106 protein-coding genes and 1 pseudogene (1 of these 107 cut by a window edge) are annotated in these 114388 nt (G+C 67.9%); 64 read left to right on the top strand and 43 right to left on the bottom strand.

What is annotated here, in order from left to right; translation table 11 throughout:
- On the top strand, positions 1-955 hold the final stretch of the coding sequence (locus tag HDA45_RS00530) for a M3 family metallopeptidase (protein WP_184891330.1). 1070 nt of this gene lie to the left of the window's left edge; 955 of the gene's 2025 nt are visible here — the last part of the coding sequence; its start codon lies beyond the left edge, outside the window; it ends in the stop codon at positions 953-955.
- A 57-nt stretch (positions 956-1012) separates the two neighbouring features.
- On the opposite strand, the gene HDA45_RS00525 is transcribed toward HDA45_RS00530, so the two are convergent.
- Positions 1013-2236, bottom strand: a complete 1224-nt coding sequence (locus HDA45_RS00525) for an aminotransferase class V-fold PLP-dependent enzyme (RefSeq protein ID WP_184891329.1) — start codon at positions 2234-2236, stop codon at positions 1013-1015.
- Here HDA45_RS00525 and HDA45_RS00520 point away from each other — a divergent pair.
- Entirely contained in the window at positions 2235-3614 is a 1380-nt protein-coding gene (locus HDA45_RS00520; protein WP_184891328.1) for an aminotransferase-like domain-containing protein, read from the top strand. The two genes, HDA45_RS00525 and HDA45_RS00520, sit on opposite strands and share 2 nt — an antisense overlap.
- A gap of 18 nt (positions 3615-3632) precedes the next feature.
- On the opposite strand, the gene HDA45_RS00515 is transcribed toward HDA45_RS00520, so the two are convergent.
- Together HDA45_RS00515 and HDA45_RS00510 are read right to left on the bottom strand one after the other, a co-directional pair.
- Complete coding sequence (locus HDA45_RS00515; RefSeq protein ID WP_184891327.1) at positions 3633-4262, bottom strand: phosphatase PAP2 family protein; 630 nt, start codon at positions 4260-4262, stop codon at positions 3633-3635.
- A gap of 69 nt (positions 4263-4331) precedes the next feature.
- A complete protein-coding gene (locus tag HDA45_RS00510; RefSeq protein ID WP_184891326.1) occupies positions 4332-6131 on the bottom strand; it encodes a right-handed parallel beta-helix repeat-containing protein in 1800 nt (599 codons plus the stop codon).
- A gap of 87 nt (positions 6132-6218) precedes the next feature.
- Here HDA45_RS00510 and HDA45_RS00505 point away from each other — a divergent pair, with 87 nt between their 5' ends.
- The gene (locus HDA45_RS00505) at positions 6219-7085 is read left to right on the top strand and encodes a TetR/AcrR family transcriptional regulator C-terminal domain-containing protein (protein WP_184891325.1); all 867 of its coding nucleotides are present in this window, start codon (positions 6219-6221) and stop codon (positions 7083-7085) included.
- Between the two features lie 354 nt (positions 7086-7439).
- On the opposite strand, the gene HDA45_RS00500 is transcribed toward HDA45_RS00505, so the two are convergent.
- Positions 7440-7673, bottom strand: a complete 234-nt coding sequence (locus HDA45_RS00500; protein ID WP_184891324.1) for a DUF397 domain-containing protein — start codon at positions 7671-7673, stop codon at positions 7440-7442.
- The gene (locus HDA45_RS00495) at positions 7663-8532 is read right to left on the bottom strand and encodes a Scr1 family TA system antitoxin-like transcriptional regulator (RefSeq protein ID WP_184891323.1); all 870 of its coding nucleotides are present in this window, start codon (positions 8530-8532) and stop codon (positions 7663-7665) included. Before HDA45_RS00495 ends, HDA45_RS00500 begins: the two co-directional genes overlap by 11 nt.
- On the opposite strand from HDA45_RS00495, the gene HDA45_RS00490 reads away from it, so the two are divergent.
- On the top strand, positions 8525-8824 hold the full coding sequence (locus HDA45_RS00490) for a hypothetical protein (protein WP_184891322.1): 300 nt from the start codon (positions 8525-8527) through the stop codon (positions 8822-8824). The two genes, HDA45_RS00495 and HDA45_RS00490, sit on opposite strands and share 8 nt — an antisense overlap.
- A gap of 17 nt (positions 8825-8841) precedes the next feature.
- Entirely contained in the window at positions 8842-9939 is a 1098-nt protein-coding gene (locus HDA45_RS00485) for a ThiF family adenylyltransferase (protein ID WP_184891321.1), read from the top strand.
- A 6-nt stretch (positions 9940-9945) separates the two neighbouring features.
- Here HDA45_RS00485 and HDA45_RS00480 read toward each other — a convergent pair whose 3' ends face one another.
- The gene (locus HDA45_RS00480; protein WP_184891320.1) at positions 9946-10818 is read right to left on the bottom strand and encodes a helix-turn-helix domain-containing protein; all 873 of its coding nucleotides are present in this window, start codon (positions 10816-10818) and stop codon (positions 9946-9948) included.
- A 147-nt stretch (positions 10819-10965) separates the two neighbouring features.
- On the opposite strand from HDA45_RS00480, the gene HDA45_RS00475 reads away from it, so the two are divergent.
- Together HDA45_RS00475 and HDA45_RS00470 are read left to right on the top strand one after the other, a co-directional pair.
- Positions 10966-11187 carry a hypothetical protein gene (locus HDA45_RS00475; RefSeq protein ID WP_184891319.1) on the top strand — a complete coding sequence of 74 codons (222 nt, stop codon included), beginning with the start codon at positions 10966-10968 and terminating at the stop codon, positions 11185-11187.
- 169 nt (positions 11188-11356) lie between these two features.
- Complete coding sequence (locus HDA45_RS00470) at positions 11357-12490, top strand: SWIM zinc finger family protein (RefSeq protein ID WP_184891318.1); 1134 nt, start codon at positions 11357-11359, stop codon at positions 12488-12490.
- Here the strand turns inward: HDA45_RS00470 and HDA45_RS00465 are convergent.
- Together HDA45_RS00465 and HDA45_RS00460 are read right to left on the bottom strand one after the other, a co-directional pair.
- Positions 12473-14920, bottom strand: coding sequence for a DUF6493 family protein (locus tag HDA45_RS00465; RefSeq protein ID WP_184891317.1), 2448 nt, complete (start codon positions 14918-14920; stop codon positions 12473-12475). The two genes, HDA45_RS00470 and HDA45_RS00465, sit on opposite strands and share 18 nt — an antisense overlap.
- A 97-nt stretch (positions 14921-15017) precedes the next feature.
- Positions 15018-15857 carry an NAD(P)-dependent oxidoreductase gene (locus HDA45_RS00460; protein WP_184891316.1) on the bottom strand — a complete coding sequence of 280 codons (840 nt, stop codon included), beginning with the start codon at positions 15855-15857 and terminating at the stop codon, positions 15018-15020.
- Positions 15858-15909: 52 nt separating this feature from the next.
- Between HDA45_RS00460 and HDA45_RS00455 the strand changes: the two genes are divergently transcribed.
- Positions 15910-16293 (top strand): MerR family transcriptional regulator, encoded by a 384-nt coding sequence (locus HDA45_RS00455; RefSeq protein ID WP_184891315.1) that lies wholly within the window; start codon positions 15910-15912, stop codon positions 16291-16293.
- A gap of 12 nt (positions 16294-16305) precedes the next feature.
- Here the strand turns inward: HDA45_RS00455 and HDA45_RS00450 are convergent, their stop codons facing one another.
- On the bottom strand, positions 16306-17295 hold the full coding sequence (locus HDA45_RS00450) for a malate dehydrogenase (RefSeq protein WP_184891314.1): 990 nt from the start codon (positions 17293-17295) through the stop codon (positions 16306-16308).
- Positions 17296-17984: 689 nt separating this feature from the next.
- Between HDA45_RS00450 and HDA45_RS00445 the strand changes: the two genes are divergently transcribed.
- Together HDA45_RS00445 and HDA45_RS00440 are read left to right on the top strand one after the other, a co-directional pair.
- The gene (locus tag HDA45_RS00445) at positions 17985-18626 is read left to right on the top strand and encodes a DUF4360 domain-containing protein (protein ID WP_184891313.1); all 642 of its coding nucleotides are present in this window, start codon (positions 17985-17987) and stop codon (positions 18624-18626) included.
- Positions 18627-18902: 276 nt separating this feature from the next.
- On the top strand, positions 18903-19547 hold the full coding sequence (locus HDA45_RS00440) for a DUF4360 domain-containing protein (protein ID WP_184891312.1): 645 nt from the start codon (positions 18903-18905) through the stop codon (positions 19545-19547).
- 44 nt (positions 19548-19591) lie between these two features.
- Here the strand turns inward: HDA45_RS00440 and HDA45_RS00435 are convergent, their stop codons facing one another.
- Genes HDA45_RS00435 through HDA45_RS00420 form a run of 4 tightly spaced genes read right to left on the bottom strand, consistent with a single transcriptional unit; the run spans position 19592 to position 26503 of the window.
- On the bottom strand, positions 19592-21679 hold the full coding sequence (locus HDA45_RS00435) for an FUSC family protein (protein WP_184891311.1): 2088 nt from the start codon (positions 21677-21679) through the stop codon (positions 19592-19594).
- Complete coding sequence (locus HDA45_RS00430) at positions 21676-24759, bottom strand: GH92 family glycosyl hydrolase (protein WP_184891310.1); 3084 nt, start codon at positions 24757-24759, stop codon at positions 21676-21678. The genes HDA45_RS00435 and HDA45_RS00430 overlap by 4 nt, the downstream gene beginning before the upstream one ends.
- Before the next feature lie 57 nt (positions 24760-24816).
- The gene (locus HDA45_RS00425) at positions 24817-25575 is read right to left on the bottom strand and encodes an NAD(P)H-binding protein (protein ID WP_184891309.1); all 759 of its coding nucleotides are present in this window, start codon (positions 25573-25575) and stop codon (positions 24817-24819) included.
- A 31-nt stretch (positions 25576-25606) separates the two neighbouring features.
- On the bottom strand, positions 25607-26503 hold the full coding sequence (locus HDA45_RS00420) for an RNA polymerase sigma-70 factor (protein ID WP_184891308.1): 897 nt from the start codon (positions 26501-26503) through the stop codon (positions 25607-25609).
- Between the two features lie 373 nt (positions 26504-26876).
- On the opposite strand from HDA45_RS00420, the gene HDA45_RS00415 reads away from it, so the two are divergent.
- Complete coding sequence (locus tag HDA45_RS00415) at positions 26877-28292, top strand: MFS transporter (protein ID WP_184891307.1); 1416 nt, start codon at positions 26877-26879, stop codon at positions 28290-28292.
- 51 nt (positions 28293-28343) lie between these two features.
- Here HDA45_RS00415 and HDA45_RS00410 read toward each other — a convergent pair whose 3' ends face one another.
- Positions 28344-32636, bottom strand: a complete 4293-nt coding sequence (locus HDA45_RS00410) for a GH92 family glycosyl hydrolase (RefSeq protein WP_184891306.1) — start codon at positions 32634-32636, stop codon at positions 28344-28346.
- A gap of 257 nt (positions 32637-32893) precedes the next feature.
- Here HDA45_RS00410 and HDA45_RS00405 point away from each other — a divergent pair, with 257 nt between their 5' ends.
- Positions 32894-34522, top strand: coding sequence for a tannase/feruloyl esterase family alpha/beta hydrolase (locus HDA45_RS00405; protein ID WP_184905169.1), 1629 nt, complete (start codon positions 32894-32896; stop codon positions 34520-34522).
- Positions 34523-34653: 131 nt separating this feature from the next.
- On the opposite strand, the gene HDA45_RS00400 is transcribed toward HDA45_RS00405, so the two are convergent.
- The 4 genes from HDA45_RS00400 to HDA45_RS00385 form a co-directional block, all read right to left on the bottom strand.
- Complete coding sequence (locus tag HDA45_RS00400; protein WP_184891305.1) at positions 34654-35316, bottom strand: ABC transporter ATP-binding protein; 663 nt, start codon at positions 35314-35316, stop codon at positions 34654-34656.
- Complete coding sequence (locus tag HDA45_RS00395; protein WP_184891304.1) at positions 35316-36008, bottom strand: ATP-binding cassette domain-containing protein; 693 nt, start codon at positions 36006-36008, stop codon at positions 35316-35318. The genes HDA45_RS00400 and HDA45_RS00395 overlap by 1 nt, the downstream gene beginning before the upstream one ends.
- Positions 36001-38577, bottom strand: a complete 2577-nt coding sequence (locus tag HDA45_RS00390; protein WP_184905167.1) for an ABC transporter permease — start codon at positions 38575-38577, stop codon at positions 36001-36003. The genes HDA45_RS00395 and HDA45_RS00390 overlap by 8 nt, the downstream gene beginning before the upstream one ends.
- Before the next feature lie 148 nt (positions 38578-38725).
- A complete protein-coding gene (locus HDA45_RS00385) occupies positions 38726-41914 on the bottom strand; it encodes a BTAD domain-containing putative transcriptional regulator (protein WP_184891303.1) in 3189 nt (1062 codons plus the stop codon).
- Positions 41915-41997: 83 nt separating this feature from the next.
- Between HDA45_RS00385 and HDA45_RS00380 the strand changes: the two genes are divergently transcribed.
- Positions 41998-42873 carry an NAD(P)-dependent oxidoreductase gene (locus HDA45_RS00380; RefSeq protein WP_184891302.1) on the top strand — a complete coding sequence of 292 codons (876 nt, stop codon included), beginning with the start codon at positions 41998-42000 and terminating at the stop codon, positions 42871-42873.
- A 10-nt stretch (positions 42874-42883) separates the two neighbouring features.
- Positions 42884-43738 (top strand): NAD(P)-dependent oxidoreductase, encoded by an 855-nt coding sequence (locus HDA45_RS00375; protein WP_184891301.1) that lies wholly within the window; start codon positions 42884-42886, stop codon positions 43736-43738.
- A gap of 49 nt (positions 43739-43787) precedes the next feature.
- Here the strand turns inward: HDA45_RS00375 and HDA45_RS00370 are convergent, their stop codons facing one another.
- Positions 43788-44660: a LysR family transcriptional regulator gene (locus HDA45_RS00370; protein WP_184891300.1), complete on the bottom strand. Its 873-nt coding sequence runs from the start codon at positions 44658-44660 to the stop codon at positions 43788-43790.
- Between the two features lie 79 nt (positions 44661-44739).
- Between HDA45_RS00370 and HDA45_RS00365 the strand changes: the two genes are divergently transcribed.
- Entirely contained in the window at positions 44740-45642 is a 903-nt protein-coding gene (locus HDA45_RS00365) for an EamA family transporter (protein WP_184891299.1), read from the top strand.
- The gene (locus tag HDA45_RS00360; protein ID WP_184891298.1) at positions 45639-46259 is read left to right on the top strand and encodes an NAD(P)H-binding protein; all 621 of its coding nucleotides are present in this window, start codon (positions 45639-45641) and stop codon (positions 46257-46259) included. The genes HDA45_RS00365 and HDA45_RS00360 overlap by 4 nt, the downstream gene beginning before the upstream one ends.
- Before the next feature lie 198 nt (positions 46260-46457).
- Here the strand turns inward: HDA45_RS00360 and HDA45_RS00355 are convergent, their stop codons facing one another.
- On the bottom strand, positions 46458-46694 hold the full coding sequence (locus tag HDA45_RS00355) for a hypothetical protein (protein WP_184906577.1): 237 nt from the start codon (positions 46692-46694) through the stop codon (positions 46458-46460).
- Between the two features lie 61 nt (positions 46695-46755).
- Between HDA45_RS00355 and HDA45_RS00350 the strand changes: the two genes are divergently transcribed.
- From HDA45_RS00350 to rraA, 3 genes are read left to right on the top strand one after another with little or no spacing between them, the layout of a single operon-like run.
- On the top strand, positions 46756-47355 hold the full coding sequence (locus HDA45_RS00350; protein WP_184891297.1) for a TetR/AcrR family transcriptional regulator: 600 nt from the start codon (positions 46756-46758) through the stop codon (positions 47353-47355).
- 45 nt (positions 47356-47400) lie between these two features.
- Positions 47401-47937, top strand: a complete 537-nt coding sequence (locus tag HDA45_RS00345; RefSeq protein WP_184891296.1) for a hypothetical protein — start codon at positions 47401-47403, stop codon at positions 47935-47937.
- Entirely contained in the window at positions 47934-48410 is a 477-nt protein-coding gene (rraA, locus tag HDA45_RS00340) for a ribonuclease E activity regulator RraA (RefSeq protein WP_184891295.1), read from the top strand. The genes HDA45_RS00345 and rraA overlap by 4 nt, the downstream gene beginning before the upstream one ends.
- Before the next feature lie 6 nt (positions 48411-48416).
- Here rraA and HDA45_RS00335 read toward each other — a convergent pair whose 3' ends face one another.
- A complete protein-coding gene (locus HDA45_RS00335; protein ID WP_184891294.1) occupies positions 48417-49310 on the bottom strand; it encodes an NADP-dependent oxidoreductase in 894 nt (297 codons plus the stop codon).
- Positions 49311-49380: 70 nt separating this feature from the next.
- Here HDA45_RS00335 and HDA45_RS00330 point away from each other — a divergent pair, with 70 nt between their 5' ends.
- A complete protein-coding gene (locus HDA45_RS00330; protein ID WP_184891293.1) occupies positions 49381-49974 on the top strand; it encodes a TetR/AcrR family transcriptional regulator in 594 nt (197 codons plus the stop codon).
- Positions 49975-50238: 264 nt separating this feature from the next.
- A complete protein-coding gene (locus HDA45_RS00325) occupies positions 50239-51498 on the top strand; it encodes a DUF222 domain-containing protein (RefSeq protein ID WP_184891292.1) in 1260 nt (419 codons plus the stop codon).
- Between the two features lie 65 nt (positions 51499-51563).
- Here the strand turns inward: HDA45_RS00325 and HDA45_RS00320 are convergent, their stop codons facing one another.
- Positions 51564-52205 (bottom strand): TetR/AcrR family transcriptional regulator, encoded by a 642-nt coding sequence (locus HDA45_RS00320; protein ID WP_184891291.1) that lies wholly within the window; start codon positions 52203-52205, stop codon positions 51564-51566.
- Positions 52206-52284: 79 nt separating this feature from the next.
- Here HDA45_RS00320 and HDA45_RS00315 point away from each other — a divergent pair, with 79 nt between their 5' ends.
- Positions 52285-53337 (top strand): oxygenase MpaB family protein, encoded by a 1053-nt coding sequence (locus HDA45_RS00315; RefSeq protein ID WP_343071952.1) that lies wholly within the window; start codon positions 52285-52287, stop codon positions 53335-53337.
- Between the two features lie 3 nt (positions 53338-53340).
- Here HDA45_RS00315 and HDA45_RS00310 read toward each other — a convergent pair whose 3' ends face one another.
- The 4 genes and pseudogenes from HDA45_RS00310 to cmtR all read right to left on the bottom strand — a co-directional run bounded on the left by HDA45_RS00310 (position 53341) and on the right by cmtR (position 55421).
- The gene (locus tag HDA45_RS00310) at positions 53341-53769 is read right to left on the bottom strand and encodes an LppU/SCO3897 family protein (protein ID WP_184891290.1); all 429 of its coding nucleotides are present in this window, start codon (positions 53767-53769) and stop codon (positions 53341-53343) included.
- A 42-nt stretch (positions 53770-53811) separates the two neighbouring features.
- Positions 53812-54422 (bottom strand): annotated as a pseudogene (locus HDA45_RS00305) (class I SAM-dependent methyltransferase).
- Positions 54423-54432: 10 nt separating this feature from the next.
- Complete coding sequence (locus HDA45_RS00300) at positions 54433-55086, bottom strand: cation efflux transmembrane domain-containing protein (RefSeq protein ID WP_184891289.1); 654 nt, start codon at positions 55084-55086, stop codon at positions 54433-54435.
- Entirely contained in the window at positions 55083-55421 is a 339-nt protein-coding gene (gene cmtR, locus HDA45_RS00295) for a Cd(II)/Pb(II)-sensing metalloregulatory transcriptional regulator CmtR (RefSeq protein ID WP_184891288.1), read from the bottom strand. The genes HDA45_RS00300 and cmtR overlap by 4 nt, the downstream gene beginning before the upstream one ends.
- Before the next feature lie 438 nt (positions 55422-55859).
- Here cmtR and HDA45_RS00290 point away from each other — a divergent pair, with 438 nt between their 5' ends.
- From HDA45_RS00290 to HDA45_RS00275, 4 genes are read left to right on the top strand one after another with little or no spacing between them, the layout of a single operon-like run.
- Positions 55860-57281, top strand: a complete 1422-nt coding sequence (locus HDA45_RS00290) for a family 2B encapsulin nanocompartment shell protein (RefSeq protein WP_184891287.1) — start codon at positions 55860-55862, stop codon at positions 57279-57281.
- The gene (locus tag HDA45_RS00285; RefSeq protein ID WP_184891286.1) at positions 57278-58666 is read left to right on the top strand and encodes a family 2B encapsulin nanocompartment shell protein; all 1389 of its coding nucleotides are present in this window, start codon (positions 57278-57280) and stop codon (positions 58664-58666) included. The genes HDA45_RS00290 and HDA45_RS00285 overlap by 4 nt, the downstream gene beginning before the upstream one ends.
- Positions 58667-58719: 53 nt before the next feature.
- Positions 58720-59583, top strand: a complete 864-nt coding sequence (locus tag HDA45_RS00280) for a geranyl diphosphate 2-C-methyltransferase (RefSeq protein WP_184891285.1) — start codon at positions 58720-58722, stop codon at positions 59581-59583.
- A 27-nt stretch (positions 59584-59610) separates the two neighbouring features.
- Entirely contained in the window at positions 59611-60753 is a 1143-nt protein-coding gene (locus HDA45_RS00275; protein WP_184891284.1) for a family 2 encapsulin nanocompartment cargo protein terpene cyclase, read from the top strand.
- 186 nt (positions 60754-60939) lie between these two features.
- Here HDA45_RS00275 and ligA read toward each other — a convergent pair whose 3' ends face one another.
- From ligA to HDA45_RS00260, 3 genes are all read right to left on the bottom strand, one after another.
- Positions 60940-62931 carry an NAD-dependent DNA ligase LigA gene (gene ligA, locus HDA45_RS00270; RefSeq protein ID WP_184891283.1) on the bottom strand — a complete coding sequence of 664 codons (1992 nt, stop codon included), beginning with the start codon at positions 62929-62931 and terminating at the stop codon, positions 60940-60942.
- A gap of 54 nt (positions 62932-62985) precedes the next feature.
- Positions 62986-64083, bottom strand: coding sequence for a calcium:cation antiporter (locus HDA45_RS00265; RefSeq protein ID WP_184891282.1), 1098 nt, complete (start codon positions 64081-64083; stop codon positions 62986-62988).
- A gap of 65 nt (positions 64084-64148) precedes the next feature.
- A complete protein-coding gene (locus tag HDA45_RS00260) occupies positions 64149-64685 on the bottom strand; it encodes a TetR family transcriptional regulator (protein ID WP_184891281.1) in 537 nt (178 codons plus the stop codon).
- 79 nt (positions 64686-64764) lie between these two features.
- Here HDA45_RS00260 and HDA45_RS00255 point away from each other — a divergent pair, with 79 nt between their 5' ends.
- The gene (locus HDA45_RS00255) at positions 64765-66216 is read left to right on the top strand and encodes an aldehyde dehydrogenase family protein (protein WP_184891280.1); all 1452 of its coding nucleotides are present in this window, start codon (positions 64765-64767) and stop codon (positions 66214-66216) included.
- Positions 66217-66229: 13 nt separating this feature from the next.
- On the opposite strand, the gene HDA45_RS00250 is transcribed toward HDA45_RS00255, so the two are convergent.
- The gene (locus tag HDA45_RS00250; RefSeq protein WP_184891279.1) at positions 66230-66481 is read right to left on the bottom strand and encodes a hypothetical protein; all 252 of its coding nucleotides are present in this window, start codon (positions 66479-66481) and stop codon (positions 66230-66232) included.
- A gap of 351 nt (positions 66482-66832) precedes the next feature.
- Here HDA45_RS00250 and HDA45_RS00245 point away from each other — a divergent pair, with 351 nt between their 5' ends.
- Positions 66833-67321 carry a flagellar basal body rod protein FlgC gene (locus HDA45_RS00245; protein ID WP_221470966.1) on the top strand — a complete coding sequence of 163 codons (489 nt, stop codon included), beginning with the start codon at positions 66833-66835 and terminating at the stop codon, positions 67319-67321.
- Between the two features lie 89 nt (positions 67322-67410).
- Here the strand turns inward: HDA45_RS00245 and HDA45_RS00240 are convergent, their stop codons facing one another.
- The 3 genes from HDA45_RS00240 to HDA45_RS00230 form a co-directional block, all read right to left on the bottom strand.
- Positions 67411-68871: a trypsin-like serine protease gene (locus HDA45_RS00240; RefSeq protein WP_343071951.1), complete on the bottom strand. Its 1461-nt coding sequence runs from the start codon at positions 68869-68871 to the stop codon at positions 67411-67413.
- 1064 nt (positions 68872-69935) lie between these two features.
- A complete protein-coding gene (locus tag HDA45_RS00235) occupies positions 69936-70412 on the bottom strand; it encodes a DinB family protein (protein WP_246480569.1) in 477 nt (158 codons plus the stop codon).
- Positions 70413-70440: 28 nt separating this feature from the next.
- Positions 70441-71481, bottom strand: a complete 1041-nt coding sequence (locus HDA45_RS00230; protein ID WP_184891276.1) for a DUF2891 domain-containing protein — start codon at positions 71479-71481, stop codon at positions 70441-70443.
- A gap of 39 nt (positions 71482-71520) precedes the next feature.
- Here HDA45_RS00230 and HDA45_RS00225 point away from each other — a divergent pair, with 39 nt between their 5' ends.
- Positions 71521-72204, top strand: a complete 684-nt coding sequence (locus HDA45_RS00225; protein WP_343071950.1) for a class I SAM-dependent methyltransferase — start codon at positions 71521-71523, stop codon at positions 72202-72204.
- A 1-nt stretch (position 72205) separates the two neighbouring features.
- Here the strand turns inward: HDA45_RS00225 and HDA45_RS00220 are convergent, their stop codons facing one another.
- Complete coding sequence (locus HDA45_RS00220; protein WP_184891274.1) at positions 72206-72667, bottom strand: nuclear transport factor 2 family protein; 462 nt, start codon at positions 72665-72667, stop codon at positions 72206-72208.
- Positions 72668-72753: 86 nt separating this feature from the next.
- Between HDA45_RS00220 and HDA45_RS00215 the strand changes: the two genes are divergently transcribed.
- A complete protein-coding gene (locus tag HDA45_RS00215; protein WP_184891273.1) occupies positions 72754-73323 on the top strand; it encodes a TetR/AcrR family transcriptional regulator in 570 nt (189 codons plus the stop codon).
- Here HDA45_RS00215 and HDA45_RS00210 read toward each other — a convergent pair whose 3' ends face one another.
- The gene (locus tag HDA45_RS00210; protein ID WP_184891272.1) at positions 73324-73959 is read right to left on the bottom strand and encodes a response regulator; all 636 of its coding nucleotides are present in this window, start codon (positions 73957-73959) and stop codon (positions 73324-73326) included.
- A complete protein-coding gene (locus HDA45_RS00205) occupies positions 73956-75131 on the bottom strand; it encodes a histidine kinase (protein WP_184891271.1) in 1176 nt (391 codons plus the stop codon). Before HDA45_RS00205 ends, HDA45_RS00210 begins: the two co-directional genes overlap by 4 nt.
- A 172-nt stretch (positions 75132-75303) precedes the next feature.
- Between HDA45_RS00205 and HDA45_RS00200 the strand changes: the two genes are divergently transcribed.
- The 3 genes from HDA45_RS00200 (at position 75304) to HDA45_RS00190 (ending at position 78563) form a co-directional block, all read left to right on the top strand.
- Complete coding sequence (locus HDA45_RS00200; protein WP_184891270.1) at positions 75304-76386, top strand: FtsX-like permease family protein; 1083 nt, start codon at positions 75304-75306, stop codon at positions 76384-76386.
- Complete coding sequence (locus HDA45_RS00195; protein ID WP_184891269.1) at positions 76383-77075, top strand: ABC transporter ATP-binding protein; 693 nt, start codon at positions 76383-76385, stop codon at positions 77073-77075. The genes HDA45_RS00200 and HDA45_RS00195 overlap by 4 nt, the downstream gene beginning before the upstream one ends.
- A 330-nt stretch (positions 77076-77405) precedes the next feature.
- A complete protein-coding gene (locus HDA45_RS00190; RefSeq protein WP_184891268.1) occupies positions 77406-78563 on the top strand; it encodes an HAF repeat-containing protein in 1158 nt (385 codons plus the stop codon).
- Between the two features lie 46 nt (positions 78564-78609).
- On the opposite strand, the gene HDA45_RS42195 is transcribed toward HDA45_RS00190, so the two are convergent.
- Positions 78610-79578, bottom strand: a complete 969-nt coding sequence (locus tag HDA45_RS42195; RefSeq protein WP_184891267.1) for a pentapeptide repeat-containing protein — start codon at positions 79576-79578, stop codon at positions 78610-78612.
- Between the two features lie 167 nt (positions 79579-79745).
- On the opposite strand from HDA45_RS42195, the gene HDA45_RS00180 reads away from it, so the two are divergent.
- The 4 genes from HDA45_RS00180 to HDA45_RS00165 all read left to right on the top strand — a co-directional run bounded on the left by HDA45_RS00180 (position 79746) and on the right by HDA45_RS00165 (position 82606).
- Positions 79746-80180, top strand: a complete 435-nt coding sequence (locus tag HDA45_RS00180; RefSeq protein ID WP_184891266.1) for a hypothetical protein — start codon at positions 79746-79748, stop codon at positions 80178-80180.
- A gap of 189 nt (positions 80181-80369) precedes the next feature.
- Positions 80370-81185, top strand: a complete 816-nt coding sequence (locus HDA45_RS00175; RefSeq protein ID WP_184891265.1) for a serine hydrolase — start codon at positions 80370-80372, stop codon at positions 81183-81185.
- Positions 81186-81673: 488 nt separating this feature from the next.
- Positions 81674-82144 (top strand): carboxymuconolactone decarboxylase family protein, encoded by a 471-nt coding sequence (locus HDA45_RS00170; protein WP_184891264.1) that lies wholly within the window; start codon positions 81674-81676, stop codon positions 82142-82144.
- A 27-nt stretch (positions 82145-82171) separates the two neighbouring features.
- Positions 82172-82606: an ester cyclase gene (locus HDA45_RS00165; RefSeq protein ID WP_184891263.1), complete on the top strand. Its 435-nt coding sequence runs from the start codon at positions 82172-82174 to the stop codon at positions 82604-82606.
- 3 nt (positions 82607-82609) lie between these two features.
- Here the strand turns inward: HDA45_RS00165 and sigJ are convergent, their stop codons facing one another.
- The gene (gene sigJ, locus HDA45_RS00160; protein WP_184891262.1) at positions 82610-83515 is read right to left on the bottom strand and encodes an RNA polymerase sigma factor SigJ; all 906 of its coding nucleotides are present in this window, start codon (positions 83513-83515) and stop codon (positions 82610-82612) included.
- Between the two features lie 117 nt (positions 83516-83632).
- On the opposite strand from sigJ, the gene HDA45_RS00155 reads away from it, so the two are divergent.
- The 3 genes from HDA45_RS00155 to HDA45_RS00145 are packed head-to-tail and all read left to right on the top strand — an operon-like array spanning position 83633 to position 84926.
- On the top strand, positions 83633-83971 hold the full coding sequence (locus tag HDA45_RS00155; RefSeq protein WP_246480568.1) for a PadR family transcriptional regulator: 339 nt from the start codon (positions 83633-83635) through the stop codon (positions 83969-83971).
- 47 nt (positions 83972-84018) lie between these two features.
- Positions 84019-84645 (top strand): hypothetical protein, encoded by a 627-nt coding sequence (locus HDA45_RS00150; RefSeq protein WP_184891260.1) that lies wholly within the window; start codon positions 84019-84021, stop codon positions 84643-84645.
- Positions 84642-84926 (top strand): hypothetical protein, encoded by a 285-nt coding sequence (locus tag HDA45_RS00145; protein WP_184891259.1) that lies wholly within the window; start codon positions 84642-84644, stop codon positions 84924-84926. Before HDA45_RS00150 ends, HDA45_RS00145 begins: the two co-directional genes overlap by 4 nt.
- Here the strand turns inward: HDA45_RS00145 and HDA45_RS42190 are convergent.
- Complete coding sequence (locus tag HDA45_RS42190) at positions 84891-85361, bottom strand: helix-turn-helix transcriptional regulator (protein ID WP_343071949.1); 471 nt, start codon at positions 85359-85361, stop codon at positions 84891-84893. The two genes, HDA45_RS00145 and HDA45_RS42190, sit on opposite strands and share 36 nt — an antisense overlap.
- A gap of 146 nt (positions 85362-85507) precedes the next feature.
- On the opposite strand from HDA45_RS42190, the gene HDA45_RS42185 reads away from it, so the two are divergent.
- The 8 genes from HDA45_RS42185 (at position 85508) to HDA45_RS00105 (ending at position 95415) form a co-directional block, all read left to right on the top strand.
- The gene (locus HDA45_RS42185) at positions 85508-85720 is read left to right on the top strand and encodes a DUF3105 domain-containing protein (protein ID WP_246481702.1); all 213 of its coding nucleotides are present in this window, start codon (positions 85508-85510) and stop codon (positions 85718-85720) included.
- A gap of 9 nt (positions 85721-85729) precedes the next feature.
- Positions 85730-86035: a thioredoxin-like domain-containing protein gene (locus tag HDA45_RS42180; RefSeq protein ID WP_246480963.1), complete on the top strand. Its 306-nt coding sequence runs from the start codon at positions 85730-85732 to the stop codon at positions 86033-86035.
- Positions 86036-86751: 716 nt separating this feature from the next.
- Positions 86752-88020: an aspartate kinase gene (locus HDA45_RS00130; protein ID WP_184891258.1), complete on the top strand. Its 1269-nt coding sequence runs from the start codon at positions 86752-86754 to the stop codon at positions 88018-88020.
- Entirely contained in the window at positions 88017-92081 is a 4065-nt protein-coding gene (locus HDA45_RS00125) for a Pls/PosA family non-ribosomal peptide synthetase (RefSeq protein ID WP_184891257.1), read from the top strand. Before HDA45_RS00130 ends, HDA45_RS00125 begins: the two co-directional genes overlap by 4 nt.
- Entirely contained in the window at positions 92078-93442 is a 1365-nt protein-coding gene (locus HDA45_RS00120; RefSeq protein ID WP_184891256.1) for a diaminobutyrate--2-oxoglutarate transaminase family protein, read from the top strand. Before HDA45_RS00125 ends, HDA45_RS00120 begins: the two co-directional genes overlap by 4 nt.
- A 361-nt stretch (positions 93443-93803) precedes the next feature.
- Entirely contained in the window at positions 93804-94577 is a 774-nt protein-coding gene (gene map / locus HDA45_RS00115; RefSeq protein WP_184891255.1) for a type I methionyl aminopeptidase, read from the top strand.
- 153 nt (positions 94578-94730) lie between these two features.
- Positions 94731-95081: a beta/gamma crystallin domain-containing protein gene (locus tag HDA45_RS00110; protein ID WP_184891254.1), complete on the top strand. Its 351-nt coding sequence runs from the start codon at positions 94731-94733 to the stop codon at positions 95079-95081.
- Positions 95082-95265: 184 nt separating this feature from the next.
- On the top strand, positions 95266-95415 hold the full coding sequence (locus HDA45_RS00105; RefSeq protein ID WP_184891253.1) for a hypothetical protein: 150 nt from the start codon (positions 95266-95268) through the stop codon (positions 95413-95415).
- Positions 95416-95431: 16 nt separating this feature from the next.
- Here HDA45_RS00105 and HDA45_RS00100 read toward each other — a convergent pair whose 3' ends face one another.
- On the bottom strand, positions 95432-96109 hold the full coding sequence (locus tag HDA45_RS00100; RefSeq protein WP_184891252.1) for a hypothetical protein: 678 nt from the start codon (positions 96107-96109) through the stop codon (positions 95432-95434).
- 264 nt (positions 96110-96373) lie between these two features.
- On the opposite strand from HDA45_RS00100, the gene HDA45_RS00095 reads away from it, so the two are divergent.
- Complete coding sequence (locus HDA45_RS00095) at positions 96374-96739, top strand: ArsR/SmtB family transcription factor (RefSeq protein WP_184891251.1); 366 nt, start codon at positions 96374-96376, stop codon at positions 96737-96739.
- 352 nt (positions 96740-97091) lie between these two features.
- On the opposite strand, the gene HDA45_RS00090 is transcribed toward HDA45_RS00095, so the two are convergent.
- The gene (locus HDA45_RS00090) at positions 97092-98051 is read right to left on the bottom strand and encodes a GlxA family transcriptional regulator (RefSeq protein WP_184891250.1); all 960 of its coding nucleotides are present in this window, start codon (positions 98049-98051) and stop codon (positions 97092-97094) included.
- Between the two features lie 119 nt (positions 98052-98170).
- Between HDA45_RS00090 and HDA45_RS00085 the strand changes: the two genes are divergently transcribed.
- A complete protein-coding gene (locus tag HDA45_RS00085) occupies positions 98171-98761 on the top strand; it encodes an isochorismatase family protein (RefSeq protein ID WP_184891249.1) in 591 nt (196 codons plus the stop codon).
- A 70-nt stretch (positions 98762-98831) separates the two neighbouring features.
- Entirely contained in the window at positions 98832-100571 is a 1740-nt protein-coding gene (locus HDA45_RS00080; RefSeq protein WP_184891248.1) for a pyruvate dehydrogenase, read from the top strand.
- A gap of 3 nt (positions 100572-100574) precedes the next feature.
- Here the strand turns inward: HDA45_RS00080 and HDA45_RS00075 are convergent, their stop codons facing one another.
- Positions 100575-100856, bottom strand: coding sequence for a hypothetical protein (locus tag HDA45_RS00075; protein ID WP_184891247.1), 282 nt, complete (start codon positions 100854-100856; stop codon positions 100575-100577).
- 4 nt (positions 100857-100860) lie between these two features.
- On the opposite strand from HDA45_RS00075, the gene HDA45_RS00070 reads away from it, so the two are divergent.
- The 10 genes from HDA45_RS00070 (at position 100861) to HDA45_RS00025 (ending at position 111598) form a co-directional block, all read left to right on the top strand.
- Positions 100861-101046 carry a hypothetical protein gene (locus HDA45_RS00070; RefSeq protein ID WP_184891246.1) on the top strand — a complete coding sequence of 62 codons (186 nt, stop codon included), beginning with the start codon at positions 100861-100863 and terminating at the stop codon, positions 101044-101046.
- 217 nt (positions 101047-101263) lie between these two features.
- Complete coding sequence (locus HDA45_RS00065; RefSeq protein ID WP_184891245.1) at positions 101264-101854, top strand: cysteine hydrolase family protein; 591 nt, start codon at positions 101264-101266, stop codon at positions 101852-101854.
- A 41-nt stretch (positions 101855-101895) separates the two neighbouring features.
- Entirely contained in the window at positions 101896-102921 is a 1026-nt protein-coding gene (gene hypE, locus HDA45_RS00060) for a hydrogenase expression/formation protein HypE (protein ID WP_184891244.1), read from the top strand.
- Positions 102922-102933: 12 nt separating this feature from the next.
- Positions 102934-105267, top strand: a complete 2334-nt coding sequence (gene hypF, locus HDA45_RS00055) for a carbamoyltransferase HypF (RefSeq protein WP_184891243.1) — start codon at positions 102934-102936, stop codon at positions 105265-105267.
- Positions 105264-106253 (top strand): NAD-dependent epimerase/dehydratase family protein, encoded by a 990-nt coding sequence (locus HDA45_RS00050; protein ID WP_184891242.1) that lies wholly within the window; start codon positions 105264-105266, stop codon positions 106251-106253. The genes hypF and HDA45_RS00050 overlap by 4 nt, the downstream gene beginning before the upstream one ends.
- A 31-nt stretch (positions 106254-106284) precedes the next feature.
- Positions 106285-107457: a DegT/DnrJ/EryC1/StrS family aminotransferase gene (locus HDA45_RS00045; RefSeq protein ID WP_184891241.1), complete on the top strand. Its 1173-nt coding sequence runs from the start codon at positions 106285-106287 to the stop codon at positions 107455-107457.
- The gene (locus HDA45_RS00040; protein WP_184891240.1) at positions 107454-107912 is read left to right on the top strand and encodes an NUDIX domain-containing protein; all 459 of its coding nucleotides are present in this window, start codon (positions 107454-107456) and stop codon (positions 107910-107912) included. Before HDA45_RS00045 ends, HDA45_RS00040 begins: the two co-directional genes overlap by 4 nt.
- Complete coding sequence (locus tag HDA45_RS00035; protein ID WP_184891239.1) at positions 107909-108727, top strand: inositol monophosphatase family protein; 819 nt, start codon at positions 107909-107911, stop codon at positions 108725-108727. The genes HDA45_RS00040 and HDA45_RS00035 overlap by 4 nt, the downstream gene beginning before the upstream one ends.
- Entirely contained in the window at positions 108724-110001 is a 1278-nt protein-coding gene (locus HDA45_RS00030; protein ID WP_184891238.1) for an MFS transporter, read from the top strand. The genes HDA45_RS00035 and HDA45_RS00030 overlap by 4 nt, the downstream gene beginning before the upstream one ends.
- Positions 109985-111598: a carbamoyl phosphate synthase preATP-grasp domain-containing protein gene (locus HDA45_RS00025; RefSeq protein WP_184891237.1), complete on the top strand. Its 1614-nt coding sequence runs from the start codon at positions 109985-109987 to the stop codon at positions 111596-111598. Before HDA45_RS00030 ends, HDA45_RS00025 begins: the two co-directional genes overlap by 17 nt.
- Here the strand turns inward: HDA45_RS00025 and HDA45_RS00020 are convergent.
- Positions 111576-112175 (bottom strand): TetR/AcrR family transcriptional regulator, encoded by a 600-nt coding sequence (locus HDA45_RS00020; RefSeq protein ID WP_184891236.1) that lies wholly within the window; start codon positions 112173-112175, stop codon positions 111576-111578. The two genes, HDA45_RS00025 and HDA45_RS00020, sit on opposite strands and share 23 nt — an antisense overlap.
- A 222-nt stretch (positions 112176-112397) precedes the next feature.
- On the opposite strand from HDA45_RS00020, the gene HDA45_RS00015 reads away from it, so the two are divergent.
- The 3 genes from HDA45_RS00015 to HDA45_RS00005 all read left to right on the top strand — a co-directional run.
- The gene (locus HDA45_RS00015) at positions 112398-112850 is read left to right on the top strand and encodes a 2Fe-2S iron-sulfur cluster-binding protein (RefSeq protein ID WP_184891235.1); all 453 of its coding nucleotides are present in this window, start codon (positions 112398-112400) and stop codon (positions 112848-112850) included.
- Entirely contained in the window at positions 112837-113796 is a 960-nt protein-coding gene (locus HDA45_RS00010) for an FAD binding domain-containing protein (RefSeq protein WP_184891234.1), read from the top strand. Before HDA45_RS00015 ends, HDA45_RS00010 begins: the two co-directional genes overlap by 14 nt.
- The coding region (locus tag HDA45_RS00005; protein ID WP_184891233.1) for a molybdopterin cofactor-binding domain-containing protein at positions 113796-114388 on the top strand (593 nt) is incomplete at its 3' end. The genes HDA45_RS00010 and HDA45_RS00005, both read left to right, overlap by 1 nt.

Below are 114388 nucleotides of genomic sequence, written 5' to 3'. Positions count from 1 at the left end.
GCTGACCGACGGCGTCTTCTTCGCCGCGTCGAATCTGTACGGCCTGAGCTTCACCGAACGGGAAGACCTGCCGAAGTACCACCCCGAGGTCCGGATCTTCGAGGTCTTCGACGCCGACGGCACGGCCCTCGGACTGTTCCTCCTCGACTACTATGCCCGCGACTCGAAGCGCGGCGGCGCCTGGATGAACAACTTCGTCGACCAGACGAAACTGCTGGGCACCAAAACGGTCGTGGTGAACGTGCTCAACGTCGCCAAGCCGCCGTCGGGTGAGCCGACCCTGCTGACCTTCGACGAGGTCGTCACCGCTTTCCACGAGTTCGGGCACGCGCTTCACTCGCTGCTGTCGGACGTGCAGTACCCGACGTTCTCCGGAACCAGCGTCCCGCGTGACTTCGTCGAGTACCCCTCGCAGGTCAACGAGATGTGGATGCTCTGGCCCGAGGTGTTGGCCAACTACGCCAAGCACCACGTGACCGGTGAGCCGCTGCCGCAGGAGCAGATCGACAAGCTCCTGGCGTCGCAGCAGTACGGCGAAGGCTTCTCCACGACCGAGTACCTCGCCGCGGCCCTGCTGGACCAGGCATGGCACGCGCTCGGCACCGAGGACAACGTCGAAGACGTCCAGCGGTTCGAGGCCGAGGCGCTGACCAAGGCCGGAGTCGCGCTGGAAGCCGTACCGCCGCGCTACCGCACGACCTATTTTGCGCACGTCTTCAGCGGCGGCTACAGCGCCGGGTACTACTCCTACATCTGGAGTGAGGTCCTCGACGCCGACACCGTCCAGTGGTTCCGCGAGAACGGCGGGCTCACCAGGGAGAACGGCGACCACTTCCGCCGTGAGCTGCTCGGACGCGGTGGCAGCATCGACCCGATGGACGCCTTCCGCGCCTTCCGCGGCCGCGACCCGGAGATCGAGCCGCTGCTGGAGCGCCGCGGCCTCGCCGGCGCCTGACACCCCTGACGGTTCCCCCGCCCGGACACCCCCAGTGCCCAGGCGGGGGAACCGCGATCAGGTGGCGAGTTCGGCGACGGCCGCGGCCACGTCGTCCACCTCTTGTTCGGTGTTGTAGTAGTGCGGGCTCAGCCGCAGGCACCAGTCGACGTCCTTGTCCCCGAAGTCGAACTGCGCGAACTCCCGGTAGCTGAGCGCCGAGTTGATCCGCCGGGCGTCCATCGCCTCCTTGAAGGGGACGGCCTCCCAGCCCTTGAGCGAGAACGTCACGAGCGCGCCCAGTTTCGGCCCCCTGTCGAGCACCTCGACGCCGGGAAGGGCCGCGAGCCCGTCACGCAGCCTCGCGGCGAGGGCGGGCGTCCGCCGTGAGATCGCCTCCAGGCCGACCTCACGGGCATAACGCGCGGCGCGAGCACAACCGAGCACCGTGGCGTACGGGAATTCCCATTCTTCGAACCGGACGGCCGATTCCGCCGGAGCGTAGGTTCCCGGCGCGGACCAGCGGGCGCCGTGCATGTCGATGAACAGCGGCTCGTGGCCGTCCGCGAGGAAGCGGTCGGAGACGAACAGGAAACCCGAGCCGCGCGGACCGCGCAGGAACTTGCGGCAGGTCGAGGTGAGCAGATCGGCACCGATTTCCTCGACGTCGATGGGGTACTGACCGACCGATTGGCAGGCGTCGACCAGGTAGAGCAGACCGAGTTCGCGGCAGTGCCGTCCGATCTCGGCGACCGGCTGGACCAGTCCCGAGTTGGTCGGGATATGCGTGGCCGCCACGAGTTTCGGCCTTCGGTCGCGCATGAGCGCCGCCATGGCTTCGACATCGACACCGCCTTCCGGCGTGTCCGGCGCGTGCACGACCTCGACGCCGAAGCGCTTCCGCAGCGAGAGGAACGCGATCTGGTTGGAGATGAAGTCGTTGCGGGTGGTGAGGATGACGTCGCCTGCTTCGAAACGGATCGAGGACAGCGCCGTGGAGTAGGCGTGGGTGGCGCTCGCCGCGAAGGCGATGTTGTGCGGCCGCGCGTTGATCAAGGCGGCGATCTCACGGTGGAAACCGGCGACTTCGCCTGCCCGCGCGGCAGCGGCCTCGTAACCACCGATCTCGGCCTCGAGATTCAGGTGGTCGAGCATCGTGGCCAGGACCGGCTTCGCCAGGAGCCCGCAGCCCGCGTTGTTGAAGTGGACGACCTTCTCGGTGCCGGGTGTATCGGCGCGCAGAGCCGGAATGTCCAGTAGTGATTCCGTGCCGTTTCCAGTAGCACTATCATGTTCTTTCATGTCGGATAGTAGCACTTCTGCGCTCGTGACCCAGCTGCGTTCTTTGGTCCGTGCGGCGGCGCCAGGGGACCGGTTGCCCAGCAGCCGTGAGCTGATCGAGCGCTACCGGGTCGGCCCGGTGACGGTCTCGCGCGCGATCGCGCTACTGGCCGCGGAAGGCGCCGTCGTGACCCGTCCCGGGAGCGGGACGTACGTGGCGGCGAAGCCGAAAACGGCGGGGGAACCGCTCGACACCGCGTGGCAGACCGTCGCGCTGACCGATCGCAGCGTCGACACCCGCTCTCTCACCGGCACCTTGGGGCCACCCCCGGACGGCGCGATCCTGCTCGACGGCGGCTATCCGCACCGGTCATTGCAGGCAGCCCGGTTCTTGAGCGCGGCACTCGCGCGAGCGGGCCGCCGTCCGGACGCCTGGGACCGCGCACCCGCCACCGGTCTGGCCGCGCTGCGGTCGGTGTTCGCGGGACCGGCCGGAGCGTCGCCGGACGACGTCCTGATCACCGCCGGCGGACAGAGCGGGCTGTCGATGGCGTTCCGGGCCATCGCGGCGCCCGGAAGTCCCGTGCTGGTCGAGTCACCGACCTATCCGGGAGCGCTCGCCGCCGCGCGAGCGGCGGGACTCCGCCCGATGCCGGTCCCCATCGACGACGACGGTGTCCGCCCGGACCTCCTGGCCGAGGCATTCGCCATGACCGGGGCCCGGCTCTTCTACTGCCAGCCCACCTTCCACAATCCGACCGGGACCGTGCTGGCGGCCGAGCGTCGCGCTCAGGTGCTGGAGGTGGCGCGGGCGGCGGGCGCGTTCGTGCTCGAAGACGACTTCGCCCGTCATCTGTCGCACGAGTCCACGACACCGCGTCCGCTGATCGCCGACGACCACGACGGCACGGTCGTCCACCTGACCTCGGTGACGAAAGCGGCGGCGCCGAGTCTCCGGATCGGAGCGTTGATCGCGCGGGGCCCGGTCCTCGACCGGATGAAGGCGATCCGGCGGGTCGACGACTTCTTCGTCTCCCGTCCGCTGCAGGAGGCGGCGCTCGAACTCCTCAGCGCACCGTCCTGGGAACGTCACGTGCGGAAACTGGGTGCGGAACTGCGGGAACGGTGCGGCAAAGCAGCCGCGGCGCTGGCGGGGGAGTGTCCTGAGTGGACTGTCGCGTGCGTCCCTTCAGGTGGACTGCATCTGTGGGTACGGCTACCCGCGGGGAGTGACGCGAACGCGCTCGCCCGCGCCGCGAGAGAGCGGGGAGTCGTGGTCGGGGCAGGGGAGCGGTTCTTCGCCACCGAGCCCGCCGGGCCGTTCCTGCGCCTGGGCTTCGCCGCGACGGCCGACATCGCCGAACTCGGCGAAGGCATCCGGCGGTTAGGAAGTGTATAACGACCTATACGGCGTCGCTCAGGCCAAAAAACTTTCGAGAGCCAGGTAAACACCACCGCCGAGGATGACGCCAGCAGCCGTCCCCACCGTGACTTCGGCCTTGGTGTGATCTCCGAGCTCGACGCGTGACCAGCAAACCCAGCCGACGCCGAGGAAGACCAGGGCGAGCCAGGGGCCGTAGACGCGGATCAGCATCACGGCCGCACCCGCCGCGACCATCGCGTGCATCGAGATCTTGAACTTCATGCCGAAGGTGATCGCGAGCGCGGCGACCAGGCAGACGAGTTCGGCGGCGGCGAGGGCGATCATCTCGTGCGGCGCATCACCGGCGATCAGGATGACGAATCCGCCTGCCAGCGAGCCGATGCAGACCGCGAACGGGACGAGCCGCCCGGCCCGGTCGGTGACATGGTGGCTGTCCCATTTGCCTTTCCGTGCGCCCCGCACGATCACGGCCATCGGGATGAGGGAGCCGGTGACGCCGACGATGAGCCCCCACAGCACCGTCTCGCCGAGGTGGTGACCCGTGACCTGCCAGGCGATGACCAGCGGCAGGCCGAGCACCCAGACCCACGGGGCGAGCACTTCGGTCGCGATCCTCGCGAGGCGGTGGCGTGTCCCGGCGGAGTCCGTGGACGGGGTCGGCATGGCGCGTGGCTCCTCGGGGATCGTGGCCGGAACGGCTCCTGCCGGGCAACGGCCCGGCAGGAGCGGTGATCATCGTTCCAGACCCCGGCGGCCCGCCCGCGCGAGGATGTCGGCGCCCGCCGGATCGGCCCGGACGGCCGCTTCGAAGCCTTCCTTGGGCAGCACGGCGTTCCCGGCCACGGTGACCGTCTTGGGCGGGGCGTCGTAGCTGTCGGGCAGGACGTCCCAGAAGTTGCCCACGAAGGCGACGTTCTCCATCGGCGGGCCGACCTGGAGCACGATCGGGGTGTCGGCCCCGTGGACGACATTGCCGAGGACGGTGATCCACGCGGCGCCGTAATCGGTGTAGAGGCCGAAGTTGTACGAGGTGAGGACGTCGCGGATCACGTTGCCTCGCACCGTCGCCCCGCTCGCGTACGACGAGCCCTGCGGCGCCGAGAGGTAGATCCCGCCGCCGTCCATCAGCTTCCCCATGGTGCGTTCGACCAGGTTCGAGGTCACCTGGGTGCCCCTGGCCCGTTCGCCGCCGGTGATCACGATGCCGTTGTGCGGGACGTCGTGGATCTCGTTGTGTGTCACGGTCGTCTCCGCCGACTCGACCACGAGGACGGCGGACGAGCCGCGGTACTCGGTGCCGATGTGGTGGACGAGGTTGTCCGCGAGCGACACCCGGACGCTCTCGTGGACGGCGATCCCGCTGCCCGAGATCTCGTCGAAGACGCTCGCCCGGATCTCGACGTCGGTACCGCCTTCGATCAGCAGTCCTCCCGCGCCGAGCCGGGTGAAGTGGTTGTCCTCCAGCGTGACTCGCTCGACCGCGGTGAGGCTGACGTTGGCGGGCAGCTGGACCGGTTCGGCCGGGACGTGGACGTAGCCGACGTCCGCGCCGAGGTCGATCTTCTGGAACTCGCCCCGCTCGTAGCGCGCGTTCCCGTGATAGTGCAGGTAGCCGCCGGTGCGCGTGGGACCGGACCAGGCCGCGTCGGCCAGGGTGAAGCCGCGCAGCACGAGGTCGTGCACTCCCTGCGCGCTGACGAGCGTTTCGAGCACGGGAGCGATGACGGTGGTCTCGCCGATCTCCTCGCCCGGGCGCGGGCGGTAGTGCAGGACGTGGTCACCCGGTTCGGTCCGGCTGACGGCGAAGGTACCCGGCTCGGTCAGGAAGGCCACGTTGTTCTCAAGTACGGAAGGCGCGGCGAGGCCGTCCCAGGTCCCGTCTCCGCCGGCGCCGTACCACTTGGAGTCGTAGAGGGACTTGGCGTTGTCGAAGGCGGGCTGGGCCATGGTGATGGTGGTCGAAGTGGCGTCGCCGGAAATCGACGCCACCGCGAGCCGGGCTTCGGACCACGGGTAGACGCCGGGGTAGACGAACTCCAGTCCGGACGGATCCGGCCATGACTGGGGTTCGACGCTATCCGTGACGTAACCCGTCGATGTTTTCGTCACGCTGCCCGGCAATCCGGTCATCAGGGCCGCCCGTGCCGCGGGGCGGCCGTCCACGGTGAGCCGCCGTGGTTCCAGGTCGCCGACCGGCGCCGTCCAGACCCCGTCTTCGCCCGCCGACCAGCCGGTGATCCGGCGGCCGCCGTTCAGTTCGACCTTCGCCTGGCCGGGTGTTCCGTAGTCCGCCGCCTGGTAGAAGACGCGGAAGCCGTTCCGGCCGGAATCGGCGGACTCGTCGTCGAAGACCAGGGGTTCCGCGAGGTGATGGACACCGGTCGCGAAGCTGACGATGATGTCCCCGGTCATCCCGGCGGTGACGGCGCGGACAGCCTTTTGCGCCGCCCCCGGTGTGGCGAAGGGCCGGTCGGCGGTGCCAGGCCAGTCGTCCTGGCCGTCGGGGGACACGTACAACCTGATTTCGGGCATGCTGAAGCGCTCCTGGGAGAGGTTTATGGGATATACTGAGGTTTATCAGCTAAACACGCGAGAGCGACGAACGTCAAGGGAGTAGCGGTGGCGAAAGACGACGCGCAGCCCGATCCGGAGCGCGCGATCGAGCTGCTGTGGGGAGCGTCGGAGCCGGATCGGCCGGGCTTGAGCCTCGGCCGGATCGTCACGGCGGCGATCGAAGTCGCGGACGCCGAAGGGCTCGCCGCGTTGTCGATGCGCAAGGTCGCCGAACGGTTCGGCACCACCACGATGTCGCTCTACCGGTACGTTCCGGGCAAGGCGGAGCTGGTGGAACTCATGCGCGACGCCGTGTACGGCGAGGGCCCCGTGGAGCCTTCGGACGGACTCGGCTGGCGCGAGGGGCTCGAACGCTGGTCGCGGCGAGCGTGGGAAAGGTACCGGCGGCATCCGTGGCTGGTGCACAGCGCCGGGACCAGGCGGCTGCCGGGGCCGAACATCATGGCCGGCTACGACCACGCCCTCGAAGTCGCGTCACGCAGCGGTTTGGCGCCCGCGCAGGTGATCGCGGTGGTGAACCTGGTGGGAGGATTCGTCGAGTCCGTCGCGCGCCAGGCGGGCGAGGTCGCGGAGCTCCAGCGGAGCACGGGTGTGTCCCATGAGCGCTGGTGGAGCGAGCGCGAGACCCTGTTCGAGCGCCTCGACGGCTACCCGGCCTTGGAGAAACTGTGGAAGGCCGGGGGAATGGACGCTCCGCTCGATGCCTTCGAATTCGGGCTGCGGCGCACCCTCGACGGCGTCGAGACCCTGATCGCAAGCCAGGGGAGTGAGGTAATGCGTGACGAAAGCGAGGTCGGGGCTTGTGTCCTGTGCGGTAAGCCGCTGGACGGAGGAGGGCGGGGCAGGCCGCGGGACTACTGCTCGAGAGCCTGTCAGCAGCGGGCCTACCGTCAACGCCGGTCTCGGTCTTAGTGAGGAGAACGGGAACGTCATGTTCCGCGGCTGCGGCCGTTGGCCGTGTCCGTGAAGGCCTCCTTCCCTACCTTGAGCGTAGGGAAGGAGGCCTTCACGGATACCCGAATCACCGTTGGCACCTGAAGCATCAGAAGTCACAGTGAGGCCGTGTGAAGGCCCCCTTCCCTCGGCTCAGCCGAAGAAACTCGACCTTCACACCTTCCCCAAGTACATGAAGGCCTCCTTCACCGCGCTAGACGCAATGAAGGGGTCCTTCACGTACTGCAAGGCAGGCAAGGCGAGGACCGGTCTCAGCCCTGAATCTCGCGAAAAGAGAGGCGGTCCGCCCCCGTGGGAGCGGACCGCCTCGGCTCAGGTGAGCAAGTGATCGAATTCGCCGTTTTTCGCGCCGAGTACGAAGGCTCGTATTTCATGCGGTTCGAAAACGAGGACAGGGCTTTTCTCGCCGAGTTTCGAATCCCGCATGCCCACGAAGCCGGGGATGGTGTCGTTCACCTCGACGCAACCGGCCGAGCCGGCACTGTAGCTCGATTTCCACCAGCCGGTCAGGCCGACGAGGGTGGGTCGAGACGTATCACTGTTCATTGAGTTCCCTTGCCACTTTCTGGATGAAACCTCGTGTCCGCCCTGGATGGTCCGCTTGCGCCTGCAGGCGTTCGAACGTGTTCCGGAAACGGCGCAGATCTTCCTTTTCCTCGTAGTAGAGGCCCTCGCGCCGGTTCTCGACGTACACGGTTCCGGGGTCGCCGCCGAACTCGGGCGGGTAGTCCAGGAGGATGAACATGCCGTCCGAGGCGCCGTGGGCTCCTGCGGTGAAGGGAAGTATCTGGATTTCGATGTTCGGCCGTTCGGAAAGTTCGATCAGGTGGTGCAGTTGGTCGAGCATGACCTCCGGTCCACCGGTCTGGCGGCGTAAGACGCCTTCGTCGATGATGGACCAGATCTGCGGCGCGTCTTCGGTGCGATCCAGTAGCTTTTGTCTTTCCATTCGGAGCTCGACCATGGAGTCGAGTTCCTCGGCGCTGTTCCAGCGTCGACCTTCGCGGATCACCGCATGTGCGTAATCACGCGTTTGGAACAGGCCGGGCAGCACGACCAAGTCCACGGTGCTGATCCGGGCCGCGCCGGTTTCCAGGCCGAGATATAAGTTGAACCATTCATGTACCCCCTGATCGAATTTGATCCACCAGTCGCGGCCGCGTTTCGCCCGCCTTGTCAGATCGCGGAAGAACGCCACTCGCTCCGGCACCCCGTAGAATTCGAGCAGAACTTCGAGGTCGGACGGTGCGGGCAGGTTCCGCGAGGTCTCGATATGAGCGATGACCGTCGTGGCCTTGCCGATGCGGTCGGCCGCCGCCGCGCGGTCGTAGTCGGCGGCCTCCCGGAGGCGTTTCATCTCGAGCGCGATCCAGCGCTTGACCGCGGTGGGGTTCAACGTGCCCACGAAGTCACCACCTCCCCAGCTTCTTGTCACGGAGGGTGACCCCCAGGATCACCCGCATAGTCTAGAAACGACTATAGACGACCACAATGTAGAGCTCTACATTTGGGTCGTCTACAAGTTGCGAGCGTACATTGTGGAGGAGGAAATCGCCGGTAGGCGAGTCGGCGGGTCGGCGGAGGTGCCCGGAAACGCGGCTCTGTCGGGGGAGAGGGGGTGGATGGTGATGATCGAGATCGTGATGGTGGAACGCACTGAGGCGGTTCGCCACGTTTACAGCGGAGACAACGGTTGACCGAGGAGGGGATTCCGGTGCGTCCACGTGTCAAAGACGAGCATCGACCGGTCCGCTTCGGCGACGGTTGGATCCGGATCGGCGGGGAGGTGTTCGGCATCGCGGCCGAACTCAGGGATCCCGATGGTGTGGTGTGGGCGTTGCTGGATCTTCTGGACGGGACGCGAACGGTGAGCCAGGTCGTCGCCGACCTGGCTGATCGAAGTCCGGCGTCCTGTCCCGACAAGGTCGCGGCCGCCATCGAGACGTTGATCGAACTCGGGTACGTGGAGGACGCCGACGAGCCGATGTGCACCGCGTTGACCGCACGACAACTCGAGCGCCATTCGAGAGGCCGGTCGCTGTACCGGTGGATCGATTTGACGCGGAGGAATTCGAGCTGGGAGTTCCAGGTCTTGCTGGCCCAGGCGCGGGTGGTGCTGGTCGGCGTGGGTGGCGTCGGGTGCACGGCCGCCCTGGGCTTGGTCATGTCCGGGGTGGGGCGGTTGCACTGCGTCGAACCGGACGTGGTCGAACTGTCCAACCTCAGCAGACAGATTCTGTACACCGAGCAGCATCTGGGCCTGCTGAAGGTGGACGTGGCGGTGGAGAGGCTGCGTGCGGCCAATTCGGACGTCGAGGTCACCGGGGAGCCGACGCGGATCGAGGGCGTCGCCTCGTTGCGGAGACTGGCCGCCGGCTGCGACGTCCTGATCATGACCGCCGATCATCCGCCGGAACTCCGGACTTGGACGAACCAGGCGTGCGCGTCGACGGGCACGCCCTGGGTCTACGGGGGATATCACGGTCCGCAGGTCAATCTGGGCATCTACCGCCCGGGAGAGGGACCGTGTTACGAGTGCGCCCGGCTGGCCGAGCAGGATCGCGACGCCCGGCGTCCGCCGCTGGCGACTTGGCGGCCCGCGGCGAACATCCCGGCGCACGCGGCCAACGCGGTGACGGCCGGTGTGGCGGGCAATCTGGTCGCGCACGCGGTGATGCGGTTGATCACGAACGCGCCGAAGCTCGCGCTGAACAGTCAGTACGGCTTCAGCCTCGCCACCATGGACCACAGTTTCATCACCAGTCTGGAGCAGCCGCACGCGGAGTGCCGGACCTGCCGGGCCGCGGGCTGACCGGTCTCAGGGCTCACCGGCCACTCGCCGTGACACGTTCTGGATCAGCCGAGCCGCTTCGTCTCCGGCCACGGCTTCCGCCTGGAGCCGGTCGAACATGTGCTGGTACAAGGCGATCTCGTCCGGATCCCTGATCAGGTTCTCGCCTGCGAACGTCTCCACCGCGACGAAATCGGCGTCGATGATCCTGAAGCCGTGCAGCGGGGCGATCGGCATGACGATGTCGAAGGGCACGATCCGCAGGTCGACCGTGCGAAGGCCGGCGAGGGTGTGGAGCCTGTCCAGCTGGCCGAGTTGGGTCTCGAGATCGCCGATCCGGATCCACAGGGCGGCCTCGCCGATGACGAGTGGCATGGCTTTGCCCGGTTCGTGGAGTTGCGCTTGCCGTTCGATCCGGACGGCGACCATATGCTCGACGTCGTCGGCGGATGCCCCGCCCGTGCGCGCGGGGCCGGAGGGGAGCGCGAGTAGCTCCCGCATGAAGCCGGGTGTCTGCACGAGGCCGGGAAGCAGTGCCGGTTGGAACGTGGCGACCCGGGATGCCTGCCGCTCCAGTTCCAGGACCGACCGCTGTCGGGTGGTGGCTCCGCCGGGCTTCCGGAACTCTTCGCGAAACGACACAGACTCGACGCGAGCGCGTTTGAGCAACTCGGTGACGACGCCCTCTTCGGTGGCGGCGTCGGCCGCGTCGAGCCAGCTGGAGATGTCTTCGGAGGTCGGGAACTGCATCGCGGTCTCGATCTTGGACACCCGCGATTGAGGCCAGCCCAAGGTCTTGGCGAACTGGTTGCCGGAGAGTCCGGTGGCGGCTCGGATCTCGCGCAGCTTGGTGGCGAGCCGGACGCGGTCGGAGCCGGGGTGGGGCGACGACGTGGGCATGCTCTTCTTTCGCGGGTCGAGGTGGGGTGATCATGCTACCCCCACAGTGCACTAGATCGCGAATAGTACACGAATAGACGCTTCGATGGCGAATAGTTTGCGAATAGCATGAGGCGGGTCGGAATGGGGCCGAGGAGAGGGAGACCGATGTTCGCCAACTGGGTACAGATCGCCGAACTCGCGTTACTGCCACTGGGTCTGGGAATCGGGTACGGCGCAGGCCGGATCTGCCGTCGAGACGAACGCGCGTCCTTCGGGGGAGGGGGCGTGATCAGACATCCCGGCCTGGCTCCGGAGTACCTCGACCGCGACGCGTTCTTCGTGACGGGGGAGTCGGACCGGTTCGCCACGGGGAGACCGACCCGGTAGTCCGAATGCCGGGGGAGGGAGATGGCAGGCCTCGAGCGAAAATTCCGAGGCCTGCCATCGATATAAAGCGTATAACGACCTATACATCTTTGCGACGAGCAAGATCAACTTAAAGCAGAACCCTTCAAAGACGGCAAAGAGTGTCCGGGGCGCTGGCTAGGGTGGCCCGGTGATCACCGAGATCTTGCTGGAGTCCGTCGAAGAGCATGTCCGGGTGCCGGTGCTGTTCGACGGGTTCGTCGAACCCGGAGCTCAAGCGGCGCAGGCATTGCTGATCTTGGGGAAGGTCGCCAGGACGCGGTTCTGGATGCCGCCGTCGATGGTGAACAGGCTCATCGCCGAGTCCGATCCGGTGTTCACCGCGGACGGGACGACGTTGCGCGCGGAGGCGTTTTCACCGTGCTGCGGTGTCTACGCCAGGCTCGATCTGGTCGAGGTCGGCGAACTCGGTGAAGGGTGCACCAACGTGGACCTGTCCGAGGCGACGAGGGCGGTGCTGGCCGGGGTGGTGGCACAGGATCCGTTGCACCTGACCGTACGAGGGGACGGGATCCACCTCCGCACTCTCGACGGGCAGAACGACGAGTCACTGGTACCGCTGCCGGATCGCTGGGTGGCGGGTTTCGCCGAGGTCGCCGCCGTCACGGCGGGCGCGGTCAAGAAGGCGGAGCTGGACAAGCTCGAAACGAGGGCTTTCCTGCGACGGCTTCCGACCGCTGTCGGCAAGTCGTGGGCGGTGACGTCCGGCCGGGGGCTCCGGTTGACCTCGCGTTCGGGGCAGGACTCGATTCCGGCGTCCGGGCTGCACAGGCTCCGGATCGTCGAGCCGCTGATCCGGTTCGCGCAAGGTCTGACCGTCTACACGCGACCAGGAAGTGAGGTCGCGAGTTGGGTGCTCCAACTGGAACGTGCGCGGCTGATCGTGACGCTGTCCCCTGAGCCGTCTCGCGGTTTCTCCGGTGAGGGCGGCTGGCTGAACTCACTGGCGGCGGGCCTCGACGCACCGGAACTCGTCGCGGGCCGCGCCGGCCACGACGTCGTCGACGGCACGTGGTTCTCGCGCGAGCTCCCGAGCGGGCGCGCTCCGGCGAACGGGCGGCTGGCGAAGGCCCGGGAGCTCGTCGCCACCGGAGCGGTCCGGCAGTTGCCCGATGGCGGCTACGAGATCACTCGTGCCGGGTCCGTGCAGCGGGTCCGGTTGTCACCCGCCGGGTGTACTTGTGCCTGGTGGGCCAAACATCAGGAGACGCGAGGCCCGTGTTCGCATGTGCTGGCGGCGCGGATGTCAGCGGCTGAGGCGTGACGCCGCCTTCGCCGCTTTCGAACTGCCCTTGAACCGCGTCAGCCATTCCTTTGTCTCGGAGCTGATCGGTCCCGCCCCGCGTTCCACCAGGTCCGCGGTGAGCTCCAAGAGCGCGAAGACCCCTCGATGATCAGGTGCCAAAGCGGGCAGCAGAGCGTCCAGAAGAGACAGTGCGGCGATCGGGTGTTCGTTCGCGATGGTCGAAAGCCGGGGAGCCAGCCTCGTCGGTATGAGGTGGGGGCCGAGGATTCCCAGCGCTTCGCCGAGTGCGCGGGGGCCGACCATTTTCCGGTCCAGAAGGGTCAGTACGGCGTCCGTGCCCAGCTGAACGGCGGCCGGGCGTTTCAGCGCGAGTGTGGTGGCGAGGAGCATCGTGCCGGGGAAGCCCGGGATGGAGGGCCGGTCCAGGAATGGGGGCAGCGCGGCCTTCTCCACGGGATAGCCGACTTCGATGTCGTTGAAGAACAGGTTTCCGGCGACCATTGCTTCCACGTAGTCGCGGTCGTAGGGCGAGGAAACCGCTTCGTGGCAATTGGTGAAGCCGAGCCATTCGGGATCCGGAGCGTCGAAGAGTACCCCTAGCCAGGGAGCTTTCGGCGAGACGATTTCCGGGGTTTCCTGGATGTCCAGCTCTTCGAGGTCGTAGGCGTTGGGGCCGACCTTCGCCGACCAGGTCATCGGCGTGCCGGGTTCACCGCGTAGGGCGGCGACGGGGTCTGCGGCTTCGGGGTGTCGCGCGCGAGCGGCGGCGAGGGCGGTCCAGCCGGTTTGGGAGATCGACGGTCCGCCGAGGGCGTAGCGGATGGTGTCGGCGTGCGGTCCGGTGAGTGCCGAGGCGAGGGTGAGAGCTTCGGGCCGGGTGTCCGGGGCCAGCCGGAGCAGTGCGTCGGCGACGTCGTCTTCGGGTGCTTCCGGGTGTTCGAGCATGCGGGAGACGAAGACGACGGGGTCGAGCCAGCCGCCTTGGTGGGTGGCGGCGGACACGGGTACGGCGGTGCCCTCCAGCAGGGCGGTGATCCGGTGGTGGAGTGAGCGGCGCCAGCCTTCGACCTGTGGCGGGTGGGTGACGTCGCGGCCGCTGAGGCCGAGGACGAGTGTGGCGAGCAGCTTGGGTATGGCGGCGCCGTATTTCTCGCCCGCGATCTTGGTGGCGCGTTTGACCAGCGGTTTGAGGGCGTCTGTGAGGTCGGCTTCGACGCGGTGGATGCCGTCGAGGGCGGCCAGGAACAGGTCGGCCTGGTCGGGGTCGGCGAGGAGGGAGGAGAGGGCTTCCGCGATCGCGGCCGGGGTGTCCGGGATTTCGAGTGGGAGGGTGAGCGTCTCGCGCTGGTGCCAGGGTGGTCGTACGGGTTCCGGGTACACGACGGTCTCGATGTCGGCCGGCGCGTCGGGTGTGACGCCGAGCCTGGCGGTGGCGAGGGCGCGGACGTCGGACGCTTCGTGGGTGAGGGCCGCTTCGAAGACTTCGTTGGCGAGGTCGGTGAGTTCGGGGCGCCGGTCGGCGATGCGGCCGGCGAGCCGGAGTGCGAGTTTGGCGGTGGCGGCGCCGCGTCCGGCGGCTGCCGCGGGGAGGTGCTGGAGGGCGACTTCGCCGTCGAGCGTGCCTTGTTTGTCCACTAGGGACAGTGACTTGACGGCGAAGGAGACGGTGCGGGGGAGGCCGCTTCCGCAGAGCCGGGCATAGCGATTCTGGGCCGCTGTGCGCTCGTCGGGAGTGGGCTCGAGTGCTTCGTGGAGCGCCGCGTACCACTGGGCGCGGAAGGCCGCGAAGTCTCGGGCGAGGATGTCGAGGGTGAGGTCGAGCAATCTGGTGCGGTCGAGTTCGCCGGTTCCGGTCAGTTCGAGCAGCGCGGTGGAGAACTTGTTCTCGTCGTGGACGTACTTGTCGTAGGCGGCGAAGCTGGCGTCGCCGTTGCCTTCGAGCGTGAGTAGTTCCCAGAGTTCGGTGAGTCCTTCGGGTTCGGTCCGGAGTCGTTCGGCCAAGGGCTTCCCGTCGGAGCGTCCGGCCCAGCCGAACCAGCCCGCGTGGTACTCGGGGGTCCGGATGGGTTCGAGGTCGCCGTCGCGGACCATGCGGCGGATCGCTTTCCAGGCGGTTTGGTGCCCGATCATGCGGAGGGCGATCGACTTGCGTTCGGCGAGTGGCCGGTCTCTCAGGACGCGTTCGAGGATCGTGGGTGAGGCGAGCCAGAGTTTGCGCAGCAGGGGGTCGCCTGCGGGGAGGATGGCCCAGAGGGCTGTCGCGGCTTGCTCGCCCCTGATCGGGTTTCGGGCGCCGTAGGTGTTGGGCTCGATTTCGACGAACTCGCTGCCGTCCTTGAACGCGGCCAGAAGGTCGGGGAGCAGGGCCTTCCGCTCGGCTGGGGAGAGCTCGAGGGTCCGGGTGAGGACGTCCGCGGGTTGGCCGGTGAGGAGCGCGTTCAGCTGCACTTGGTCAACTTAGCGGTGAAGGGGCCCTTCGCCGCATCTCATGCGGCGAAGGGCGCTTTCCTCTCGTGTGATGTGGGGAAAGTCCCCTTCAGCTCCGTTACTGGAGCGCGGCGAGCCTGCCGAATCCCTCGGAGCCGTGGCCCGCGTCGATCGCTTGCCGCACTTGGGTTCGGGCGGCGGTGAGGACGCCGTTGTCGAGGTTTCGCTCCCGGATGGCGTCGAGGATGTGGTCCATGGTCGCGGCCGTGGACTCGAGGGTGCCCGCGTCGCCGGGGTAGTGGTCGGCGGCGACCTGGGCGGCGAGCAGGTCGATCATGTCCGGGAAGAAGCCGAGCATCGCCTTGGCGTGTCCGGCGATGGTGGCGGCGCCGATGCTCTCCGCCTTGGCGAGGGCGAACATGTGGATCACCCCGCTCATCGAGGTCCAGAGCATGTCCTGCAGGGAGGCGTCGAACGCGGCGGCGCGGCCGGGGTCCTCGCCGAGGTGGTGTGCGTTCTCGCCGAGTGCGGCCAGTGTGCCGCGGTGTTTCTCGTAGACGTCGGCCGGGCCGCTGTAGAACAGGGTGGCTTCCGGGCCGCCGATGGCGTCGGTGGTCGCGACGATCACGCCGTCGAGGTAGCCGATTCCGTGGTCGGCCGCCCAGGAGGCCATTTCGCGGGCTTGTCGTGGTGAGCCGCCGGTGACGTTCACCAGGGTGCGGCCTTTGAGCGCGTCGGTGTCGAGGATGGATTGTGCAGCTCGGTGGTCGCGGACGCAGACGACGGTGAGCGGGCTGGCGGCGATCGCCTGCGCGGCGGTCGCGGCGACGGTGACGTCGAGGCTGGTTTCCTTGCCCGGGGTGCGGTTCCACACGGTGGTGGGGTGGTCGGCCGCGGTGAACGCGGCGGCGAGGGCGTGGCCCATGGGGCCGAGTCCTAGGACGGTCACGGTGGTCATGGCGGCTAAGCTAAACCTTGACATTGACGTGAGAGTCAAGTCTGGAGTGCGGATGCGGATCGGGGAGCTCGCGCGGCGGACCGGTGTGAGCGAGCGTGCGCTGCGGTACTACGAGGAACAGGGTCTGCTGACTCCGGAACGGCGGCCGAGCGGCTATCGCGTGTACGGCGACGCGGATGTCGCGGCGGTGCGGCGGATCAGGATCCTGCTCGAGGCCGGGCTGAACACCGCGCAGATCCTGGAGATCCTGCCGTGCATCGTCGACGAGGACGGCTGGCTGACGCCTGATTGCCCGGAGCTGGTCGACGAACTGCGCAGGCAGCGTGAGCGGATCGACGCGGCCATCGGCGAGCTGGAGACCACACGCGCGAACCTCGACACGATCATCGGGGACGAAAAAGCGGCCGCGTCCCCAGGGACACGGCCGCTTTCGTGAAACGGATCGAACTCAGATGAGGCCGAGCTTCTTCACCGCGTCGCGCTCTTCGGCCAGCTCGTTGACCGAAGCGTCGATGCGGGCGCGCGAGAAGTCGTCGATCTCCAGGCCCTGGACGATCTTGTACTCGCCGTTCGCGGCGGTGACCGGGAACGAGGAGATCAGGCCTTCCGGGACACCGTAGGAGCCGTCGGACACGACCGCCGCCGAGGTCCAGTCACCCTCGGGGGTGCCGTTGACCCAGGTGTGGACGTGGTCGATCGCCGCGGAGGCGGCCGACGCCGCGGAGGACAGGCCGCGGGCCTCGATGATCGCCGCGCCGCGCTTGGCGACGGTGGGGATGAAGTTCTCGGTGAGCCACTGCTGGTCGGTCAGCACCTCGGTCGCGGCCTTGCCGGACACCTCGGCGTGCGCGATCGACGGGTACTGGGTCGCGGAGTGGTTGCCCCAGATCGCGACCTTCTTCAGCTCGGTCACCGGTACGCCCAGCTTCTTCGACAGCTGCGCGAGCGCGCGGTTGTGGTCGAGGCGGGTCATCGCGGTGAAGCGGTCGGCCGGGACGTCGGGCGCGTGCGCCTGCGCGATGAGGGCGTTGGTGTTGGCCGGGTTGCCGACCACGAGGACCTTGATGTCGCTCGCCGCGCCGGCGTTGATGGCCTCACCCTGCGGCTTGAAGATGCCACCGTTGGCCTCGAGCAGGTCGCCGCGCTCCATGCCCTTGGCGCGGGGACGGGCGCCGACCAGCAGGGCGACGTTCGCGCCCTCGAAGGCCTGCTTCGGGTCGTCGAAGATGTCGATGCCCGACAGCAGCGAGAACGCGCCGTCTTCGAGTTCCATCGCGGTGCCCTCAGCCGCCTTGACCGCCTGCGGGATCTCCAGGAGCCGCAGCTTCACCGGGGTGTCCGGGCCGAGCAGCTGACCGGACGCGATGCGGAAGAGCAGCGCGTAGCCGATCTGGCCGGCCGCACCGGTGACGGTGACGTTGACAGGGGCTTGGGTCATTGCGGTTCTCCAGCTTGAGGCGACATCGACTTTGTACCGCGATGCTAGTCCTGTCCCGTGTCGCCGTTCGGGTGCGTCCAGTCACTGTTTTCTTGATCGATGCCGCCACCGCCCACGTTCGCGGCGAGTCGCGACAGCAGTCCGGCCAGTGTGGAAGACCGGTTCGCCCTCGTCGGTGAGTTCCACGACATGCACCCGCCGGTTGTCCGGATCACGCCGCCGGGTGATCAGGCCCGTGTTCTCCATCGCGTTCAATCGCCGCTCGGCTCGTGAGCACGTTCGAGCGTGGAGGATTTGGGACGTTGAACGTCCCAAATCCTCCACCGTCGCGAGGGCGCCCCAGTCTCCAAGCGCGACCGGTGGTGAGACCCTCCGGATCGTCCGCCGGATGTGGGACGGCGACACCTCTCGCTCGCCGGTGCATCGCCGCCTGGCCGCGGCTTGTCTTCCGGAATCGTCAACACCGGGCCCGAGAACACATTTCCATATCGTGCCAACCGAGTGGTGTTTTCCGGTGCCGGTGGTCTTTTCGTCGGTCCAGGAAAACGGTTACAGGCCATAAGACAATTTCATGAACCGATTGCCGGGACGGTTTCGTCCGATCGGCGGGCGGCACCATGAAGATCGTTTCGCTAACATGAGTCCGCCCAGTTCCCCGCCCCCCGTGTGGAAGTTTTGGGAAGGACCCCATGCTCAATGCAGTGGTTGCCGCCGTGTCACTTTTCTCGTCGATAATAACACCGAATAGCTGGTCGCCGCCGCCCGGACCGCCGCCCGACCGCGTCGTCATCGACGTGATCACCGTCAATGGTTCCGGCTGTCCGCCGGGTTCGTCCGCGGTCGCCGTCGCCAGGGACAACAGTTCCTTCACGGTGACCTACAGCGAATACACCGCGCAGGTCGGCGTCGGCGCGAAACCGACCGACTTCAGGAAGAACTGCCAGCTGAACCTCAACATCCACGTGCCGCAAGGATTCACTTACGGTATCGCCAGTGCCGACTACCGCGGTTTCGCGTCGCTCGAATCGGGCGCCAAGGCACTGCAGCGGGCGAATTACTACTTCCAGGGTAATTCCCCGACCGCGCAGGTGAGCCACCCGGTCAACGGCCCGCTCTCGGACAACTGGCAGTTCCGGGACGAGGCCGAGGGCGGCGTCATCATCTACAAGCCGTGCGGCGAGGACCGGAACCTCAATGTGAACACGGAATTGAGGGTCGGCGCGGGTACGTCGGATCCGAGGAAGACCACCAGCTTCATCACGATGGACTCGACCGACGGCGCGTTCAAGACCACCTACCACTTCTCGTGGAAGACCTGCCCGACTTCCTGACGGTTTCTCCAGGGTGACGGCCTGCTTCCAGGTCCGGAAGAAGGCCGTCCCACCCATGCCCGGTCAGGGCCTTGGCCGCCCTGAGCGAGGATTTCGCCGCTCGTCGCCGCCTGCTCCGGCGGCGACGAGTCTTCTCGACGACCCCATTTTCGGCGGTCACCCCTGTTTCCGGTGACCGAATCCATTTTCGTCCGATCGGCGGGCGGCCGGAAAGATCGTCTCGCTGACATCGAATCCGCCCAGTTCTCGCCGTGTGGAAGTTTTGGGAAGGATCCCATGCTCAACGTGCTGGTTGCTGCCGTGACGCTGTTCTCCTCCGTGGTCACGCCGAACGGCTGGGTACCGCCTCCGTTGCCGTCCGACAAGATAGTCATCGACGTCGTGACGGTCAATGGAACCGGTTGCAGACCCGGTACAGCGGCTGTTTCCGTTTCGCCGGACAACACCGCGTTCACGGTCACCTACAGCGAATACACCGCCCAGGTCGGCATCGGCGCGAAACCGACCGATCTGCGCAAGAACTGTCAGCTCAACCTCTACGTCCACGTACCGCAGGGATTCACCTACGGTATCGCGGGCACCGATTACCGCGGATTCGCGTCCTTGGCCGCGGGAGCCACCGGGCTGGAACGAGCCAACTATTATTTCCAGGGCAATTCGCCGACATCCTACGTGAACCACAACCTCAAAGGCCCGTTCGAGGACAACTGGCAGTTCACCGACGACATCGAAGTCGGCGCCATCGTCTACAAACCCTGCGGTGAGGACCGCAACTTCAACATCAACACGGAATTGCGGGCCGCGGTCGGCACTTCCGATCCGAAGAAGACCACCAGCTTCGTCACCATGGACTCCACCGACGGTGCGATCAAGACCACGTACCACTTCTCGTGGAAGAACTGTCCCAAACCGAGGAGCTGATCCCTGAGGTGGCGGCCTCCTTCGGACCACGACGAAGGGGGCCGTCACCCTTTCCCGGACGGTGCCGGATCGGTGGCCTCCACCCCGAAAGCGCGGCCCAGTGCGATCACCGTCTCGTCGAGATGGCCGAGACTGGTGAGCACCGAACGCGCCTGAGGGTCATCGATCCGGTCCGCCACCGGCGTGCCGTCGTCGCGGACCAGCGTCCCGTGCCCGGAACCACCGGGATCACCGATCGCCTTCCCCAGCATCGCGATGTTCTCCCGGATCCGCCCGGTGTACAGCAGCAGCCGGTCCGCCTCGTTCACCAGCAGCCCGGCCTGCGACCGCGCCGCGACGTGCCGGGCGCGGAACGCGATCGTCTCCACCGTCGTGAGCACGTGCCAGCCGTAGTCGCGGCGGCTGCTCAGGTTCACCGGATGGGTGAGCGGCTCGATCGTCGTGCGGACCTTGTCCACCGCCCGGTCCAGATCGCGCGACTTCTCGATGACACTCACGTTCTCCGCACCGGACAACAGGCCCGCGGTCTTCTCGACGAACTCGTCCAATTCGTCCAGGAGCGCCGAGACGTCGTCCAGCATCACCGCGCGGGTGCGCACCGGCACGATCACCACCGCCGCCAGCACCCCGGCCGCCGCACCCACCGCGGTCTCGGCGACCCGGATCCACAGCACCTCGAGGCTGAACGTCCCCAGCAGGCTGTAGAGCAACCCGAGCATGCTGGTGATGAAGAACGCCATGATCACCTGCGAAACCCGCGCCATGTAGACCATGCCGAACACGCACACCAGGATCAGCGCCAGCGTCGCCGGCACACTGCCCGACACGACCAGCGTCAGCACCAGCCCGCCCACGATGCCGATCAGCGTGCCGCCGAGCCGCCGGACGCCCTTCACGAACGTCGCGCCCGCGGTCGACGAGCCGATGAACACCACGAACACCGTCAGCACCGCCCAGTACCACCGCTGGCTCGACACCAGCTCCCCGCCGAGGACGGCGAGCCCGCCGCCCACCACGGCCTGGATCGCGCTGCGGGTCTGGTTGTCGTAGGCGAACGCCGCCGATTTCTCCTCGTCGGGATCGTCGGGATCGTCGAGGGCTTCGGAGACGTCGTGTTCGGCGACCCGCTGTGCCCGCACGTCGGCCAGCGCGAGCTCGGCGATGGCCCGGCGGACCCCGTCGCCGGGAGCGGCGTGCTCGTCGATCCGGCTGCCTTCCACCAGCATCTTGCTGAACTCTTCGGTCTCGCTGATCAGCGGCAGTTCCCGCGGGTCGCGTTCGATCAGCGACCGGAACCGCCGCATCCGCGCGATCAGGTCGTCTCGCACGTCCTCGTCGAGATCTTCCGCGCAGGTGCGCTGCACGGTGATCGTCAGCCATTGCACCGCCAGCTCGACCTCGATCGCGCGGCGGCGGAGCCGGTTCGCCGAGTCCGCGCCGGTCACCTCGGGCGCGGTGTCCTCGATGAGCAGCACGGACTCGTGCATGCGGGCGTTCGTCGTGCGGAGCCGCTTGCGGGTGCGCTCGCTGCCCCCGACCGCGAGATGGTCCTCGGCCGCCCGCACCACCGCGGCGAGCCGCGCCCGGAACGCCCGCCGGATCCGGAGGAATTCCGCGTCGGTGCGCCTGCGCAGCAGGACGAACCGGACGACCGCGTTGGCCGCGATCCCGATGGTCAGCGCCAGCAGCAGCACCGGGACCTGCTTCAGGTGGGTCTGCAGGAACATCGCGAAGAAGAACAGGAAGAACGACAGCGATCCCAGCGCGATCCCGCGTGAACCGAACCGCTGCGCGTAGACCGCGACGAAGATCAGCAGCACGAACACGATGCTGTCCAGCGGCGGCACCGCCGAACCCACACTGGCCGCGGTGAGCGACGCCGCGCCCAGCAGCAGCCCCAGCACCAGCGTCACCGCCTGCTGTCCCGGAGTCGTGTCGTTGACAGTGAAGGCGGACGTCATCGCCGCGATCGCGGCGACGAGGGTGACCGTGAGCGGCTGGTGGAACGGCAGGATGGCCAGCACCGCGACGACGATGCTGAGCACGGCCGAGAAGGCGAGCCGGAGCCGGACCAGGCCGGGATCGGAGGCGACCAGACGGTCGGTCGTGGCCTGGGTGATACGGGCGATCATCGGGCGAGCAGCTCTCCTTGGGCGAGGGTGACCCGCCTGGCGGTGGACGAGGTGATGCGAAGACGGTATCGGGCGTGCCTCGCCGGCCCGGCGAGGGCGAACGGCCGAGTCTGACGTCGCCATCGGAACGTTTCGCCCTCACGCTGGTCCAGCAGCATCCAGCGCTCGCCGTCGTCGGACCCCTCGAGTACCCACGAACGCGGGTCACCCCGGCGGCTTCCCGAGGTCAGCGTGTACATCACGACCTCGCGCGAGGAGCCGTCCGTGGGGAAGTCGATGACCGGTTCACCGGTGGGGAAGGTCACCTCGGTCTTGGTGGTGTCGTCGAACAGGGGACCGGCGCCCACCGCGATGTCCGCGAGCGGGCACGGGGTGGCGGGTTCGGCGGGGGACCGGCCCCAGTCCGACGGCTGCCCGCCCATCGTGAACTCCAGCGTCGCGCCGTCGGCCAGCGCGGCATGGGGGAGCGTGCTGGTGTGGTGCGGACGCCCGTCGATCGTCAGGGACTGGACGTAGACGGTGCCCTCCGTGTTGCCGGGCGCCTCGATGACCAGGTCCTTCCCGTTCTCCAGGTGGACGGTCGCCTTCGTGAACAGCGGCGAACCGATCGCGTACTCGGGGCTGCCCATCGCCAGCGGATAGAACCCGAGCGCGCCGAAGACGTACCAGGCGGACATCTCGCCATTGTCCTCGTCACCCGGATATCCCTGACCGAGGTCTCCGCCGACGTAGAGCCGCCGCAGGACCTCCCGCACGATCCGCTGCGTCTTCGACGGCGCTCCGGCGTGGTTGTAGATGAAGGGGATGTGGTGCGACGGCTGGTTGGAATGCCCGTACTGTCCCATCCGGACGTCGCGGGCCTCGGTCATCTCGTGGATCAGCCCACCGTAGGAACCCGGTTTCCGGCCGGTCTCCGGGGTCGCGAAGAACGTGTCCAGTTTGGACTCCAGCGCTTCGGTGCCGCCGTGCAGCGCGGCGAGCCCGGCGCCGTCGTGGGGAACGGAGAAGGCGGTGTTCCAGGAGTTCGTCTCGGTGAAGTCGCCGCCCCACGCCTCCGGGTCGTAGCCCTCGGCGGCGAAATGACGGCTGCCGTCGCGGTTGCGGCCCTGGAAGAACCCGATCAAGTGATCGAAGTGGTTCGCGTACTGCTGCGAGCGCTGCCGGAAGTACACGGCGTCATCGTGGTGGCCGAGCGCCTCGGCGAAATTGGCCAGGCCGAAGTCGTTGACGCAGCCCTCCAGCGCCCACGACAGACCTTCGTGGACCGACGTGGGCGTGAACCCGAGGAAGATCGACTCGTGCAGGCCCTTCCTGCCGACGCTTTGCCCGCGCGGAGTCACCATCGCGTTCTTCAGCGCCGCTTCGTAGGCGGCTTCGACGTCGAATCCGCGCACACCCTTGAGGTAGGCGTCGGCGAACGCGACGTCGGAACTGGTGCCGGTCATCAGGTTGGCGTACCCGGGGGAGGACCAGCGCGAGATCCAGCCGCCTTCGCGGTACTGCTGGACGAACCCGTCGATCATCCGCCCGCACCGGCCCGGGGTGAGCAGGGCGTACGCGGGCCACGTGGTGCGGTAGGTGTCCCAAAAGCCGTTGTTGACGTACATCTCGCCGTCCACGACCTTCGCGCCGGTCCTCGTGCGGGTGCTGGGACGGAGCCTGCGGATGACCGGGCTCGCGTGGCGCACACCGTTCGGCGTGTCCTCGTGCGCGGAGTTCGGATACAGGAAGAGGCGATAGAGATTGGAGTAGAACGTGTCGCGCTGATCCTCGGTCGCGCCTTCGATCTCGACGCGGCCCAGCACCTCGGCCCACCGCGCGCGGGCCTGATCGCGCACCTGCTCGAAGCTCGTCCCGGCCGGGATCTCCAGTTCGAGGTTCCGCTTCGCCTGCGCGAGGCTGATCAGCGACGTCGCGATCCGCATCGTCACCTCACCCGCCGCGAACTCCAGGACCCCGGTCACCGTCCGCCAGGCCGGGCGCCGGATCTTCCCGCCCCGTTCAGCGGGGACGTCGAACTCGGCGTGGACGAACATCCGCTTCGCCCCGGCCGAAAGCCTGCTGCGGACCCAGGTGTGGCCGGTGACCACGCCTTTCGCCGCGTCCAGCCGCACAGTGCCCCGGTTGCGGGCGTTGTCGAACAGCAGCCAGCCGCGATCACCCGGGAAGGTGAACCGGAACAGGGCCGCGTGATCCGCCGGGGCGATGTCGGCGGTGACGCCGTTGGCGAACCGGACACCGTAGTGATGCGGCCGGTCGATCTCGTCGTCATGGGAGAACGCGAGCGCGCGCCGGGAGCGATCCGGCTCGACCGGGCCGATCCCCGGCATCACCTGGAAGGTGTGCCGGTCGCCCATCCACGGGCTCGGCTGATGCGACAACGCGAACGCCTGCAGCGCCGGACGGTTCGCGGCGTCGTTGTGCCGGTGGTAGCTGTAGAGCCAGTTGGTGGCGCTCGCGTCGGTGACCGGGGTCCAGAAGTTGAAGCCGTGCGGAACGGCCGTCGCGGGGAAGTTGTTGCCCCGCGAGAACTTGTCGCTGGAATGCGTGCCGCGGGTGGTGCGGACGTGGTCGACCGGGTCGCGGGTCTCGACCGCGCGCTCGGCGATCCGGACGTCGTCCAGCCAGCCCGCGCTCGCGCCGTCCGGTGGTTCGCTGACCAGGACGATCCGGGCGATCCGCCGTCCGGCGAACTCGCCCAGCCTGCGCCGCACCAGATTCCACTGGTCGACGTACAGCGTCTTGGCCAGGCCCTGCTCCCCGGCGCTGAAACCGGCTGTGGTCCCGTCGGCGAACTCGACGTCCAGCGCCACGAACGTGCTGCGGTAGCTGGGGACAGCGTCCTTCTCGGCCTCGGGGAAGACCACATAGGACAGTTCCGTGTGGCCGGTGACCTCGATGTCCACTTCGAACACCGTCGCGCGCAGCGAGTTTTCGTAGCGGAGAGCGTGCCCGCCGGTGAACCCGACGCCCGGCTTCGCCGTCGGCGAGGAACTCGGCCCGCCGCCGACGCGCAAGGCCGGATCCACCGGCTGCGGATCACCCGTTTCGAAAGAGGAGAAGAACCCGGTGATCGTCACCAGGCCACCGTAACTCGCACGCGTGAGCACGGCTCGGTGTGGCATCGCGAGGAGTGACTAACCGCGGGAAGCGAGGAACTCCTCGAAGGTGCCGACACCGGTCGCGTTCCCGGGCGTCAGGTTCCCGCCCGCCCGAAACGCCCGGAACGCCTTGCCGGGCAGCCACAGCGGCACGATCGGCTTCCGGCGCCCCATCGACCGCTGGTAGGCCTCCGCCAGGTCACGGGCGGTCCGCACCTCGGGGCCGCCCAGGTCCGGCACCCGCCCGGCAGGCTCGCCGGACGCCAGCGCGACCAGCCGGTCCGCGACGTCACCGGTGCTGACCGGCTGGAACCGGAAGCCGGACGGCATGAACGTCACCGGCAGCCGCCGCTGCGCCGCCGACGCCCGCGCGACGAGGTCGTGGAACTGTGTCGCGCGCAGCACCGTCCACGGCAGACCGGACTCCTCGACCACCTTCTCCGACGCCAGCTTCTCGTTGTAATAGAAGAACCGGATCACGTCGATGCCGACGATCGAGATGTACACCAGATGCGGACCGCCCGCCCGCCGTGCCGCCTCGGCCAGATTCCGCGTCACCTGCTCGTCACCGCGGCCCAGCGTCGACGCGCAATGGATGATCACCGAGACACCGTCGACCGCTTCGGCGAGGCCGTCGCCGGTCCGCAGATCACACCGAGCCCACTCGTACGGTTCACCCGATGGGCGTGGCCGCCGGCTCATGACCCGGACCGGCCGTCCCCCGTCCGACAGACGTCGCACCACCTCACGGCCGAGATCGCCGGTACCGCCGGTCACCAGAATCGGGTTCGTCACCTTGGTCCTCCGTTCACGAGAGCTTCCACCCTCAAGAACCGGCCGGCCACCCGGAACGTGACAACTGCCGCGAGAGGAACGCGAGTTTGCCCGGATTCGCGACCGCGCGGAGCCCGGAGATCCGGCCGTCCACGACCTCGAACCCGAGGATGCCGTACAGGGCGCAGCCTGCGGTCGCGATCACCGCGGGACCGCCGTTGACCTCGCCGATCTCGATCGACACCTGCGCGGCACCGGCGTACATCCCGGCGTAGAGCCGCGCGACCTTCGCCGCGCCGTGCACCGGACGCCGGGCCGCGGTGACCTCGCCGCCACCGTCCGACCACGCCGTGACGTCGGCGGCGAGCAGGCTCTCCAACGCGGGCAGATCCCCGTCCCGCGCCGCCGACAGGAAGCTCTCGACGAGTTTCTCGAGCTGTCGCGGGTTCGAATCCCGTCGCTCGTCCGATCGGTCCAAGGCCCGTCGCGCGCGGCTGTGCAGCTGGCGAGAGTTGACTTCGGACACGTCGAGGATCGCGGCGATCTCGCGATGGCTGTAGGCGAAGGCCTCCTTCAGCACGAACACCGCGCGCTCGACCGGTCCGAGCTGCTCCAGCAGCACCAGCATCGCCAGCGACACCGAATCCCGCTGCTCCGCCGTCTCCATCGGGCCGAGCGTGTCGTCCGAGGTCAGGACCGGTTCGGGCAGCCACGGTCCGACATACCGCTCGCGCCGCGCCCTGGCCGAGGTCAGCCGGTTCAGGCAGAGGTTGGTGACCACTTTCGCCAGCCAAGCTCGCGGCGACGCGATCGACTCGCGTCCGGTGCCCGCCCACTTCAGGTAAGCGTCCTGGACGGCGTCTTCCGCCTCCGCGGCCGAACCGAGGAGGCGGTACGCGAGCCCGAACATGACGGGCCGCAGGTGCTCGAATTCCGTGGCGCCGTCCATCTTCCCCTACGAATCCCGCTTGATCCACTGTGGACGGTCCGAGGCCAGGGGTACCGCTCACCGGGATGGCCGTACCTGATCGGCGCTGACGTCCGCAGTGACTGTATCGGTACGAAGGGAACGTCTGCGTCACCAGGACGAGACCGGAGCGCCCCGCGACGATGAAGGAATTGGGACACTGGACGTCCCAATTCCTTCATCGTCAACTTCCCTTCACGGACCGAACCCACGAACAAAGACCACCTGGACTGTCGCTGCCGCTCACGAGGGGCGTAAGATCAAAGGCATCGGGGTAGAAACGTGCTCTCCGTTCTGAGCACGCGCATACACGGGTTCGAATGAACCGTCACTCCTTCACCTCGAAGGAGTGTTCATGTTGCGTTCCCCCACCTCCCGCAAACCCCGGTCCCTGATCGAAGTATGGCCCGCGCTGGCCGGGCTCTCGGCCGTGTTCCTGTTCGAGATGCTCGACAACTCGATCCTCAATGTCGCGCTGCCGACCATCGGCCGCGAACTCTCCACCTCGACGACCACCCTGCAATGGGTGACCGGGGTCTATTCCGTCGTGTTCGGCGGGCTGATGCTGGCGTTCGGCGCGCTGGCCGACAGGGCGGGCAGGCGCAAGATCATGCTCGTCGGGCTCGTCCTGCTCGGTGTGGCGAGCCTGGCCACGATGTTCGTCACCGCCGCGTGGCAGCTCATCGCCGTCCGGGCCGTCATGGGTGTCGCGGCGGCGATGACCACACCGGGGTCGCTCGCCCTCGCGTTCCGCCTGTTCGACGAAGATGTGCTGCGCGTCCGCGCGACCACGCTGATCTCGACCGTCGGCTTGGTCGGCCTCGCCACCGGCCCCACCATCGGCGGGCTCGCGCTCACCATCGCGCCGTGGCAAGCGCTGCTGATGGTGAACGTGCCTGTCGCCGCGCTCGCGTTCGTCGGCATCCGGACCGGCATCCCCGCCGACGATCCCGCCGAGTCGCACCGCGATCCGATCGACGTCGCGGGCGCCGCGCTGGGAACCGCGACGATCGTCCTTACGCTTCTCGCCCCGACGCTCTTCGTCGAAGCCGGCACCGCCTCGGCGCTGCCCTGGGCCGCCGCAGCGGCCGCGCTCGCCGCCGGGATCTGCTTCGTCCTCCGGGAGAAGACCGCTCGCCATCCCTTGCTGGACTTGAAACTCATCGCCCGCCCCCTGGTGTCCAGCGGCCTGGCGCTCAAGGCCGCGGCCGGACTGGCGACCGCCGGGCTCAGCTATCTCGTGACACTGCACCTCCAGTTCGGCTTGGGCTGGGCACCCGCCCAAGCGGCGATCGGGATGCTGCCCCAGGTCGTCGTCCTGATCGCCGGCGGCGCCCTCATCGGCCCCCTGGTCACCCGGGTCGGCCTCACCAAGGCCGCCTGGCTCAGCGCCGGCGCGGTCGTATGCGGACTCGCCGTCTACACCGTGTTCGGCGGGTTCGGCTACGTCTGGATCGCCGTCGCACTCGCCCTCGTCGCCGCGGGTATGCGCGTGGTCGGTGTCGTCGCGGGCACCAACGTGATGCGCGGCCTGCCGGCGAACCGCACCACCATCGGGGCCGCACTCGTCGACACCGCCAGCGAAGTCACCACCGGCATCGGCATCGCCCTCAGCGGGACCATCCTGGCGCTGGTCTTCCCTGGCGCGTTGACGACGGCCCTGCACACGGCCGGCTTCCAGACCGCGACCACCTACGCGGGACTCGCCCTCACGCTGCTGTCCGCGGTCCTCGTCGGATTCGGCATCCTGCGCGGGCGTCGTCCCGAATAGCGTGAAGGCCCCCTTCGCGACGAAGGGGGCCTTCACGTACTTACCGGAGGACTACAGCTTCGCGCACTGCCCGGCGGACGGGCCGCGGACGGTGTTCTGCAGGTCGTAGTCCGTCGGAGCGGGGGAGTTGGCCGCGCACGCCAGAGGTCCGCCGATCGTGCTGGAAGTCAGCACCGGCCCCTTGTTACCCGTCAACGCCACCGGTCCGCCGATCTCGGTCAGTTCGATCGACACCGGACCGGTCGCCCCGGTGATCGCCACCGGACCGTTCACCCTCGTCCGGTCCAGCACGATCTGGGCCGCACCCGTCGCCGTCAGCGGTCCGGAGATCGACCCGCCTCGCACGATCAGGCTCGCACCCTGCGCCACCGTCACCGGACCGGACACCGTCGCACCGTCCACACAGGTCACCCCGTTCCGCACGGTCAGCGGGCCCTTGCGCTCACCCGTGATCGTCTGGGTGCACGCCGCGTCGGGCTTGCCGAGCACCTCGAACTCCGAAAGCGACGCCTCCCCGCCCGTGGTCGCGGTGACCTCGAGCCGGTAGTAGGCGTAGTGCGCCGGGTTCGCGATCTTGAACGCCCTGGTCTGCTGACGCCACGGGAACGCCTGATCGGTCCGCGCATCCGCGACCGCCCACGTCTTCCCGTCGTAGGAACCCTTCAGCACCCAGCTCTTCGCGTCGCCCGCGCCCTTGCCGGAAGTCAGCGTGTAGAACGAACCTGCCTCCTTCGTCGAGGGCACCTGGTACTGGATCGGCGCCTTGACCTTCGCCTCGGTCCGCGACGTGTTGTCGAAGAACGCCGCGTCCCCGCCGGAGACCGGCTTGGTCAGGTCGTGCACAGGCGTCGGCACCGCGTCGCCCTTGGTGATCGACTTCGGCGCGTCGTCCGGGCCGGTACCCCACGACGACGGGTTCGGGCCCATGTCGAAGTCGAGCGTTCCGCCGTTCGCGATCGACGCGTGCGCCAGCGACGTGGAGGACTGCGCCTTGCCGTTCACCTTCAGGCCCTGGACGTAGACGTTCTTCGCGCTGTTCTTCGGCGCGTTGACCACGATCTTCTTGCCGCCGGGCAGGTTCACGGTCGCCTTGGTGAACAGCGGCGAGCCGATCGCGTAGTCCGAGCTGCCGACCTGCAACGGGTAGAATCCCAGCATGCCGAACAGCCACCAAGCCGACTGCTCGCCGTTGTCCTCGTCACCGCCGTAGCCCTGGCCGAGCTCACTGCCGACGTACAGCCTCGCCAGCGCCTCGCGGACCTTCGCCTGCGTCTTCGACGGCTGACCGGCGTAGTCGTACATGTAGAGCGTGTGGTGCGCGGCCTGGTTGGAATGCGCGTACATGCCCATCCGGACGTCCCGCGCCTCGGTCATCTCGTGGATGATCCCGCCGTAACTGCCGTACTTCAGGCCCGTCTCCGGGGTGGCGAAGAATTCGTCCAATTTGGACGCCAGCCCCGCCTTGCCGCCGAAGAGGTTCGCCAGGCCCTGTCCGTCCTGCGGAACGGAGAACCGCATGCCGTACGCGTTGGTCTCGGTGTAGTCGATACCCCAGACCTCCGGGTCGAACTTGTCCTTGGCCCGGGTGAACTTGCCCGCCGCGTCACGGCCCTGGAAGAAGCCGACACTCGGGTCGAACACGTTCACGTACTGCGTGGCCCGCTCGGTGAAGTAGCCGTAGTTGTCCAGGTACTCCTGCTTACGCGGGTCGGTCGCCGGAGCCTCGTCGTAGAGCTTCTTCGACATGTTCGCGATGGCGTTGTCGTTGACGTAGCCCTCGATCGCCCACGAGAACCCGTGGTCCGCGGTGTTCGGCGCGTACCCGAGGAACGTGCCCTCGTCGATGCCCTTCCGGCCGACCGCGCCGTTCGGCGGGGTCACCGTCGCGTTCTTGATCGCGGAGTCGTAGGCCGACTGGACGTCGAAACCCTTGACTCCCTTGAGGTACGCGTCCGCGAAGGCGGCGTCCGAACTGGTGCCGGTCATCAGATCCGCGTAGCCGGGGGAGGACCAGCGCGAGATCCAGCCGCCGTCACGGTACTGCTGCACGAAACCGTCGACCAGCTTCCCGGTCGTGTCCGGACTGAGCAGCGAATACGCCGACCACACCGTGCGATAGGTGTCCCAGAACCCGTTGTTGACGTAGAACTCGCCGTCGACCAGTTTCGCCCCGGTCTGTGTCGGGGTGTCCTGGCCGGTCTTCGGCGACACCGGGCTCGCGTACTTCTTCACCGGCTTCTCGAGGGTGCCGACGTTCTCGAAGCCCGAGTTCGGGTACAGGAACAGCCGGTACAGGTTGGAGTACAGCGTGATCAGCTGATCCTTCGACGCGCCCTCGACCTCGATGACCTTGAGCTTCTCGTCCCAGGCCTTCGCCGCTGTCTCGCTCACCGACTCGACCGTCGCGTTCGGGGCGAGCTCCTGCTCCATGTTCTTCTTCGCCTGATCGACGCTGATCAGCGAGGTCGCGATCCGCATGTTCACCGTCTTGTCGGCGCCCGCGTCGAACTTGAGGTAACCGAGGACGTTGTCCCGCTTCTGGTCACCGGAACCGGTCGACAGCTTCGAACCGGCCGTCACCGGCTTGTCGAAGGTGGCGTAGACGAACATCCGCGACGCACCCGCGGACAGCCCGCTCTTCACGTCGCTGTAGCCGGTGATGGCCCGGCCCGCGGGATCGAGGGTGAGCCCGCCGTTGTTGTTGACGTTGTCGAAGATCAGGTTCGAATCCGCACCGGGGAACTCGAACCGGTACAGCGCCGCGTGATCGGTCGGCGCGACCTTCGTCTTGATCCCGTTCTCGAAGTCGACGCCGTAGTAGTGCGCCCGCGCAGTCTCGTTGGAATGCTTGAACGGCAGCTTCCGCGCCTCACGGTCGGGATTCGGCACCCCGGTGGCGGCCGAGGGCAGGAACTGGAAGGTCTGCCGGTCGGCCATCCACGGACTCGGCGCGTGGCTCGCGGAGAACGCCTGCAGCGCCGGGAGGTTCTGCTCGTTGTTACGCGAGTGGTAGGAGTACATCCAGCTCAACGTGCCCGCGTCGGTCGTCGGGATCCAGAAGTTGAACCCGTGCGGAACCGCGGTCGCGGGCATGTTGTTTCCGCGAGAGAACGAACCGTTCGACAGCGAACCGCGCGTGGTCAGCACGTTGTCGGACGGGCGCAGGCTCGCCGGGGGAGTCGGCGTCGCCGAGACCTTGATGTCGTCCAGCCAGCCCTGCAGCGAACCCGGGCCGCTGGCGTTGTCGTAGCCGACAAGGATCCGGTCGACCGTCTTGCCCTTCGCGACCACGCCGATCTGCGAGCGCACCAGGTTCCACTGGTTGGTGTAGAGCACCTTGCTCGCGCCCTGGCCCTGCGGCGAAAGCCCGAAACCGTACTGGTCGACGGCGCCGAGCTGGCTCAGGTACGTGCCGTCGGTGAACGCCAGGTCCACCGCGACGTTCGTGCTCGGGTACTTCAGGTCGCCGCGGATGAACTCGGGCTGCACCTTGTACGACAGCTCCGAGGTCGCCGCCACCGGGATGTCGACGTCGAAGATCTTGTTGTAGGACCAGCCGTGCCCCTGCGCCTTGTGGCTGCCGGAGTAGCGGAACGCCCGCGTGCCGGTGAAACCGACGCGGTTCTTGTTCGTGTAGCCGCCCGTCGGGCCGCTGTCGGCGAAGCTGCGCATGTTCGGCAGCGCCGGCGGGGCCGGGTCCTCGTTGGCCAGCAGCAGCTCCGAGAGCTGCATGATGTCGCCGCCGTTGTTCTTCGTGATGTTCAGCCGGAAGAACTTGTACGCGGCGCTCGCCGCGGGCAGGCGGTACTCCTTGGCCTGGAACCGCTCCGAGAACTTCTGGCCGGTCTGCTTGTCCAGATCCGTCCAGGCCTGGCCGTCCGCGGAACCCTGCAGCGTCCAGTCCTGCGGGTCGCGGTTGTCGAAGTCGTTCGCCGAGGAGAGCGCGTACCGCGTGATCGACGTCGGCTCCGACAGCACGACCTGCGCGAAGCCGTTCGGGGTCCAGGCCAGCCACTTGGTGTCGGTCGAGCCGTCCACCAGGTTCGACACCCCCTCGTTCGGGGTGTTCTCGCTGTTGGCGGACGTCTCGGTGACCTTGCCGCGGATGTCACCGGGGATGGTGGTGGCGTTCGCGCCGTCGACGCCGAACGTCTTCGGCTTGCCGGACGGGTCGACGTCGACGGTGTCGCTCCACGTCGGCTGCGGTTCACCCTGTTCGAAAGAGGAGTAGAAGTCCGGCGGGGCTTCTTCGGCCGCGGCGGCGGCCGGGAGGGCTACCAGCCCAGACGCCACGACCGTGGCACTCAGGAGGCTGCAGACCAGAGGTCTGACGCTTCGGGGCATCGTTGCACCAATGCTTTCTCGCGGGGGCATGCTGGGCGCCGCACAGGCGGGGGACCGGTGGCGCCAAGAGAGAAGAACTCGGTTGTGACATCGATGTCAAGGCACCCGGACAAACCTGACCCGAACTGGACAACCCGGATGCCCTTGCGAGCGCTCCCGAAACACGGTGGACAACCTCCGGGGGCCGCGCCAGGGTGAACGAACACGACTGGAAGCCGATCCGGGGAAACTGGGGTGGGGAAATGCGGCGGTTGTCCATGCTCGGCGTGGCAGCGCTCATCACGGCAGGCTCGATACTCACGGCGCCGGCGGCCACCGCCGGCGAAACGACCTTCCGCCCGGTGCGCACCTGCGCCGATCTGGTGCGGACCTATGACGTTCCCGGTGCGGTGACGCACGTCAAGACCGCCACCGTGGTGCCCGCGACGGCGACCGAACCGGAGAACTGCGACGTCCGCGGCTACGTGGAACCGGCGGTCCAGTTCCAGCTCCGGCTGCCGACCAAGACCTACGCGGGCCGCTATCTGCAGTTCGGCTGTGGCGGGTTCTGCGGCGCCGTCACCCCTCCGCCGTTCACCGACTGCGGGCTGCCGCACGGCGGTGACGTCGCGGTCGCGGCCACCGACGACGGCCACGTCGGCAAGACCCCGCTCGTCTTCGACGACGGCAAGTGGGCCGAGAACGACCAGGCCGCCCGAGACGACTTCGCCTTCCGGGCGCCGCACGTCGTCTCGAAGGCGTCCAAGCGCCTCATCTCGGCGTTCTACGGCGCTCCGCCGAAGAAGTCCTACTTCAGCGGTTGTTCCGACGGCGGCCGCGAGGCGCTCCTGCTGGCACAGCGCTACCCGCACGACTTCGACGGCATCGTCGCCGGCGCGCCGGCCGGCTACTGGGGCCCGCTGATCGGCGTTTACCAGACCTGGCTCGCCAAGGTGAACACCGGCGCCGACGGCAAACCCATCCTGACCGGGGACAAACTCCCGGCACTACACGCCGCCGCACTGTCCTCTTGCGACAAATCCGACGGACTCGGCGACGGCGCGATCGACGACCCGCGCACCTGCCGGTTCGACCCGGCCACGATCGCCTGCCCGCCCGGCACCGACAACGCCGGCTGCCTCACGCCCGCACAGGTCGAGGCCACCAAGAAGATCTACGCGCCGCCCACCGACGAACGCGGCCGCAAGCTGTACCCGGGCGGCCAGACCGTCGGCTCCGAACTGTCCTGGTACGGCTGGACGATCGCGGCACCCGAGTTCGGTGGCGTCCCGTTCGCGCAGGCACTCGCCGACAACTATCTGAAGTACATGGCGTACCCGATCGGGACACCGCATTCGTCGGTCGAGAAGTTCGCCTTCACGTCGCGTGAATTCGACAAGCTGACGCCGGAAGGCATCCGCTCCAACGCGATGTCGACGGATCTGCGGGAATTCCGGCGCTCCGGCGGCAAACTCGTGCTCTGGCACGGCTGGGCGGATCAGGCGATCCCGGCCGCGGGCACCGTCGACTACTACCAGCGCCTCACCCGCGCCAACGGCGGCCCCGCCGCGACGCGGGACTGGGCCCGGCTGTTCATGGTCCCCGGGCTGTATCACTGCGCCACCGGCGACAAGCTGACCGAGTACGACCCGCTGAAGGAACTGGTCTCCTGGGTCGAACGCGGTACCGCGCCGGACAAGACCATCGCCACCGGCCGTGACGCCGACGGCAAGGTCTTCCGCACCCGACCGGTGTTCCCGTACCCGCTGCAGGCGAAGTACGACGGCACCGGAAGCGTCGACGACGCCGCGAACTTCGTGCCGGTCCCGCCGTCGCGGCCTTCGCAGGACATCGTGAACTGGGCCGGGAACGATCTGTACGGCAAGGCGGGTCCGGTCGCTCCGTAGCGCGCCTCGCGAGTGGGCGTGGGGCGATCCGTAAGTCCGTGAAGGCCTCCTTGAGGGACCCAGGGTCCCTCAAGGAGGCCTTCACGGACTTGGGCCGGATCCAAGTAGGTACCTAAGGCAGACTTACCTACTCACGAGAGAACGCCGTCCAGCAGCCGTACCCGCCGGTCCGCGATCCGGTGCACGTCGTCGTCGTGCGTCGCCACGATGACCGCGGCGCCTTCTTCCGCGCAGCGTCGCAACAGCCGCAGCACCCGCGGTGTGCTCCCGGCATCGAGGTGCGCTGTCGGCTCGTCGGTGAGCAGGACCCGAGGCCGCCCGCTGACCGCCCTGGCGAGCGCGACCCGTTGCTGCTGTCCGAAAGAGACCTCGAGCGGATAGCGGTCGCCGAGTTCGCCGATCCCGAGCTCCTCCAGCAGTTCCGAAACCCGCGCGTGGATGTCCTTCGCGCTGGGTTTGGGGACGTCGGACCGCAGCCGCAACGGCAGCGCCACGTTCTCCGCGATCGTCAGTTCGTTCGCCAGGCCGAGAGCCTGTGGCAGGACCGCGCACGTGTGCCACGCCGGCGCGCCCGCTATCGGGACGCCGTCCAGCAGGACACTGCCGGAATCGGGCGAGTCGAAGCCGCACAGCAGGGCCAGTAGCGCGCTCTTGCCGGAACCGGACCGGCCGGAAACGGTGACCAGTTCGCCCGCGGCCACCCGCAGTTCGAGCCCGCGCAGGACTTCGACGTCCCCGCTGGGATGGGGGAACCGGCGGCGCAACCCGACGGCCTCGAGGGCGGGTTCCGCCATCACGGCACGACCTCCCGTTCTTCGACGTTTTCCAGGCTGCCCTTGTGCATCCGCGCGACGCGGCTGCCGAGTTCGATGAGCCGGTCGTCGTGCGAGGCGACGATGACCGCGAAATCCTGGTCCGCCAGATACCTCAGCGTGTCGAGCACCAGGTCGGCCGACCCTTCGTCCAACTGGGACGTCGGCTCGTCGGCGAGGACGACTGTCGAGCGGCGCGCGAGGGTGCAGCCGAAAGCGAGACGCTGCTGCTGGCCGCCTGACAGCGCGGAGATCTGCCAGGCGCCGGTGCCGCCCAGCCCCAGCTGCTCGAGGATGTCGTCCGGCAGGCATTCCGTCCCGGCCGACTCCGCCGCCGCGCGGAGGTTGTCCGCGACGCTCAGATACGCGAGCAGGTTGTCGGTCGGGTTCTGGAACACCAGGCCGAGGTGGTTCCGCCGCAGCGTCCGGCGGTCGCGGTGCCGCAGTGTGCCGGTTTCGGTTCCCTGGAAGGAGATCGTGCCCCGCGCGGGCTGCTCGAACAGGCCGAGCGTCCGCAGCAGGGTGGATTTGCCGGAACCGGACGGCCCGGCCAGCACGGTGATCCCGCGAGCGGGGATGTCGATGGTGACGTCGTCGACACCGGTGACGGTGCCCGCGGGCGTCTGGTAGTCGACGCCGATCCCGCGCAGCCGGAAGATCGGTTTCTCAGGCACGGATCAGCTCCGCGGTCCGGGCGGTGCGCACCGAGCGCATCGCGATCCAGCCTGCCAGCGCCACGACGAGCACACCGACGGCCAGTACGGTCAGGGCGAGCGGGGTCGGATTGGGCAACGCCGACCGAGGGGCGAGGAACGTCGCAGGGTCGAAGCGCGGCACCGAAAGACCCGCGACCGAAACACCGCAGGCGACGCCGATGACCACCGCGAGCCCGCTGAGCGCGCCCAATTCCATCAGATGGCTCGCCAGCAGGGCGCGCGGTCGCATCCCCATCCGCAGGACGAGCGCCCCGGCCAGCGCGTTCTGACGTCGGCGGACCTCGACGGCGACCAGCAGCGACAGCACCGCGACCACCCCGAGCACGGCCCCGAGCAGCGCCATGAACGAGAACGTCCAGGACACGACGTAGAACGGAAGCGCGTCGAGGGCGGACTCACGGGTGACGCGGTTGACCGCGGTGGCCACCCCCACCGAGATCAGCGCCTCGGTGACCTGTGTCATCGACGAGCCGGACAGCAGGCTCCACTTGGGCACGGCGGCCAGTTGCGCGGTGCTGAGCGATTCCCGCGAGATCACGTACCCGGCCTTGGTGCCGACGATCGGGAACATCGGCAGTTCGCCGATCGTCCTGGCATCCGGGAGACCGGCGGCCAGCTGGGTTTTCTGGGCGGCGTCGTTCCCGACCCGGATCGCGGGGATACCGGCGCCGGGGCTCGAAAGGCCGCCCAGCAACCGGCCGACCTCGTCACTGTCGAGCGGGCCGAGCGTGGCGGCACGCCGGAAGGTCTGCGGATCCACGACCAGCACGACATTGCCGCTGCCGGTCAGCTCGCCGACGATCGTGGTGGTGCCGCTGATCTCGGCGGGCAGCGGGATCTTGCCGGTACCGATGACGCTTTCGGTGTCCACCCGGGTCTCGGCGCCGACGAAGATCGCCGACTTGGTGTGCAGCGCCTCCTCCTGTCCGCGCGCGATACCGATCCCGGTCGCCAGGGTGCCGATGGCCAGGGTGCCGATCACGAGGACACCGGTGACCGGCGCGCGAGCGCTGGCGAGCCGTCGGATCGCCAGTTGCAGTGCCGGCCGGGACCACAGCCGCGCGCGATGCGAAGCGAGCAACGCGAGCCAGGCCAGCCGCGCGGCGAGCAGGCCGACGGTGAGCACGACGAACACCGGATAGGTGAGCGCGAGCGGGTCGACCTGGGGGAGCGGGTTGCCGAGCCGGGATCCCTTGCCGTAGTCGACGAGCCGGGTCCAGCCGAGCAGGGCGACGCCGGCGGTGAGCAGTTCCCACGGGAAGATCGCCAGCAGCTTCACTCCCTTGCGGCGTCCCGACTTGATCCTGCCGAGTTCGAACTCCCGATGCGTGCGGACGGCGATCACCCCGGCCAGCAGCGCGAGCGAAACCAGCAGGATGGCGGCCGCGACCAGCGACCCGCTCAGCAGCGCGCCGTCGCCCAGATCACCCGGTGGTCCGTAGACCCCGAGCAGCAATCTCGCCAGCACCGCGCCCGCGACGCCACCGGCGACGATGGGCAGCCCGAGTTCGGCGACGGCGAGCAGCCCCAGTGCCCCTGGCGCGCTGCCGCGGGCGGCGAGCAGTCGCAGCTGAGGCTGCCGACGCTGGTACCACTGCAACGCGACGGTGCCGATACCGGCGCAGCCGACCAGGATGCTGATGGCCGCGAGCGGAAGGATCGAGATCAGGACGTTCGATTCGGCCTGGTTGCTGATCTCGACCGAACGCTCGAACGGCAGAGACCCGGTGATCGCGTCACCGAGACCGCGGGCGCCGAGATCCGCCTTGACGTCGGCGATGAGCGCCTTCGAGCGTTCCAGCAGGTCCTCTGCCTCGCTCACGGTCTTGGGCGGGGCCTCGTAGAACGACAGGTGCAGTGTCTTGATCGCCGGAATGCCCAGTGCGTGGACGGCGTCGTCGAAGGTCTTCCCGTCGGTGGCGAACATGACCGAGTCGAGCGGATCGTTGGCGAGCCTGCTGACCACGGCGTTCCGCTGCTGCGAGCACCACCAGCGCGGCGCCGGGTCGGCGAGGTCGCGGTACAGCCCGGTGACCGGGGGGAGAGGGGTTCCCCGGAAGCTCGGTGTGGTCCCGGCTTTGATCCCTTCCGCCTTGGCCACGACGGTCCCGAGCAGGAGCCCGGCGCCCACCGACCCGTTCGTCACGTCGAGGTGACCCGGGACCGCCTGGTCCCGGTGGGCGAGGGTGACCTTGTAGTTGGAATCCCCGTTGAACTCGGTGCCGACGAGAACGGTCGTGTAGCGGGAGGTGACCGGCGCGGCGAAACCGTGCGCCGGAGCCTGACGGCGGACCGAGTCGATGATCTGCGGAGCAGCCGCGGCAGGGACGTTGTCCTTGCTGAAGACCGGTCCGTAGTAGTCCGGACACGCGATGCCGGACTGGTACGCGACGGCCGCGCCGCCCGCGGCCGAGGCCTGCAGGATGGCCGCGGTGCCGAGGAAACAGGCCAGTAACGCGGTCACCGCGGCGATGATCAAAGTCAAAGGGCTGGTCAATGCCGCCCGCGGAGCCGCTCGCCACGGCATCGTCACCCTGGGCCCGCCGGGAGCCCCCCACCTCACCCGCATGGATACGCACGCTACCGGTCAGGGCGGCTCGGCGACAGAAAGAAATCACCCTTTGTTGCCGACGTGAAGTAAAGGCTTGGTCCATTGTGGTGACGTGGGTGCCCGACTACTGACTGTCCGTCACCAGTTGATCGATCGAGGTCGCCGCGCCGGCCGTGCTCTCCTCCGAGAATGCGGTTTCTCCGAGAGCCGCGACGATGACCCCGGTGATCCGGTCGACGTCGCCGCGCTCGGCCTTCGGCAGGGGAGCGCCCGCCGATTCCCGGGAGGCCGCCGCGGCGCCCAGCAACCGTGCGGCCGGGCGATATGAGCCGGCGGCGGCTTCCGCACCGGCAAGGCCCTCGAGACCGAGGGCGATCGCGCGGGGATCCCCGCCATGGCGAGCGATCGTGAGACCGTCCGATTGGAGCCGCTTCGCCTTCACCGCGTCTCCGCGCTGCTCCGCGATGAAACCCAGTTCGGCGAGGGCCAACGTGCTGCCCGCTTCGGATTCCACCCGGCGATGCCAGTCCAGAATGGACAGCAGCCGCCGCTCGGCCTCGTCGAACAGCCCCTGCCGTCGCGCGCCGAGAGCGAGCCCTGTCTCGGCGTAGACCTCGCCGGGCGTGAAGCTGTGCTCGATGGCCAGCGCCTTCGCCCGCTCATGGAACTCCCTCGCGGTCTCGAAGTCGCCGGTGAGCAACGCCATCCGCCCGACCCACGACAGTTTGTAGGCGACCTCCGGCCACAGCTCCAGCTCCTCCGCGCGGCGAAGGCTTTCCCGGTGGACGCGGGCGGCGTGGTCGTAATCCCCGGCGATCGAGGCCAGCATGCCGAGCACGAACGACGCCTGCAGCCAGCCCCAGCGCTCGCCCAGCTCGTCGAAGATCCCGGCGCTCTGGGCGGCTGTCCGGCCGCCGCCGGTGAGGTCGCCCCCGGAGATCAAGTGGCTCGCCCTGTCGCTCAGCGCGGCCGCGGCACTCCAGTCGTCGCCGACGTCACGGGCGGTTTCGAGCGCGCCGAGAGTGAGCTTCTCCGCCCGGCAGAGGTCGCCGACCGTGGACCAGGCGTAGCCGAGGAACCACAGCGCCCGCGCCCGCGCCACGGGATCGACGATGGCCCACACGGTCTCCTCCGCCACCCCCTCGGTGCAGGTGCCGTCGAGCACGGCGATACCGGTGCGCCAGCCGAGCGCCTTCGCATGGTCGTCGCTGGTGCCGATCTCGGCGTCGAGCACCAGGTCCAGTGAGCGCCGAGCCTCAGTCAGCCTGCCGCGGAGGAACCAGAACCACGCCGTCGCGTTCACCAGCCGCAACGCGAGCCGGTGTTCGCCTTGCCTCAACAGGGTTTCCAGCGCGCGGCGGGTGTTGGCACCCTCGGCGTCGAGCCTGTCGAGCCAGCGACGCTGCTCCCTGCTGCGCAACCCCGCGTCACCGCGCTCGGCCAGTTCGACGTGGAAACGCGCGTGCCGCAAGGACAGCTCGTCGAGTTCGCCCGCTCGACCGGCGTGGTCCAAGGCGTACGCCGAGACCGACTCCAGCAGCCGGAACCGGGGCTCGCCCGACCTGCCCGGCCTGCTGACCACCAAGGACCGGTCGACGAGCCGGGACAGCAGGTCCAGGACGTCGGCGGCCGCGATCTCGCCGCCCGCGCAGACCGACTCGGCCGCGTCCAGACCACACCCTTCGGCATGGACGGCGAGCCTGCGGAGCACGATCTGCTCGGGCTCGCTCAGCAGGCTCCAGCTCCAGTCGATCATCGCGCGGAGGGTCTGCTGACGGCGCGGCCCGCCCCGCCTGCCCGAGGACAGCAGGCCGAACCTGTCGTCGAGACGGGCGAGGAGTTCGTGCACACCGAGCGTCCGGACCCGGGTGGCGGCGAGTTCGAGGGCCAGCGGGATCCCGTCGAGCGTGCGGCAGATCCGGGCGACCACGCCCGCGTTCTGTGCGTCGAGCGCGAATCCGGGGGCGGCGGCCGCGGCCCGGGCGGTGAACAGCCGGACGGCGCTCGACTCCCGCACGGTGGCGAAATCGGCCTGCTCGGGCAGCTCGAGCGGCGGGACGGCCCAGACCGTCTCCCCGGGCAGGCCGAGCGGCTCCTGACTGGTCGCGAGCACGCGCAGGCGAGGTGCCGCCGAAAGCAGCCGCTCCACCAGCGCCGCGACCGGCTCGACGACCTGCTCGCAGTTGTCGAGGACGACCAGGATCTCTTTGTCGCGCAAGGCATCGGCCAGTGACCGCGTCAGCGTCTTCGCGGAAGTGGCCTCCTCGTGGAGGTCCAGCACGGCTGTCAGGACGACGGCGACCAGATCTTCCGGCGGACACGTCGGGCACGCGACGTTGTCCAGGCCCGCCAGTTCGACCAGCCAGGTGCCGTCGGCCATCGCCAGCTTCGACGCGGCCTCGATGGCGAGCCTGGTCTTGCCCACCCCGCCGGGACCGGTGAGGGTGACCAGCCGTGTGTCGGTGACGAGCGCTCCGACCTCCTTGACCGCCGTCGTCCGGCCGACCAGGTCGGTCAGCGCCTCCGGCAGGTTCCCGCGTACCGGCGCGGCGGCACGGACGGGTTCGAGATCGGGACTCCGGACGAGGACCGCCTGGTGCACGGCCGCCAGGTCCGGCCCCGGTTCGAGCCCGGACTCGTCGCGCAGGCGGGTGCGCAGTTCGGCGTACGTTTCGAGCGCTTCGCTATGCCGCCCCGCGGCGTACAGCGCGCGCATCAGCAGGCCGCGGAGCCGCTCGCGGAGCGGATGCCGCGAGACCAGACCGGCCAGCTCCCCGGTGAGGACGCCGTGTTCGCCGAGCGCCAGCCGGGCTTCGGCTCGCTCCTCCTCGGCGAGCAGCCGCTCTTCCTCCAGACGCTGTGCCGCGGCCACGGCGAAGGTCTCGTCCTCGAAACCGGCATACGCGGGCCCGCGCCACAACGCCAGCGCGTCCCCCAGCAGCGCGGCACGAGCGCGTGGATCGGCGGTGTCGCGGGCTCGGGCGGTGAGCGTGCGGAAACAGTGGACGTCCAGGCCACCGGCCTCGACGGCGAGGACATATCCGGCGGGTTGATGCGTCACGAGTTCCCGGGCGCCCGGCTCGGCGCGATCGAGGGTGCGGCGCAGCTGGGAGACCTTGGTCTGCAGGGTGTTGCCCGGATTGCCCGGCGGATGCTCGCCCCACAGATCGTCGGCCAGCGACGACACCGACGCCGCCCTGCCCTCCCGGCTCAGCAGCCCGGCGAGCAGGAGGCGGACCTTCGCCTCGGGCACGACGACGGGCTCGCCCGCGGTCGTCCACACGGCGAGGGGTCCCAACACTCCGAAACGCACGAAACCGACGTTAGCGCGGACCACCGACAACCTCGTGCGCGAACCCGCAGCGATCCGTGCGCGGACGGCGTCACGGTGGTCCCATGACCGAACACGGCAAGACCCCGGTGACGGTACTGGGGCTGGGCGCGATGGGAACCGCGCTCGTAGAGGCACTACTGACCGCGGGACATCCGGTCACCGCTTGGAACCGGACCGCGAGCCGCGCCGAGGGCGTGGCGGCGAAGGGAGCCACGGTCGCGTCGACCGTGTCCGAGGCTCTCGCTGCCAACAAGATCGTGATCACCTGCCTGCTCGACTACGACTCGGTGCACGAGGTCCTGGACCCGGTCGCGGCCGGGCTCGAGGGACGGCAGTTGATCAACCTGACCAACGGTACCCCCGGCCAGGCACGCGAGATGAACGCGTGGGCCGAAGAACAAGGTGCGGAGTACTTGGACGGCGGGATCATGGCGGTTCCGCCGATGATCGGCTCACCGCAGGCGTTCATCTTCTACAGCGGCTCGGGCACGGTCTTGGGCCAGGCGCGCAGCGCGCTCGACACCTTCGGCGGCGTCAACTATCTCGGCGTCGACCCCGGACTGGCGCCGTTGCACGACCTCGCGCTGCTCAGCGGAATGTACGGGAACTTCATCGGCGTCATCCAGGCCTTCACTCTCGTCGGCTCGGCCGGGGTCAAGGCGAGGGAGTTCGCTCCGCTGCTTCGCGGCTGGATGGACGCGATGAACGACTTCCTGGAGCGCGCCGCCGAGAAGATCGACGACGGCGATTACGTGACCGGTGTCGTGTCGAACATCGAGATGCAGGCCGCGGCCTTCCCGAACCTGGCGAAGGCCGCGGAGGAGCAGGGCGTCAGTGCCGAACTGCTCATGCCCCTGGGGCCGCTCATGGACAAACGGGTCGCGGCCGGATACGGCGCCGAGGACCTGGTCGGCGTCATCGAACTACTGAAGAAGTGAGGAAAGAACAATGATCACCATGATCGGGCTCGGCCCGATGGGCCAGGCCATGGTCCGGGTACTGCTGGAGAACGGCCACGGCGTGACGGTCTGGAACCGCACCGCCGCCCGCGCGGACGGTGTCGTCGCCGCGGGTGCGGTGCGCGCCGAGACGGTGGCCGACGCGGTGTCCGCGTCGGAACTGGTGCTGCTGAGCCTCACCGACTACACCGCGATGTACGACATCCTCGGCAAGGCCGAGGAAACGTTGGCGGGCAAGGTGATCGTCAACCTCAGCTCGGACACCCCGGAGAAGACCCGCGAAGCCGCCGACTGGGTCAAGGCTCACGGGGGGCAGTTCATCGCGGGCGGCGTGATGGTCCCGGCGCCGTTGGTGGGCAAGGAAGGGGCCTACGTCTTCTACAGCGGTCCGGCGGAGGTGTTCGAGAAGTACCGCGAGACCTTGGCACTGATCGGGCGGGCGGACTTCCTCGGTGAGGACGTCCGGCTGGCGCAGCTGTTCTATCAGGCGCAGCTGGACATCTTCCTGAACTCGCTTTCGGCGTTCATGCACGCGAGCGCGCTGGTGCGTTCGGCCGGGGTGCCACTGCGGAAGTTCGTCCCGTACGCCAAGGACAACTTCGCGATGATGGACTTCTACCTGGAAGCGTCGGCCGAGCAGATCGAGAAGGGCGATCACCCCGGCGACGAGGCCGACGTGATCATGATGGGCGCGAGCGCCGACCACATCGTGCAGGCGAGCCGGGACGCCGGGATCGACGTGCTCCTGCCGGAGGCGGTCAAGTCGCACTACGACCGGGCGATCGCCGCGGGACACGGGCGCAGCTCGTGGACCAGCCTGTTCGAGGTCATCAAGGAAGGCTGACCGTCCGTGAAGGCCTCCTTCCCTACCTTCAGCGTAGGGAAGGAGGCCTTCACGGAGCGACGCCCAGCACCTCCAGGAAAGCCTTCGCCGCCGGAGTGACCGTGAAGCTGTTCCAGACGAGATGCTCGATCCGCGCGGGAGCGTCCGTCACCGGCACGGTGACCACCCCGGTCAGGTTCGGCACGTACTTCGACGGCAGCAACGCCACTCCCAGTCCCTGGTGGATGAGCCGGGCCATGAAATCCGCGGCTGACACCTCGAAGGCGACTTCCCGGGTCACCCCCGCGGCGGCGAAGGCCTGATCCGTCTGGGCCCGTCCGGCCGATCCCGAGGGGAAGTCGGCGAACACTTCGGCCGAAAGCCGCTTCAAGTCCACTTCGGACTCGACGGCGAGCGGATGACCGGGTGCCACCACGGCGACCAGGTCGTCCCGCCCCAGTTCGCAGGTACCCACACCCGATGGCCGGTCCGACACCGGCAGGCCGAGGAACGCGACCTCGATCGCGCCGTCCTTGATCTGCTGCACCAGATGTCCGCTCGCGCCGACGCGCAGCCCGATCCGGACGTGCGGGTACCGCCGGTGGAACGTCTGCAGCGCCGCCGGGACGTCGACCGCCGCGACCGTCGGGATGATGCCGACGGTGAGCCGCCCGCGGATCTCGCCGACGGCCGCGGCCACCTCCGAGCCCGCCCGCTCGGCGGCTTCGAGACATTGGCGGGCGGCGGGCAGGAACGCCTCGCCGGCGGCCGTGAGCCGTACCCGGCGGCTCGTGCGCTCGAACAGCCTCGCGCCGAGTTCCCGTTCCAGCCGTGCGATCTGGTGACTCAACGCCGACTGCACGACGAGGCATCGTTCCGCGGCTCGCGTGAAGCTGTTCGTCTCCGCCACCGCCACGACGTACCGCATCTGCTGGAGCTCCATGGATCTATCTTGAATCAAGATTGATCCGGTGACAAACATGTGTTGGACTCATTGATCGTCATCGTCGAAGCTGAGAAGCGTGAAAACGCTGACGACCACACCTCTCGCCGCCGGGCTCGCCGGCACCGCGCTGACCGCCTTCGCGCCCATGGTCTGGGGCACGACCTACGTGGTCACGACCGAACTCCTCCCGCCGGGACACCCGTTGTTCGCCGGGCTCATGCGCGCCCTGCCCGCGGGCCTGATCGCACTGGCCATCACCCGCACCCTCCCGCGCGGCACCTGGTGGCTGAAGGCCGCCGCGCTCGGCGTTCTCAACATCGGGCTGTTCTTCCCGCTGCTCTTCGTCGCCGCGGAACGGCTGCCCGGCGGTGTCGCGGCCACACTCGGCGCCGCGCAGCCGCTCCTCGTCGCGATCCTCGCCGTGGCCGTACTGCGGCAGAGCCCGTCCGCGTGGCGGTTCGCCTGGGGCATCGTCGGGATCGTGGGTGTCGGATTGGTCGTCATCGGACCGGCGGCGGGCTTCGACATCATCGGTGTCCTCGCCGGACTCGGCGGCGCCGCGACCATGGCGCTCGGCGTCACCCTCACCAAGCGGTGGGGACGTCCGGCGGACGTCGGGCCGACGGCGTTCGCCTCATGGCAGCTCACCGCGGGCGGGTTGTTCCTGGTGCCGGTGACCTTCCTGTTCGAAGGCGCGCCGCCCGCGATCGACCTGAACGCGGGGCTCGGTTACCTCTGGCTCGGCCTGATCGGCGGTCTCCTCGCGTACGTCCTGTGGTTCCGGGGCATCACGTCCCTGCCGGTCACCTCGGTCGCCGTCCTCGGCCTCCTTTCGCCGATGGTCGCCGCCGTCCTCGGCGCGGCGCTGCTCGGTCAGTCGCTCGGCCTGATCCAGCTCGTCGGTTTCGCGCTCGCCCTGGCCTCGATCGTCGCGGGCCAGATCACCCCGAAGACCAAGAAGGAAGGCGTCGTCCTGTGAAGATCGCCGTTGTCGGAGCGTCGGGCATGACCGGCTCCCGTGTCGTCACCGAGGCCGTCACCCGCGGCCACCACGTCACCGCTGTCTTCCGTGGCACCCCGTCGGAACTCCCGCACCCGGACGTCGACGTCGTGCGAGGCGACGCCACCGACGTCGACCACATGAGCGCCGTTCTCGCCGGAGCCGACGCCATCGTCGGTGCGACAAGACCCGCGCCCGGCGCGGAAGACACCGTCGCCGCCACCATCACGGCCCTGCTCGACGCCGCGGCGGGCACACGTGTCCTGGTCGTCGGCGGTGCCGGACCGCTGCGCTCGCCGTCCGGCGGACTCGTCATCGACGACCCGGCGTTCGTGCCGCCGGAGTGGCGGACCATCGCCTCGGCGAGCACGACACAGCTACAGGCCTGCGAGGCGCACGCGGGGGATTGGGTGTACCTCAGCCCGCCCGCGATGCTCGAACCCGGCATCCGGACCGGGGCCTACCGGCGGGGATCAACCACGATTCTCACCGCGGCTGACGGCTCGTCCCGGATCTCGACGGAGGATTTCGCCATCGCCATCGTGGACGAACTCGAGAATCCGGGGCGGGACCGGCATTTCACCGTCGGATACTGAATTCGTACCGGCCACCGGTGAGTTCCTCCCTGTCTGCGCGGAGCAGGCGGTCCAGCTCGAGTCCGAAGAGGACGTTGGCGAGTTTGGACTACCGGTAGGCCTTGGAGCTGACCGTCACCACCCGGGCCGCGAACCCCCTGCGCTAAGTCTCGTACCCGAGCCCGCTGTTGGCGCCCGTGACGACTGCTGTCCGAGTGGCTACCGACGCCACAGCAACTCCGGCGGATCACCGGGGGAGGGCGTCTCCGGACTGCGTTCCGCCTCGATCTGGATCTCGATGTTGGTCTTGTGCGCTATCGGATCCCAGATCTCCTCGATCGGCGCCAGCAAGGACTGGCTCACACCGCATCGGCGGGCACGCACGGCGTACCACGCGAACCCCGCCAAGAAGAGCGGAAGGCTGAGAAACGCGGCCACAGGTGCCAGGAACTCCATGCACCGGACGATACAGTAACATCGTGTTTCTAGAAACGTACTGTTACTGAATTGGTGGGCGATGACCAGGCTGACGCGGGCCGAGCAGCAGCGACGCACTCATGAACACCTGCTGGGCGCGGGGCGCGAGGTCTTTCTGCGACGCGGTTTCCTCGCGGCGACGGTCGAGGAGATCGCGGCTGATGCCGGCTACACCCGCGGCGCCGTCTACAAGCATTTCGGCGGCAAGGAAGGCCTGTGGCTGGCGATCATCGAGGCCGACGCCGTCGGCCATCTCCAGGGACTGCGGGAAGCTCTCGCCAGTGCCACCACTCGCGACGAGGTGCTCGCGGCGCTGAACCCCGTGGACGTGGCGGACAAGGACGCGGCGAAATGGAGTGCGGCGGCCGCGGAGGTGCTCGCCGCGACGGCGCAGCAGCCGGAGACCGCCACTCAGGTCGCCGCCATCCAGCGGCGTCACGACGACGAGGTGGTCGCCCTGCTGACGGAGCACTCCCGCCGCCTGTGCCTCGAACCCGCGATGCCGCTGGACCAGGCCGTCGTCATGCTGGGCGCACTGGGGATCGGGCTCGCCCTGCGTCAGACGGTCGCCCCGGCGGCCGACCCCGGCGCGATCCTCACCCACGTGCTGGGCACGTTGTTCCCGTCCGAGGCAACGTGACGGACGTGCCGGACGTACTCCCGGTGACGACCTGGGGAGGGTTCGATGCAGCCGTATCCGTTGCAAGAGGGCGAAGAAGTGTTGTGGACCGGATCGCCACACCGTCCACGAAAATGGCTTCCCGAGCACACGCAGATGATCGCTGTCGCCGTGCTGATCGTCATCCTCGTCAGCCAGGGATCGATCGCGTGGTGGCCCCCGTTCGGTGGCGTTTTCGTTGGCCTTTTCTTTCTTTTCCAGCAGCGCATTCTCGCCCGGCGGGCACGGGACCGCGCACTGTCCTACCTGGTCACCACTCAACGGATCATCTTCGTCGCGAACTGGCCCACCGGCGCGGAGTTTCGTTGGGTCTGGCTGGCGTATCTCCAAGTGCCGCACCGGGTGAAGGCCGACGAGGCGGGCCTCGGCACGATCACCTTCGGAGGCCGGTGGAACCGCTCGCGAACCCAGGAGAACGAACTTCGCGGCGCTTGGGCGACGCCGGTACTGGAACTGCGGGCGATCCCGGAAGCCCGGCGTGTGGCGGATCTCATCGTGCAGGCGCGAAACCGGCTGATCGGCACCTACACTCTGTCGGCGTGATCGATTCCTTCACCACCGCCGACCTCGTCGACGAACACGGCGAGAGGCTGCGCGTCTGCGACACCCAGTTCCGCCAGTTCGGCGGGCACCGGAAGTTCTCCGGCCCGATCCGGACAGTCTCCTGTCACGAGGACAACGGCCTGGTCAAGAAGCTGCTGAACACCCCCGGCGAGGGCAGCGTCCTGGTCGTCGACGGCGGCGGTTCCCTGCACAGCGCGCTCACCGGCGACATGATCGCGAAATCCGCCGTGGACAACGGCTGGGCGGGCGTGGTCGTCAACGGCGCGGTCCGCGACAGCGCCGAACTCGCCGGACTCCCGCTCGGCGTGAAGGCGCTCGGCACCAACCCGCGCAAGAGTTCGAAGGCGGGTGTCGGCGCCGTCGACGTCCCTGTCGGTTTCGGGGGAGTGACCTTCACTCCCGGCGACACGCTCTATTCGGACGACGACGGCGTCGTGATCCTGCCCGCCTGAACCGGCTCAGATGACGATGACCCGCCGCCCGCGCGTGTGACCGGCATGGCTGTCGACATGCGCGGCCGCGGCGTCGTGAAGCGTGTACGACTTCTCGACCGGGATGTGGAGCTTGCCCAGGGAAATGAGCTCCGCGGCCTCGGCGAGCGCGTCCGGCACGCTCCCGGCCACGCCGGAGAACCGGACGCCGAACTCCGGTGCGCCGAGGTCGGCGATGGAGACCACCTTCTGAGGGTCCCCGGTCAGCGCGACGAGTTCGGGGATAACGCCCGATCCCGCCAGATCGAGAGCGGCGTCGACCTTGCCGAGCTCTCGCACCCGCTCGACCCAGCCCTCGCCGTACGTCGTGGCGACGGCGCCCAGGCCGCGTAGATAGTCCTGGTTCGCGGCCCCGGCCGTGCCGATCACCGCGATGCCGCGTTCACGGGCGATCTGCAGCACCGCCGACCCGACCCCGCCGGACGCGCCGCTGACCAGCAGCGTCTCGCCGGCTCGAACCTCGACCTCCCGGATGAGACGCAGCGCGGTCTCCACCACCGAGGGGTACCCGGCGGCCTCTTCGAAGGTCAGGCCCTCGGGCATCTCGGCCCAGGCGGACAGCACGGCGAACTCGGCATACGTGCTCGAGCCCTCGCCGAACACCCGGTCGCCGACCTCGACATCCGTGACGCCCTCGCCGACCTCGTCCACCACACCGGAGGCGTCCAACCCGACTCCGGAGGGCAATTCGGTCGGATGGGCGCCCAGAACCTGGCCTTCGCGGACCCTCCAGTCGACGGGGTTCACGCCCGCCGCCCGCACCGCGATGCGTACTTCGCCGCGACCCGCGTGCGGGTCCTCGGCATCGACGAGCTGCAGGACTTCCGGACCACCGAACTCGGTGAAGATCACTTTCTTCATGAGATCGACCGTAGCACTAACGGTTAGTGTTTTGGAACTGATGGTGTTTTGTATCTGCTAGCGTTGCCCCATGACCGAGGTTCCAGGACGTCGTGAGCGCAAGAAGGCCGCTACCCGACAGAAGATCGCCGATACGGCCCTGCGGCTCTTCCTGGAACGCGGATACGACGAGGTGGGCATCCGCGAGGTGGCCGCGGAGGCCGACGTGGCCGTCACCACGCTCTTCTCCCACTTCGCCTCGAAAGAGGCTTTGGTGTTCGGGCAGGACGCGAACTTCGAGCAGGGCCTCACGCGGGCGGTCACCGAACGGGCTCCGCGCGAGCCGCTCATCCCCGCCTTGCGCCGGGAGATCCACGCGATGGTGCGGCACTGCTCGGCGGACGGCGCGGCCTCCCTCTGGCGCATGATCGACGAATCGCCCGCGCTGCGGGAGTACGAAGAGTCGATGAGGTTGCGGCACGCGGAGTCGCTGGCGGCGGCCATTGCCGCCGACCCTGATCTTTCGCAGTCCGCGACGGCCAGTCGGACGATCGCGAGATTCGTGCTCGACGCGTATTCGCTGGGGCGTGAGGCGGCCGATCCGGAGGCCGCGGTGGACGAGATCTTTCGGATGATCGAGGCGGCTTGGGCGGTCAGTAGTCCTTTGGGGCAGTCGGCGGGCTGAGGTGGCTTCGTGGTCCGGCACTCTGGTTGCTTGAAGTATGTGAAGGCCCCGGGCGGGGTCTTCACGCCATCGTCGTGACGGACTGCGCGCCGTAGGTGCCTAGAACCCTGTGGCTCGAAGACGAAGGTGTCCTTCGCCTCTCAATAAACCGGTTTAGGTAATCGGCCGACTTCGACACATCACCCTTCAGTGGGAATTGCGTCAGTTGTGTTGTTGCTTAAAATTACGAACACCTGTTCGACAGTTTTGCGGTATTGTTGTGGGGTGTCCGAGACCTTTCTCCCCGAACTGCCGCAGGAGCTGTGGCGCGCCGGCAAGCTGGAGCTTGCCCATGGCGTGCTGCAGTTCCTGCAGATGATGCGGATCGCCTCCGCCGGGTTGGGGCGGTATCTGGCGGAGGTCGAGTCCCGGGGCGCGAAAGACCTCTACGGCTACGGTTCCACGGCTGCGTGGTTCGCTGATGTGGCCGGATTGTCGCGGGGTGAGGCCAGCCCGATCGTGACTCAAGCGATCGCGCTGAACCCGACCCGAGCCCTGGACGGCACCGAAGTTCCCGCAGTCGCTCCCGCGACCGGTGTGGCTGCCGCCGAGGGCGCGATCGGGAGTGAACGGATCAAGCAGATCCTGGAGATCCTGGCCCGGATCCCATCAGGCGCCTCGGTGGAGGATCGGGAGTGTGCGGAGAAGACCCTCGCCGATCTGGCCCGCGGCGCCGGGCCCCGGCAGGTCTCGAAGCTCGGGGACAACCTGCTCGCCTGGCTCGACCCCGACGGCAACGAACCCAAAGACCCCGAACCCAAACAACCCAGCCGCGAAGTCACCCTGGAACGCCGCAAGGACGGGTTCTGGACACTGAACGGCCTCCTCGACGACGAACTGGGTGCCCGGACCGCCGCGGCTCTGGAGGCTTATACGGCCCCGCGGCCGGTCGATGAGTTCGGCCAAGCCGACCTGCGCACCAAGTCCGAGCGCCAGGGCGATGCGTGGGCCGAGCTCTTGGACTTGGCGGTCGCCTGCCCGGATCAGCCCGGGACCAACGGCTATCGGACTCTCATCCATGTGACCATCGGGCTGGAGGAACTCAAGACCGGGCTCGGCACCGCCTGCGTGGACTTCGTCGGCACCATGACCGCCCGCGAAGCCAGAATGGCCGCCTGCGACTGCCTCATGCTCCCCATCGTGCTCAACGCGGCCGGGGAGCCGCTGGACGTGGGGCGCTTGAAACGGTTCGTCACCCCAGCCCAGCGCCGAGCCCTCAACATCCGCGACCGAGGCTGCGCCTTCCCCGGCTGCCACCGCAGGCCACGGAACTGCCACGCCCACCACATTGATCACTGGGCAGACGGCGGACCCACCGACCTCCGCAACCTGGTGTTGCTGTGCGGGTTCCACCACCGGCTGATCCATCACGGGGACTGGCAGGTCCGGATGGCGGCCGATGGGTTGCCGGAGTTCATCCCGCCCCAGTATCTGGACCCGTTACGAAGAGCCCGGCGCAACACCCTCCACCGCGCCACCGCCTGACCCCGAGGAGCCCGCCACCCCACCGGCGACGGGCACCTCGGCATGCCCACGCCACCTGTTCAAGGTCACCTCGGCCGGATGAGGCCGACCGCGGCCCGGATCGCGGAGACGAACCGCTCCGGCCGGTAGCGTCCAGGATCGGTGAGCACGAGCCTCGCGGCCATCTCGAAGAGTGCGGTGACGGTATGCGCGACGATCTCCGGATCGAGTTCCGCCGGGGCGTCGACGGCCTCGAGGAGCCACCGCGTCAGCGACTCCGCGCGGTCGAGAGCGATGGTGCGCGCGGCCTCGCGGGCGGCGTGGAACTCGGCGGGCATGTCCGCCATCGGCATGACGACGCAGTACCACCGGTCCGGTGTCTCTTGGACGGCGCTGAGGAAGTCGGCGAGCGTCCGCGCGATGAACTCGGGCGCGTCTTCGGTGAGGAGCTTGCCCGGGTCGCCCGGCAGTACTTCGAGTAACTGCTGAAGCGCGGCTTCCTGCTCGCGGCGCAGTAGTGCGGCGAGTAGCTCGTTCCGGCTGCGGAACTGGCCGTACACCACGGGTTTCGTGACGCCGGCCTGTTCGGCGACCGCGTCCATGGTCGTGGCGTTGTGACCTCGGGCGACCACCAGGTGCAGTGCCGCGTCGAGCACTTGCGTGCGGCGTTGCTCGGCGGGCACTCGCGCGGCGTAGGCGCGGCGTTTCCGCGGTGTCGTGCTGGTCAACAGGCCTCCTCTGGACAAAGCTACTCTAGCGTAGGATATTGCTACGCATCAGTATTAATTGCGGGCACAGGAGGCTGACGTGACGACGACACCGGTGGAACCGATGCTGGACCACGGGTTCTTCGGACCTGGGTCAGTCACCTGGAAGGTGTGGGGGCATGTCACGGCCGCCGTCACCGGGCTGCAGCGCTCCGTCGTGGTGGAGGAGCTCGACCCGGCGCTGATCGCCGCCGTCGACAAGACCGGTGCGAACTACGCGCGGCCGCGCACCCGGTACGACCGCACGGTCCGCTACTTCGCCATGATCGCGTTCGCCGACAGCCGGAAGGTCTCCCAGGCCGCGGACGTGCTGGTGAAGGTGCACGCCAAGGCGATCGGCGTCGAACCCGTCAGCGGCAACCACTACGACGCGAACGATCCGCACTCCCAGCTGTGGATCCTGCTCACCGGCTGGCATTCGGTGCTCAAGGCCTACGAGTTGTACGGCGGGGGCAAGCTCACCCCGGCCGAAGAAGATCAGTACTGGGAGGAGTGCGCCGTCGCCGCCGAGTTCCAGACCTGCGATCCCGCGGACGTCCCCCGCACCCGCGACGGCGTCCGGGAGTACTTCGAGCGGATGCGTCCCCGGCTCGCCGTCAGCGAGGCGGCCCGGAAGATGATGGACCATCTCTTGACGGCGAAGGTGGTCCTGCCGCCGGCGCCGCAGGTGCTGGCTCCGGCACTCTGGCTCGTGAACTGGTTCCTGCGGGCCGGGACGATCGCGACCATGCCGCGCTGGATGCGGAAGCTCAGCGGGTTCACCCAGCCGCGGATCGTCGATCTGCTCGTCCGGCCGGTTCTGCGGCTCGGCTACGGCGTCGTCGATCGCACCCCGCGACTGAAACTGGCGGTCGCCCGCCTGCTGGCGCCGTCCGCGGTACCGGTCATCGCTCCGTACGTCCTCGGCGTCCCACCGCTGTCCGATGAGGTCCTGACTCCGGCGGAGGCACGACGGCGCTACGGCTACGACAAGCCGGCGGACGCCCACCGTGACATCCGCGCGAAGCAACACCAACGGGTGTTCGGCGCCGGACAAGCGCCCAGCGAGGACGGTCTTCTCGAGTCCCAGGCCGTTCTGGGTTCGCTGTCCTGAGCGTCACTTCTTCGGCATGACGCAGAGTTCCCGGGACATTCCCGACTTGAAGTCGTAGACGACCGGGTTGCCGTACTCGTAGCCGGGCACGTCCTTGCAGTCCGCGCCGACACCGGACTCCAGTTGCGCGATCACCTGGTAGTTGGCGGAACCGTCCGAGCAGTGAACCCGGACGGCGCTGCCGCTGAATTCGCCGTTGGTCCCGGCGTCCTCGTCGGCGGAGATGCAGTCTCCGGCCTGTGCGGAGAACGGGTCGGGGTCGACTTCGGGAGCGGTGCCGCCGGTGGTGATCGCCACGGTCACCGCGATCCCTCCGACGGCGGCGACGAACGCGGCGGCCGCGACTCCGAAGATCAGCCCTGTCTTCGGGGCCTTCTTCGGCGGCGCGACGGGGTACTGCTGCCAGATGGGCGGCTGCTGAGGGTAGGTCACGTCACCAGGGTCGGCGACGTCGATGAAATTCCGATGACAGGTTCACTTGCGAGCGACGAGCCGTTCCACCAGGCCGAGTTTGAACCGTTCCCGGAGCTCCACGGTCAGGCCGAGGTCGCCGATCTTGTCGAGCGGGCGCCGCAGGAAGTGCTCGCCCGCCATCGGCACGGTGACCTTTCGACGAGCCATTGCAGACCGCGGACGGGGCGCGACGAACTCGCGATGTGGTCGAGCAGGATGAGCAGGCCACCGGGCCGGAGGACGCGCGTCATTTCCCGCAACGCCTTGCCGTCGTCGGGGATGGCGCAGAGGCCGAGGGTGCAGACGACGGTGTCGAACGAACCGGCGTCGAAGGGCAGGTCGTGGGCGTCGGCCCGCCGCAGTGTCACCGGATGGCCGAGGCGTTCGGCGCGGCCGCGGGCGATGTCGAGCATGCCGTCGCTGAGGTCGATGCCGGTGAGCATGACGTCGCCGGGGTAGAGCGGCAGGTTCAGGCCGGTCCCGACGGCGACCTCGAGGATCTCGCCGGTGGCCTTGCCGCAGGCCCACGCCCGCGAATCGCCGAAGAGCTTCCGGTCGAGGAACTGCATCTCCCGGTCGTAGTTGCGGGATTTGCCGTCCCAGTACCGGTTCCAGCGCGCGGGCGGGGTCATGGCGCTCCTTTCAACAGCAGTGCTCACCGCGCCAGGCTTCGCGGCCTTCCTTGATCGCGACGGCGGCGATGACGAGTGCGACCAGCGGATCGGCCCAGTACCAGCCGAAGAGGCTGTTGAGCAGCAACCCGACGAGCAGCACACCGGAAAGGTAGGTGCAGAGCAAGGTCTGCTTCGAGTCGGCGACGGCGCTCGCGGAGCCGAGTTCGCGCCCGGCGCGACGCTGAGCGTGGGACAGGAAGGGCATCACGAGCAGTGAGACCGCCGCCAGCACGATCCCGACGGTGGAGTGCTCGGCGGGGCCGGCGCCGAAGAGCGTGCGGACGGATTCGACGGTGACATAGGCGGCCAGCGCGAAGAAGGACACCGCGATGACCTTGAGCGCGGTGCGTTCCCGCGCTTCCGGATCCTTACCGGAGAACTGCCAGGCGACGGCGGTGGCTGACGCGACCTCGATGACCGAGTCCAGGCCGAAGCCGATCAGAGCGGTCGAGGACGCGATGGTGCCCGCGGAGATGGCGATGACGGCTTCGATGACGTTGTAGGTGATCGTCGCGGCGACCAGGAGCCGGACCCGCCGCGACAGCACGATCCGGCGATCCTCGTCCACTGTGGATGCCGTCGCGCAGCAACCGTCCGCGCAGGATCCGCTTTCGACGCTCATCGGAGCACTTCGAGACCGGCGTCGTCCACACAGGGCTCCGCGGTGTCGACGGCGAGCACGACCTGCACCAGTTCTCGCAACGCACGGGCGAGATGGGCGTCCGCCAGTGCGTAGCGGACCTGCCTGCCTTCGTAAGTGGCCACGACCAGCCCGCAGCCTCGCAGGCAAGCGAGATGGTTGGACACATTGGAGCGGCTCAGGCCGAGTTGTCCCGCCAGCTGACCGGGATAGCTCACGCCTTCGAGCAGGGCGACCAGGATTCTGCACCGGTTCGGGTCGGCGAGGGCACGACCGAGCCGGGCGAGCGCGGCGCCCTGGGTTTCACACGTCAGCACAGACGGAACAGTACAGCATTGGCTGACATGTCAACACGACGGAGTGTCCGGGCGCGACCCTCTGTTTCGTCGCTGTCTGTCAAGCCAGCGTCGAACACGAGCGCGAGGGTGACCCGAAAGGACTCGCGCCGCCCCTCCAACGGCCGCATCGCACGTACGCCCGGGAGTCCTGCGGTGGCGTCGTCTAACACTTCAGAACAATCGCTGGACCGATTGTGTGGGCGCATTAAAGCGCCGAGTAATGACGGCGGATGGGTTCCCGCATAATGGGGAAAGCGGCATTCGGGTGGCCTTTTCTCACTACCCGAAAGTGCGCTTGTGCGGGCAAATCACCTTGCTATGTTGATCCTTGCGGGGGCCGCACTTCGGGGCAGAACCGGCACGCCGCGAATTGTGGATCTTGTTTGTTCACGCGACTATCGAAGGGTGGACCTTGCTGTGACCGTGACCGAATCGGACACTTCCGCCGAAGGTGTCCAGGGGGCGGGAAATCCGCAGCTGAGTTTGGGCCGGGCCGCCGCGCGCAATCTGGCGACAACGACCAAATCCGTTCCGCAGATGCAGGGAATTTCGTCCCGGTGGCTGCTGAAGATGCTCGAATGGGTTCAGGTCAACGGCGGCGCCTACCGGGTCAACCGACGGCTCAATTACGCGGTCGGTGACGGACGGGTGACGTTCTCGAAGGCCGGCACCGAGGTGAGTGTGATCCCGGCGGAACTGGGAGAACTCAAGCCGCTCAAGGGGTACGACGACGAAGAGGTACTCGCCGAACTCGCCCGCCGCTTCGAGCAGCAGGAAGTGGCGGCGGGTGACGTGCTCGTCGAATTCGGGCACCGGGCCGATCGGGTCTATCTCATCGCGCACGGCAAGATCACCAAGACCGGCCCCGGTCATTACGGTGACGAGACCGCGCTGGGCGTGGTCAAGGACGGCGACTACTTCGGCGCGCAGGCCCTCGTCGACGGCGACGGCATCTGGGAGTTCACCGCGAAGGCCGCCACCGCCTGCACGGTGCTGACCCTGACCCGTCAGGCCTTCGAGCACGTGCTGGAGCAGTCCGAGTCGCTGCAAGCGCAGATCGAGCAGGCGTCGCAGGACACCGGGCGCGCCAACGACTTCGGTGAAGCCGAGATCGACATCTCCTCCGGTCACGACGGTGAGCCGCTGCTGCCGGGCACCTTCGTCGACTACGAGACCTCGCCGCGGGAATACGAACTGAGCGTCGCCCAGACCGTGCTGCGGGTCCACAGCCGGGTCTCCGACCTCTACAACCAGCCGATGGATCAGACCGAGCAGCAGTTGCGGCTGACCATCGAGGCGCTGCGCGAGCGGCAAGAGCACGAAATGATCAACAACGCGGACTTCGGCCTGCTCAACAACGCCGACTTCACCCAGCGCATCGCGACGCGCACCGGTCCGCCCACTCCGGACGACTTCGACGACCTGCTCGCCTTGGTGTGGAAGGAACCCGGCTTCTTCCTCGCGCATCCGCGCACGATCGCCGCGTTCAGCCGCGAGTGCAGCAAACGCGGCATCTACCCGACAGGCACCGATCTCGGCGGGCACAAGGTGCCGTCCTGGCGCGGGGTCCCGATCCTGCCGTGCAACAAGATCCCGGTGAGCCAGACCAGCACCAGTTCCGTGCTGCTGATGCGCACCGGCGAGAAGAACCAGGGTGTGGTCGGCCTGCGTCAGATCGGTCTGCCCGACGAGTACGAGCCCGGCCTGAACGTCCGCTTCATGGGGATCTCCGAGCAGGCCATCATCTCCTACCTCGTCAGCACGTACTACTCCGCCGCCGTGCTCGTGCCGGACGCGTTGGCCGTGCTCGAAGCCGCCGAACTCGGCCGCGAAGGATGACCGCCACGACGCCGGAGGCCGACCGGCGGCTCAGTCTCGGCCCGGCCGCCGCACGAAACCTGGCGACGACCACCAAGACGCGGCCGCAGATGCAGAGCATCACGCCGCGCTGGTTGCTGAAGATGCTGCCCTGGGTCGAGGCGACCGGTGGCACCTTCCGGGTCAACCGGCGCCTGACCTACGCCATCGGCGACGGGCGGGTGAGCTTCACCAACGTCGGCACCGAGGTCAGGGTCGTCCCGCAGGAACTCGCGGAATTGGCGCTGTTGCGGGGTTTCGACGACGAGGACACGCTCACCGCGCTCGCCGACAGGTTCGTGCAGCACGAGTACCAGCCCGGCGAGACCATCGTCAGCCACGGCTCCCCGCTCGACGAGGTCGTGCTGGTCGCGCACGGCAAGGTCGCCAAGGTGGCACCGGGGGAGTACGGCACCGAGGCCGCCATCGGCGGCATGGCCGACGGTGACCACTTCGGTGACGAAATGCTCGCCGGCATCGACCGGAACTGGCCGTTCACCGTCAAGGCCGTCACCCCGGTGACCGTGCTGACCCTGCGCGCCGACGATTTCGCCGACCTCAACGGCCGATCGGAGGCGATGCGCCGGCACGTGCAGGACATGCTGGCGCACAAGGGAAAGCCGCAGAACGCCAAGGGTGAGTCCGAGATCGGGATGTCCTCGGGGCACGACGGCGAGCCGCCGCTGCCGGGCACGTTCGTCGACTACGAGATCTCGCCGCGCGAGTACGACCTGGCCGTCGCGCAGACGGCGCTGCGAGTGCACACGCGGGTGACCGACCTCTACAACGGGCCGATGGACCAGTTCGACGAGCAGCTCCGGCTGACCGTGTCGGCGCTGCGGGAGCGGCAGGAGTACGACCTGATCAACAACCGCGAGTTCGGGCTGCTGCACAACGCCGACCTGAAATCGCGGTTCCAGACCCGGTCGGGTCCGCCGACGCCCGACGACATGGACGAACTCGTCAGCCGTCGCCGCAAGACGAAGTTCTTCCTCGCCCATCCGCGTGCGATCGCCGCTTTCGGCAGGGAATGCACACGCCGCAGCCTGTACCCGGAAGGCACCACGGTCGACGGCAAGGTCGTCGCCGCGTGGCGTGGGGTGCCGCTCCTGCCCTGCGACAAGATCCCGATCACCGAGGCCGGCACGTCCTCGATCCTCGCCATGCGAACGGGCCTGGAGGACAACGGCGTGATCGGCCTGCACCAGACCGGCCTGCCCGACGAATACGAGCCGGGCCTGAACGTGCGTTTCGACGGCATCACCGAGAAGGCTGTCGCCACCTATCTGGTGAGCACCTACTACTCGGCCGCCGTGCTCGTACCCGACGCGCTCGGTGTCCTCGAGAACGTCGAGGTCGCAAGATGACCCCTCGTCCGGCGACCACAACGAACACCAATGCTCCAGAAAGGACCACCCACGTGACGATCGCCCGTACCCCCGCTCCTGCCAAAGTGCTGCGCACCGAGTACCAGAAGTCGGTGGCGTCGTACTGGAACAAGGAGAAGGACCCGGTAAACCTGCGGCTGGGCGACGTGGACGGGCTCTACCATCACCACTACGGGGTGGGGGAGGTCGACTGGTCGGTGCTGGAGGGCCCCGAGAGCACCCGCGACGAGCGGATCATCGCCGAAATGCACCGGCTGGAGACAGCGCAGGCCGACGTCCTGCTCGATCACCTCGGTGACGTGGGACCGGGCGACAGGCTCCTCGACGCCGGATGCGGACGAGGTGGCTCCAGCATCATGGCCAACGCCCGCTTCGGCTGCCACGTGGACGGGATCTCGATCTCGGAGAAGCAGGTCGAATTCGCCAATCACCAGGCGGAGATCAGGGGCGTCGCCGACCGGGTGCGCTACCACTTCCGCAACATGCTCGACACCGGCTTCGAAACCGGATCGCGCAAGGCGATCTGGAACAACGAAAGCACCATGTACGTGGATCTCCACGAGCTCTTCGCCGAGCACGCGCGGCAACTGGAGTTCGGCGGGCGCTACGTCACCATCACCGGGTGCTACAACGACGTGACCGGTGGCCGGTCCAAGGCCGTCGCGCAGATCGACCAGCACTACACCTGCAACATCCACCCGCGCAGCCAGTACTTCAAGGCGATGACGGCGAACGATCTGGTGCCGATCTCGGTGGTGGATCTGACGGCGGACACGATCCCGTACTGGGAACTGCGGGCGAAGTCGTCGGTGGCGACAGGCGTCGAGAAGCCGTTCCTCGACGCCTATCGCGAAGGCAGCTTCCACTACCTGCTCATCGCCGCGGACCGCGTCTGATCCCCGCGAGACCACCGGAGTGAAGTGATGACGGAACACGGTGCGCTGGCCACGTTGCTGGCCGGTCCGAGCGGACTGGGCACGTCCGCCGCCCGGCTGGCGGCCCGGCTGACCGCTGTTTCTCCGGCGGCGGAGGAAACTCCGCCGCCGGAGGCGCCCGTTCTCGACCCCGCGTACGCGTACCGGCCGTGGGGCGACGGTTCGGCACCGCCGCTGTACTGCCCCGTCACCGAACGGATCAACGATCCACTGGGTGAGGAGGTCGACCGGCGACTGGTGGCGTGGGCGGGGGAGTGCGGTTTCAGTGAGGAGGAATGCGAACAGATCGGGAAGGCGGGCTTCGGCAGGCTCGTCATGCTCGCCCACCCGGACTGCGAGGACCCGGACCGCCTGCTGATCTCGGCGAAGCTCAACGCGGCCTGGTGGGCGGCCGACGATCTCTACGCCGACGACACCTCACTCGGCGCGGTACCGGCGGAGCTGCCGCCGAAGCTCGCGTTGGCGATGGCCGCGATGGACCCGGTGCCGTCCTTGGGCGAGTTCAGCCGCGAGCTCGACGAAACACTGCGGAACGATCGGGTTCTGGTGGCGCTGAATTCGGGCATGGAGTACCTGCGGGCGTTCGGGACGGCCGCTCAGGCGCAACGTGTGTGCTACTCGACCTTCGCGATGTTCGTGAGCTGGACCGCCTACGCGGCATGGCGCCACAGCGGGAAATACCCGCCGGCATGGGAGTACCTCGCGGCCCGGCAGCACGACAGTTTCTACACGTCGATGACGTTGATCGACGTCCTCGGCGGGTACGAACTGACGTCGAACCTCTACTACGACCCCCGGGTCCGCGAGGCGGCGATCCAAGCGGGAACGGCGTCCGTGCTCGTCAACGACGTGCACTCGGTCACCAAGGATCTGGAGGACGAGTCGCCGCCCTGCAACGCTGTCCTGCTGATCGCCGACGACCGGAAGTGCTCGATCGAAGAGGCCACGGCGATCACCGTCGAACTGCACAACGACGTCGTCCGGGACTTCCAGTCGGCGCACGAGAAGCTGAGCGCGGTGCCTTCCCCCGAACTGCAACGGTTCTTACGAGGGTTGCGGGGGTGGATGGGCGGCGGGTTCGAATGGCACTCGACGAGCCCGCGGTACCGGACGAAACCCGCGGCGTCGTGAGCGGCGTTTCGAGTTAGAGCCGCGCGGCGTGTCGTCAGTGCCTACTGGATGCTGGCTGCGGTTGGTCGCGGGCCCGGTCCGTGAAGGCCTCCTTGCCTACCCTGAGGGTAGTGAAGGAGGCCTTCACGGACTTGCGATCGCTACGCCAGCCCCGCGCGCACCAGCAGCCACCTCCAGCCGCGCCTGCTAGACGACGCCCGCTGCGATCAGCTGCTGCCAGATCACCCCTTGGTCGACGACCTCGACTTCGAGCTTCTCGGCCTTGGTGATCTTGCTCGCCCCGACGTCCGCGCCGGTGATGAGCATGTCGGTGTTCGCCGAGACCGACGACGCGGTGGTCGCGCCCGCCTTTTCGCACAACCGCTGGAAGGTCGGGCGCGGCACCTTCTCACCGGAGCGGGGGTCGCTGATCGACCCGGTGACCACGACCGTCTTGCCTTCGAGCGGGGCACCGGCGACGACGACCGGCGGGAGGTCCTCTTCGCGAACGTCCAGCGAGACGCCGACCTCTCGCAGCCGCTCGAGCTCGGGGCGCAACCGGGTCAGGTGCTCGATCAGGGACGCGGCGACCTTCGGGCCGATGTCGTCCACGGCGACAAGACCTTCTTCGCCCGCGGCGGCGACATCCTCCAGCGAACCGAAACCGGCCCGGCACAGTCGTGCGGCGGTGCCCTCGGAGGCCATCGGGATCGCCAGCCCGATCAGCGCCCGGCGCAGGCCGACGGCGCGGCTCGCGTCGATCGACTCGATCATGCGGGTGGCGGAGATGTCACCGATGCGATCGAACTCCAGCAGCGTTTCCTTGGTGAGCCGGTAGAAGTCCGACGGGTGTTCGAGAATCCCGGCCTCGGCGAGCCGCTCGATCCAGACCCCGCCGATCGCGTCGATGTCCGCGGCCGCTCGTGAAGCCCAGTGGATCAGCCGCCGGACGGTCTGGGCGGGGCAGGCGACGTTGGTACAGAACAGTTCCCGGCTGTTGCCCTGTTCGGTCAGCGGTTCTTCGCACGACGGGCACACCGACGGCGGCACGATCTCCCGCTCCTCGCCGGTGCGCTTGGAGGCGTCCAAGACCCCCGCCACGAACGGGATGACGTCGCCGGCGCGGCGCACCAGCACGGTGTCGCCGATTTTGATGCCGCGGGCGCGGATGACCTCCTGGTTGGCCAGTGTCGCCCGGGTGACGGTGGTCCCGCCGACGAACACCGGCTCCAGCCACGCCACGGGAGCGATCTTGCCGGTCTTGCCGACGTCCCAGACCACGTCCGCGAGCACGGTGGTCTTCTCCTCGGCGGCGAACTTGAACGCCAGCGCGCCGCGAGGTGAGCTGGACCGGGTGCCGGCGGCCGCGTACGCATCGCGATCCGCCAACCGCAGCACGGCGCCGTCGAGGTCGTAGTCGAGGTCGTTGCGCTGCTGCTCGATGGTCGTGATGACGGCTTGCGCCGCTTCGGCGTCTTCGCAGTGCCGCATGTCGGCGGCGGTGAAGCCGAGAGTCCGCAGCGCGCCGTCCAGATCGGTTTCCGCGCTGTCGGGTTCGGTGGACAGATCGAAGGCGAAGAACCGCAGGCGCCGTTCGGAGACGGTGGCCGGATCCTTGGCGCGCAGCGTGCCCGCGGCGGCGTTGCGCGGGTTGATCAGCGGTTTGTCCGGATGCACCTTGTTGTACGCGGCGAAGGTGGAACGCAGCATGACCGCCTCGCCGCGCACCTCCACCCGTCCAGGCGCATCGACCTTCTCCGGGACGCCATCCGTCAACGCCCGCACCAGCGGCGTCACGTCGTCACCGGTGGTCCCGTCGCCCCGGGTCACGGCCCGCGCGAGCCGCCCGTTTTCGTAGACCAGGGCCAGCGACAGACCGTCGAGCTTCGGCATGACGACCACCGACTGCCCGGGGAAGCGGGTGAAGAACGCCGCGACCTGCTCGGGTTTGGTCGCCTTCTCCAGCGACAGCATCGGGCGCGAGTGCCGGATGGGCGCGTGCAGCACGGCGGGCGCGCCGACCTGATCGAGCGGGTTCGGATCCGGAGCCAGCTCGGGGTTGGCCTCGATGAGCCCGCGCAGCTCGTCCTCGACCGCGTCGTAGTCGGCATCGGCCACCTTCGGCGAGCCCCGGTAGTAGGCGTCGCGGAGGACGACGATCTGATCGGCGAGTTCTTGGATGCGGTCCCGAGCGTTCACGAGGCAGAGATTACCCGTGACCACCGACAGAACACCGTCCGAAGAGGACTCGTGTCACGGGTTGACGGCGAGTACCAGGAACGACGCCAGCAGCACCAGGTGCACACCGCCCTGGAGCCGGGTCGCCCGGCCGGGGACGACGGTGAGCACGCTGACCGCGATCGTCAGCGCGAGCAGCACGATATGGGTCGCACCGAGGCCCAGCAGGAGCGGCCCGTCCAGCCAGATCGACGCGAGCGCGATGGTCGGGATGGTGAGCCCGATGCTCGCGATCGCCGAACCGTAGGCGAGGTTGAGGCTGGTCTGCATCCGGTCGCGCCGCGCGGCCCGCGTCGCGGCGAGGGTCTCGGGCAGCAGCACCAGCAGCGCGATCACGACCCCGACGAACGACTGAGGGAAACCGGCCGCGCGGACCCCGGCTTCGATGGCGGGCGACTCGACCTTCGCGAGACCGACGACGGCGACCAGCGCGACCAGCAGCAGTCCGAGGCTGGTCATCGCCGCCTTGTTGGTCGGTGGCTCGGCGTGTTCCTCCTCCTTGACGGAGCCGTCGGTGTCGACAGGCAGGAAGAAGTCGCGATGGCGGACCGTCTGAGTGAGCACGAAGAGCCCGTACAACAGCAGGGACGCGACGGCGGCGAAGGTCAGCTGCGTGCTGCTGAACTCGGGGCCCGGGGTGCTGAAGGTGAACGTCGGCAGGACGAGGGTGACGGCGGCGAGAGTGGCCACGGTGGCGAGGGCGCCGCCACTGCCTTCCGGGTTGAAGTGCGTCTCTCCGTAGCGGCGGGCACCGACCATGACCGAGATGCCGACGATGCCGTTCGTGGTGATCATGACCGCGGCGAACACCGTGTCGCGGGCCAGCGTCCCGGCTTCGGGGCCGCCGGAGGACATCATCGTGACGATCAGCGCGACCTCGATGACCGTGACCGCGATCGCCAGCACCAGGGAGCCGAAGGGTTCACCGACGCGATGCGCGACCACTTCGGCGTGGTGCACCGCGGCCAGCACGGTGGCGCCGAGGGCGAGCGCGACGATGACCACCGGCACCGGGCCCAGCTCGTGACCCCAGCTCAGCGCCAGCACGACAATGGCGAGGACCGGCGTGACGGTGGTCCAGGACACGGGGAATCGTCTGCGCGTGGCGGCCATGACGTCACCTTCGCACACCCTGAGTGACGTCGCCGCTCCATGTGGGGCCCGGGGTGACGAAGTTCTTAGTGGACGCCGACACCGTCCAGAAAGGTCCTGACGAGGAGGTCCGCCGCGCGAGGGGCCTCCATGTCCTCCCGCGAGGCGAGATGAAGGAGCTGGATCAGCAGACGGCTCGCCCAGCCGTCGGGGACGTCCGCGCGGAGGAACCCCTCGTCGGTGGCGCGCCGGAGGAATGTGTCCACTTCGGCGGTGAGCCTGCCTCGGCGGTCCTGGATCGACGGTTCGGCGCGCATCCTGGTCAGCTCGACCGGCCAGACGCGGTTGACCTCGATGATGCCTTCGACGTAGCGGTGCAGGGCCACGGGGACCGTCGACTCGGTGAGCCGGGCGGCGCGGACAACCTCTTCGACCGCGGTCAGCCGGGAGTCGTAGATGGCAGCCAAGAGGTCTTCGCGGGAGGCGAAGCGCCGATAGACGGTGCGCCGGTCGACACCGGCTTCGGCGGCGATCGCGCTGATACTCGCCGAGGGGTCGCTCGCGAGCATCCGCGCGCCCGTGGTCAGGACCGCTTCGAGATTGCGTGCCGCATCAGCTCTCACGTCCGGGAATGTATCACGGACTTGTGCCGTTAACCGTCATAAATGCTACGTTGATGTGACAGTTAAGGAAGGCGGAACGGTGATCACGAACGACAAGCTCTTCATCGGAGGCGAGTGGACGACGCCGAGCGATCCGGCGCGGCTGGACATCGTGTCCCCGCACGATCAGTCGGTGCTGGGGCGAGTCGTCCAGGCTCTTCCCGCCGATGTCGACCGCGCCGTCGCCGCGGCCAGGACCGCTTTCGACGAAGGACCGTGGCCGCGGACACCACCCCGGGAGCGGCTCGCGGTACTTCGGCGGCTGAACGCACTGAGGGAGGCCCGCGCGGACGAGATCGCCGGGCTGATCTCCGCCGAGAACGGCTCGTCCCTGTGGTTCACCCGGGCCGGTCAGCCCGGTGTGGGACGTTTGGCCGTCTCGTACCTGAAAGCGGCCGAGGAATTCGGCTGGGAGGAGACGCTCGAACCTTCGGACCCGTCCGCGCCGTTCCGTTCGATCGTGCGCCGGGAGGCGATCGGGGTGGTCGCCGCGATCATCCCGTGGAATTCCCCTTTCTCGGCGTCTTGGGCCAAGATCGTTCCGGCGCTGCTCGCCGGGAACACGGTCGTCCTCAAGGTCTCGCCGGAGAACTCGCTCAGCATGAGCCTGCTCGCGGACCTGCTGGCGGAGGCCGGGCTGCCGTCCGGGGTGATCAGCGTGCTGCCCGCGGACCGGGAGACCAGTGAGTACCTGGTGAAGCGCCCCGGCGTCGACAAGATCGCCTTCACCGGCTCGACGGCCGCGGGCCGTCGGATCGCGTCGCTGGCGGGAGCACAACTCAAGCGAGTCAGCCTGGAACTGGGCGGAAAATCCGCGGCCGTGATCCTGCCCGACGCGGTGCTGGCGGACGTGATCGCCGGGCTGAAGTTCGGGTCACTGCTCAACAACGGCGAGGCCTGTATCGCGCAGACGCGGATCCTCGCACCCCGTAGCCGGTACGACGAGGTCGTCGCCGGACTCAAGGAGATGATGGAGTCTCTCGTCGTCGGTGACCCGGCCGACGAGAAGACCTTCATCGGCCCGATGGTGCGGCCCGGCCAGCAGCAGCGGGTGCGCGACTACATCGAGATCGGTGTCGCCGAAGGCGCGCGGCTGGTCACCGGAGGTCCCGAGATCCCGGCAGGCCTCGAGAAGGGCAACTACGTCACGCCGACGCTGTTCGCCGACGTCGACAGCACGATGCGCATCGCCCAGGAGGAGATCTTCGGACCGGTGCTGGTCGTCATTCCCTACGGCGACGAGGACGACGCTGTCCGCATCGCCGACGACTCCGAGTACGGGCTCTCCGGTGGCGTCTGGTCGGCCGACGAAGAGCGTGCGCTCGCCGTCGCCCGGCGGATGCGGACCGGGACGGTCACCGTCAACGGGGCGCCGATCGGCTTCGACGGCCCGTTCGGCGGTTTCAAGGCCAGCGGTGTCGGCCGTGAGTACGGCGCCGCCGGTCTTGCTCAGTACGTGGAGCTCAAGACGGTCACCGTGCCGGTGAGGTGAGCGAACAGATCGCTCACGAGACGCGGGCATCGGGGATCTTGATGGTGATCCGCTGGTCCGCCGCCAAGATCCGCTGGAGCCGGAACCGGCAGAGGGTGTAGAACATCTCGCCCAGCTCCTCGGGGTCGATGCGGCCTTCGAGGTCGCGCCTGCTCGCGTTGAGCACGCGGCTGATCACGCTCGCCGGCACGCGGCCGCCGAACTCGCCCATCAGCCAGACACCGATTTCGCCGATCTCGTCCGTGATCGTGCGCTGCGCGGTCATCAGCCGTACCCCTCTGCGTCGGAGTGCCGCCGGGCTTGTCCCGGCGACACTCCGACGTGCGACGAGAAACCCCATGACGGGAAAACCGCGAGATTGCTCTGCTCGGCGCAATCGGCTGCTCTCGAGAGATCGCCGCGCCCACGTTCCGTGTTCGCGCGATGGCGTCAGCGTGAGCGTCCGTCGGTTGCACGGAACCGTGCAGCGGCCCCGGGTGATCTCCGGGGAAACCCCGATGCGAGCGACATCCGCGTATGTCAGCCTCGGTAGTGACCATTGTGGACAGTCAGAGAGGAGAGTGCACGCGTAGTGCCCCCACCAAGGGATGAAGTAGTCGCGCAGTGGATCGAGGAATTGACGGCCTTCACCGAGCTCTACCGGGCGGCGGAGAGCGCGGGAACGGCGAAGACCGTGTCGCACGCGGGGTGGCACGCCGGGGCTCGGCTCGGGCCGGACACCGCGAGCGGTCGGTTGCTGGCCTTTAACGAGTCGGGTGTCGAGGCCGAGTGCATCTTCCGTGAAGGAGATCGCACTCTGTTCAACATCATGAGCACCGGATATGGAAACGACACCACCGAGCGAGGATTCGCGGTGTGGAGTTCGCGGCCGGGCGTGCTCGGAGCGATCGACGCCGGGGTGACCCGGCTGGAGGTGGCCGACGCGGACGGCGTCGTCTACCCGGCCGACATCGTGGCCCACACGTTCGCCGTGGACGTGGACCTGGGGCCGGCACCCCGGACCGTCGACGAGGTGTTCGCGCCGTGGGATCCGCCGGAGCTGACGGTTCGGGTGTACGGCGAGGGAGACACGGTGCGCTATGAAGGCCCACTGCTGATCAGCTGATCAGCTGATCAGCTGACCCGGCGAGGCAACTGCTCGTGAGTGGTGAGGACGGCTCCAGCGAACTCACCACTCACGAGACCCGGCGTCTGTCAGCCGTTCGAAGTCGTGATGACGGCGAACTTCGAGCCCTGGCTGGCGATGCGCTCACTGAGATCGGTGGTGATCGTCTCGATCGGGGCGTAGTTGTTCAGTTCGCCCGCCTGGCAGGGGCCGGACCGGGACTGCTGGTTGCCGATCAGGATGCCCAGCGCCGCGTGATCGGCCTGGCTGAACAGCGGGCCGCCGCTGTCGCCCGGACGGGCGCACAGGTCGGTGTTGATGCCGACGTCCGTGGACAGGACACGGCCGCACCGGGTTCCGACGAGGTAGCCGGCGCCCGCGCCACTGTCGACGGAATCCGGGTAGTTCACCGCGCTCGACGCCGTTCCGCTGGCGCAGACGACCCATCCGGCCTTGATCTCGGCGAGCTTGCGGGCACCGGTGATGTACTCGTCCACCGAAGTGGCCTGTGCGCCGCACGGGGTGTCACCGTTGCTGTCCATGCCGCCGTTGCGGCAGTACTTCAGCACCCGGTTACGGCCGGTCTGGCCCTCGAGCCACTTCGTGGCCGCCGCGTCGTTCACATACGGCAGAGCCGCGTAGTCGTACGGGTACGAGCTCTTCTCGATGCCGTGCTGCTGCAGTACGTCGTTGCCGTTGTGCTGGGTCGGCGTGTTGTTGGTCTTCGTCCTCATGCAGTGCCCCGCCGTCAGAACCCAGCCCTTGCCGGGGAAACCGCCGCCGGTGGACCGCAGGTTGAAGCCGCTGGTGCAACCGCCCCAGGTGCCGTCGTCCCGCTTCATGTCCAGCCGGATGCCGCCACGCATCGGGCCATGGTCGGTGCAGTAGAGCGGATGACAGAAACCCAGGTCCACGTTGGGCGTGGCCAGCGCGTTCGGATTCGCCAGGACCCGGGAGACGACGATGCCGGGCTCCGCCGCCGCGGCCTTGCGGGCGGTGTCCACTTCGGCGGTGGCGCGCAGGGCCGCCTTTTCCCGCGCCACCCAGTCGCGTTCCCAGAGCACGACACGGTTCTCGGATTCACTCACGGCCGGGAGGTAGACCGCTTCCGGTCCCGCGCCGACCTTGGTCGCGACACGTTCCTTCGCCGCCGTGAGCTGCCGCAACGAATGCTGGACCCGTTGTGTGCGAACGTCGGCCCGCACGGGCATCGCCTTCAGGTACGGCTCGGCCGCGGCGGGTTCGGTCATGGCCACGACCAGCTGGCCCTTGCCCTGGTCGAGCCACATGCCTCCGTACTCCGCGCCGCGATCGCGGCGCAGCAGTTCGTCCAGCTTGACGCCATCGGTCTGCAACTCGAGGCGGCGCAACGCCTCCTGCTCGTTCACTCGGTAGGTCTCGACCAGGTACTGCACCGATTCCCGCACCGAGGCGGGGTCGAGAGAGGTGTGGAACGACTGCACGGTGTCCGCCAACGCCGGGCTGCCCAGTGCCGTGGTCGCTGCCAGCACCGAAACGGCCAGGGCCCCCAGTCTTCTAGCTCTCCGCACGAGATCTCCTCACATGTCAGGGACTTCGCGATCATTTAACCGGAGGGCGCAGGGCGGGCGGGGAGAATTTCCCACGAAGCATGCCCCGTGCCGGCCAACCGGCCGACACGGGGCGAACGGACTACAGGCTCGGTTCCCGACGCTGTTTTCCTTGGCGCGCTTTGACTACCCAAGCGCCGAAGAGTGTCAGGAGGCCGACACAGGTCCCCGCCGACGCTCCGATCTGAGGCGTGCTGATCCTGACGAGGCCGACGATGATCCCGCCGCCGATCGTCAAGAGGAGACACATCCGCAGTGTCGGAGCCCATCCGGCGAGCACCGCCATCGCCAGGCAGAGCCAGCTGTCGCGGGCTTGCACTTTGCGATGCCGTCCCGGACTCCTCAGGAGGGGCCGCGCCGCGCGGATCATTTCCGCGGAGGTGGCGATCCGGCGTGGCGGATTCTCGATGTGCGCTATGACGACTTTGACCCGTTGGGGCGGGTCGCTGTCTGGTGCCTTCGCATTATCAGGCTGTAAGGTCACGGCTGTCCTGTCCTTGTTCTAGCGAGCGGGCGAATGGACATCCGCGTGGCCTCCTGTGACAGCAGGGGGCCACGCGCGCGTTACCGGGTCATCACTCGGTGCGGCTGAGGACATCTTGTCGAAAGCAGACTGTGACCGTTCAGTAGTACTGCGTGTGTCGCGCTGAACGGTATGCACGCGTCGCTCAACGGTCTGGGTGACTTCAAAAGCTACTCAATGTAGTCGGCGGCGCCGAACGGACTAGCGCCGTCGACCGTGTTCAGGAGACCGGCAGCTTGCCCCATCGGCGCTGTGCCTGGTCACCGTGGTCCGCTCCGACGCCTGGATCCCCGCAGGTGGAGAACCATGTCGGCAAAAGTGCACACGTCGGCTTCGTGGGGTGAAAGATGCTGATCGCAACTGCCGAGTACGACCACCTTCGGCCAGAACCGACAGGCTTCGAGCATTCGTGCTCACGGTGGGTTCACTCGAACAGGTAGTTGGTTGCCTTCTGTCGTCTCGCATGGCTCACCAACAGCGAGTGACTGCTCTGATCGGGTGGTCACGCTCCGGACATCTGCTCGCGCAGGATGTCGCCGTGCCCGGCGTGACGCGCGAAGTCCTCGATCAAGAGCAGGTAGATGAACCGCAGGCTGACGTCGCCGATGCGGGGATGTGTCTTGATGACGTCGAGGTCGAAATCGGCCGCGATCACGCGGGAACGCTCGCCGGCGCGCTCGAATTCGGCGATCACGTCGGCGAGCGTCTCGTTGTCGCCGACGACGAAACTGGCGTGCCCCGGCGTCGTGCCGCCGTCGCATTCGCTTTCGGGCAGACCTCCGAGGACATGCTGGAACCAGAGCCGTTCGGCGACGGCGGCGTGTTTGAGCAAGCCGATCGGTGTGGTCTCGGACGCGACCAGACGGCGGCGGGCGTCGTCTTCGGACAGCCCGCGCACCGTGCCGACCAACCCGGCCCGGTTGCGGTCCAGCATGTACTCGAGCAGGTGGCGTTCGGTGCCGGTGGTGGTTCGTGCCATCGACCAGGTCATTGCGGGCTCGATTCGCTCAGCCGAGCAGGAGGAGTGCGTAGTAGGCCAGAAAGTGCTCGACCATGTACGAGCCTCCGGTGGTCTGTGGCAGCGAAGCGTGCGTGTGGGTTCGGGCGGAGTCCAGCATCGCGGCGATCCTGGCGTCGTCGTCGGGCAGGGCCTGTGCGAGGCGTTGCCAACACCAGGCGCGGTGCAGGTTGAGGCCGTGGAGGTGGGCGATCTGCCCGTCGGAGGAATCGGTCACCGTCGCCGGGGTGAACAGTGTCGCGGGTTTCCGGTCGGCGAGGCCGGGCAGGAAACCGTCCAGCCAGTCGGCGAACTCGGGTGCGGGCAGCAGGCGGGACATGAGTTCGGCTTCGGCCAGCGCGGGGGACAGGAAGTCGGCTCCGGAGGGTTCCCACGAGCCGGGGTAGTCGCGATCGGATCCGAACCACCGCCAGGCTGTCTCGGTGATGACCCGGTGCAGGCGCGGTTCGCCGTGGTCGGCGAGGTGGCGGGCGTAGGGCAGGGCGCGGGCCAGGCCGAACGCGCCGTTTTCGTGCACCCCGTACCGGATGGGATAGGTGGCCTGCGGCAGCCAATCGAGATAGCGGTCCACGAAGACCGCGCTCAACTCGCGCAGGCCCGTCGACCAGCGAGCGGCGTCCGGATCGTCCCAAGTGGCGGCCTCGAAGGTGAGTTCCAGCAACGCCGACCAGCCGTAAGGGCGTTGGGTGGTCCGTTGTGCGTCGGGGGAGAAGAAGGCAACCTCGTCGGCGAGTGCTCCGCTGGTCAGGAACTCGCCGAGCGTCGCGCGGATCTCCGCGGCAGGCACGAGTTCGGCGTGATGACGCAGCAGGCGGACCAGCACCCAGAACATCTCCACACAGGAATGCCAGTCGAAACTGCCGTAGAAACACGGATGCGACTGTCGCGGGGCAGCGATGGACACGTCCTCGAATTGCCAATGGCTTTCGTGATGCGGATACTCGCGCACGACGTTCGTCAACGCCGTCCTTGCCAGCTCGCCGGCATTCGCCCTCAGCAAACGGCTTCGCTCGACGTCCCATTCGGTCATCGGCATGCTCCTTCGATCGCGTCGATCTACGATAAGGGTGTGGACGAACGGCCGATCACCACCGCGCAGCGCAATTACCGGCGAGTGGCCGACGAGCTCGAAAGCATGGCGGCCCAGGAACGCTTCACCTACATCTTCCGGTCCAGGTTGTGGAGTTCCTCGTCGGTTTCCGGGCCGGGTTCCGAGTCGGTCCAGACCAGGCGGTTGCGCGAACTGCTGCCGGGACTGCTCGATCGCTTCGGCGTGCGCACGCTGCTCGATCTGCCGTGCGGTGACTTCGGCTGGCTCAGCGAGGTCGATCTCGCTCTCGAGCGGTACATCGGCGCCGACATAGTCCCCGATCTGGTCGAGCTGAACGCCACGAGGTTTCGGGATGATCCCGTGCGGGAGTTCCGGGTGCTCGATCTGACGGACGACCCGTTGCCCTCGGTCGATCTGGTGCTGTGCCGGGATTGTTTGGTGCACTTGAGCTTCGCCGACATCGAGCGAGCGCTGCGCAACCTCCGGCGGAGCGGCTCCCGATACCTGCTCACCACGACATTCACCGAACTGGGCACCAACGCCGACATCGCGACGGGCGACTGGAGACCGGTGAACCTGTGCCGGGAGCCGTTCGGGTTCCCGGAGCCACTGGCGGTGCTGGTGGAGGGATGCACCGAGGAGAACGGGGCCTACGCCGACAAGTCCCTGGGTTTGTGGGAGATCGCCGCGCTCGTCGACTGAGCTACCGGAGCGGGACCTCGGCTCCGTGCTCGTCCGCGGGCCGGGGACCGTGGATACGCCGATCGCTCGAAGAGATGGACACGTCGTTGATACTCGCCTCGCGTCGACTCATGAGACCGTGCTCGTCGAACTCCCACAGTTCGTTGCCGTAGCTGCGCCACGTCTGTCCGGTCCGGTCGTGCCACTCGTACTGGAAGCGGACGGCGATCCGGTTCTCGTGGAACGCCCAGAGGTTCTTGCGAAGCGCGTAGTCCAGTTCGCGCTCCCACTTCCGGGTCAGGAAGGCGACGATCTCCTCACGACCCTGGACGAAGGTGTCCCTGTTCCGCCATACCGAATCCGGTGTGTACGCCGCCGCCACCCGGCGGGGGTCACGGGTGTTCCAGGCGTCCTCGGCGGCTTGGACCTTCCGTAGGGCCGTCTCTCGAGTGAACGGCGGGAACGGCGGGCGATCTTCGGGCATCTCGGACTCCTCAGGTTGAGAACGTGCGTTCTCCATGTCTGGCGCCTAGGATAGGGAACGATCGTTCTCAACGTCAAGGAGTTCCGATGCCGGCCGCCGTCACCGACGAGCAGAACCGTTTGGACCGCGAAGCCCTGCTCGACGCCGCCGAGAAGCTGTTCTACGAGAACGGCATCCAGGCTGTGGGCATGGATCAGGTCCGCGCGGCGTCCGGCCTTTCCCTGAAGCGGATCTATCGGTTCTTCGAAGCCAAGGAGGACCTGGTGGTGGCGATGCTCAAACGTCGTGATCAGCGCTGGCGGGGCAGCCTGGCCGCCCATGTGGAGGGAGTTTCGGATCCCCGAGAGCGGGTGCTGTCCCTCTTCGACTGGCTCGCCGGATGGTTCGCCGAACCCGGTTTCCGCGGCTGCGCCTGGATCAACGCCCATGGCGAACTCGGCTCGTCGTCCGCGGCGGTGCTGGCCGAGGTGCGGGCGCACAAGCGGGCGTTCCACGAGCAGGTCGATGGCTGGGTGCGGGCCACCGGGGCCGCGGTGACCGAACCGGTGTTCCTGCTCGCCGAAGGGGCCATCGTGACGGCCGGTATCAGCGGGGATCCGGCTCCGGCCCGTCAGGCGCGCGAGGCCGCCGCGAGGTTGCTCGGCGATTCGGGCTGATCAGCGACGGATGAGACCGAGATCGGTCGCGGTGGCGACCGCCGCCGTCCGTGAGTCGACGCCGAGTTTGGTGTAGCTGCGGGCCAGATGGGATTTGACGGTGCCTTCGGTCAGATGGAGCCGTTCGGCGATGGCCCGGTTGGACAGGCCGTCGGCGACGAGGGCCAGGACTTCGATCTCGCGCAGGGTCAGGGCGGTGGTGGGCATCCGCATGCGGTTCATGAGCCTGTCGGCGACGGTCGGGGCCAACGTGGTGCGACCGGCGGCCGCGGTGCGCACGGCGGCGGCGAGGTCTTCGGGTGGGGCGTCCTTGAGGAGGTAGCCGGTCGCGCCCGCTTCGATGGCGGGCAGCGTGTCGGCGTCGGTGTCGTACGTGGTGACGATCAGGACGCGGGGAGCACCCGGCCGCGCGGTGATCGCGGCGGTGGCTTCGGCACCGGTCATTCCGGCACCGAAGCGCAGGTCCATCAGCACGACGTCGACGTCACCCCCGGCGGCGCGGGCCACCGCTTCCTCCGCCGTCGCGGCTTCGGCGACGACGACGAGACCGGGTTCGGTTTCCAGCACGGCGCGGAGCCCCGCCCGGACGACGGGATGGTCGTCGGCCAGGAGGAGGCGGATGGGGACGTCGGTCATGGGCGGTCCTCGGGTTCGACGGGCAACCGTACGGACAAGGTGGTGCCGTGCCCGGGGGAGGACTCGACGGCGAAGGTCCCGCCCAGCGTCTCGGTGCGGGTGCGCATCGCGGTCAGCCCGAAACCGTCGCTGCCGGACTCGAAGCCCACGCCGTCATCGACGACGTCGAGGGCCACGTGCTCGCCCAGGTAGCTCAAGGTGACCTCGGCGGTGGCCGCGTCGGCGTGCCGGACGGTGTTCGCGAGAGCGGCCTGGCCGATGCGCAGCAACGCGACCTCGTGCGTGGTCGGCAGCGGAACGGGGGTGCCGGTCAAGTGGAAGCGGGTGGCGACCCCGTGCCGAGCGCCGGTGGTGGCGCACAACCGTTCCAACGCGTCGGCCAGCGTGGTGTCGTCGAGCGCTGGAGGGGACAGCGCGACGACGAAGCGGCGGGCCTCGGCGAGGTTGTCCGCGGCTGCTTGCCGGGCCTGTTCGACGTAGCGAACGGCGTTCCCCGCGGTGTCGGGCAGGGTCCTTTCAGCCGCACGCAACAGGAGTTGAATGCTCGACAGTCCTTGGGCGAGCGTGTCGTGGATCTCGTGGGCCAGCCGCTCCCTCTCGGCGAGCACACCTGCCTCGTGCTGGGCTTCGGCGAGGTCGGCGCGGGTGGCGGTGAGCTCCTCGATCAGGTTCCGGCGTCCTTCGCTTTCGCGGTACAGCGCCTGGTATCCCCATACGACGGCGACCGCGACGGCCGCACCGAGTGTCGGTCCGATCGCCGCCGCCGGGCTGAAGGCGCCTTGATGGGCGGCGAACGCGGCGATCGCGGCCAACGTGGTCACGATCACCGCGAGCAGGCCTTGGCGACGCGGCAGCAGGTGCAACTGCAGGAAGTACAGCGGGAAGGCGACCCACACGCCGTCGGCGGTCAGCACCAGCAGCGCCAGCCACACGACGCCCACCGCTGTCAGCCACCACGTGGCGGCTCGTCGCGATGTCCGGACGCGGGGCAGGAGCGGTCCGGCCGCGTACACCACGGCGCACGTCACCGCCGCCACGACGACAGCTCCCGCTTGGGCGGACTCGCCGGCCACCGCTCTCACGGCCGCCAGGGCGAGCAGGGCGATGAGCAGCAGGTGCAGACACCAGGTCAGCACCCGGCTGGTCGGGGTCAGGGCGGGCGCGGCGTTCACAGTGCCTCCCAGGCTACGGAGCCGGATCGGGAATCGCCTCTATCGAAAGGTGGAAGCGGCGTGCCGCCTTCCGGCTCGTGAAGTGCCATCTCCGGCGAGATGTCCTTTGAGGACCCGGCGGCGATCGTGGAGAGGTACCCAGCCCACCCACCGGAGAGGACAGACCGGAGCCGTGTTCGTCGCCTGGAGAGACCTGAGATTCGCCAAGGGGCGGTTCGCCCTGATGGGCGCCGTCGTCGTGCTGATCACGCTGCTGGTCGGCCTGTTGTCGGGGCTCACCGCGGGGCTGGGGGAGCAGAACGTCTCCGCGATCACCGGCCTGCCCGCGGACAAGATCGTCTTCGCCGCTCCTGACGAGGGGCAGAGCCTCTCTTATGCCAACTCCGCCGTCACCGAGACACAGCGGAAGCAGTGGGCCGAGACCCCGGGTGTCACCGGCGCCGAGCCGCTGGGCATCGCCACCACCAAGGCGACCGCAGGGAACCGCAGCGCCGGGATCTCCGTCTTCGGTGTCCGGTCCGGCTCGAAACTGGCCCCGGACAGCGGCATGCTCACTGCCGAGTCGGTAACTCTTTCCTCGTCCGCCGCCGAAGACTTGGGGGTCCGGAGCGGGGACACGATCTCCGTCGCCGGGCGTCCGCTGACGGTCGCCGCCGTGTCGGGAGACGCCTGGTTCAGTCACACCCCGGTGGTGTGGGCAAGCCTCGACGTCTGGGCGCGGACGGCGCCTCCCGTCGGCGGCGCACCGACCGCCACCGTGCTCGCGCTGACCACGACCGGCGACGTCGACTTCGCCGCCACTGACGGTACCGCGGGCACGAAGACGGTGTCGAAGGACGAATCCTTGTCGGCGATCGGTTCCTACACCTCGGAAAACGGCTCCCTGCAACTGATGCGCGGCTTCCTGTTCGCCATCTCCGCGCTCGTGATCGGCGCCTTCTTCACCGTCTGGACGATCCAGCGCAGCGGCGACATCGCCGTTCTCAAGGCTTTGGGGGCCAGTACCGCCTTCCTGCTGAAGGACGCGCTCGGCCAGGCCGTCGTGCTGCTCGTCGGCGGCACCGCCATCGGAACCGCGCTGGCCGTCGGACTCGGCGCCGTCGTCGCCGGCTCCGCTGTGCCCTTCCTGCTGACTCCGGCCACCGTCCTCGTTCCCGCCGTCGTGATGATCCTGCTCGGCGCGCTGGGGGCGGGCCTGTCCGTCCGCCGCATCACCTCCGTCGACCCGCTGACCGCACTGGGGAGTGCCCGATGAGCCTGAACCTGACCGGTGTCACCCTCACCTATCCCGACGGCGACTCCCGTCTCACCGCCCTCGACGACGTCACGCTCGACGTTCTCCCGGGTGCTCTCACCGCTGTCGCCGGGCCCTCCGGCTCCGGCAAGTCCAGCCTGCTCGCCGTCGCCGCCACCCTCATCACCCCGGACGACGGGACCGTCACCGTGGACGGCACCGTGACCACCGGCCTGACCCGCGGCGAACTCGCCGAACTGCGCCGCCGCAAGATCGGGATCGTCTTCCAGCAGCCCAATCTGCTGCCGTCCCTCGCCGCCGTCGAACAGCTCCAGGTGATGGCCCGGATCGACGGCCGCTCCCCGGCGAAGGCCCGAGGCGCGGCCATGGACCTGCTCGACGCCGTCGGGCTGGCGCCGCAGGCTGGACGTCGTCCGCACCAGCTCTCCGGCGGTCAACGGCAGCGGGTGAACATCGCCCGCGCGCTGATGAACGAGCCCACCGTGCTGTTGATCGACGAACCGACGAGCGCTCTCGACCACGAGCGTGGTGCCGGGGTCATCGAGCTGATCACCCGGCTCACCCACGAGCGCGCCACCGCCACCGTTCTCGTCACCCACGATCGCGTCCACCTCGCCGCCGTGGACCGGATCACCGAAGTCCACGATGGACGGTTGAGCGGTTCCGTGCCGGCCACCGGAGTCCATTGAGGACGGTGCATTCGCCGGTCGCCTCGAATTGAATCGAGCCACTGTTGTTGCCGGAATGATATCGACTCGGGCTGAAAAGTGGGCTCCAAGCTGCTATCTCCGCACGGTGGAGGACGCGAGCGTAGCCGAGTTCGCCTAAGTGGCGGTTACTTCCGAGTTGGACGTGAAGGCAATGTGATCACGGACGACGAGGTGTCGCCTCGCGTCAAACTGGGTGAGGGGTTCATTCGGGGGATACACACGAATTTCGTTGTGCCGTGGATCCGGAACGGCATTCGGGAATTCGTGTGTCGATCGTAGTGCGCAACCAGATCAGGAGTGGGAGTCATCATGCTGAGGAATCGTGTGGCCGGTGTCCGAAGACCGGCATTGTCGCTGACGGCGGCTCTTGTCGTGCTCGCCTGCGCGGTGACGGGGACCGCGCAGGCCACCCAGACTGGGCCGGTGGATCTCGGGACGTTGCCCGGCGACGACGCCAGTACGGTCCTGGCGGTCAACGAAGCGGGGGTGATGGTCGGGCTGTCGTTCGCGGGTCCCGCGCGGCGCAGTCTTCCCGTTCGCTGGGACGCCAACGGCCAGATCATGGCTTTGCCCACGCCAGGCGGCACCGAGGGGCAGGTGCGTGACATCAACAGTCTCGGGGTTTCCGCCGGCTACGTGCTGACCCCGACCGCCGCCGTGCCGGTCCGATGGGACGCCGACGGCGTGGCGACCACGTTGCAGGTCCCACCCGGCTATCACAACGCCACCGCGTGGGCGATCAGCGACACCGGTGTCGTCGTCGGCAACTGGCTGACGCCGGACAACCACTATCACGGTTTCCGCTGGGACCCGAACGGTCAGGCCACCGATCTGGGCGCGCTGCCCGGTGAGACCTGGAGTATGGCCGATGGCATCTCCGCCGACGGCAGCATCATCGTGGGCAGCGGGTTCCGTGCGGGTGCGAACCAAGCCGTGCGGTGGGTGAACGGTGGACCGATCACCGAACTGGAGCCCACGGGCTACAGCAGCGGGGCCAGCAGGAACAACAAGCCCGGGGTGGCCGCCGGTGTGCTGAACGAGACGAAGCCCGGGCCCCCGATCCCGGCGACCTGGGACCAGGCAGGCACGAGGCACAATCTGGAGTGGCCCAGCCCGCATTCCGTCTGGGTCAGCCAGATCGGGCCCACGGGTTACGTGGTCGGTACCGGCTACGCCAACCCGCCCAAGCGATCGGCGGTGCTCTGGGCGCCCGACGGCGACCTCACCATCCTGCCGGACGACGGCCTTGGCGCCGAAGTCGAAGCGGTCGACTCGGACGGCACCGCGGTGGGCGCTTTCAAGAGCAAGGCGACCGCCTGGTTCCGAAACGGGGAGCGCAGGCAACTCGGCCTGCTTCCCGGTGGTAGCCGCAGCCAGGCCTACCGGATCACCGACAGCGGCCGCGTCGTCGGAACGGCCACCGTCGCCACCGGAAAAGATCACGCGGTGTACTGGACACTCGACTAGGGCCTGTCCTGCGAGCATGACTTGCAGGCCAGTGCCTAGGCACTTTCTATTCCGCTGAGGAAATCCCGTGTTCACGGCGACGGTCTGGCCCGAAATCCTCGGGCCAGACCGTCGTTTCGTCGGCGCGGGCACCGGTCAGTATCGCTTCCGCGAGGTGCTGGGCACGCATGTCGGCACCGCGAAGGTCCGCGTCGCGGAGGTCTGCTCCGCGGAGGTTGGCGCCCTGCAGATGGGCACCGCACAGGGATACGCCGACGAGTCCCGCGCTTTCCAGGTTCGCTCGCCGCAGATCGGTGCACTTCAAGTCGCTGTCGTCGAGCCGGGTGAAGGGCAGCCAGGCGCGGGCGAGATTGGCATAGCGCATGTGGACGTCGGTCAGCTGGTTGCGTTCCAACTGCAGACCGCGGAGATCGACGCGGGACAGATAGAGCCGGGGCGCGTCACGGGAGCGCGGTCGTCGCGCGAGGATGATCATCGCGGCTTGGATGTCCGGGGAGTGGATCCGCAGCCATGGCCGGTTTTCGTCGACGACGGGGGTGGGATGCTCCGGTCCGTCGGCCAGACCCGCCTGCCACGGTGATCGGTTGCGGACGTAACTGCTGATGACCACTTGGATCGTCCGGCGATCCTCGGGTGAGTTGTGGGCGATGCGTTCCAACGCGTAGATGCCGCCGACCCTGACGTCGACGTTGTCGCTGCCGAGCTGTTCGACACCGCGGGTGAACCGGTCGGCGAACTGTCCGTCGCGGTTGACTCTGACCTGCCGCCAGGTCGCCGCTCCGCCGACGACGACCACCAGTCCGGCGAAAACCTGCAGCAAGGTGGAGCGGGCGTTGTTCTGCAGCTGTCCTTGTGCTTGCCGCAGCTGGATCCGGGTTTCCGCGTTGGCGACTCCCGTCAATTCGGCGTCCGCCAAGGACGGGTAGAGCAGTAACGGGAGCACGAGCACCGTGCCGAACAGCAGTGCCAAGCCGAGCACCGCGGCGACCGCGAAGAGCAAGAACGTTCGCGTCATGAACAGACGACCTTCCTTCAGCCGGCCAAGTCGAACAGCGTCCCACACCGAGTCGGGAGCGATGCCCGGAAAGCGGTTCAGCCTGCCGACATTTCTCAAGACCTACGAGGGGTCAGCTGGATAACCTGGTTGCCGGCAAATCCACTGCGATATGGATGGAGTTCACCTTGAAGAACGCGTTCCGCGCCCCGCTCGCCTGCCTTGCGGCTGTTGCCCTGCTCTTCAGCGGCTCTGTGACTGCTTCGGCGACAGTCGAAGACGTGCCGCCGGCGGGCTCGGACTACTACATCTGGAACTGCACCTACCTCGAGTTCTGCTACTTCAAGCACTACGGGGCCCGCCATGAAAACGGGGGCTGGGGCCGAGGGTTCATCACGAACGGCTTCTACAACATCGGCGCCGAAGGTTACGGAGACCAGACCTCGTCCATCTGGAATCGATCCGGCGTGCAGGTGTGGGGATACGACTGGCACCAGTCCAACCAGTGCTGGAAGGAGATCTGGGTTTCCCCCAACGGCAACTGGGGCGACCTCGATCCCAAGGTCGACAACCTCACCGATGCCATCAGCGTCGGCGGCCGGGTCGACGGCGACATCTGCTGACCAGAACGGCAGACTCGAGGAACCTTGAGAAACGGCAGAGGTGGACACCGTCGCCGGAGTGCCGTGGTGCGAGCGGATCATCGCGCTCCGGTAGTGACCGTCGTCACTGTCGACCAAGTCGTGGCAACCTCCGGCACTTCGGAACGCCTTCATGCTCGAGAAGGATCAATGCCGAAAACTGGGGAACACATGAAGAGACTTTCCGTCATCTTGACCGCGATGCTGGCCGTGGTCGCGTTGACCTCCGCCGCGCCGGCAGGGGCGACCCCGCGCTTCGATCGGGAGCTCCAAACGCGGATCGCACGCGCCCAGGCCTATGCCGACAGCAGGCCCGGTGACACCGGGATCGTCCTCCGGGATCGCTGGACCGGTGCGGTGTACCGGAGCGCGGCCGCCGGAACCCTCATCTGGGCCTGTTCCACCCCGAAGCTGGCGATGGTCGTCGACCTGTTGCTGCGCAACGACTCCGGGGCGGTCCAGCTGACCACCGAAGACCGGGATCTGATCCACCGCATGCTCAACTCCAGCGACGACGCCGCCGCTCACACCTTGTGGACCCGGTACGGCGGGGAGGCCGAGTTCGCCAAGCGGTTCCCGTCCTACGGTATGACCGACATGCGGTTCACCGACCAGCACCCGCATCACTGGGGTTGGATCCTGACCACCGCGAACGACCTCGACCGGCTGGTCAACTACGTCCTGACGAAGCTGCCCCGGCAGCACCGCGACTATATCGTCCGTGAGATGCGCACCGTCGACGTCAACCAGCAGTGGGGAGTCTGGGGTGCGGGCCCGGCCGCGCGGCCGGGGAACAAGGACGGTTGGTCCGACGACAACGACGACGGCTCCTGGATCATGAACTCGGTCGGCTTCGTCGGGCCGCACGAGAGGTACACCCTCGCGCTGATGAACAACACCAAGGTCATCCAGAACGGTTTCGAAACCGGCCAGGAGACCACCACCAAGATCAGCGAAATCCTGTTCAAGGGGTATTTCCGGGGCTGATCGCACCCACGTCGGCGGTGACACGCTGTCAGAGTGGTCGTGAGTGGTAAGTCGCGTTAGAGCTGGCCCGTATTCACCTACCTACGCCTGACCTGCACGAAGGGCGACGGGGGCGCGGGAGCACTCCAGTCTCAGACCGGTCTCGACCACGCCGCCGCGAAACTCGCCCTTCACGCTCGCTGGTCGGGCGTCGAAGTCGACGATGAAGGAATTGGGACGTTCAATGTCCTAAATCCTTCATCGTCGCGGGACACTCCGGTCACGCCAGCACTATCTCCGCAAGCCCGCCGAGACGACGCCCGCATCCAGTGGCGAAAGCCACTTTCGCAACGCGCCCGCAGCCCGCTCACATCCCGGAATCAGTCCCTTAAGGACAGTCGTGAGGGGTGTCGGAGTTCGTGGTGATCCATCGGTTCTCCGGTCGGCCTCACATCTCGTGAGGCTACGTCGTCGGTTGGGCAGAACACCCACTACGACAGGAGATCACGATGGACGCCCGGCTCGACTACTTCCGCAACCCCGTCGGGGGAAAGTTCCTGAAGAGCATCATCTCGGCGGGAAAGGGGCTGCTCGACTCGTCTCTGTCGATCACCGTCCAGGAGCTGGTCCGGATGCGCGCGAGCCAGATCAACGGTTGTGCCGTATGCCTGGACATGCACACCAAGGAAGCGGCCGCCGCCGGTGAATCGGCCGTGCGGATCAACCTGGTCGCGGTGTGGCGGGAGGCGACGGTCTTCACCGACGCCGAGCGCGCCGCGCTGGAGCTGACCGAGCAGGCCTGCCGGATGGCCGACGGCGGTGAGATCACCGACGAGGCGTGGGCGAACGCCGCCAAGCACTTCGACGAGGACCAGCTCGCCGCGTTGGTGGGGGTGATCGCGCTGATCAACGCCTTCAACCGGGTGAACGCGATCGTCCAGAATCCCGCCGGCGACTACCGCGCCGGACAGTTCGCCTGACGGGGATCGACGATTTCAGGAGAGACCATGAGCCTCACCGAGGCGGAGCGCAATCGGGCGGCGTTCGCCCGCTTGCACGACGCGACCAACACCGGCAGCCTCCGGATCATCGAGACGACGATCGACGAGGTCGTCGATCCGGACGTGGTGTTCCACGCGCCGGTGCCGATGGAAACGACGGGAGCACAAGCACTCAAGCAAGTGTGGGCGGTGCTGCTCCGCGGATTCCCCGACCTGCGGGTCGAGGTCGAGGACATGCTCGAAGACGGCGACAAGCTCGTCTGCCGCAACACCGTCACCGGTACCCACGAAGGCGAGTTCAGAGGCCTCCCGGCAACGGGGAAGACGGTTTCCTACAACGAAATCTTCATCTTCCGCTTCGCCGGAGGGCGCATCGCCGAGATCTGGGGTGTCGTCGACGTCTTCACCCAGCTACGGCAACTCGGCGCCCTCCCGGCGTAGCGGTCACGCCTCCGTCCACGACCGGAGTTTCTCGGGGTTCCGCACTCCCCAGATGTGCCGGATGCGGTCGCCGGTGACGTGGAACGCGTAGACGGCGACGGTCAGCTCGGCCTTCCTCAGGACGAGGCCGGGTTGACCGTTGACGGTCCGCTCCAGGAGTTCGAGTCCGGCGGTCTTGTGCGCCACCTCCATGAGATAGGCGGCAACCTGCTCCCGGCCTTCGAAAGGATGGAGCGCGGCGCTGACGAGTCCTCCGCCGTCGCCGACGGCCTTCACGTTCGGATCGAGGAGACCGATGAGCGCCTTGATGTCCTGCGCTTCCCACGCCTTCTTGAAATCCTTGACGAGGTCGGCCTGCCGGGCGATCGGGGCAGGCGCGGCCTGCGTCGTGCGGATGCGGCGGCGCGCGGAGGAGGCCAGTTGACGGCAGGCCGCCGGAGTCCTGCCGACGATCTCCGCCACTTCGGCGAAGGCGTAGCGGAAGACGTCGTGCAGGATGAACGCGACTCGCTCGGCCGGGGTCAACGACTCCAGCACGACGAGAAAAGCCATGTTGATCGACTCGTCGAGGGTGACCCGGTCTGCCGGGTCGGCGGCGGCCGGTCGACCGGTGGTCCATTCGAACCGCCCCGGCAGTGGTTCGGGAACCCATTCGCCCACGTAGCGTTCCCGCCTCGCGCGTGCCGACCCGAGAAGGTCGAGGCAGATGCGGCTGGCGACCGTGGTCAGCCAGGCGCCGGGGGAGTCGATCGCTTCCCGTTGGGCGGAGGACAAGGCGTACCAGCGGGTGTAGGTCTCCTGCACCACGTCTTCGGCCTCGGAAAGGGAGCCGATCAGGCGATACGCGAGTCCGATCAGCTGACGCCGTTCACTCACGATCGCGCTCAGGCCCGGGTCGAGGTCGTTCATGGGATTTCGCCTCCTGGTCGCGTGCGCTGTCTTGGGTACGACGAGAGACCGTCGCCGGATGTGAGGTCACCTCAAGGCTCTCTTGAACTCTACCTAGCCCCTAAGTAGAGTTAGAGTATGGCTGGAAACCGGTCCGGACCCCGGATGACCCTTCCGACGCAGTTGGTCCTCCGCGTGCTGTTGGAAGACCCGTCGCAGGAGCGCTACGGCTTGGAGATCTCGTCGGCGGCGGGGCTGGCGAGCGGGACGATCCATCCGATCCTGGCGCGGTTGGAGAACGTCGGCTGGCTGGAGAGCCGCTGGGAAGAGGTCGATCCGAAGACGGAGGGACGGCCACGCCGCCGGTATTACCGGCTCAGCCCCGACGGTGTCGCGCTCGCGGGGGCCGCGCTCGCCAGGACTTCGGCGACCGCGCTCGGCCGCCTCCGGCCCGGACTGGCCGGAGGTGCGTCATGACCTCCGCAAGTCGATCCGCCCGGCGTGTCGCCAACGCGCTCGCCAAATTGAAGAACCATCACCCGTGGTGGTACTCGGAACGCGACTACTATCGAGAGAACCTTGTTTCTCGAGCCGACTCGGTCAGCCGGTATGGCTTCGCCGCCGACCTCGAGCGCGCCGACGCCTTGATGTTCATCGAAGCGGCGACCTCGTACCTCGACCTCGAAATCGAGTACATCACCGGCAGTCCGGATGAGAAGGGCTTGGCGGACTACGTGCAGGCTCTTCACTACGCCCTGACTCTTGTGCAGGATCTGAAGATCGCACTGGGACCGGCCCCGGCACCCGACTACCGGACGTGGTCCGCCGGAGAGCTCACGGCCAGGCACTGGGCCAGTAGCGACACCGACGCGGCGACGGTCAGTGCGGAACTCTCCGGCGCCAGACCGAGCCCCCTTGCCTGGCGCGCCGATCCCGCGTCCCCCGGCCGAACCTGCCAGCGACTGGTGTCTCTGGCGGCGTCCGTACTGCCGGAAAGCCACCGCATGCGGTACGCCGAGGAGTTCCGCGGTGACCTTCGAGAGGTGCGACGTCGAGACAGGCTCGGTCACGCCCTTCGCCTTGTCGCCTGCGCCTGGGAACTTCGACGAAGTCTCACTGCCTCCGCCGTGAAGGCCGAGGAGCGCCGATGAGCCGGAACCAGCCTTCCGAGCCGTCCACTCCGGCAACGGCGCTGCTCAGACATATCGTCGACGACGGTGAGCGCACCCGAAGAATGGCTTTTCTGCTCGTCGTCGGTGCTCTCGCCGTGGCGCTCAGCGTCGGCGCGCTCGCCCTCGTGATCTGGTTCGCGGGGATACCGGCGACAGCCGCCCTGGGCGCGGCGGCCGTGGTGGCGGGTTCGGCCAGACGCCTGCGATCCGGCAAGGCGAAGGGTTCAACGGAACAGCGTGGTGAGCTCGATCCTGCTTGAGATCCCGAGCTTGTCGTAGACGTGGGCCAGGTGGTTGTCCACGGTCCGGACCGAGAGCCGCAGTCTGCGCGCGATCTCCGGGCTCGTCGCCTGTCCCGCGGCCAGCCGGGCGATTTCGCGTTCCCTCGGAGTGAGCTGCTGGGTGCCTTCGGCCCGGTCGAGTTCCGGGGTGCGCGCCGTCGGGCAACATCGCGTGAGTTCGCGTGCTCTCGCGAGGGCGGCGCCCGCCCGTCGCGAATGTCCCGCCGCCTGGGCCACCCGGCCTGCGGCCGACAGCATTTCGGCGGCCAGCAGGGGAGCGGGCAGTTCGGCGAACGTGTCCGCCGCGGCGAGCAGGCCGGATTCGTCGCCCGCCGCCAGCGCCGCGGCCGCTTCTCCACCTGCCTCGCCGCGCCGAACCTCGCGGCCTCGTACAGGACGACCGCTTTCATACACGGAATTCCGGCGTTCCGAGCGATCTCCGCGGCGCCGCGCACGTCACCGCGAGCGGCGCTGATCCTCGACGAGGCCACCTGTCATCTGGATCCGGCGACTGAACAGCGCGCGGAAATCGCCTTCGCCCGTCGAGGCGGCGTGGGGTCGTGGGAATGTTCCTCGTGCTGGCCACCCTCGCGATCGTGGCCGCCGACCTGGTCGGGTTCACCAGGCTCACCGAAGCCGGCGGCGAACCGGAGATCGCCGGGGTCGAACGGTTCGACATCCGCGAACGGGGGCACCACGGAACCGTCGCGTACGACCGGGTGCCGCCTGCCGGTGGACCGCACGACCCGGCACTGCAGAACTGCGGCGTGTAGGCCGAACCGCTGCGGAACGAGAACGCGGTGCACTCCCTCGAACACGGCGCCGTATGGCTCACCTTTCGACCGGGCTTGACGGTTGAACAGGTGAACTCGCTCAGCGGTCTCGTCAAAGGGAAACACCACGCCCTGCTCAGCCCGTACCCCGGATTACCCGCCACCGTGGTGGCGACAGCGTGGGGAAGGCGGCTCGAGCTGGACGATCCGGCAGACCCGCGGATCGCGCGATTCCTCGATGTCTGCCGGGCGGGCCCGCAGTCGGTCGAAAAGGGCGCCCCGTGTGCTGGCGGCGTCGGAAAACCTTTGCTTTAGTGCGAATTCGATTCTCGCTCACGTAGGATTGAATTCGGTCCGGCATTTGTTATCGCCGGACCGAATTTCGTCGTGGTTTGCGAGACACTGACAGGGCGTCCGGGGGCAAAATTGCGCCCCGGTCACCGGGACGAGTCCGTCGTTGTCGGCGTGCGGAACCGTAGCGGCGGTCGCAACTCGACCCGCATTATGGGATTGCCTGGTCGGACGCGCCGAACGCCCGTTCTGGGGCTGGTTGATGGGTTTCGGCCACCCGGTGATCCATGGTCGCTTTGACGGGTTTATCCCGCCTGGTGGACACCTGGGGGATCTCGTACGTCGCGGTTGACAAAGAAATCAGTTCCGTCCTGCCGATCGGCTCTTCACCCGAATTTCGAAGTCGATCCCAAACGCGTCATTCATTCGACCTAATTCCATCGAACTGGGCTGTTCGTAGGTATGTCCTTGCGTGCTGTCATCGACTTATGGCGTGCAAACCCGGCCAGTCGACCTTTCGTACGGATGGAGGTACCCGACCAAACTTTCTCGCACTACTTTCCAAACCTGTCATCCCGGCCCGCGGTGCTGAATCCTGGACTTCGGGGAGTGTCGTCCAGCAAGCACTTCTGCGGCAGTTGTTGTAGAACCCGCATCGGATACGTGTATTCGTGGCGGGCTGATTCGAGTATCGCGTCCGGATATCAGTCCAGCCGTCTTCGGCTGCCTAATAAAGGAAAATGGTGAATTCTTCCCAAGATCTCGATGTCAGCTTGGTTCCGCCTTTACCGCAGGTACGCGACAAGGGACTGGTCATACGAAAATACGGTGGCTCGTCGCTGGCCACACCCGGAATGGTGAGCGAGGTGGCCGCCGAGGTCGCCGCACTCGTCGAAGCGGGGGATCGGGTGGTTCTGGTCGTGTCGGCCATGGGGGACACCACCGACCGGCTGATCGCCCTGGCCGGGGAGTTCGCGGAGCCGCCTGCTCCACGGGAACTCGACCAGTTGATGGCGACCGGCGAACAAGTCTCCGCGGCGGTGCTCGCCTTGGCACTGGCCGAGCGCGGGGTCGAGGCCGTTTCGCTGTCCGGTGACCAGGCCGGGATCGAGGTGAGCGGCGAACCCGGCGCGGGGACGATCGTGCGGGTCGATCCGGCCAAGATCACCGAGCGGCTACGTGACGTGCAGGTCGTCGTGGTCGCCGGATTCCAGGGACGGGACGAGAACGGGGAACTGCTGACTCTCGGCAGAGGCGGCTCCGACACCACCGCGGTCGCGCTCGCGGCCGCGCTCGGCGGTTCCGAATGCGAGATCTGCACCGATGTCCACGGCGTGCGCACCGCCGACCCCCGGATCGTGCCGGACACCCGCCCGGTCAGTGCGATCTCCTATGACGCGATGGTCGAACTCGCCGAAGTCGGTGCCCGTGTGCTGCATCCCCGATCCGTCGAACTGGCTCGCCGTCACGGGGTGGCGGTGCGTGTGACGCATTCTTCGGATCCCGGTCCCTCCACCGTCGTCACGGCGGGGGAATCTTCGCTGGAAGGCGCGCCCCGCGTCATCGGCATCGCGCACGAGCGCGACGTGAGGCTGGTCCGGGTCGAGGTTTCCCCTGCCGACCCGGACCATTACGCCCGCGTGCTCTCGATGCTCGCCGGATGCGGGGTGAAACCGGACAACCTGAGCTGGCCCGATCCGGGCGAGCTCAGATTCACGGTCCGGGGCTCGGAGCCGCTGGGCCTGCCGATCACGGAACTCGCGATGGAACTGGACGCCCGGTCCACGGTGCTCGAGGAGCTCGGCTCCGTTTCCGTGGTCGGGAACGCGTTGCTCGACTCGCCCGGCTGCCTGCCCGAGTTGCTGCGGGTCCTCGCCGACCATCGCGTCACGGTGCCGGCGATGACGACTTCGCAGTCGCGGCTCACCGCGGTCATCCCCGCCGAAGCCGTAGACAAGACCGTCCGTGCCCTGCACGAGTCGTTCGGCCTGGCGGAGGACCGGACATGAGCCCGTATGGACAGCCGTCGGGCCTCTTCACGACCGACGGCCTGGTCCTGACGTGCGACGGGCACGGACAGCAGGTCCGCTGGCGCGCGGGCGAGCGGCTCGAGCAGCTGTACGAGGGGCTCTGCGACCGGTTGCGCGCCGACGGCCTCGGTGATCGCCTCGCGGTGGACACCGGGAGCACGAAACTCACCTTCGCCGGATTGGACGAGCGGGCCAACCGCCTCGCCCGGCACCTGCGAGCTCACGGGGTGCTGCCCGGTGATCGGATCGGGCTGCTGTTCGACGAACCGGTCCACCCCTACGTCGCGATGCTGGCCGTGCTCAAGATCAACGCGGCGTATGTGCCACTGGACACGGGTTTCCCGGACGACCGGCTGGACTACATCGTCCGGGACGCCGGCGTCCGGCTGGTGGTGTCGATCTCCGGGTTGCGCGACCGCTTCGAGCCGGGCGGCGTCGACCTGCTCTGCCTCGACGAGGAGGCGGACCGGATCGCGGCTCTGCCGGGTGACCGGCTCAGCCCCGCCGAGAAGGGCGTCTCGACGGACGAGCTCTGCTACATCGTCTACACGTCCGGCTCGACGGGACGACCCAAAGGCGTGACGATCGACCACGCCGCGATCTGCAACTTCGTCCGCGTTGCCGCCGACGTCTACGGCATCCAGGGAACCGATCGGGTCTACCAGGGCATGACGATCGCGTTCGACTTCTCGGTCGAGGAGATCTGGGTCCCGTTGCTGTGCGGCGCGACCCTCGTGCCGAAACCGGGCGGCGTCGGCCTCGTCGGTCACGATCTCCACGAGTTCCTGCGGGACAACGAGGTCACGGCGTTGTGCTGTGTCCCGACCTTGCTGGCGAGCCTCGACGAGGACCTGCCGCGGCTGCGGTTCCTTCTCGTCTCCGGTGAGGCTTGTCCCGAGGATCTCGTCCGCCGCTGGTACCGGCCGGATCGGCGGTTCCTCAACGTCTACGGCCCCACCGAGGCCACGGTCACCGCGACGTGGGCGGTGCTGCGACCGGACCGGCCGGTGACCATCGGGGTGCCCCTGCCCACCTACTCGGTCGTCATCCTCGACCCGGACGAGCCGCAAGCGCTGGCGGCGGGCGAACTGGGGGAGATCGGGATCGCCGGGATCGGGCTCGCCGGCGGCTACCTGAACCGTCCCGACCTGACCGAGCGCGCCTTCATCCCGGACTTCCTCGGGATAGGGCACAACCCGTCCGGCCGCATCTATCGCACCGGCGACCTGGGCCGGGTGACCCCGGAAGGAGAGATCGAGTACCACGGCCGCGCCGACACGCAGGTGAAGATCCGCGGCTACCGCGTCGAGCTCACGGAGATCGAATCGGTACTGCTGCAGATACCCGGAATCGCCCAGGCGGTGGTCGAGACACATCATCCGGAAGCGGGCAGGACGGAACTGGTCGCGTACTACAGCCTGCGTCGCGACAGAACCGATGTCGACGCCGGAGAGCTGCGCCGACGTCTGGGGGAGTTGCTGCCGGGGTACATGGTGCCCGCCTATCTCGAACGGCTCGAGCACATTCCCCTGACACCGGCCGGGAAGGCCGACCGCAAGAACCTTCCTGCTCCGACCAGTCCGCGCAGTGCGGCGAGCGCCGTCGACTACGTGGCACCGGCCACCGAGACCGAACAGCAGCTGGCGGACGCACTCGGCCGCGTCCTCGGAGTGGAACGGATTTCGGCGACAGGGCATTTCTTCGACGACTACGGCGCGGACTCCCTGTTGCTGGCGAAGTTCTGCGCGCTGGTGCGGGAACGGGGCGACGTCGCGCCGCTGTCGGCGAGGGACGTGTACCTCAATCCCACCGTCCGCGGCCTCGCGGAGCTGGTTCCCGCTTCGGCACAGGCCCCTGTCGCCCGTGCCGAGGAGCCACGTCGTGCGGCCACCGGATCCTATGTCCTCTGTGGACTGTTCCAGCTGGTGGTCTTCCTCGCGTACGCCGCGGGTTCGGGCTGGATCCTCGACACGGGATTCATCTGGGTCACCGCGGCGACCGGGTTCGTCGACGCCTATGCGCGCGCCGTCGGTCTCGGGCTCGTCGTGTTCACCGTGCTCTCGGTGGTGCCGATCCTGGCGAAGTGGGCACTCGTCGGACGCTGGAAGCCAGGGGAAATCCCTCTGTGGAGTCCCGGCTATCTGCGCTTCTGGCTGGTCAAGACCCTGGTCAGGTTCAGCCCGCTGATGCTGTTCACCGGCACACCGCTGTACTCGTGGTACCTGCGGGCGCTCGGCGCGGACATCGGCAAGGGCGCCGTGATCCTGTCCCGGAATCCACCGGTCTGCACCGATCTGCTCACCATCGGCGCCGGGGCCGTCATCCGGAAGGACGCCTTCTTCCCGTGCTACCGCGCCAGGGCGGGCTGGATCCAGACCGGCAGCGTCACGCTGGGCGAGAACGCCTTCGTCGGTGAGATGACGGTGCTCGACATCGGCACCACGATCGGCGACGACGCTCAGCTCGGTCACTCGTCGTCCCTGAACGCCGGGCAGACCGTACCCGACGGCGAATCCTGGCACGGTTCGCCTGCCCGGCTCTCCACAGTGGACTACCGGGCGCTGGCGACGGTCGCGCGCGGCTGGCTGAGGCCGTTCACGTTCTGCGTGTCCAGCCTGCTGCTCCTGCTGCTGGTGACGCTTCCCGCGACCTTGGGCGGCGTGGACGTGCTCGCCGATCGCTGGTTCACGACGTCGGCGGACTTCACCAGCTGGGTCTTCTATCGCGGCCAGATCATCGATACGGCGCTGCTGTACTTCGGGGCGTTGCTCGCCGGGCTGGCGATCGTCCTCACGCTCCCGCGCCTGCTCTCCCGGTTTCTCCGGCCGGATCGGGTGTACCCGCTCTACGGCGCGCATTTCGGGCTCCAGCGGCTGATCGCGCGGCTGACGAACCTGCGCTCGTTCACCTATCTGTTCGGCGACAGCAGTTACATCGTGTACTACCTGCGGGGACTGGGGTACGACCTGTCGAAGGTCCAGCAGACCGGATCCAACTTCGGGGTCGAGGTCAAGCACGAGTCGCCGTTCCTCAGCACGGTCGGCACCGGGACGATGGTCTCGGACGGTCTCTCGCTGCTCAACGCGGACTTCTCGGCCTCGTCATTCCGGCTGCGCCGGACCGCCATCGCGCCGCAAGCGTTCCTCGGCAACGAGATCGCCTATCCACCGGACGCGCGTGTCGGCCGGAACTGCCTGCTGGCCACCAAGGTCCTGGTGCCCCTGGACGGACCGGTGCGGGAGAACGTCGGCCTGCTCGGATCGCCCGCGTTCGAAATCCCCAGAACCGTTCGCCGGGACACCGGGTTCGAGCATCTCAGCACGGGAGAGGGCCTGCGCCGGAGCCTGCGGGCGAAACTCTGGCACAACACCGGCACCCTCCTGGTGTACCTGCTGGTGCACTGGCTCCATCTGCTCGGTGTGACGCTGATCGGGATCGGGGCCGGCGTCCTGCACGAGCGGTTCGGCGCGCTCGCCGTCGGCGGCGGCCTCGTGGCCACACTGCTGTTCACGGTCGCGTACTTCGTGCTGGCCGAACTCGCCGTGCAGGGGTTCAAGGCGATCCGGCCGCGGTTCTGCTCGATCTACGATCCGATCTTCTGGCGGCACGAGCGGTACTGGAAGCTCAGCCCCGCCCGCTATCTGGCGTTGTTCGACGGGACGCCGTTCAAGAGCTTCCTTTGGCGCTGTCTCGGCGTCCGGATCGGACGGCGCGTCTTCGACGACGGATGTGCGATCCCGGAACGCTCCTTGGTGAGCATCGGCGACGACTGCGTGCTCAACCTGCACACAGTCCTGCAAGGACATTCGCTGGAGGACGGCACGTTCAAATCCGATTACATCACCGTCGGCGCCGGATGCACGATCGGCACCGGGGCCTTCGTCCACTATGGAGTGACGATGGCGGAAGGGGCGATCGTCGAAACGGACGCGTTCCTGATGAAGGGCACCACGGCTCCCGCGCGGACCCGTTGGCACGCCAATCCGGCGGTCGAGCTCGACACGGCAGAAGCAACCACCGCGGCAAGGAGGCTGCCATGACCCACACCCCCACGGCGAGACCGGCGTTGGCGCCGCGGGTCGACGGAGACCTGCCAGGGCCTCGCTCGGCCGAGTTCCTCGAACACCAGCGACAGTGGGAGTCCAGCGCGCGGGCCTATCCGCGCAACCTGCCGATCGCGCTCGCCGGCGGCGAGGGCAGCTATCTGTGGGACATGGACGGGAACGTCTTCATCGACTTCCTGGCCGGGGCGGGAGTGCTGTCCCTTGGCCACAACCATCCCGAGCTCGTGCACGCGGCCACCGAACAGCTGCACGTGCTCACCCACGGCCTGGACTTCCCGACGCCCGCCAAACGGGAGTTCGTCGACGCCCAGCTGTCCATGCTGCCACCGGAGCTGAGATCGCGGATGCGGATGCATTTCTGCGGCCCCGGCGGGGCCAACGCCGTGGACGCCGCGATCAAGCTCTGCAAAACCGCGACCGGACGTGGTGACCTCGTGTCCTTCCAGGGCGGGTTCCACGGCTCGAGCCATGCCGCGATGGCGTTGACCGGTCTCGTCGCCCAGAAACAGCCGATCGCCAACGGTGTGCCCGGTGTGCACTTCTTCCCGTACTCCTACTGTGCCCGGTGCCCGGTGGGACTCTCGCCGGACAGTTGCGAAACCAACTGTGCCGGCCTGTTGGAGCGGTCCCTGCACGATCCCAACGGCGGTATCCCCCTTCCCGCCGCGGTGATCCTGGAAATCGTGCAGGGCGAAGGCGGGATCATCCCGGCGGACCGCGATTTCGTCCGGCGCGTCCGCGCGCTGACCGCCGAGCTGGACATCCCGCTCGTGGTCGACGAGGTGCAGACCGGCTGCGGCCGCACCGGGACCTGGTTCGCGTTCGAGCACTACGACATCGAGCCCGACGTGATCATCGCTTCGAAGGCTTTGAGCGGGATGGGTCTTCCGGTGGCCGTCATCTTCTACGACCAGCGGCTGGACGGCTGGGCGCCCGGTGCGCATACGGGCACGTTCCGGGGCAACCAGGCCGCGTTCGCGGCGGGTGCCGCGGCCGTCCACGTCGTCCGGCGCGACGACGTGCTGGGCAACGTCCGGGAGCGGGGGCGGCAACTCGAAAACCGGCTCCGCGTGCTGCGTGGTCACCCTTGGGTCCGCGAGGTTCGAGGCCTGGGCCTGATGTGGGGGATCGAGCTCGCCGACCCCCGCGACGGCCATCCGGCAGGCGGATACGCCCGCGCTGTCCAGGCGTACGCGCTGAGGCGAGGGCTGATCATCGAGCTCGGTGGCCGCGACGACAGCGTGATCCGGCTGATGCCCCCGCTCACCGTGACCGCCGAGGTGATCGACGGCGCCGCCACGATCCTGCTCGACGCCATCGAGCACGCGCTGAGCTGAAAGGACGTGAAGGCCTCCTTGCCTACCTTGAGGGTAGGGAGGGGGCCTTCATTGGTTTACCTACGTCTGACCTGCGCGTAGCTGGCGGCTCGATCTGTTCGGGGATCGACGGTGGAGGATTTGGGACGTTCAACGTCCCAAATCCTCCACCGTCGCGCGAGCCACCGTCCTGAAACCTCCACACCCGAACCACCGGTGGCCCCAGGAGTACCAGCAGTCACAGCGGGGCAAGCAAATACGAGTTCCTGAAGGGTTGTCTTCACAGACGTTCGTGGTCCACGACACCGTGACTGGTATTATTATACCGACGACTGCTAGGGTGGCGGTATAATAATACCAACCCTGTGACCGTGAGGTATCCGTGATCGAACTCAAGACGCCCGCCGAGATCCAGCGCATGCACGTGACCGGGCGTTTCGTCGCCGAGGTGCTCACCGAGGTCGGCGACCTCGCCGACGTGGGCGTCAACCTCATGGACCTGGAGCACCACGCGCGCGGCATGATCAAACGGCGCGGCGCGGAATCGTGCTACTGGGATTACGAGCCGTCCTTTGGCAAGGGCCCCTTCCGGAACGTCATCTGCCTGGCGGTCAACGACGCTGTCCTGCACGGTCTGCCCCACGACTACACCCTGCGGGACGGGGACGTGCTCACCGCGGACCTCGCGGTCAAGATCGACGGCTGGGCGGCAGACTCGGCGCGCACGGTCATCGTCGGGACCGCCGCCGAGGAAGACCTCCGGATCATCCGCGCGACCGAAGAGGCGCTGGAGGCGGCGATCGAGGCGGCTCGTCCCGGCAATCGGCTGGGTGACATCTCGGCGGCCATCTGGGCGGTCGCCCGCGACTACGGCTATCCCGTCAACACCCAGTTCGGCGGTCACGCCATCGGTCGCGAGATGCACGAAGAACTCCACGTTCCCAACAAAGGCAAGGCCGGTCGCGGCCTCACGCTCAAGCCGGGGCTGACCCTCGCGCTCGAACCGTGGTTCGCCCGCACGACCGACAAGATCATCTTCGACGAAGACGGCTGGACGATCCGCTCGGCCGACGGTTCGCGCACCGCCCACTCCGAGCACACGGTGGCCATCACCGACGACGCGCCCTTGGTGCTCACCCGGCGCGATCGGGAGTAGTCGTCCACAAAGGACTCTTGCCTCTTCGGGTAGCGTCGGTTCACGCAACAGGCAGCGTCGCGCCTTTTCCGTTCCCCGTGATTCCAGGATCACTAGGGTTCCTCATGAGTTCGTTCTCCCAGAACCTCTTCTGAGGAAGGAAATCCAGTCACCATGCGAAAGAGTCTCAAGAGGCTTGCCGTCGTCGGTGCGGTCGCTCTCGGCCTGGTCGTCGCGATTCCGGCGAGCCCGGCCTTCGCCATCGGCGAGGTCGCCTGTGGCAACAGGGACGACTTCGTGAAGTTGGACATCTCGTTCGGCAACGGGATGGGCACCAACAAGTGCTTCGCCAACGGCGGCGTCACGGGCACGAACATCGGTGGTGTCTACAACGTCTTCTCGGGCAACAACAAGGTGACGGTCAACTACGAACGCAACGGCCGGTACGAGTCGTCGACCCTCGGGTACTGGCAGGGTGTCGGCTTCTCCGGCACCGTCAGGGTGTACGAAGTGCGCATTTGGTGACGACAGGCTGAGCCTGTGACCTCGACAGGGCCGGACGGTGGACATCGTCCGGCCCTGTCGTCGTGACCGGACGTCCCGATGGGCACCGAAAGTTGGCCGAAAACCCCGAATACGGCCCGTGACTGCGGCGCGGCCGTTAGAGTGAGCAGTCGCTGTAGCCGTCACCCATGAGGAGTAGCAGGCCATGATCGCCGAGAGTGCGCATCAGCAGAGCGTGACCTTCCCGCAGGAAGCAACGCCGATCTTCGATCTGGTCGCGAAGATGGTGCTGCGGAAGCAGCCCGAAGGTGAGCACGATCTCGAGCGCGAAGCCGGTCTCGCGACGTCGGCGTAGCCTCCGTTCGCCGAGGTCATTCGGCCACCGGATCCGGGCCGCCGCGGAGTTCCGCGGCGGTGCGGCGGGCGTGGGCGAGACCTTCGAGGATCCACTCCGGGGGCTGCCTGTCGTTGGTCGCGATCCGCTCGTAGGCGGCGACCAGCCTTTCCGCGATCTTCAGCCGGGTGTCCGCGGTCTGCGTGTCGACCGCCGATTCCTCCGGGGGCATCGTGACGAGGGCGAGGTGTCCGGGCGGCGGGGGAGTCGTTCCCGTCGTGGATTCGGCGGACGCGTCGGACTGCTGTTCCGGGATCGGCAATCGCCGCAGGCGGAAGGACGTCTGTCCGGTGCTGTCCGGCACGCCGACGCGGCGGGAATCCTGCGAAGGCAGGGGATCCGCCCTGAACCGCGCGACCGTGGGCCAGTACCGGGCCCGAGCGGACTGCGGTGTCGCCCCGTCGAGCGCACACGCGATCTCCGGCCAGGTCTTTCCGTCGAGCCTCGCGGCCACCACGGCCGCCTCGAGGATCTGCTGCGCCATCCCGATCAGCCCGGCGTGGTCCTGTGCGCCGGGGACTTCCAGGTCCGCGGCCGTGTCCACCTGACCGGGCCTGGCGGCGCTCACGGCGAGGTCGGCCAGTTCGGCGGCGTGGGCGGCGAGCACCAGGTGGGCCCGGGTGGCCGGCGTGGAGACGGGGCGGCGTGTGGTCACCGGCCGCTCCCCGGGCAGGTGTCCTGTCGTCGGGTGGCCGACAGAGGGCTCGCGGAATCCCGCATGCCGTGGCTCACAGGTGTTCTCACCTTCTCTAAGTTGTGCAGATTTGCATAAGTATGCAATTTATGGACGGCATGCCCTGATCGGGTGCGGTCGAGACCGTTTCGCGCGGGGTGTTGTTCGGTGGGCGGCAGGGTCGGGCACGATCTGGGTCATGCGGACGGCCGGATCGACCCTTCTCCACGCGGCGGAGGGATACCGATGAGCAGACCCCTGTATCAGGTCAAGGCGGAATTCTTCAAAACGCTGGGCCATCCCGTCCGGATCCGGGTGCTCGAACTGCTCAGCGAGCGGGACCACCACGTCTCGGAGCTGCTCGCCGACCTCGGCATCGAGCCCGCCAACCTGTCCCAGCAGCTCGCTGTCCTGCGCAGGGCCAAGCTGGTGGTGCCGCGCAAGGACGGCACGACCGTGTCCTACTCCCTGACCAGTCCGTCGGTGGCGGAACTCCTCGCCGTCGCGCGCGGAATCCTGACCAGCGTCATAACCGGCCAGCTGGAATTGCTCGACGATCTGCAGAATTCCGCCGGACCACCCGGCGATTCGAACTCATCGGAAACCGGGTGAGAAATCATTTTTGTCGGCTTCGGCGTGTCGCTCGTTCAATTCCGAATTGTCCTCGCCGCGTCGGTGGAGCGCGCCATTTCCAGAGGTTGCCCTTCTCGTCTCGTCGACCACCGAGTCGAAGATGGGTGTCCCGCACAGCTCCACATGATCCTCCGTCGTGACACAGTGGTTGTGCTCGGTCATCTTGCCCTGGAGTGGTTCTTCGATCCAGGTCCCGCCAGGCAATGCACTCGATAGAGCTCACCCTCCAGGGTGAGCTATTCACCGATGCGAAAAGCAAGTTCCGGACAGGCGGTTCTCGCGGAAACAATGGTTCCGGTTCCCTTCGGGTGCGAAGGGAAAGGATTTCCTGTCAGCCCGGCGGACCGGCGAACTCGATCCGGTAGCGGGTCGGTGTGGTGCCCAGTGCGGTGGCGAAGTGCTCGCGAAGGCGGGCGGCCGTGCCGAAACCGGACTGGGCGGCGATGGCGTCGACGCCCAGTCCGGTCGTTTCGAGAAGGTGCCGTGCCCGTCCGAGGCGTTGTGCGACGAGCCAATGGTGGACGGTGGTCCCGGTCCGGGCGCGGAAGGCGCGGGTGAAGGTGCTCCGGCTCATATGCGCCCGGGCGGCGAGCCGATCGATGCTCTGCGGCGTGTCCAGATGTGACTGCGCCCAGCTCAGCACCTGGGTGAGCGGATCCTCATCCGGGGCGGGCACCGGGAACTCGATGAACTGGGCCTGACCGCCGGGACGGTGCGGCGCGGCGACGATACGGCGCGCGACGCGGTTGGCGACGACCTGGCCCGCCGTGCGGGCGAGCAGGTGGAGGCAGGTGTCGATGCCGGCTGTCGCGCCCGCGCCGGTCACAACGTCGCCTTCGTCCACATACAGCTCCTCGGGGCGCAGTTCCACCGAAGGAAAGCGTCGCCGGAACGTTTCGACCCATTTCCAGTGTGTGGTCGCGGCGCGCCCGTCGAGGATGCCGGCGTCCGCGAGGGCGAAGACTCCCAGGCAAAGCCCGACGACGACCGCTCCCCGTTGGTGCGCGGAACGCAGTGCGGCGGACACGGGCAGGGGCGTCGGGGTCTCCGGGGCGGACCACCACGGCACGACGACGATGTCGGCTTCGGCGAGCGCGTCGAGACCGGCGGGGACGTCGATCGCGTAGCCGGCGCTCGTGGTCAGGCGGCCTGGCTCCATCGCGACGACCGTGATCGGCCACGGCTCCATGTCGCCCGCCGGCGATTCCGGCCCCCACACCAGCGACGGTACGGCGAGATGGAACGGGCTGATCCCTTCGAACGCGAGGACGGCCACCTTCGGAGCGCTCATCGGTCCCTTCCTCTCGGACGTCGGCCGATCTCGACCACGGCTGACCCGAATCCGTATCTCAATATCCGATCGGGTCAGTGATCATGGTAGCCGTACCCACTGAAAGCAAAGGACGCACGATGACCAGCACCACCCTCCGCGAAATCAGCACCCTGCCGACGACCCCCGCGGCACTTTCGGACGCGACGCTGATCCTCGTCGACTACCAGAACACCTACACGCGCGGCGTGATGGAGCTCGACGGCTGGGAAGCCGCGCTCGACGAGGCGGCCACACTGCTGGCACTCGCGCGAGCCGAGGGCGCGACGGTCATCCACGTCATGCACGACGGGGGCGAAGGCAGTCCGTACGACCTCCAGCAGGAGATCGGCCGGATCCACGAACGTGTCGCCCCCATCGAGGGCGAGGAGGTCGTGGTGAAGACCGCGCCGAACTCGTTCGTCGGCACGCGGCTGGGTGAGCTCGTCGACGCCGCCGGACATCAGAACGTCGTCGTGGCCGGATTCATGACCCACATGTGTGTCACGTTCACCGCGGAAGGCGCGTTCCTGCGGGGAAACGCCCCGACCGTGGTGGCCGCGGCCTGCGCCACGCGTGCGCTGCCGTCCGTCGCCGGCCCGGTGACCGCCGCGGAGCAGCATCGCGCCGCCCTCGCCACGATCGGTGATCTCTACGCCGTCGTCGTCCGCACCACCGCAGAGCTTGGCTAGAACCTGCGAGGAACGCCCGTCGCGTGGATCATGAACGTAGTCCCGCCGCCGGAGTATCGAAGGGGTCGTGATGGCCAAGCCCAACGTCGCCGAGCAGTTCGTCCAAGTCCTGGTGCAGGCCGGGGTGGAACGGATCTACGGCGTGGTCGGTGACAGCCTGAACCCCATCGTCGACGCGATCCGCCGCACACCGGGCATCGAGTGGGTCCACGTGCGCAACGAGGAGGCGGGCGCGTTCGCCGCGGCCGCCGAGGCCCAGCTGACCGGGCGGCTCGCGGTGTGCGCGGGCAGCTGCGGCCCCGGCAACACGCATCTGGTGCAGGGCCTCTACGACGCGCACCGCACCGGCGCCCCGGTGCTCGCGCTCGCCTCCCACATCCCGTCCGGCCAGATCGGTACCGGGTTCTTCCAGGAGACCCATCCCGACCGGCTGTTCGTCGACTGCAGCGGCTACTGCGAGCAGATCAGCCAGCCCGGTCAGATGCCCCGCTTGCTGCGGATCGCGATGCAGCACGCACTGGCCCGCGGCGAGGTTTCGGTGCTGGTGCTGCCCGGCGACGTCGCGCAACTCGAGGCCGTTTCCCCCACCGGGACCGGGGCGCCGGTCACCGAGCGCGGAACCGTCGTGCCGCCCGAGTCGCAGGTGACGCGGCTGGCCGAGCTGATCAACGCGGCCGAGACCGTCACCGTGTTCGCCGGTGCCGGGGTGCGCGGCGCGCACGCCGAGGTGATGGAGCTCGCGGAGACGGTCCAGGCGCCTGTCGGCCACAGTCTGCGCGGCAAGGAATGGATCCAGTACGACAATCCGTACGACGTCGGAATGAGCGGTCTGCTCGGCTACGGCGCCTGCTACCGGGCCATGCAGGATGCGGATCTGCTGCTCCTGCTGGGTACCGATTTCCCTTACGACTCCTTCCTTCCCCAGGCCCGGACCGTGCAGGTCGACCACGACGCGACCCGGCTCGGCAGGCGCACCCCGCTGGAACTGGCCGTGCACGGCGACGTCCGGGAGACGCTGCGAGCCGTGCAGCCGCTCCTGCGGCGCAAGGCCGACCGGGCGTTCCTGGATCGCATGCTGCGCGACCACTGCAAATCACTGGAACACGTCGTCGACGCCTACACCCGTAACGTGGAGCGGCACGTGCCCATCCACCCCGAGTTCGCCGCCGACCTCCTGGACGAACTGGCCGCGGACGACGCGATCTTCACCGTGGACACCGGCATGTGCAATGTGTGGGCCGCCCGGTATCTCACTCCCAACGGGCGCCGCCGGGTGATCGGGTCCTTCCTGCACGGCACCATGGCCAACGCGCTGCCGCACGCCATCGGCGCGCAGTTCGCCTACCCGGGACGGCAGGTCGTGTCGATGTCCGGCGACGGCGGGCTGGGCATGCTGCTCGGCGAGCTGCTCACCGTCGCCCTGCACGATCTGCCGGTCAAGATCGTCACGTTCAACAACTCCTCGCTGGGGATGGTCAAACTGGAGATGCTGGTCGACGGCTTGCCCGACTATCAGACCGACCACCAGCAGGTCGACTTCGCCGCCATCGCGCGCGGTGCGGGCCTCCGGTCCGAGCGGGTGACCGATCCGACGCGGTTGCGCGCGGCCCTCGAGGAGGCGCTGAGCCACGATGGCCCCGCGCTGGTCGACGTCGTGACCGACGCGAACGCCTTGTCCGTCCCGCCGCACATCACCGCCGGTCAGCTCGGCGGATTCGCTTTGGCCGCGAGCAAGGTCGTCCTCGAGGGCGGTGTCGGCCGGATGATCGACCTCGCCCGCGCGAACCTCCGCAACATTCCCCGTCCCTGAGCGTCAGCGCACCGGGAAGGGGTTCTCGCTGAACGGAATGCCGCGGTGGTCATGACGCGGCATTTTCTCAAGCGTGACAGAAATATATTCGAGCCAAGTGGTACGCATGTCGTAGCGCGCCTTCTTCGCATTCCGCTGGTGGAAGTGCATGGACCGCTCCGGCGGTGTCAGGACCAGTGAGCCATTCGTCGCAAGGAATTTCCGCAGGTGGCCCATGGGTCGGCGACGGGACGCCCCGGTTTTGCATCCGGTGCGGATGTTCCCCGGCTGCGTGCCGACAATCACGCAGGTGTCCCCGCTGGTCGATCTTCGCGCCACACTGCGGATTTCGGAGCTGTCGCAGGTGCGGCTCGGGCGCCGTCCGCGCGCGTATCCGTATCTCGCGAAGCCGAATGATGTGGAATTCTCAGCAGAGCGCGTAATTGATCTTTTCGGCGAGAATCCGGGTCTTGACACGCCGACATTCACTGGGTAAACAAAGGTGTCGCCGGTTTTCGGCCATCGAACAGCTGGGGTGAGCATTCGGGAATAAAGGGGGCTTTGGGGGAGCGAGTCTTTCTGACGAGATTCGTTTGCGGCCACGGGTCGCTCTCCGGGTTCTTTCATATCCGCTTGCCGAATCACTTATCGCTGATGTCGGTGGTTCATGCTCGGTTTCTCCATCGGTCATTCCTTCAGGACAAGGAGCTGTCATGGGCAAAATCGCCGTCCTCACCAACGACCTTCAGGGTGACGTGGTCTACCTGACCCCCGAGCGCACGGCGGTGATGGCCGACGCGGAGCCGCACTACATCGCCTTCCTTGACGAGATGCGCCGCCGGGGTCACACGGTCTACCACCTGCAGCTGATCAACCTGCCCGACGACCCGAACGCGAACCGCAGGGCGGACGGAACCCTTCCCCTGCAACGAGACACCGAGGGCGCCGCGATCCTCCCCGCGTTCCTCGCCGACGGCGACGTCGTCGTGGAGAAGAACAAGGACAGCGGTTTCTACGAGACGAAGATGCAGGAACTGCTCCAGGAAGCGGGCGTCGATACCGTCGTGGTCACCGGCCTGCAGACCCAGATCTGTGTCCAGACCACCGCCGCCGACGCGTTCTTCCGCGGCTACAACGTCTGGGTTCCCGCCGAATGCGTCGTGTCCGACAAGACCGAAGATCGCGACCGTTCCCTCAGCTGGCTCGCCGGGTATTGCGCCACCGTCGCGAGTTCGCAGGAGATCTTGGAAACCCTCGACAGCAAGGGTGAACTGCCCCGGATGGTCGTCAAAACCCTTCCCTGAGCCCTGTCCGGCCCCTCGCTCGTAGAAAGGTAGGACGCCCGATGGCAAGCTCGGTGACCGGCCTCGACGAGGTCGTTCTCGACCACGGCAGCGGAGCCAAGCTCAGCGGTGAGTTGATCTCCTTCGTCGTCGAAACACTCGGCGAGGTGTACATCGGCGAGATGGAGGACAGCGCGATGCTCTCCGTCCCAGCCGGTCGGATCGCGATGACCACGGACTCGTTCGTGGCCGATCCGCCGTTCTTCGGCAACGGGGACATCGGCAAGATTTCGGTCTGTGGCACGGTGAACGACCTCGCCGTGGTCGGCGCGCGGCCGCTCTACCTGACACTCGGGATGATCCTGGAGACGGGTCTGCCGATGGCCCTGCTGCATCAGGTGTGCACCTCGATCCGGGAAACGGCGCTCGAAGCGGGCGTCCAGATCGTCTGCGGCGACACCAAAGTGGTCCGCAAGGGCGAGGTCGACCAGATCTACCTCAACACGGCCGGGATCGGCGTCTTCGAGCGCGCGCCCCTGCGGATGCGCGACGTCCGCCCCGGAGACCGGGTGATCCTCAGTGGACCGATCGGCAATCACACCGTGCACCTGCTGTCGATCCGCGAGGGTCTCGGATTCGAGCAGCGCGTGCTCAGCGATTGCGCGCCGCTCAACGGGCTCATGGACACGCTGCTGACGACGGTCGGCGAGGGCACGGTGCATTCGGTCCGCGACGTCACTCGCGGCGGGCTGGCCGCGGTCCTGCACGAGTACGCGAGGGCGTCCGGACACGCTGTCAGGTTCGAGCAGGAGCGGCTGCCCATCCAGTTCGAGACCGTGATGGCCACGGACATGCTGGGCATCAACGCGATCCACGCCGCCAACGAGGGCTGCCTGTGCCTGTTCGTCGATCCGGCGGCGGAGCAGGACGTGCTGAACGTGCTCCGCTCGCACAAGTACGGAGCCGAGGCCACGACGATCGGCGAGGTGACGGGCGACGCGGAGCCGCTCGTCCTGATGCGCGGCGCGGACGGGCGGGACTCCGTGGTCGAGGAACTCCAGGGCGCCGAGCTGCCCCGTCTGTGCTGAGGGGGTGACGAGATGCCGAGTAGTGAATCGAGTGTCCGGCGAAGCATTCGTGTGTCCGGCGTGGTCCAGGGTGTGGGGTACCGGCCCTTCGTCTACAAGCTCGCGTTGCAAGGCGATCTGACCGGCTGGGTGCTCAACGACCCGGAGGGTGTGCTGATCGAGGTGACCGGCGATCCGGAGGAAGTGAGCCGGTTCACCGAAGGCCTCAGCACATCGGCACCGCCGCAGGCCCGGGTCACGGCCGTCCGGGTGACCGATCTGCCCGTGGCGGAGGTGAAACCGGACGGGTTCACCATCCGGGAAAGCAGGCACGACGGCGCCCGGACCACGGTCGTCCCCTCGGACTCCTATGTCTGCGCCGACTGCCGCGCCGAGTTGCGTGACCCGGCTGATCGCCGGTACCGGTACCCCTTCATCAACTGCACCAACTGTGGTCCGCGGTACTCGATCATCCGCGAGCTGCCGTATGACCGGGCCGTCACCACGATGGCCGGCTTCACCATGTGCCGCCCGTGTGCCCTCGAGTACGAAGATCCGCTCGACCGTCGTTATCACGCCCAGCCCAACGCCTGTCCCGACTGCGGTCCCCGGCTGCTGCTGGCCGGGGCCGGCGGCGAGACGGCTTCGGGGGAGGAGGCGCTGGCCGCGGCCACGGCCGCGCTCGCCGAGGGCGGGATCGTCGCGGTCAAGAGCGTCGGCGGGTTCCACCTCGCGGTCAACGCCCACGACGGCGAGGCGGTCGCCCGGCTCCGGACCCGCAAACGGCGCGATTCCAAGCCGTTCGCGGTGATGGCCCGCGATCTGGGCACGGTCGAGGCGTTCGCCGAGGTCCGCCCTGCCGAGGCCGATCTGCTGCTCTCGCCCGCCCGTCCGATCGTGTTGCTGCGTAAGCGTTCCCCGGGGCTGCCGGAGCAGATCGCCCCGCGCAACCCCAACCTCGGCGTCATGCTCCCGTCCGCGCCGGTGCACCATCTTCTTCTCGACCACGCCGGATCGGACACCCTGGTCATGACCAGCGGCAACATCTCCGGTTACCCGATCGTGTACCGCAACGAGGACGCGCTGGCCCAGCTCTTCGGTGTCGCCGATCTGATCCTCTACAACGACCGCGACATCGAGGTCCGGGTCGACGACTCGATCGTCCGCTACTCCGAGCACCCCGATCTCGGCGAGCCGCTGGTCGGTTTCATCCGCCGATCCCGCGGCTACGCGCCGTACCCCGTGGAGATCGGCGCCGAGCTCGCTCCCCTCGTGGCGTACGGCGCCGAACTCAAGACGACAGTGGCGTTGAGCAGCGGCTCCCGCGTCTATGTCAGCCAGCACATCGGCGACATCAAGAACGACGAGACTTTCGGGGCGCATCGAGAGGCCGTGCGTCATCTCGCCGATCTCCACGAGCTTCGCCCGCGTCACGCCGCCGTGGACCTCCATCCCCAGTTCCGTGCGACCCGGTTCGCCTTCCAGGAGCAGGGTGAAGCCTTCGAGCAGGTCGTGACCGTGCAGCACCATCACGCGCACATGGCTTCCTGTATGGCGGAAAACCGGCTCGTCGGCCAGACCATCGGCGTCATCTTCGACGGCACCGGATACGGCGACGACGGCACCATCTGGGGTGGCGAATTCCTCGTCGGCGGCTACCGCGAAGCCCGCCGCGTCGCGCATCTGCGGACCGTGCCGCTCTTGGGCGGGGACAAGGCCGTCACCGAACCGATCAGGACGGGATTCGCGCTGGCGCTGGACGCGTTCGGCGAGACTTCCGCCGCGGTCAACGCCTTTCCGGTGTTGGAAACCCTCGACGAGCAGCAGCGGCACGTCTTCACCGCCATGACGCGGCGGGGGATCAACGCGCCACCCGCTTCCAGCATGGGCCGGTTGTTCGACGGCGTCGCCGCCTTGCTGGCCATCACCACGCACGCCGAATACGAAGCGCAGGGCCCGATCGAGCTGGAGGGACTGCTCGAGCGCGACTTCACCATGGCCGAGCCCGGGCAACGGTACCGATTCGGCTTGGAAGAGCAGGAAATCGATCCTCGGCCGGTGATCCGGGCGCTCGCCTCGGACCTCGCGGCCGGACTGGATCCCGCCGCGATCAGCCGCCGTTTCCATTCGACCGTGGTCGACATGGTCGTGGAGCGGTGTCGGGCGCTCCACGATTTCGGAAGCCGCCGGGTCGTGCTCTCCGGCGGCGTTTTCCTGAACGAGTTCCTGCTGGTCAACTGCATGGTGGAGCTGCGGAAGGCGGGTTTCGAGCCGTTCTGCCATCAGCAGGTGCCGACCAACGACGGCGGCATTTCGCTCGGCCAGATCGTGGTGGCCGACGCCAGGCTGGGAGACGACGTGCGATGAAGAAGTACCTGATCACGGGCGGACGAGGGTATATCGGATCGGTGCTGACCCGGAGACTCCGCGAAACCGGGGCAGAAGTCGTGGTCGTCGACAACGGCCTCGTCGGCGGTCCGGAACTCGGGCTGTCCGGGGTCACCTACATCGACGGCGACGTCCTCGACACCGGGTCCTGGGAGAAGGCCCTCGACGGCGTGGACGCGGTGGTGCATCTGGCGGCGATCGTGGGTGATCCCGCCTGCGGCGTCGACACCGACACCGCCTGGAACGTCAATTACCTCGGCACCATCCGCGTCGCCGAGGCCTGCCGCCGGGCCGGGATACGGTCGCTGGTCTTCGCTTCCACTTGCAGCAACTACGGATTCACGGCGGACGCGGAGGTGGGCGTCTGGTCACCCATGGCACCGCAGTCGGTCTATGCCGAATCCAAGGTGCTGTCCGAGCACTATCTGCTCTCCCTGCCCCGTGACGAATTCTTCCCCCGGCTGCTGCGGTTCGCCACCATCCACGGCCTTTCCCCGCGGATGCGGTTCGATCTCGCCGTCAACGTCATGACGGCCAACGCCGTGGAACACGGTCGGGTCACCGTGCACGGCGGTACGCAGTGGCGGCCCTTCCTGCACGTCGAGGACGCGGCCGCGGCGGTACACCTGGTTCTCGGTGACGACAGGCCCGCCGCGCCGAGCATCTACAACTGCGGCTTCGGCGAAGAGAACTACCGCATGGACTCCATCGGCAAGCTGATCGCCGAAGAGGTCGACGGCGTCCACATGGAGATCCTCGAGGAACACACCGACCCACGGAACTACCGGGTGAATTTCGATCCCATCCGCCGGGAGCTGGGTTTCACCCCGAGCCGCCGGGTCGTCGACACGGCAAGGGAAATCCGGGACGCCATGCGTGCGGGGAAGTACTCGGACTTCGCCTCGCCCCGGTACAGCAACTACCTGACCGCGGTGGCCCAGCGCGTGGACCCGGTCTCGGCGTAGTTCCCGTCATCCACTTCCCAGGAGCCTGACCATGACCGACCTCAGCCCCACCACCCGGCCGAGACGTTTCCCCGAACTCGTTCCGATGGTCCGTCCGACCGTGGAAACCGACGCCGAGATGGAGTTGGCCGTCAAGGAGATCCTCCAGTCGGGCATGCTCACGAACGGGCGATACGTAAAGGAATTCGAGGAAGCCGCTGCCGCGTACCTGGGAGTGGACCACGCTGTCGCGGTCAGCAGTTGCACGACAGGCTTGATGCTCGTGTTCCGCTGCCTGGACCTGACCGGCGACATCGTCGTCCCGAGTTTCACCTTCATGGCTTCCGGCCATGCCGTCGGCTGGGCGGGAAACCGGGTGCGGTTCGCCGATTCGGATCCCCGCACGTGGACCCTCGACCCGGGCGCGGTGGCCCCGCTCGTACCGGAGGTGGCCGGCGTGCTGGCGGTGCACACCTTCGGCGTCCCGTGCGACACCGTCTCGCTGCAGGAACTGTGCGACTCCCGGGGTCTCCCGCTGATCATCGACGCCGCGCACGGCTTCGGCAGCCGCTACCCGGACGGGAGCATGGTCGGGGGAAAGGGGGTGGCGGAGGTCTTCAGCCTCAGCCCGACCAAGACCCTCAGCACGGGCGAAGGCGGGCTGATCACCACAAAGGACGCCGCACTCGCCGCCAGGCTGCGGATGGCGCGCGAGTACGGCAATCCCGGTGACTACGACAGCCGGTTCACCGGACTCAACGGCCGGATGACGGAAGTGTCCGGTTTCATGGGCTTGCACGCGCTCAAACGGTTCTCCCGCTGGCTCGACATCAGGCGTTCTCTGGCGGCGCGGTATCGGTCCTGTTTGGACGGTGTCCCCGGCCTGGAATTCCAGGTGGTCCCGGAAGGCGCCGCGAGTTCGTACAAGGACCTGGGGATCCGTGTCGACGCCGCCCGCTTCGGGATGACCCGCGACGTGCTGGCGGAGCGGCTCGGACAGGAGAACGTCAGCAGCCGCAAGTACTTCAGCCCGGCGCTGCACCAGCAGACCGCCTATCGGCACATCCCCGCCGCCGCGGATCTGTCCGTGACGGAGGAGCTGGCTTCGAGCATGATCACACTGCCGCTCTACTCTCACATGCCCGCGCAGGTCGTCGACGAGATCTGCGACATCGTTCGCGAAATACACGCGACAGCACAGAAAGCAGGCGGTAAAGCATCGTGAACGACTATGTGGCGGACCTGCGGAAACTGGTCGGAACCCGGCCGCTGATCCTTCCCGGAACCTCGGTCGTTGTCGTCGATCCGGCCGACCGGGTCCTGCTGCTGGAGCGGGTCGACACCGGTGGCTGGGGGCTGCCCGGCGGGCTCATGGAGCCGGGGGAGTCGTTCGAAGAGACCGGGCGGCGTGAGGTCAAGGAGGAAACCGGCCTGGACATCGGTGACCTGAACCTGCTGGGTCTCTTTTCCGGCGCCGAGTACTACTACCGCTATCCCAACGGTGACGAGATCTACAACATCACCGCCGCCTATGTCGCCCGGCTGCCGGAAGACGCCACCATCGTCCTGGACACCGCGGAGAACAGCACGTGGCGTTTCTTCGGGCTGGACGAAATCCCGGACACCGTGATCTCGCCGGAACAACCCATCATCGCGGAGTACGCCAAGGTCGCGTCATGATCGCGCCGGATCCCGGCTTCGCGGAGTTCATCGAGACCGGTCTTCGCGAAGCGTCCAAAGTGGCCGTGGACCTGCGGGGCACGGGCGAGGTGACGGTCAAGCCGTCGGACGTGAACCAGATCGTCACCGGCACGGATCTGGCCATCGGGGCGCTGCTGACCGGGCGGATCAGGGAACGGTATCCGCGCCACGCGATCCTGGAAGAGGAAAGCGGCGGGACATCCGGTGCCGACGACGTCACCTGGATCGTGGATCCGTTGGACGGCACCAGCAACTACGCCGCGGGCAGCCCGCTTTACGGGGTGATGATGGCGGCGGTCGGTTCCGACGGCGTCCTCGCGGGCGGACTCGCGCTGCCGGCGTTCGACCTCGTCTACGTCGCCGAGTCCGGCAAGGGCGCCACGCGGAACGGCCAGCCACTCGGGTCGCTCCCGGCCACCGGCGCCGACCGGTCGCTCGTGGCGTTCGGAATGGACAAGGGCCCGCCCGAGCTGATGGCGGTCGATAGCAGGCTCGCCGCGGCTCTCGGGACGGCGTGCCTCGGTGTCCGCATGAGCAACAGCGTGTTCGACATCTGCATGGTGGCCGATGGCGCCTACGGGGCGTTCGTGCATCGAAGCTGCCGGATCTGGGACGTGGCGGCCGCGCTGTGCGTACTGCGGGAGTGCGGCGCTGTCTGCACCGATCTCGGCGGGCGGCCGTTGGACCTCACCGACCCTCTCACGAAGGCGGATCAGGTCTTCGAAGTCTGCTTGGCCTCGGCCAGCGTGCATCCGGCCGTGATGGCCGCGCTCAGAACGGTGGTCCCCGGGTGAAGGGCGACAACCGGGTCAGTCTTTTCGCCCTGATCCTGGGACTGACCTGCGGATACGACGCCACCGCGATGGCGGGCGCGCTCCTGCTGGTCACCGACCACTTCGGACTCACGACCACAGGGCAGGGTTCGCTGTACGCCGCCACCGCGGCGGGCTGGATCGTCGGCGCGCTCCTGGGCAGCAGGCTCGTCAACACTCTCGGCCGTCGCAAGACCCTCCTCGGATTGACGGTCCTTTACCTGGGGGCCACCGGCCTGGCCGTCACGGCGGCGAACCCGCTGTGGCTGGGCGCGGGCCGGTTCGGGCAGGGCACCGCGATCGGTATCGCCATCGTGACGACCCCGATCTTCATCGCCGAATCGGCCACGACGCGCGCTCGCGGGCGTATCGCGGTCCTGTACCAGGTGGCGACCTCCGTCGGCATCGCGATGGGCTACTTCGGCGGCTACTTCCTCGCCGACAGCGGGCAATGGCGGCTGATGCTCGCCATTCCCGGTGTCCTCGCGCTCGCCGCCGCGCTGTGGCTGCTGGGGCTCCCCGAAACCGAGCGCTGGCGACAGCTTCGCCGGGAACGGACCTCACGTCAGGCGGGCGTCGTCCGCGCGATCTTCGGGCCCCGGCATCGAAAACTCACGCTCTTCGTCGTCACGCTGGGGTTTTTCGTCCAGGCCACGGGTATCAACGCGATGGTCTTCTTCAGCCCGAGGATCTTTCAGCACATCGGCTACACCGACGACTTCGGACTGCTCGTCCTGCCGGGTTTCGTCCAGCTCGCCGGTGGCGCCGCGGCGCTCGTCTGCGCACTGACGATCGACCGGTTCGGACGACGGCCGGTGCTGCTCACCGGCACCGCCCTGATGGGACTGGGGCACGCGCTCCTGGTGATCGGCTTCGCGACCGATTCGCCTGGTGTGGTGGGCTTTCTCGGTCTGATCACCTTCATCGTCGGGTTCAATTCGGGCTTCGGCTCGCTGGTGTGGGTGTTCGCGGCGGAGGGCTTCCCGGATCACCTCCGGGGCGCCGGAGCGTCGGTGATGCTCCTGACGAATCTCACGACGAACCTGTTCATCGCCCAGTTCTTCCTCGACGTGCTCAACGCCGTCGGCGGCCTGCTGACCTTCCTCGTCCTCTTCGCCATCACCGCGTTGGCCTGGCTCTTCGTGTACTTCGCCGCGCCGGAGACGAAGGGCCGTTCGCTGGACGAGGTCCAGTCCTACTGGGAAGCGGGCAGGCGCTGGCCCGCCACCGACGACACCCATGCCGCGGCGTCCTGAGCCGCGGTCGGTGCTGGTGATCGGATCCGGTCCGATCGTGCTCGGCCAGGCCACCCCGGCTTGCCAGGCGCTCAAGGCGGCGGGCCTGCGGATCACGGTGGTCGACGGCAACCTGGCGACCACGACGACCGACCCGGGCTTCGCCGATGCCACTTATCTGGAGCCCGTCGACCCAAGCACGGTCGAGAAGATCATCGCCAGAGAACGGCCGGACGCGCTGCTTCCCACCCTCGGCGGGCAGGCGGCGCTCGACACCGCTGTCGCCCTGTCCGAGTCCGGTGCGCTGGCCCGATACGGCGTCGAACTGATCGGCACGAGCATCGACGCGATCCTGGCGGGCGAGAACCACGAGGAGTTCGCGAGGATCGTCAAACGTGTGGGTGCCGAAGTGTTGCCGGTGGCGTCCGTGGCCGGCTGGCGGAAATGCGAACTCGAACTCCTGCGCGACCACGACGACAAGATGGCCGTCGCCTGCTCGACGGGAGAGTTCGAGCCGCGGATGCGTGACGTGGCGGTCATGGTGGCCCAGGCTGTCGGCGTCGGACCCGGCGGCTGCACCCTCCGGTTCGCGGTCGACCCGCGTGACGGCCGTCCGGTCGTCACCGGATTCGATCCTCGGGTGGCCCGGTCCGGCGTTCTCGCCGTCGAACTGGCCGTCGGCCGGACACTGGACGACCTCGGATCGGAGCCGGTGCTCGACCAACCCGCCGTACCGGAGGCACCCGCGCCGGTGGAGCGGTTCCCCGGCGGCGAGATCGAGGTCGTTGCCCTGTACGACGGCCACGAGCTGTACGTGGGTGGCGTCGTGGAGCGCTTCGAGAGTGCGTGGGTGCTGCCGCCGGTCACCCTCGGCCGCGCCGATCTCGCCCGGATCCGTGAGTCCACCCGTGTGCCGGCCGAAAGTATCGGGCTGCTGAACGTCCGCTATGCACTCACGTCGGGCGAATTGTCCATTTTGGACGCGAAGCCGGGGGCGGGCGGCACGGTTCCGTTCGTGTCGAAGGCCACCGGCGTACCGCTGATCGAGGCCGCCGCACGCGTGAATCTCGGGGCGCGCATCGCCGACCTGCGCACCGAGGGCCTTCTCCCGTCCTTCGGGGACGGCGGCTCAGTCCGTATCGCGGCAAAGCAGGGTGCGGTGATGGGCATCGGCTCGACTTTCGGCAGCGCCTACGCCAAGACGCAGGCCGCCTCGTCGAATCCGTTGCCCACCAAGGGGCAGGTGTTCGTCTCGTTCGCCGGCCGTGACAACCGGGCGATGGTCTTCCCGGTGAAGGCGCTGGCGGACATGGGTTTCGAAATCCTGGCCTCCGAAGGAACCGGCAGCGTCCTTCGCCGTCTCGGTGTGCCTGTGACGATCCCGCGCAGGTCCTCCCTGGTGGACCTCGTGCTGGCGGGGGAGGTCGTCTTGGTCGTCGACGCCCAGGCCGGGCACGAGATTCGCGTCGCGGCGGCTGCTCGTGGAATCCCGTTCTTCACGACTGTCCGGGGGTTGGCCGCCGCCGTGCAGGGGATCGAGGCCGTCAGCCGGGGGCGCATGGACGTTGTGTCGCTGCAGGAGCACATCGCGAGACTCAGGGACGTTCCGCGGCCTTGAGACATCCCTGGCAAGCGCTCATCCCACGCCACAGCAGGTCGACGAGACTCGCGACGTCGCGCCGCCATTCGCCGTTCGGGTCGAGGTACAGCAGGCCGCCCAGGCTGCGAAGCACTGTCTCGGGCTTCAGGTCCGGGCGGACGGTGCCGGCGGCGACGTTGGCTTTCAGCAGCACGGAAACCGCGCCGACCATGGCCTCGTAGGCCCCGGCGGGGAGTTCCCCGCGGGAGGCCGTCGCGGCGCGTAGGGCGTCGGCCAGACCGCGCTTGGTCATCATGTAGTGGGCAAGGTGGTCGGTCGTCCACACGCGGAAGGCCTGTTCCGGGGCGTACTGATCGATCAGGCTCGGCACGACGTCGACGAGCTGGCGCACCTCGCGCTGGTAGACCGCCAGGATCAGGGCTTCGGGGGTCGGGAAGTGCCGGTACACGGTGCCGACGCCGACCTCGGCCTGCTTCGCGATGGCGTTGAACGAGACCTCGCCCGACCCGGCCAGCGACTTCGCCGCGGCGACGAGGATGCGCTCGTGGTTGCGCCGGGTGTCCGCACGCCGGGGATTGACCGATCCCGTCGTCATCGTCCCTCCCGTTCGCCGAACCCGTCCGTCGTGAATGTAGCCGAGGACTCGAGCGACCTGGAGCGACTCCAGGGAAGAGCATCGACATTGCCAAGCGGATTGTAATCCGCTAGCTTGAAAATCGAAGCGGATGAATATCCGGTTCACATCTCGGACAGTCTCCCACCACCTCAACCTACGCCGTCGGGCGCTCGACCCCGACGATCTGCGGAAAGAGATCCAGTGGACATCTCACTCGAAGTCAACGGCAGAACGGAACACCTGAGTGTCGATCCCGGGGTGACCTTGCTGGACGCGCTGCGGGAGCGGCTCGCCGTCACGGGCCCGAAGAAGGGCTGTGACCGGGGGCAGTGCGGCGCGTGCACGGTGCACGTCGACGGACGCCCGGTGCTCTCCTGCCTCACCTTGGCCGCCACCGTGAAGAAGCCGGTGACCACCGTCGAAGCACTGTCCACAGTGGATGGACTGCATCCGGTCCAGCAGGCCTTCGTCGATCAGGACGCCCTGCAGTGCGGATTCTGCACGTCCGGGCAGATCATGTCGGCGGTCGCCGCCGTCGAACAGGATGTCCAGGACGTCCGCGAGTTCATGTCCGGCAACCTTTGCCGCTGCGCCGCGTACCCGAACATCATCGCGGCTGTCGAGCAGGCGAGGCGGGCCGATGCGTCCCTTTGAGCTGATCGCACCCGAGACCGTCGAGGCCGCTGTCGCCTCGTCCGGCACGTTCCTGGCGGGCGGGACCACACTCGTCGACCTGATGAAACTCAATGTCCTGACACCGGAACACGTTCTGGACATCAACGCGGTGCCGTTACGCGGCATCGACACCGCCGACGGCCTGCGGATCGGCGCACTGGAGCGGATGAGCGACATCGCCGGACACCCCGGCGTTCCTCCCGCGATCTCCCGTGCTCTGCTGCTCAGCGCCTCCCAGCAGATCCGGAACATGGCCAGTATCGGCGGGAACCTGATGCAGCGCACTCGCTGCTCGTACTTCCGGGACGTCGCCATGCCGTGCAACCGGCGGGATCCCGGCAGCGGCTGCCCGGCGATCTCGGGCGCCAACCGCATGCACGCCGTACTGGGCACGAGCGACTCGTGCGTGGCGACCCACGCCAGCGACGTGGCCGTCGCGCTGGTCGCCCTCGACGCCCGGCTCCGGCTGGTGAGCGCCACCGGTTCCCGCACCGTCGAACTCGGCTCGTTCTATCACCAGCCTGGGGAAACCCCCGAGCTGGAGAACGACCTGCGTCCCGGTGAATTGATCGCCGAGGTCGTGGTCCCCAAGCTGGACTGGGCCTCGAACTCCACCTACGTCAAGGTGCGGGACAGGCAGTCCTACGAGTTCGCGCTGTGCTCAGCCGCGGTCGCGCTGCACGTCCAGGACTCGCGGATCGTCGACGCCAGGGTCGCGGCGGGTGGCGTGGCCACCGTGCCGTGGCGGCTGCCCGAGGTCGAGGCGGCCTTGCGCGGCGCGCCCGCGACAGTCGCCACCTTCGAGGACGCCGCGGCGCTCGCCGCGGAAGGCGCACGCCCGCTGTCCGCGAACGGATTCAAACCGTCCTTGCTGCGACGGACCATCGTCCGCGCGCTGCTCGAACTGACCGAGGGGAGCCGCTGATGACCACCCGGGTGGACGGACCGCTGAAGGTCACCGGCCAGGCCGCATACGGGGCGGACCACCACTTCCCCGGAATGGCCCACGGCTATGTCGTGACCAGTTCGATCGCCAACGGCGAGATCGAGGCGATGGAGGTCACGGCGGCGAAGGGCGCTCCGGGCGTGATCGCCGTGTACACGCCGTTCGATCCGCTGGAGCTGAACGCCCCCGTCACGATGTTCATGGGCGAGACATGGGTTCCTTTGCAGGACAAGGAAGTCGCCTACTACGGGCAGCCGATCGGCTTCGTGGTGGCGGAGACCTACGAGCAGGCGCGTGACGCGGCGATGCTCGTCGAGGTCTCCTACCAGGCCCGGCCTGCCCTGACTTCGCTGCAGGACGGCCTCGCCTCGGCCGAAGACGCACCGGCCGCGAGGGACGGTTCGCCGCCGTCGCTCGCGGTCCTCGCTCCCGACGTCGAGTCCATCGAGGACGCGCTGGCCGCGAGCCCGGTGGTCGTCGAAGCCACGTACACCACCGCGACCCAGAACCACGCCGCGATGGAACCGCATTCCGCGGTCGCGGTGTGGGGTCCCGACGGTCTGACGATCCA

Source organism: Amycolatopsis umgeniensis (assembly GCF_014205155.1).
Classification (GTDB): Bacteria; Actinomycetota; Actinomycetes; order Mycobacteriales; family Pseudonocardiaceae; genus Amycolatopsis; species Amycolatopsis umgeniensis.
The sequence above is the reverse complement of the archived record's forward strand: the minus strand, read 5'-3'. Positions and strand labels throughout refer to the sequence as shown.

What these genes read in the sequence shown, in the direction of transcription:
- HDA45_RS00300 (WP_184891289.1), bottom strand. Translation starts at nt 55,086, where the DNA reads ATGAGCGTCGAAAGCGGATCCTGCGCGGACGGTTGCTGCGCGACGGCA.
- HDA45_RS00405 (WP_184905169.1), top strand. Translation starts at nt 32,894, where the DNA reads ATGCTCGGCGTGGCAGCGCTCATCACGGCAGGCTCGATACTCACGGCG.
- HDA45_RS00235 (WP_246480569.1), bottom strand. Translation starts at nt 70,412, where the DNA reads ATGGCACGAACCACCACCGGCACCGAACGCCACCTGCTCGAGTACATG.
- HDA45_RS00125 (WP_184891257.1), top strand. Translation starts at nt 88,017, where the DNA reads ATGAGCCCGTATGGACAGCCGTCGGGCCTCTTCACGACCGACGGCCTG.
- HDA45_RS00175 (WP_184891265.1), top strand. Translation starts at nt 80,370, where the DNA reads ATGAAGAGACTTTCCGTCATCTTGACCGCGATGCTGGCCGTGGTCGCG.
- HDA45_RS00410 (WP_184891306.1), bottom strand. Translation starts at nt 32,636, where the DNA reads ATGCCCCGAAGCGTCAGACCTCTGGTCTGCAGCCTCCTGAGTGCCACG.
- HDA45_RS00500 (WP_184891324.1), bottom strand. Translation starts at nt 7,673, where the DNA reads ATGAACAGTGATACGTCTCGACCCACCCTCGTCGGCCTGACCGGCTGG.
- HDA45_RS00285 (WP_184891286.1), top strand. Translation starts at nt 57,278, where the DNA reads ATGACCGCCACGACGCCGGAGGCCGACCGGCGGCTCAGTCTCGGCCCG.
- HDA45_RS00525 (WP_184891329.1), bottom strand. Translation starts at nt 2,236, where the DNA reads ATGAAAGAACATGATAGTGCTACTGGAAACGGCACGGAATCACTACTG.
- HDA45_RS00460 (WP_184891316.1), bottom strand. Translation starts at nt 15,857, where the DNA reads ATGACCACCGTGACCGTCCTAGGACTCGGCCCCATGGGCCACGCCCTC.
- HDA45_RS00110 (WP_184891254.1), top strand. Translation starts at nt 94,731, where the DNA reads ATGCGAAAGAGTCTCAAGAGGCTTGCCGTCGTCGGTGCGGTCGCTCTC.
- hypF (WP_184891243.1), top strand. Translation starts at nt 102,934, where the DNA reads ATGCCGAGTAGTGAATCGAGTGTCCGGCGAAGCATTCGTGTGTCCGGC.
- HDA45_RS42195 (WP_184891267.1), bottom strand. Translation starts at nt 79,578, where the DNA reads ATGACGCGAACGTTCTTGCTCTTCGCGGTCGCCGCGGTGCTCGGCTTG.
- HDA45_RS00045 (WP_184891241.1), top strand. Translation starts at nt 106,285, where the DNA reads ATGACCGACCTCAGCCCCACCACCCGGCCGAGACGTTTCCCCGAACTC.
- HDA45_RS00435 (WP_184891311.1), bottom strand. Translation starts at nt 21,679, where the DNA reads ATGATCGCCCGTATCACCCAGGCCACGACCGACCGTCTGGTCGCCTCC.
- HDA45_RS00480 (WP_184891320.1), bottom strand. Translation starts at nt 10,818, where the DNA reads ATGCCCACGTCGTCGCCCCACCCCGGCTCCGACCGCGTCCGGCTCGCC.
- HDA45_RS00035 (WP_184891239.1), top strand. Translation starts at nt 107,909, where the DNA reads ATGATCGCGCCGGATCCCGGCTTCGCGGAGTTCATCGAGACCGGTCTT.
- HDA45_RS00390 (WP_184905167.1), bottom strand. Translation starts at nt 38,577, where the DNA reads ATGCCGTGGCGAGCGGCTCCGCGGGCGGCATTGACCAGCCCTTTGACT.
- HDA45_RS00170 (WP_184891264.1), top strand. Translation starts at nt 81,674, where the DNA reads ATGGACGCCCGGCTCGACTACTTCCGCAACCCCGTCGGGGGAAAGTTC.
- HDA45_RS00080 (WP_184891248.1), top strand. Translation starts at nt 98,832, where the DNA reads ATGGCCAAGCCCAACGTCGCCGAGCAGTTCGTCCAAGTCCTGGTGCAG.
- HDA45_RS00345 (WP_184891296.1), top strand. Translation starts at nt 47,401, where the DNA reads ATGCAGCCGTATCCGTTGCAAGAGGGCGAAGAAGTGTTGTGGACCGGA.
- HDA45_RS00335 (WP_184891294.1), bottom strand. Translation starts at nt 49,310, where the DNA reads ATGAAGAAAGTGATCTTCACCGAGTTCGGTGGTCCGGAAGTCCTGCAG.
- HDA45_RS00090 (WP_184891250.1), bottom strand. Translation starts at nt 98,051, where the DNA reads ATGAGCGCTCCGAAGGTGGCCGTCCTCGCGTTCGAAGGGATCAGCCCG.
- HDA45_RS00220 (WP_184891274.1), bottom strand. Translation starts at nt 72,667, where the DNA reads ATGCCCGAAGATCGCCCGCCGTTCCCGCCGTTCACTCGAGAGACGGCC.
- HDA45_RS00095 (WP_184891251.1), top strand. Translation starts at nt 96,374, where the DNA reads ATGAGCAGACCCCTGTATCAGGTCAAGGCGGAATTCTTCAAAACGCTG.
- HDA45_RS00165 (WP_184891263.1), top strand. Translation starts at nt 82,172, where the DNA reads ATGAGCCTCACCGAGGCGGAGCGCAATCGGGCGGCGTTCGCCCGCTTG.
- HDA45_RS00475 (WP_184891319.1), top strand. Translation starts at nt 10,966, where the DNA reads ATGTTCGCCAACTGGGTACAGATCGCCGAACTCGCGTTACTGCCACTG.
- HDA45_RS00450 (WP_184891314.1), bottom strand. Translation starts at nt 17,295, where the DNA reads ATGACCCAAGCCCCTGTCAACGTCACCGTCACCGGTGCGGCCGGCCAG.
- HDA45_RS00190 (WP_184891268.1), top strand. Translation starts at nt 77,406, where the DNA reads ATGCTGAGGAATCGTGTGGCCGGTGTCCGAAGACCGGCATTGTCGCTG.
- HDA45_RS00085 (WP_184891249.1), top strand. Translation starts at nt 98,171, where the DNA reads ATGACCAGCACCACCCTCCGCGAAATCAGCACCCTGCCGACGACCCCC.
- HDA45_RS00330 (WP_184891293.1), top strand. Translation starts at nt 49,381, where the DNA reads ATGACCGAGGTTCCAGGACGTCGTGAGCGCAAGAAGGCCGCTACCCGA.
- HDA45_RS00510 (WP_184891326.1), bottom strand. Translation starts at nt 6,131, where the DNA reads ATGCCCGAAATCAGGTTGTACGTGTCCCCCGACGGCCAGGACGACTGG.
- HDA45_RS00050 (WP_184891242.1), top strand. Translation starts at nt 105,264, where the DNA reads ATGAAGAAGTACCTGATCACGGGCGGACGAGGGTATATCGGATCGGTG.
- HDA45_RS00515 (WP_184891327.1), bottom strand. Translation starts at nt 4,262, where the DNA reads ATGCCGACCCCGTCCACGGACTCCGCCGGGACACGCCACCGCCTCGCG.
- HDA45_RS00230 (WP_184891276.1), bottom strand. Translation starts at nt 71,481, where the DNA reads ATGACCGAATGGGACGTCGAGCGAAGCCGTTTGCTGAGGGCGAATGCC.
- HDA45_RS00250 (WP_184891279.1), bottom strand. Translation starts at nt 66,481, where the DNA reads ATGACCGCGCAGCGCACGATCACGGACGAGATCGGCGAAATCGGTGTC.
- sigJ (WP_184891262.1), bottom strand. Translation starts at nt 83,515, where the DNA reads ATGAACGACCTCGACCCGGGCCTGAGCGCGATCGTGAGTGAACGGCGT.
- HDA45_RS00130 (WP_184891258.1), top strand. Translation starts at nt 86,752, where the DNA reads ATGGTGAATTCTTCCCAAGATCTCGATGTCAGCTTGGTTCCGCCTTTA.
- HDA45_RS00420 (WP_184891308.1), bottom strand. Translation starts at nt 26,503, where the DNA reads ATGGACGGCGCCACGGAATTCGAGCACCTGCGGCCCGTCATGTTCGGG.
- HDA45_RS00350 (WP_184891297.1), top strand. Translation starts at nt 46,756, where the DNA reads ATGACCAGGCTGACGCGGGCCGAGCAGCAGCGACGCACTCATGAACAC.
- HDA45_RS00355 (WP_184906577.1), bottom strand. Translation starts at nt 46,694, where the DNA reads ATGGAGTTCCTGGCACCTGTGGCCGCGTTTCTCAGCCTTCCGCTCTTC.
- HDA45_RS00010 (WP_184891234.1), top strand. Translation starts at nt 112,837, where the DNA reads ATGCGTCCCTTTGAGCTGATCGCACCCGAGACCGTCGAGGCCGCTGTC.
- HDA45_RS00265 (WP_184891282.1), bottom strand. Translation starts at nt 64,083, where the DNA reads ATGGCCGCCACGCGCAGACGATTCCCCGTGTCCTGGACCACCGTCACG.
- HDA45_RS00065 (WP_184891245.1), top strand. Translation starts at nt 101,264, where the DNA reads ATGGGCAAAATCGCCGTCCTCACCAACGACCTTCAGGGTGACGTGGTC.
- HDA45_RS00020 (WP_184891236.1), bottom strand. Translation starts at nt 112,175, where the DNA reads ATGACGACGGGATCGGTCAATCCCCGGCGTGCGGACACCCGGCGCAAC.
- HDA45_RS00455 (WP_184891315.1), top strand. Translation starts at nt 15,910, where the DNA reads ATGCGGATCGGGGAGCTCGCGCGGCGGACCGGTGTGAGCGAGCGTGCG.
- HDA45_RS00155 (WP_246480568.1), top strand. Translation starts at nt 83,633, where the DNA reads ATGGCTGGAAACCGGTCCGGACCCCGGATGACCCTTCCGACGCAGTTG.
- HDA45_RS00145 (WP_184891259.1), top strand. Translation starts at nt 84,642, where the DNA reads ATGAGCCGGAACCAGCCTTCCGAGCCGTCCACTCCGGCAACGGCGCTG.
- HDA45_RS00415 (WP_184891307.1), top strand. Translation starts at nt 26,877, where the DNA reads ATGTTGCGTTCCCCCACCTCCCGCAAACCCCGGTCCCTGATCGAAGTA.
- HDA45_RS00375 (WP_184891301.1), top strand. Translation starts at nt 42,884, where the DNA reads ATGATCACCATGATCGGGCTCGGCCCGATGGGCCAGGCCATGGTCCGG.
- HDA45_RS00400 (WP_184891305.1), bottom strand. Translation starts at nt 35,316, where the DNA reads ATGGCGGAACCCGCCCTCGAGGCCGTCGGGTTGCGCCGCCGGTTCCCC.
- HDA45_RS00120 (WP_184891256.1), top strand. Translation starts at nt 92,078, where the DNA reads ATGACCCACACCCCCACGGCGAGACCGGCGTTGGCGCCGCGGGTCGAC.
- HDA45_RS00210 (WP_184891272.1), bottom strand. Translation starts at nt 73,959, where the DNA reads ATGACCGACGTCCCCATCCGCCTCCTCCTGGCCGACGACCATCCCGTC.
- HDA45_RS00370 (WP_184891300.1), bottom strand. Translation starts at nt 44,660, where the DNA reads ATGGAGCTCCAGCAGATGCGGTACGTCGTGGCGGTGGCGGAGACGAAC.
- HDA45_RS00025 (WP_184891237.1), top strand. Translation starts at nt 109,985, where the DNA reads ATGCCGCGGCGTCCTGAGCCGCGGTCGGTGCTGGTGATCGGATCCGGT.
- HDA45_RS00215 (WP_184891273.1), top strand. Translation starts at nt 72,754, where the DNA reads ATGCCGGCCGCCGTCACCGACGAGCAGAACCGTTTGGACCGCGAAGCC.
- HDA45_RS00105 (WP_184891253.1), top strand. Translation starts at nt 95,266, where the DNA reads ATGATCGCCGAGAGTGCGCATCAGCAGAGCGTGACCTTCCCGCAGGAA.
- hypE (WP_184891244.1), top strand. Translation starts at nt 101,896, where the DNA reads ATGGCAAGCTCGGTGACCGGCCTCGACGAGGTCGTTCTCGACCACGGC.
- HDA45_RS00275 (WP_184891284.1), top strand. Translation starts at nt 59,611, where the DNA reads ATGACGGAACACGGTGCGCTGGCCACGTTGCTGGCCGGTCCGAGCGGA.
- HDA45_RS00380 (WP_184891302.1), top strand. Translation starts at nt 41,998, where the DNA reads ATGACCGAACACGGCAAGACCCCGGTGACGGTACTGGGGCTGGGCGCG.
- HDA45_RS00195 (WP_184891269.1), top strand. Translation starts at nt 76,383, where the DNA reads ATGAGCCTGAACCTGACCGGTGTCACCCTCACCTATCCCGACGGCGAC.
- HDA45_RS00520 (WP_184891328.1), top strand. Translation starts at nt 2,235, where the DNA reads ATGTCGGATAGTAGCACTTCTGCGCTCGTGACCCAGCTGCGTTCTTTG.
- HDA45_RS00440 (WP_184891312.1), top strand. Translation starts at nt 18,903, where the DNA reads ATGCTCAACGTGCTGGTTGCTGCCGTGACGCTGTTCTCCTCCGTGGTC.
- HDA45_RS00445 (WP_184891313.1), top strand. Translation starts at nt 17,985, where the DNA reads ATGCTCAATGCAGTGGTTGCCGCCGTGTCACTTTTCTCGTCGATAATA.